This is a genomic window from Comamonas sp. A7-5, from assembly GCF_039581385.1.
GTDB classification, from domain to species: domain Bacteria; phylum Pseudomonadota; class Gammaproteobacteria; order Burkholderiales; family Burkholderiaceae_C; genus Comamonas; species Comamonas thiooxydans.
Genome location: NZ_JBCPWO010000003.1, coordinates 452,524 through 560,814 on the forward strand (window position 1 = coordinate 452,524; position 108,291 = coordinate 560,814).

93 protein-coding genes and 1 pseudogene (1 of these 94 only partly in view) are annotated in these 108,291 nt (G+C 64.9%); 53 read left to right on the plus strand and 41 right to left on the minus strand.

Annotated features, from left to right (window positions below; genetic code table 11):
• Nucleotides 1–688 carry the 5' portion of an acyl-CoA dehydrogenase family protein gene (locus AAIL67_RS07575; protein ID WP_063662663.1) on the minus strand. Its footprint begins 461 nt before the window's first position, so only the first 688 of its 1,149 coding nucleotides appear in the window; the start codon lies at nucleotides 686–688; the stop codon falls past the left edge of the window.
• Between the two features lie 32 nt (nucleotides 689–720).
• Nucleotides 721–2,010: a CoA transferase gene (locus tag AAIL67_RS07580; RefSeq protein ID WP_224649462.1), complete on the minus strand. Its 1,290-nt coding sequence runs from the start codon at nucleotides 2,008–2,010 to the stop codon at nucleotides 721–723.
• Here AAIL67_RS07580 and AAIL67_RS07585 point away from each other — a divergent pair.
• The 6 genes from AAIL67_RS07585 to hutH all read left to right on the plus strand — a co-directional run bounded on the left by AAIL67_RS07585 (nucleotide 1,989) and on the right by hutH (nucleotide 8,216).
• Nucleotides 1,989–2,921 carry a LysR substrate-binding domain-containing protein gene (locus AAIL67_RS07585; protein ID WP_318010647.1) on the plus strand — a complete coding sequence of 311 codons (933 nt, stop codon included), beginning with the start codon at nucleotides 1,989–1,991 and terminating at the stop codon, nucleotides 2,919–2,921. The two genes, AAIL67_RS07580 and AAIL67_RS07585, sit on opposite strands and share 22 nt — an antisense overlap.
• 261 nt (nucleotides 2,922–3,182) lie before the next feature.
• Nucleotides 3,183–4,151 carry an ABC transporter substrate-binding protein gene (locus AAIL67_RS07590; protein WP_034351357.1) on the plus strand — a complete coding sequence of 323 codons (969 nt, stop codon included), beginning with the start codon at nucleotides 3,183–3,185 and terminating at the stop codon, nucleotides 4,149–4,151.
• A 17-nt stretch (nucleotides 4,152–4,168) separates the two neighbouring features.
• A complete protein-coding gene (locus tag AAIL67_RS07595; protein WP_034351359.1) occupies nucleotides 4,169–5,032 on the plus strand; it encodes an ABC transporter permease in 864 nt (287 codons plus the stop codon).
• A complete protein-coding gene (locus AAIL67_RS07600) occupies nucleotides 5,032–5,811 on the plus strand; it encodes an ABC transporter ATP-binding protein (RefSeq protein ID WP_034351586.1) in 780 nt (259 codons plus the stop codon). The genes AAIL67_RS07595 and AAIL67_RS07600 overlap by 1 nt, the downstream gene beginning before the upstream one ends.
• A 10-nt stretch (nucleotides 5,812–5,821) precedes the next feature.
• Nucleotides 5,822–6,589, plus strand: a complete 768-nt coding sequence (hutC, locus tag AAIL67_RS07605) for a histidine utilization repressor (protein WP_003069519.1) — start codon at nucleotides 5,822–5,824, stop codon at nucleotides 6,587–6,589.
• 67 nt (nucleotides 6,590–6,656) lie between these two features.
• Nucleotides 6,657–8,216 carry a histidine ammonia-lyase gene (gene hutH, locus AAIL67_RS07610; RefSeq protein WP_063662668.1) on the plus strand — a complete coding sequence of 520 codons (1,560 nt, stop codon included), beginning with the start codon at nucleotides 6,657–6,659 and terminating at the stop codon, nucleotides 8,214–8,216.
• A 140-nt stretch (nucleotides 8,217–8,356) separates the two neighbouring features.
• Here hutH and hutC (AAIL67_RS07615) read toward each other — a convergent pair whose 3' ends face one another.
• On the minus strand, nucleotides 8,357–9,073 hold the full coding sequence (gene hutC, locus AAIL67_RS07615) for a histidine utilization repressor (protein WP_063662671.1): 717 nt from the start codon (nucleotides 9,071–9,073) through the stop codon (nucleotides 8,357–8,359).
• A 145-nt stretch (nucleotides 9,074–9,218) separates the two neighbouring features.
• Between hutC (AAIL67_RS07615) and AAIL67_RS07620 the strand changes: the two genes are divergently transcribed.
• The 9 genes from AAIL67_RS07620 to hutG all read left to right on the plus strand — a co-directional run bounded on the left by AAIL67_RS07620 (nucleotide 9,219) and on the right by hutG (nucleotide 20,636).
• The gene (locus tag AAIL67_RS07620) at nucleotides 9,219–10,691 is read left to right on the plus strand and encodes a cytosine permease (protein ID WP_063662673.1); all 1,473 of its coding nucleotides are present in this window, start codon (nucleotides 9,219–9,221) and stop codon (nucleotides 10,689–10,691) included.
• A gap of 31 nt (nucleotides 10,692–10,722) precedes the next feature.
• Nucleotides 10,723–12,444 (plus strand): urocanate hydratase, encoded by a 1,722-nt coding sequence (hutU, locus tag AAIL67_RS07625; protein ID WP_343483697.1) that lies wholly within the window; start codon nucleotides 10,723–10,725, stop codon nucleotides 12,442–12,444.
• Nucleotides 12,445–12,600: 156 nt separating this feature from the next.
• Nucleotides 12,601–13,167 carry a HutD family protein gene (locus AAIL67_RS07630; protein WP_063662677.1) on the plus strand — a complete coding sequence of 189 codons (567 nt, stop codon included), beginning with the start codon at nucleotides 12,601–12,603 and terminating at the stop codon, nucleotides 13,165–13,167.
• Nucleotides 13,168–13,306: 139 nt separating this feature from the next.
• Nucleotides 13,307–14,569 (plus strand): imidazolonepropionase, encoded by a 1,263-nt coding sequence (gene hutI, locus AAIL67_RS07635; RefSeq protein ID WP_063662680.1) that lies wholly within the window; start codon nucleotides 13,307–13,309, stop codon nucleotides 14,567–14,569.
• A 25-nt stretch (nucleotides 14,570–14,594) separates the two neighbouring features.
• Nucleotides 14,595–15,983, plus strand: coding sequence for an FAD-binding oxidoreductase (locus AAIL67_RS07640; RefSeq protein WP_343483698.1), 1,389 nt, complete (start codon nucleotides 14,595–14,597; stop codon nucleotides 15,981–15,983).
• On the plus strand, nucleotides 15,980–17,122 hold the full coding sequence (locus AAIL67_RS07645; protein ID WP_063662685.1) for a histidinol-phosphate transaminase: 1,143 nt from the start codon (nucleotides 15,980–15,982) through the stop codon (nucleotides 17,120–17,122). Before AAIL67_RS07640 ends, AAIL67_RS07645 begins: the two co-directional genes overlap by 4 nt.
• Nucleotides 17,123–17,125: 3 nt before the next feature.
• Complete coding sequence (locus tag AAIL67_RS07650; RefSeq protein ID WP_063662686.1) at nucleotides 17,126–18,355, plus strand: MFS transporter; 1,230 nt, start codon at nucleotides 17,126–17,128, stop codon at nucleotides 18,353–18,355.
• Nucleotides 18,352–19,779, plus strand: a complete 1,428-nt coding sequence (locus AAIL67_RS07655; RefSeq protein WP_034351378.1) for a formimidoylglutamate deiminase — start codon at nucleotides 18,352–18,354, stop codon at nucleotides 19,777–19,779. The genes AAIL67_RS07650 and AAIL67_RS07655 overlap by 4 nt, the downstream gene beginning before the upstream one ends.
• Before the next feature lie 41 nt (nucleotides 19,780–19,820).
• On the plus strand, nucleotides 19,821–20,636 hold the full coding sequence (gene hutG / locus AAIL67_RS07660; RefSeq protein WP_063662688.1) for an N-formylglutamate deformylase: 816 nt from the start codon (nucleotides 19,821–19,823) through the stop codon (nucleotides 20,634–20,636).
• Between the two features lie 7 nt (nucleotides 20,637–20,643).
• Here hutG and soxR read toward each other — a convergent pair whose 3' ends face one another.
• Nucleotides 20,644–21,120 carry a redox-sensitive transcriptional activator SoxR gene (soxR, locus tag AAIL67_RS07665; protein WP_063662690.1) on the minus strand — a complete coding sequence of 159 codons (477 nt, stop codon included), beginning with the start codon at nucleotides 21,118–21,120 and terminating at the stop codon, nucleotides 20,644–20,646.
• A gap of 223 nt (nucleotides 21,121–21,343) precedes the next feature.
• Between soxR and AAIL67_RS07670 the strand changes: the two genes are divergently transcribed.
• The 13 genes from AAIL67_RS07670 (at nucleotide 21,344) to bioF (ending at nucleotide 37,921) form a co-directional block, all read left to right on the plus strand.
• Nucleotides 21,344–21,727 (plus strand): hypothetical protein, encoded by a 384-nt coding sequence (locus AAIL67_RS07670; RefSeq protein WP_063662692.1) that lies wholly within the window; start codon nucleotides 21,344–21,346, stop codon nucleotides 21,725–21,727.
• A gap of 20 nt (nucleotides 21,728–21,747) precedes the next feature.
• Nucleotides 21,748–22,605, plus strand: coding sequence for an AraC family transcriptional regulator (locus AAIL67_RS07675; RefSeq protein ID WP_063662693.1), 858 nt, complete (start codon nucleotides 21,748–21,750; stop codon nucleotides 22,603–22,605).
• Nucleotides 22,606–22,735: 130 nt separating this feature from the next.
• Complete coding sequence (locus AAIL67_RS07680) at nucleotides 22,736–23,935, plus strand: efflux RND transporter periplasmic adaptor subunit (RefSeq protein ID WP_063662694.1); 1,200 nt, start codon at nucleotides 22,736–22,738, stop codon at nucleotides 23,933–23,935.
• A gap of 12 nt (nucleotides 23,936–23,947) precedes the next feature.
• Nucleotides 23,948–27,142, plus strand: a complete 3,195-nt coding sequence (locus tag AAIL67_RS07685) for a multidrug efflux RND transporter permease subunit (protein ID WP_063662695.1) — start codon at nucleotides 23,948–23,950, stop codon at nucleotides 27,140–27,142.
• Entirely contained in the window at nucleotides 27,135–28,619 is a 1,485-nt protein-coding gene (locus AAIL67_RS07690) for an efflux transporter outer membrane subunit (RefSeq protein ID WP_063662696.1), read from the plus strand. The genes AAIL67_RS07685 and AAIL67_RS07690 overlap by 8 nt, the downstream gene beginning before the upstream one ends.
• Entirely contained in the window at nucleotides 28,616–29,290 is a 675-nt protein-coding gene (gene alkB, locus AAIL67_RS07695) for a DNA oxidative demethylase AlkB (protein ID WP_034351391.1), read from the plus strand. The genes AAIL67_RS07690 and alkB overlap by 4 nt, the downstream gene beginning before the upstream one ends.
• Nucleotides 29,291–29,356: 66 nt before the next feature.
• On the plus strand, nucleotides 29,357–30,433 hold the full coding sequence (locus AAIL67_RS07700; protein ID WP_003070538.1) for a homocysteine S-methyltransferase family protein: 1,077 nt from the start codon (nucleotides 29,357–29,359) through the stop codon (nucleotides 30,431–30,433).
• A gap of 188 nt (nucleotides 30,434–30,621) precedes the next feature.
• Entirely contained in the window at nucleotides 30,622–31,782 is a 1,161-nt protein-coding gene (locus tag AAIL67_RS07705) for a Fe-S oxidoreductase (RefSeq protein WP_343483699.1), read from the plus strand.
• Nucleotides 31,783–32,039: 257 nt separating this feature from the next.
• Entirely contained in the window at nucleotides 32,040–33,035 is a 996-nt protein-coding gene (locus tag AAIL67_RS07710) for a porin (protein ID WP_003070535.1), read from the plus strand.
• Nucleotides 33,036–33,580: 545 nt separating this feature from the next.
• A complete protein-coding gene (bioB, locus tag AAIL67_RS07715) occupies nucleotides 33,581–34,573 on the plus strand; it encodes a biotin synthase BioB (RefSeq protein WP_046461199.1) in 993 nt (330 codons plus the stop codon).
• Between the two features lie 131 nt (nucleotides 34,574–34,704).
• Complete coding sequence (bioA, locus tag AAIL67_RS07720) at nucleotides 34,705–36,048, plus strand: adenosylmethionine--8-amino-7-oxononanoate transaminase (protein WP_063662835.1); 1,344 nt, start codon at nucleotides 34,705–34,707, stop codon at nucleotides 36,046–36,048.
• Complete coding sequence (bioD, locus tag AAIL67_RS07725; RefSeq protein WP_063662699.1) at nucleotides 36,045–36,728, plus strand: dethiobiotin synthase; 684 nt, start codon at nucleotides 36,045–36,047, stop codon at nucleotides 36,726–36,728. The genes bioA and bioD overlap by 4 nt, the downstream gene beginning before the upstream one ends.
• Entirely contained in the window at nucleotides 36,725–37,921 is a 1,197-nt protein-coding gene (bioF, locus tag AAIL67_RS07730; RefSeq protein WP_082877299.1) for an 8-amino-7-oxononanoate synthase, read from the plus strand. The genes bioD and bioF overlap by 4 nt, the downstream gene beginning before the upstream one ends.
• Nucleotides 37,922–37,956: 35 nt before the next feature.
• On the opposite strand, the gene AAIL67_RS07735 is transcribed toward bioF, so the two are convergent.
• On the minus strand, nucleotides 37,957–39,438 hold the full coding sequence (locus AAIL67_RS07735) for a PLP-dependent aminotransferase family protein (RefSeq protein ID WP_063662703.1): 1,482 nt from the start codon (nucleotides 39,436–39,438) through the stop codon (nucleotides 37,957–37,959).
• A 108-nt stretch (nucleotides 39,439–39,546) separates the two neighbouring features.
• Here AAIL67_RS07735 and AAIL67_RS07740 point away from each other — a divergent pair, with 108 nt between their 5' ends.
• The 3 genes from AAIL67_RS07740 to AAIL67_RS07750 all read left to right on the plus strand — a co-directional run bounded on the left by AAIL67_RS07740 (nucleotide 39,547) and on the right by AAIL67_RS07750 (nucleotide 43,002).
• The gene (locus AAIL67_RS07740) at nucleotides 39,547–40,776 is read left to right on the plus strand and encodes a benzoate/H(+) symporter BenE family transporter (protein WP_063662705.1); all 1,230 of its coding nucleotides are present in this window, start codon (nucleotides 39,547–39,549) and stop codon (nucleotides 40,774–40,776) included.
• Between the two features lie 4 nt (nucleotides 40,777–40,780).
• A complete protein-coding gene (locus AAIL67_RS07745; RefSeq protein WP_063662707.1) occupies nucleotides 40,781–41,605 on the plus strand; it encodes a YggS family pyridoxal phosphate-dependent enzyme in 825 nt (274 codons plus the stop codon).
• Nucleotides 41,606–41,802: 197 nt separating this feature from the next.
• On the plus strand, nucleotides 41,803–43,002 hold the full coding sequence (locus AAIL67_RS07750; RefSeq protein ID WP_224649490.1) for an aspartate aminotransferase family protein: 1,200 nt from the start codon (nucleotides 41,803–41,805) through the stop codon (nucleotides 43,000–43,002).
• 187 nt (nucleotides 43,003–43,189) lie between these two features.
• Here the strand turns inward: AAIL67_RS07750 and alr are convergent, their stop codons facing one another.
• Nucleotides 43,190–44,296, minus strand: coding sequence for an alanine racemase (gene alr / locus AAIL67_RS07755; RefSeq protein ID WP_224649491.1), 1,107 nt, complete (start codon nucleotides 44,294–44,296; stop codon nucleotides 43,190–43,192).
• Nucleotides 44,297–44,429: 133 nt separating this feature from the next.
• On the opposite strand from alr, the gene lplT reads away from it, so the two are divergent.
• Nucleotides 44,430–45,731, plus strand: a complete 1,302-nt coding sequence (lplT, locus tag AAIL67_RS07760) for a lysophospholipid transporter LplT (protein ID WP_034351410.1) — start codon at nucleotides 44,430–44,432, stop codon at nucleotides 45,729–45,731.
• Nucleotides 45,732–45,818: 87 nt separating this feature from the next.
• A complete protein-coding gene (locus tag AAIL67_RS07765; protein WP_224649492.1) occupies nucleotides 45,819–46,703 on the plus strand; it encodes a DMT family transporter in 885 nt (294 codons plus the stop codon).
• 129 nt (nucleotides 46,704–46,832) lie between these two features.
• Here the strand turns inward: AAIL67_RS07765 and AAIL67_RS07770 are convergent, their stop codons facing one another.
• The gene (locus tag AAIL67_RS07770) at nucleotides 46,833–47,348 is read right to left on the minus strand and encodes an AmiS/UreI family transporter (RefSeq protein WP_003070509.1); all 516 of its coding nucleotides are present in this window, start codon (nucleotides 47,346–47,348) and stop codon (nucleotides 46,833–46,835) included.
• Between the two features lie 124 nt (nucleotides 47,349–47,472).
• Complete coding sequence (locus AAIL67_RS07775; protein WP_224651052.1) at nucleotides 47,473–48,615, minus strand: helix-turn-helix domain-containing protein; 1,143 nt, start codon at nucleotides 48,613–48,615, stop codon at nucleotides 47,473–47,475.
• Between the two features lie 161 nt (nucleotides 48,616–48,776).
• On the opposite strand from AAIL67_RS07775, the gene AAIL67_RS07780 reads away from it, so the two are divergent.
• Together AAIL67_RS07780 and AAIL67_RS07785 are read left to right on the plus strand one after the other, a co-directional pair.
• Complete coding sequence (locus tag AAIL67_RS07780) at nucleotides 48,777–50,903, plus strand: PQQ-dependent dehydrogenase, methanol/ethanol family (protein WP_343483701.1); 2,127 nt, start codon at nucleotides 48,777–48,779, stop codon at nucleotides 50,901–50,903.
• A 104-nt stretch (nucleotides 50,904–51,007) separates the two neighbouring features.
• Complete coding sequence (locus AAIL67_RS07785) at nucleotides 51,008–52,438, plus strand: aldehyde dehydrogenase family protein (RefSeq protein WP_343483702.1); 1,431 nt, start codon at nucleotides 51,008–51,010, stop codon at nucleotides 52,436–52,438.
• 55 nt (nucleotides 52,439–52,493) lie between these two features.
• Here AAIL67_RS07785 and AAIL67_RS07790 read toward each other — a convergent pair whose 3' ends face one another.
• The 9 genes from AAIL67_RS07790 to AAIL67_RS07830 all read right to left on the minus strand — a co-directional run bounded on the left by AAIL67_RS07790 (nucleotide 52,494) and on the right by AAIL67_RS07830 (nucleotide 62,285).
• Nucleotides 52,494–53,246, minus strand: coding sequence for a ProQ/FinO family protein (locus tag AAIL67_RS07790; RefSeq protein WP_045839249.1), 753 nt, complete (start codon nucleotides 53,244–53,246; stop codon nucleotides 52,494–52,496).
• A 76-nt stretch (nucleotides 53,247–53,322) separates the two neighbouring features.
• On the minus strand, nucleotides 53,323–54,576 hold the full coding sequence (gene glcF / locus AAIL67_RS07795; RefSeq protein ID WP_343483703.1) for a glycolate oxidase subunit GlcF: 1,254 nt from the start codon (nucleotides 54,574–54,576) through the stop codon (nucleotides 53,323–53,325).
• An 18-nt stretch (nucleotides 54,577–54,594) separates the two neighbouring features.
• On the minus strand, nucleotides 54,595–55,743 hold the full coding sequence (gene glcE, locus AAIL67_RS07800; protein ID WP_063662725.1) for a glycolate oxidase subunit GlcE: 1,149 nt from the start codon (nucleotides 55,741–55,743) through the stop codon (nucleotides 54,595–54,597).
• 132 nt (nucleotides 55,744–55,875) lie between these two features.
• On the minus strand, nucleotides 55,876–57,228 hold the full coding sequence (gene amt, locus AAIL67_RS07805) for an ammonium transporter (protein ID WP_063662727.1): 1,353 nt from the start codon (nucleotides 57,226–57,228) through the stop codon (nucleotides 55,876–55,878).
• 39 nt (nucleotides 57,229–57,267) lie between these two features.
• Complete coding sequence (gene glnK, locus AAIL67_RS07810) at nucleotides 57,268–57,606, minus strand: P-II family nitrogen regulator (protein WP_003059648.1); 339 nt, start codon at nucleotides 57,604–57,606, stop codon at nucleotides 57,268–57,270.
• A gap of 17 nt (nucleotides 57,607–57,623) precedes the next feature.
• A complete protein-coding gene (locus AAIL67_RS07815; RefSeq protein WP_052057548.1) occupies nucleotides 57,624–58,376 on the minus strand; it encodes a TorF family putative porin in 753 nt (250 codons plus the stop codon).
• 373 nt (nucleotides 58,377–58,749) lie between these two features.
• Entirely contained in the window at nucleotides 58,750–60,078 is a 1,329-nt protein-coding gene (locus AAIL67_RS07820; protein WP_063662729.1) for a sulfatase-like hydrolase/transferase, read from the minus strand.
• 113 nt (nucleotides 60,079–60,191) lie between these two features.
• Entirely contained in the window at nucleotides 60,192–61,184 is a 993-nt protein-coding gene (locus tag AAIL67_RS07825; protein ID WP_063662837.1) for a Bug family tripartite tricarboxylate transporter substrate binding protein, read from the minus strand.
• Nucleotides 61,185–61,313: 129 nt separating this feature from the next.
• Nucleotides 61,314–62,285: a tripartite tricarboxylate transporter substrate binding protein gene (locus tag AAIL67_RS07830; protein WP_343483704.1), complete on the minus strand. Its 972-nt coding sequence runs from the start codon at nucleotides 62,283–62,285 to the stop codon at nucleotides 61,314–61,316.
• Between the two features lie 92 nt (nucleotides 62,286–62,377).
• Between AAIL67_RS07830 and AAIL67_RS07835 the strand changes: the two genes are divergently transcribed.
• Nucleotides 62,378–62,929, plus strand: a complete 552-nt coding sequence (locus AAIL67_RS07835; protein ID WP_063662733.1) for a MarR family transcriptional regulator — start codon at nucleotides 62,378–62,380, stop codon at nucleotides 62,927–62,929.
• 84 nt (nucleotides 62,930–63,013) lie between these two features.
• Complete coding sequence (locus tag AAIL67_RS07840; protein WP_063662735.1) at nucleotides 63,014–64,552, plus strand: YifB family Mg chelatase-like AAA ATPase; 1,539 nt, start codon at nucleotides 63,014–63,016, stop codon at nucleotides 64,550–64,552.
• 13 nt (nucleotides 64,553–64,565) lie between these two features.
• On the opposite strand, the gene AAIL67_RS07845 is transcribed toward AAIL67_RS07840, so the two are convergent.
• Nucleotides 64,566–65,495: a LysR substrate-binding domain-containing protein gene (locus tag AAIL67_RS07845; RefSeq protein WP_063662839.1), complete on the minus strand. Its 930-nt coding sequence runs from the start codon at nucleotides 65,493–65,495 to the stop codon at nucleotides 64,566–64,568.
• 110 nt (nucleotides 65,496–65,605) lie between these two features.
• On the opposite strand from AAIL67_RS07845, the gene AAIL67_RS07850 reads away from it, so the two are divergent.
• On the plus strand, nucleotides 65,606–66,787 hold the full coding sequence (locus AAIL67_RS07850) for a YbfB/YjiJ family MFS transporter (protein WP_343483705.1): 1,182 nt from the start codon (nucleotides 65,606–65,608) through the stop codon (nucleotides 66,785–66,787).
• 33 nt (nucleotides 66,788–66,820) lie between these two features.
• The gene (locus AAIL67_RS07855; RefSeq protein ID WP_343483706.1) at nucleotides 66,821–67,888 is read left to right on the plus strand and encodes a nitronate monooxygenase; all 1,068 of its coding nucleotides are present in this window, start codon (nucleotides 66,821–66,823) and stop codon (nucleotides 67,886–67,888) included.
• A 141-nt stretch (nucleotides 67,889–68,029) separates the two neighbouring features.
• Here the strand turns inward: AAIL67_RS07855 and AAIL67_RS07860 are convergent, their stop codons facing one another.
• The 4 genes from AAIL67_RS07860 to AAIL67_RS07875 are packed head-to-tail and all read right to left on the minus strand — an operon-like array spanning nucleotide 68,030 to nucleotide 72,995.
• On the minus strand, nucleotides 68,030–69,835 hold the full coding sequence (locus AAIL67_RS07860; protein ID WP_343483707.1) for a feruloyl-CoA synthase: 1,806 nt from the start codon (nucleotides 69,833–69,835) through the stop codon (nucleotides 68,030–68,032).
• Between the two features lie 20 nt (nucleotides 69,836–69,855).
• A complete protein-coding gene (locus tag AAIL67_RS07865) occupies nucleotides 69,856–70,803 on the minus strand; it encodes a 3-hydroxyacyl-CoA dehydrogenase NAD-binding domain-containing protein (protein WP_063662740.1) in 948 nt (315 codons plus the stop codon).
• On the minus strand, nucleotides 70,800–72,008 hold the full coding sequence (locus AAIL67_RS07870) for an ABC transporter substrate-binding protein (RefSeq protein WP_063662742.1): 1,209 nt from the start codon (nucleotides 72,006–72,008) through the stop codon (nucleotides 70,800–70,802). The genes AAIL67_RS07865 and AAIL67_RS07870 overlap by 4 nt, the downstream gene beginning before the upstream one ends.
• Nucleotides 72,009–72,056: 48 nt before the next feature.
• Nucleotides 72,057–72,995: a 3-keto-5-aminohexanoate cleavage protein gene (locus AAIL67_RS07875; protein ID WP_034382825.1), complete on the minus strand. Its 939-nt coding sequence runs from the start codon at nucleotides 72,993–72,995 to the stop codon at nucleotides 72,057–72,059.
• Nucleotides 72,996–73,159: 164 nt separating this feature from the next.
• Here AAIL67_RS07875 and AAIL67_RS07880 point away from each other — a divergent pair, with 164 nt between their 5' ends.
• Entirely contained in the window at nucleotides 73,160–73,831 is a 672-nt protein-coding gene (locus AAIL67_RS07880; RefSeq protein ID WP_343483708.1) for a Crp/Fnr family transcriptional regulator, read from the plus strand.
• Here AAIL67_RS07880 and AAIL67_RS07885 read toward each other — a convergent pair.
• The gene (locus AAIL67_RS07885; RefSeq protein WP_343483709.1) at nucleotides 73,828–74,220 is read right to left on the minus strand and encodes a LysR substrate-binding domain-containing protein; all 393 of its coding nucleotides are present in this window, start codon (nucleotides 74,218–74,220) and stop codon (nucleotides 73,828–73,830) included. The two genes, AAIL67_RS07880 and AAIL67_RS07885, sit on opposite strands and share 4 nt — an antisense overlap.
• 9 nt (nucleotides 74,221–74,229) lie before the next feature.
• On the opposite strand from AAIL67_RS07885, the pseudogene AAIL67_RS07890 reads away from it, so the two are divergent.
• Nucleotides 74,230–74,679: pseudogene (locus AAIL67_RS07890) on the plus strand (nitronate monooxygenase); the annotation flags it as partial.
• A gap of 50 nt (nucleotides 74,680–74,729) precedes the next feature.
• On the opposite strand, the gene AAIL67_RS07895 reads toward AAIL67_RS07890, so the two are convergent.
• On the minus strand, nucleotides 74,730–76,010 hold the full coding sequence (locus AAIL67_RS07895) for a CaiB/BaiF CoA-transferase family protein (protein WP_343483710.1): 1,281 nt from the start codon (nucleotides 76,008–76,010) through the stop codon (nucleotides 74,730–74,732).
• Between the two features lie 148 nt (nucleotides 76,011–76,158).
• Here AAIL67_RS07895 and AAIL67_RS07900 point away from each other — a divergent pair, with 148 nt between their 5' ends.
• Entirely contained in the window at nucleotides 76,159–77,082 is a 924-nt protein-coding gene (locus AAIL67_RS07900; RefSeq protein WP_003070474.1) for a LysR substrate-binding domain-containing protein, read from the plus strand.
• 100 nt (nucleotides 77,083–77,182) lie between these two features.
• On the opposite strand, the gene AAIL67_RS07905 is transcribed toward AAIL67_RS07900, so the two are convergent.
• The 12 genes from AAIL67_RS07905 to AAIL67_RS07960 form a co-directional block, all read right to left on the minus strand.
• On the minus strand, nucleotides 77,183–77,626 hold the full coding sequence (locus tag AAIL67_RS07905; protein ID WP_343483711.1) for a PaaI family thioesterase: 444 nt from the start codon (nucleotides 77,624–77,626) through the stop codon (nucleotides 77,183–77,185).
• Nucleotides 77,623–78,783 (minus strand): acyl-CoA dehydrogenase family protein, encoded by a 1,161-nt coding sequence (locus AAIL67_RS07910; protein WP_343483712.1) that lies wholly within the window; start codon nucleotides 78,781–78,783, stop codon nucleotides 77,623–77,625. The genes AAIL67_RS07905 and AAIL67_RS07910 overlap by 4 nt, the downstream gene beginning before the upstream one ends.
• A gap of 167 nt (nucleotides 78,784–78,950) precedes the next feature.
• Nucleotides 78,951–80,162, minus strand: a complete 1,212-nt coding sequence (locus AAIL67_RS07915) for a thiolase (protein ID WP_343483713.1) — start codon at nucleotides 80,160–80,162, stop codon at nucleotides 78,951–78,953.
• A complete protein-coding gene (locus AAIL67_RS07920) occupies nucleotides 80,159–80,548 on the minus strand; it encodes an OB-fold domain-containing protein (RefSeq protein WP_343483714.1) in 390 nt (129 codons plus the stop codon). Before AAIL67_RS07920 ends, AAIL67_RS07915 begins: the two co-directional genes overlap by 4 nt.
• 211 nt (nucleotides 80,549–80,759) lie before the next feature.
• Nucleotides 80,760–81,749: a tripartite tricarboxylate transporter substrate-binding protein gene (locus AAIL67_RS07925; RefSeq protein WP_343483715.1), complete on the minus strand. Its 990-nt coding sequence runs from the start codon at nucleotides 81,747–81,749 to the stop codon at nucleotides 80,760–80,762.
• 37 nt (nucleotides 81,750–81,786) lie between these two features.
• On the minus strand, nucleotides 81,787–83,298 hold the full coding sequence (locus AAIL67_RS07930; RefSeq protein ID WP_343483716.1) for a class I adenylate-forming enzyme family protein: 1,512 nt from the start codon (nucleotides 83,296–83,298) through the stop codon (nucleotides 81,787–81,789).
• 2 nt (nucleotides 83,299–83,300) lie between these two features.
• Complete coding sequence (locus AAIL67_RS07935; protein WP_343483717.1) at nucleotides 83,301–84,281, minus strand: tripartite tricarboxylate transporter substrate binding protein; 981 nt, start codon at nucleotides 84,279–84,281, stop codon at nucleotides 83,301–83,303.
• 237 nt (nucleotides 84,282–84,518) lie between these two features.
• Nucleotides 84,519–85,727 (minus strand): acetyl-CoA C-acetyltransferase, encoded by a 1,209-nt coding sequence (locus tag AAIL67_RS07940; RefSeq protein ID WP_343483718.1) that lies wholly within the window; start codon nucleotides 85,725–85,727, stop codon nucleotides 84,519–84,521.
• A gap of 35 nt (nucleotides 85,728–85,762) precedes the next feature.
• A complete protein-coding gene (locus tag AAIL67_RS07945) occupies nucleotides 85,763–87,043 on the minus strand; it encodes an acetyl-CoA hydrolase/transferase C-terminal domain-containing protein (protein WP_343483719.1) in 1,281 nt (426 codons plus the stop codon).
• The gene (locus AAIL67_RS07950; protein WP_343483720.1) at nucleotides 87,040–87,837 is read right to left on the minus strand and encodes an enoyl-CoA hydratase/isomerase family protein; all 798 of its coding nucleotides are present in this window, start codon (nucleotides 87,835–87,837) and stop codon (nucleotides 87,040–87,042) included. The genes AAIL67_RS07945 and AAIL67_RS07950 overlap by 4 nt, the downstream gene beginning before the upstream one ends.
• 201 nt (nucleotides 87,838–88,038) lie before the next feature.
• Nucleotides 88,039–88,929 (minus strand): MaoC/PaaZ C-terminal domain-containing protein, encoded by an 891-nt coding sequence (locus tag AAIL67_RS07955; protein WP_343483721.1) that lies wholly within the window; start codon nucleotides 88,927–88,929, stop codon nucleotides 88,039–88,041.
• A 224-nt stretch (nucleotides 88,930–89,153) separates the two neighbouring features.
• Entirely contained in the window at nucleotides 89,154–90,071 is a 918-nt protein-coding gene (locus AAIL67_RS07960; protein ID WP_343483722.1) for an SDR family NAD(P)-dependent oxidoreductase, read from the minus strand.
• 201 nt (nucleotides 90,072–90,272) lie between these two features.
• On the opposite strand from AAIL67_RS07960, the gene AAIL67_RS07965 reads away from it, so the two are divergent.
• The 9 genes from AAIL67_RS07965 to AAIL67_RS08005 all read left to right on the plus strand — a co-directional run bounded on the left by AAIL67_RS07965 (nucleotide 90,273) and on the right by AAIL67_RS08005 (nucleotide 99,248).
• Entirely contained in the window at nucleotides 90,273–91,175 is a 903-nt protein-coding gene (locus AAIL67_RS07965) for a MaoC family dehydratase N-terminal domain-containing protein (protein ID WP_343483723.1), read from the plus strand.
• Between the two features lie 62 nt (nucleotides 91,176–91,237).
• The gene (locus tag AAIL67_RS07970) at nucleotides 91,238–92,404 is read left to right on the plus strand and encodes an acyl-CoA dehydrogenase family protein (RefSeq protein WP_034406895.1); all 1,167 of its coding nucleotides are present in this window, start codon (nucleotides 91,238–91,240) and stop codon (nucleotides 92,402–92,404) included.
• 171 nt (nucleotides 92,405–92,575) lie between these two features.
• Nucleotides 92,576–93,769 carry a CaiB/BaiF CoA-transferase family protein gene (locus tag AAIL67_RS07975; RefSeq protein WP_343483724.1) on the plus strand — a complete coding sequence of 398 codons (1,194 nt, stop codon included), beginning with the start codon at nucleotides 92,576–92,578 and terminating at the stop codon, nucleotides 93,767–93,769.
• 34 nt (nucleotides 93,770–93,803) lie between these two features.
• Nucleotides 93,804–95,180, plus strand: a complete 1,377-nt coding sequence (locus AAIL67_RS07980) for an MmgE/PrpD family protein (RefSeq protein ID WP_343483725.1) — start codon at nucleotides 93,804–93,806, stop codon at nucleotides 95,178–95,180.
• Between the two features lie 96 nt (nucleotides 95,181–95,276).
• Nucleotides 95,277–96,275 (plus strand): tripartite tricarboxylate transporter substrate binding protein BugD, encoded by a 999-nt coding sequence (locus AAIL67_RS07985; protein WP_343483726.1) that lies wholly within the window; start codon nucleotides 95,277–95,279, stop codon nucleotides 96,273–96,275.
• A 79-nt stretch (nucleotides 96,276–96,354) separates the two neighbouring features.
• Nucleotides 96,355–97,227 carry a CoA ester lyase gene (locus AAIL67_RS07990; RefSeq protein WP_343483727.1) on the plus strand — a complete coding sequence of 291 codons (873 nt, stop codon included), beginning with the start codon at nucleotides 96,355–96,357 and terminating at the stop codon, nucleotides 97,225–97,227.
• Between the two features lie 71 nt (nucleotides 97,228–97,298).
• Nucleotides 97,299–98,156 (plus strand): SDR family NAD(P)-dependent oxidoreductase, encoded by an 858-nt coding sequence (locus tag AAIL67_RS07995; protein WP_063662753.1) that lies wholly within the window; start codon nucleotides 97,299–97,301, stop codon nucleotides 98,154–98,156.
• Between the two features lie 82 nt (nucleotides 98,157–98,238).
• Nucleotides 98,239–98,661 carry a DUF4878 domain-containing protein gene (locus AAIL67_RS08000; protein WP_343483728.1) on the plus strand — a complete coding sequence of 141 codons (423 nt, stop codon included), beginning with the start codon at nucleotides 98,239–98,241 and terminating at the stop codon, nucleotides 98,659–98,661.
• A complete protein-coding gene (locus AAIL67_RS08005) occupies nucleotides 98,658–99,248 on the plus strand; it encodes a YiiX/YebB-like N1pC/P60 family cysteine hydrolase (RefSeq protein ID WP_034406909.1) in 591 nt (196 codons plus the stop codon). Before AAIL67_RS08000 ends, AAIL67_RS08005 begins: the two co-directional genes overlap by 4 nt.
• Nucleotides 99,249–99,257: 9 nt before the next feature.
• On the opposite strand, the gene AAIL67_RS08010 is transcribed toward AAIL67_RS08005, so the two are convergent.
• From AAIL67_RS08010 to AAIL67_RS08025, 4 genes are all read right to left on the minus strand, one after another.
• A complete protein-coding gene (locus AAIL67_RS08010) occupies nucleotides 99,258–100,028 on the minus strand; it encodes an ABC transporter ATP-binding protein (protein ID WP_343483729.1) in 771 nt (256 codons plus the stop codon).
• Nucleotides 100,025–100,786 carry an ABC transporter ATP-binding protein gene (locus tag AAIL67_RS08015; RefSeq protein ID WP_343483730.1) on the minus strand — a complete coding sequence of 254 codons (762 nt, stop codon included), beginning with the start codon at nucleotides 100,784–100,786 and terminating at the stop codon, nucleotides 100,025–100,027. The genes AAIL67_RS08010 and AAIL67_RS08015 overlap by 4 nt, the downstream gene beginning before the upstream one ends.
• Entirely contained in the window at nucleotides 100,783–102,708 is a 1,926-nt protein-coding gene (locus AAIL67_RS08020) for an ABC transporter permease (RefSeq protein ID WP_343483731.1), read from the minus strand. The genes AAIL67_RS08015 and AAIL67_RS08020 overlap by 4 nt, the downstream gene beginning before the upstream one ends.
• A 94-nt stretch (nucleotides 102,709–102,802) precedes the next feature.
• A complete protein-coding gene (locus AAIL67_RS08025) occupies nucleotides 102,803–104,005 on the minus strand; it encodes an ABC transporter substrate-binding protein (protein WP_343483732.1) in 1,203 nt (400 codons plus the stop codon).
• Nucleotides 104,006–104,403: 398 nt separating this feature from the next.
• Between AAIL67_RS08025 and AAIL67_RS08030 the strand changes: the two genes are divergently transcribed.
• Nucleotides 104,404–105,177 (plus strand): ferredoxin--NADP reductase, encoded by a 774-nt coding sequence (locus AAIL67_RS08030; protein WP_003059561.1) that lies wholly within the window; start codon nucleotides 104,404–104,406, stop codon nucleotides 105,175–105,177.
• 105 nt (nucleotides 105,178–105,282) lie between these two features.
• On the opposite strand, the gene AAIL67_RS08035 is transcribed toward AAIL67_RS08030, so the two are convergent.
• Nucleotides 105,283–106,263, minus strand: coding sequence for a YihY/virulence factor BrkB family protein (locus AAIL67_RS08035; RefSeq protein WP_034406925.1), 981 nt, complete (start codon nucleotides 106,261–106,263; stop codon nucleotides 105,283–105,285).
• Nucleotides 106,264–106,625: 362 nt separating this feature from the next.
• Here AAIL67_RS08035 and AAIL67_RS08040 point away from each other — a divergent pair, with 362 nt between their 5' ends.
• Nucleotides 106,626–108,164: an acetyl-CoA hydrolase/transferase family protein gene (locus tag AAIL67_RS08040; RefSeq protein ID WP_343483734.1), complete on the plus strand. Its 1,539-nt coding sequence runs from the start codon at nucleotides 106,626–106,628 to the stop codon at nucleotides 108,162–108,164.
• Nucleotides 108,165–108,291: the final 127 nt, after the last annotated feature.

Below are 108,291 nucleotides of genomic sequence, written 5' to 3' on the forward strand. Positions count from 1 at the left end.
CGGCGCCGAGGCGGTTGGCAGCCGGGACACGGACGCCGTCCAGCGAAACCTCAAAGGCATGGCCGCCGCGGATGCCCATGAGCTTTTCGGGCGACGATATCTGTATGCCGGGCAGGTCGCGCGGCACGATGAAGGCACTGACTCCGCGTGCCGCAGCCTCCGCATCGGTCTTGGCGAAGACCACCATGAAGCGGGCCTCTGCCGCATTCGAGATGAAGTGCTTGACGCCCGTGATCAGATAGTCGTCGCCGTCGCGCACGGCCCGGGTACGCATGTCTGCAGGGTGGGAGCCGCCTCGAGGCTCGGTCAGCGCGAAGGCCGCCAGCCATTCCCCGCTGGCGCAGCGCGGCAGCCATTGCTCGCGCTGCGCCTCGTCACCGCCGATGAGAACGGCATCCGTGCCCAGATAGTGAGCACCGATCATGGACGAGGTCGCGGCACAGGCACGCGAGATGGCGACCAGCGACATCAGCATGGCGGTGGGGGTGACGCCCGGCCCGCCGAAGCGCTCCGGCAGATTCATGCCCATCACGCCCAGCGCGGACAGGCCGGGCACATGACGCGTGGCGGAAAAGGCTTCCTCGTCCATGGCCTGGGCCACGGGCGCCAGGGTTTCTTCAGCAAAGCGTGCAACGGCATCGGCAACGGCCTGATCTTCTTCGGTCGCACCCAGACGAATCAATGACATGGCGGTCTCTCCTTGTTTTCTTGCTATCAAAATCAACCCAGAGCGCCTGCTTCGCGCAAGGCGGCAATGGCATCCGTGCTGCGGCCCAGCCAGCTTTGCAGCAGCAGCTCCGTGTGTTCGCCCAGGGCCGGCGCGCGTTGCGCACGATTGGGTAGAGCGCCGTTGAAATGCACGGGCTGTGTCGGCAGCTGCAGGCCAGGAAGGCGTTCGTCCTCGACCTCGCAGAGCAGGCCGCGCGAGCGGATCTGCTCGGAGTTCAGGGCCTGCTCGATATTCCAGATGGGGGCTGCGGGAACGCCTGCGGCTTCGAGCCGCGCCACCACATCGGCCACATCGTGCTGCGTGCTCCAGCCCTCCAGCGCGGCGCGCAATGCGGGCTCGTTGGCCGAGCGGGTTTCATCGCTGGCAAAACGCGGATCGCTGGCCAGCTCGGGAAGGTCCATCGCGGCAGCGGTGGCGTCGAACAGCTTCTTGTTGAGCACGGCCAGGGCGTAATGGCCGTCACGTGCCCTGTAGACGCCAAACGGCGCCGAGAGCGGATGCCGGTTGCCCACACGCCGGGCAGGCTGGCCGGTGAACAGATAGCGCGACATCGATGTCGCCAGAAAGCTCAGCGTGGTGTCGAACATGGCGACATCGACATGCTGGCCGACTCCGGTTCTCTGCGCCTGCAACAGGGCCGCCAGTGTCGCCCAGGAGGCAAACAGGCCGGCAACCACATCGCTGACCGCTTCTCCGACCAGGGTAGGCGCGCCTTGAGGCTCGCCCGTGGCCTCCATCAGGCCGCTCATGGCCTGAACAATGATGTCGTAGGCCGGGCGGTGGGCCAGCGGGCCGGTCTGGCCAAAGCCGGAGACGCTGACATACACCAGCCGGGGATTGAGGGCGCGCAGCGTTTCGGGGCCGATGCCCAGGCGCTCGGCCACGCCCGGCCTGAAGTTCTCGACCACCACATCGACCTGCCGGGCCAGCTCATGCACCACGGCGACCGCATCCGCATGTTTGAGGTCCAGCACCAGGCTTTGCTTGTTGCGATTCATGACCGTGAACAAGGCGCTTTGCCCATTCTTCATGGGGCCGATGGCGCGGTAGTCGTCGCCCTGGGGCGGCTCCACCTTCACGACTTCCGCGCCCAGATCGGCCAGCAAGGCCGTGGACATGGGGCCCGCCAGAACCCGGGTGAAGTCCAGGATGCGGATGCCGTCCAGCGGACGGGAGGCAGATTTTTCGGTGAATTCAGGCATGGGATTCCCGCTGTTGATCTGAAGCGATGTCTGCATGCTGCCCAAAACATGAATCAATGGAAAATATTCATTTCCCATTCACTGGATTCAAAAAATTGATTCAGATAAATCTGCGCCAGCTCGAATATTTTGTCGCCGCCGCACGCCACGGCAGCACGGCCAAGGCGGCGCTGGCCATCAATGTTTCACAGCCCTCCATCTCCAAGGCGATTGCCGACCTCGAAGCCCAGTGGGGTGAGCAGCTGTTCGTGCGCAAACATGCCGTCGGACTGGACCTGACTGCGGCAGGGCTGGCCAGAAGCCGGGAGGCCCTGAGCCTGCTCGAAGCAGCGCAACTGCTTCAGGAGCCACGCAAGCAGGCGGTTTCCGGCACGCTGAGGCTGGGCTTTCTGAGCACGCTGGGCGCGCTGTGGATTCCGCAGTTGCTCACCCAGATGCAAAAGCGCCACCCGTCCATAGACATCGAGCTGATCGAAGGGGACATCGCCTCCCTGACGCGGCAAGTGGAGCGCGGGGAGATCCATGCCGCATTGCAATATGACCTGGGCCTGGCCCGCCCTCTGCTGACCATGCACCCGGTTGCCGCATTGCCGCCCTATGCCTTGTTGCCTGCCAGGCATGCCCTGTCTGCGGCGCCCAGCGTGAGCCTGGCGGAGCTGGCCCAGTCGCCGTTGCTGCTGATCAACCTGCCGCAGAGCCGCGAATACTTTCTATCGCTGTTTCGGGAAGCGGGCGTGGTTCCCACGGTGAACTATGAACTGGCGTCGATAGAGCTTGTTCGCTCCATGGTCGCCAACGGGCATGGCGTCAGCGTTCTGACCACGCGGCCGGTGGTCGACCGAACCCACGACGGCAAGCGGCTGGTCTGCAAAAGAATCAAGGGCCGCGTCGCCAAGCAGGCCGTGGTGCTGTCGGTGCCCAGGAGCAATGCCTCGGCGCTGATTGCACCATTTCTGACCGTGGCAAAAAGCGTGATTGCACCCGACTAGCGCAACGCGGGTGCTGTTTTGGTGCGCGCCCACAAAGCCGGCGGAGGCGGTCTATGGGCGAGCGAGTTGGCACATAGCTTGCTCTTGTGGATTGTTGAATCATGTCTATACAGCTGGGAAATACGGCAACTATGACGCTCGGGTAAGCCTGTATATACATGTTCAATCAGCAATCGCAGACTTCGCTGTCTGCACTGTCGTGCAAGGCTTGAAGTCCGCATCAACAACCGAACTGCTCTGGCATCGACCGAGGAGAGTCCCATGAAATCGACACGTCGCGTTCCAATCTGGCAACTGGCATTAGCCGCAACCGTTCTAGTGTCTGCTGCACAACATGCAGCGGCTCAGGAGACCAAGATCGTCCTGGGTATGTCGGGATGGACAGGCTTCGCGCCGCTGACGCTCGCGGACAAGGCCGGGATCTTCAAGAAGAACGGCCTCAATGTCGAAATCAAGATGATTCCCCAGAAGGACCGGCATCTGGCGCTGGCCTCGGGGGCCGTGCAATGCGCCGCCACCACCGTGGAGACGCATGTGGCCTGGAACACCAATGGTGTGCCGATCGTGCAGATCTTCCAGATGGACAAGTCCTTTGGAGCGGACGGCATTGCCGTGCGCAACGACGTCAAGAACTTCGCCGATCTGAAAGGCAAGACCGTCGCCGTCAGCGCGCCGGGTACGGCTCCCTACTTCGGGCTGGCCTGGATGCTGAACAAGAACGGCATGACCATGAAGGACATCAAGACCGTGTCGCTGGAGCCCCAGCCTGCGGCACAGGCCTTTGTCTCCGGTCAGAACGATGCGGCCATGACCTATGAGCCCTACCTGTCCACGGTGCGCGCCAACCCCAGCGCAGGCAAGATTCTGGCCACCACCATCGACTACCCGATGGTGATGGATACCGTGGGCTGTGATCCCAAGTGGCTCAAGGCCAACACGGCAGCCGCCAAGGCGCTGACCCAGTCCTATTTCGATGCCATCGCCATGATCAATTCCGACAAGGAAAAGAGCTACGAAATCATGGGCGCGGCCGTCAAGCAAAGCGGCGAGCAGTTCGGCAAGTCGGCAGCCTTTCTGAAATGGTCGGACAAGGAGGCCAATCAGAAATTCTTTGCCAGCGACCTGCTGCCTTTCATGAAGGAGTCTGCTGCCATCCTCAAGGAGGCCGGCGTGATTCGCAGCATTCCTGAGAACTACGGCGTCATGTACGACGCCAGCTTCATCAAGTAAGCGCAAAGAGGTTGCACATGGAAGCGGTATCACCTTCTATCAAGTCTGCATCACCCGCATCGGTTCAGGTGGCATCGCCTTCCGTGAGGCCGGCTCGCCGGCGCTACATGGCCCCTCTGGAGCCTGTCAGTCCCAAGGCCAAATGGCTGCTCGGCACGGGCTTCTTCGTGCTGTTCCTGCTGATCTGGTCGGCCGTCACCTTTGGCGGACTGGTCTCGCCGACCTTTCTCGCCAGCCCGCTGACGATGCTGCGCGAAGGCATTTTGCTGTTCACGGAGTTCGACTTTCATCATGACATCGGCATGACCGTATGGCGCGTCATGGGGGGCTTCATATTGGCCAGCGTCGTGGCCGTGCCGCTGGGCATTGCCATGGGGGCCTGGAAGCCCGTGGAGGCGTTCTTCGAGCCCTTTGTCTCGTTCTGCCGCTACCTGCCCGCCTCGGCCTTCATCCCGCTGCTGATTCTCTGGGCCGGCGTGGGCGAAGCCCAGAAGCTGCTGGTCATCTTCATCGGCTCGGTGTTCCAGATCACCCTCATGGTGGCCGTGACCGTGGGCGGTGCGCGCAAGGACCTGGTGGAGGCAGCCTACACACTGGGCGCCAGCAATACCGGCATCGTCAAGCGGGTGCTGATTCCCGGTGCCGCCCCGGGCATCGCGGAAACCCTGCGCCTGGTGCTGGGCTGGGCCTGGACCTACGTGATCGTCGCCGAGCTGATCGGCTCGTCCTCGGGCATCGGGCACATGATCACCGACAGCCAGGCGCTGCTCAATACCGGACAGATCATCTTCGGCATCATCATCATCGGGCTCATCGGTCTGGTGTCGGATTTCATCTTCAAAACCGTCAACCGTCGCATGTTCGAATGGAGTTCCCTGTGATGAACCAGCTGTCCATTCAAGGCGTTTCGCGCACCTTCACCAGCCACAAAGGCGTCAGCACCCAGGCCTTGCTGCCGGTGGATTTCGAGGTCCGGGAGAACGATTTCGTGACCATTCTCGGCCCCTCGGGCTGCGGCAAATCGACGATGCTGCGCATTGTTGCGGGTCTGGATTTCCCGACGACGGGGCAGGTGCTGCTGGACGGGAAACTGGTGCAGGAGCCTGGCGCCGACCGCGGCATGGTGTTCCAAAGCTACACCTTGTTCCCCTGGCTGACCGTGGCGCAGAACATCCGCTTCGGGCTGCGCGAGAAAGGCGTGAGCGAAGCCATTCAGAAAGAGCGCAGCGACTACTTCATTGCCAAGGTGGGTTTGCGCGGGTTTGAGAACCACTATCCCAAGCAGCTGTCTGGAGGCATGCAGCAACGCACGGCGATCGCGCGTGCGCTGGCCAACGATCCCAAGATCCTGCTCATGGACGAGCCCTTCGGTGCGCTGGACAACCAGACCCGGGTGCTGATGCAGGAACTGCTGCTGGGCATCTGGGAGGCCGAGCGCAAGACGGTGATGTTCGTGACCCACGATATCGATGAAGCCATCTTCATGGCCAATCGCGTGGCCGTGTTCAGCGCGCGTCCGGGCCGCATCAAGGCAGACATCCCGGTCCACCTGCCGCACCCGCGCCACTACACCGTCAAGACCTCGCCGGAGTTCATGGAGCTCAAGGCCCGGTTGACGGAAGAGATTCGCGCAGAGTCACTGGCTGCGGCTGCTCACTGAGGCCTGCATCATGAATGTCCGAGATCCTGCCCAGCGCAAAACGGCTCCTGCAGCCCAGATGCCGCTCGCGTTGTACCAGCAGGTCAAGGACCATGTGCTGCGCAAGATCGGCGACGGTTCGCTGGCGGCCGGTGCGCGCGTGCCTTCCGAGCAGGAGCTGGTCAACGAGTTCGGCGTGGCGCGCATGACGGTGAATCGTGCGCTGCGCGAACTGGCCGAGCAGGGTGTGATCGTGCGGGTGGCGGGTGTCGGCTCCTTCGTGGCCGAGGAAAAGCCGCAATCGACCCTGCTGCGCATTGCCAATATCGGTGAAGAGATCACCCAGCGCGGCCACGATCATCGCTTCGAGCTGCTCGACATGCGCCGCGAGTCCGCCTCGCCCGAAGTCGCTGCGGCGCTGGATCTGGCGGTCGGCGCCTCGGTCTTTCACCTGCACGGCGTGCACTTCGAAAACGAGCTGCCGGTCCAGATCGAAGACCGCTATGTGAACCCCCGCCTGGTCCCTGACTTCATGGACCAGGATTTCTCTGCCGTGCAACCCTCGGTCTACCTGGTGCGCAATGTGCAGTACGACCAGATCGAACATGTGGTCGATGCAATCTTGCCGACGGCCGAGCAGGCCCGGCTGCTGCAGATGGCTCTCGACCAGCCTTGCCTGATGCTCACGCGCCGTACCTGGTTGCGCGGCGTTCCGATCACCTGGGTGCATTGCGTGCATCCAGGCATGCGCTACCGACTTGGTAGCCGTTTCCGAACCGATTCAGTGCACGGCGGCTGATCCCGGCCAGGCCCTTGAATCCCTCAGTACGTTTTTGTTTCTCTTGAATGTATAGACAGGTATAGCCATGAACACCACCACCATCCAGGAGCTCTCGAAATCCGAACTGGAACTGCATCCCGGCGCGCTCACGCTGGCTCAGCTGCGCCGTATTCAGGACGGCGGCGTGCAGCTCAGCATGGCGCAGGCCGCCTATGCGGCCATGCGCAAGGCCGAGGCGCATGTGCAGCACATCGTCGATGAAGACCAGGTGGTCTACGGCATCAACACCGGTTTCGGCAAGCTGGCTTCGACCAAGATCGCGCACGAGCGCCTGGCCGAGCTGCAGCGCAATCTGGTGCTTTCGCACAGCGTCGGCACGGGCGAGCCGCTGCCGGACCATGTGGTGCGTCTGGTTCTGGCTACCAAGGCCGTGAGTCTGGCCCGCGGACATTCGGGAGTCCGCACGGCACTGGTGGACGCGCTGCTGGCTCTGACCAATGCCGATGTTCTGCCTGTGATTCCCTCCAAGGGTTCGGTGGGCGCTTCGGGCGATCTGGCGCCGCTGTCGCACCTGGCCTGTGTGCTGATCGGCGAGGGGCAGGCCAAGGTGGGCGGCAAGCTCGTCTCCGGCCGTGAAGCCATGAAACATATCGGTCTGGAGCCCTTTGTGCTGGGTCCCAAGGAAGGGCTGGCGCTGCTCAATGGAACCCAGGTTTCCACCTCGCTGGCGCTGGCCGGGCTGTTCCAGGCCGAAAGCGTGCTGGCCGCAGGCCTGGTGGCCGGCTGCCTGACGCTGGAAGCCATACAGGGCTCCATCAAGCCCTTCGATGCGCGCATTCACGAGGCCAGAGGCCAGCAGGGACAGATTGCCGTGGCGGCCGCCGTGCGCTCCCTGCTGGACGGCAGCGCCATCGACCCCTCGCATCCCAATTGCGGGCGCGTGCAGGACCCCTACTCCATCCGCTGCGTGCCGCAGGTCATGGGCGCCTGCCTGGACAACCTCAGCCATGCTGCGCGCGTGCTGGTCATCGAAGCCAATGCAGCCTCGGACAATCCGCTGGTGTTCGACAACGGCGACGTGATTTCGGGCGGCAACTTCCATGCCGAACCCGTGGCGTTCGCTGCCGACATCATGGCCTTGGCGATCGCCGAAATCGGCGCCATCTCCGAACGTCGCATGGCCTTGCTGCTGGACACCGGACTGTCGCGCCTGCCGGCCTTTCTGATCGAGGACAGCGGCGTCAACTCGGGCTTCATGATTGCCCAGGTCACGGCGGCCGCCCTGGCGGCCGAAAACCAGTGCCTGGCGCACCCGAGCAGCGTGACCAGCCTGCCCACATCGGCCAACCAGGAAGACCATGTCTCCATGGCCACCTATGGTGCGCGTCGCCTGGCTGACATGGTCAGGAACACGGCGGTGATCGTGGGCGTGGAGGCCATGGCCGCAGTCCAGGGCATGGACTTCGACCGCCGGCTCAAGAGCTCGACGCTGATCGAGGAGCAGTACGCGCTGATCCGCAGCCAGGTGCCCTATCTGGACAAGGATCGCTACCTGGCGCCCGATATCGAAATCATGCGTCTGTGGGCGCTGGAAACCGTCTGGCCCGAGGTGTTGCAGAGCATTTTGCCGAGCACGGAGCGCTAAAACTGCTGCCTACAACCCACACCGCAAAAATCGCCGGCGCCCCAGGCCAGGGGTGCCGAGCAAGAGCCTCAGCCGGCCGCGCCGCCTCGCAGCGAGGGCGTCGTCCCCTTGGGGGAAAGCGGCGCAGCCGCTCAGGGGGATCAAAAACTTCCCGCGAACTGGTAGCGCGAAGCAGGGTGCCAGAGGGCCGACACCGAGGCCACCTGGCCTTGGGAGCGGGTTCTGCGGCGCAGCACCAGACAGGGTTCGGTGACCTCCATGCGCAAAAGCTCCGCTACCTCGGGCGTGGGCATGCTCGCCTCGATGGAGAAGCTCACGCCCTGCAGCGGTGCCACGCGCACCAGATAGGCATTCGGCGTCTGGCTCGCAAAGTCCTGGCTCAGATAGTCGGGAGCCACGGCCGGGTTCACATAACGGTCTTCGACCTGAATGGGGACATCGTTCTCGAAGTGCACGACCACGGAGTGAAACAGATGGGGGGCGGCGTTCAGCTCGAACTGGCGCAGCAGGGCGGCATCGACCTTGCTGCGTTCCAGCCGCTGCAGCTCTCCGCGGTGCCGGTGGCCGCGGGCCGCGATCTCGTCGGCGATATTGCGCAGCTCCACCAGGGTTGCCTGGTACTTCTGCTGGGCCACGAAAGTGCCCGAGCCCTGGACACGCGTCAGTGTCTTTTCGTCGCTGAGTTCGCGCAGCGCGCGGTTGACGGTCATGCGCGCCACATTGAACTGCTTGACCAGCGCGGCCTCGCTGGGAATGGCCTGGCCTTCCTGCCATACGCCACTGTGAATCTGCTGCAGCACATGGTCTTTGATGCGCTGGAACGCAGGTACGGCGGCGGTGGTATCAGTTCGCGACATAGGGTTTGTTTGGATCAGAAAAGCTGTCTAGATGATTGACGTTGGTGGGAGTAAATCACAAAATTAGTCTATACAACTTTACGAGAATATTCAAAAGTTGTTCGGACATATAAGAGATTTCCAGAGGGATTGACGGAGCAAATTCATGAGTATTGATACAGCAACGCTGGGTTCCTCTGGCGCCATCGAGACCAGAACCATCGACATGGTTCCAGAGAGTGAGCGCCACGGCACGCCCTCCAGCCAGTTCACCCTCTGGTTCGGTGCCAACATGCAGATCACGGCGGTTGTCGATGGTGCTCTGGCCGTGGTGTTCGGCGCCGAAGCCATGACCGCCATCCTCGGTCTCTTGATCGGCAATATCCTCGGCGGCATCGTCATGGCACTGCACTCGGCCCAGGGGCCGCGCCTGGGCCTGCCCCAGATGATCTCCAGCCGCGTTCAGTTCGGCGTCAAGGGGGCAGCCCTGCCACTGGTTCTGGTGATCCTGATGTATGTGGGCTTCGCCGCCACGGGCACCGTGCTCTCGGGCCAGGCCATCAATCTGATGTTCGGCTTTCACAGCCCAGCGGTCGGCATCATCATCTTCGGTGCACTCACGGCTCTGGTCGCCGTGGTGGGCTACCGGCTCATCCATGTGGTGGGGCGCATTTCCACCGTGGTCGGCATTCTGGGCTTTGGCTATCTGGCCTGGCAACTGTGCCACCAGTTCGATGTGGTCTCCGCATTTGGCCAGAAGCCTTTCACCTGGGCCAGCTTTCTCACGGCCATGGCCTTGTCGGCAGGCTGGCAGATGACGTTCGCCCCCTATGTGGCCGACTATTCGCGCTATCTGCCCACCAAGACATTGACGGCTGCCACCTTCTGGACCACTTTCAGCGGCAGTGTCATCAGCTCGCAGCTGGCCATGACCTTCGGTGTGCTGGTGGCAGCTCTGGGTGCCAACTTCATCAAGAACCAGGTCGGCTTCATGGGCCAGCTCGCCGGCCCGCTGGCGGTAGTGATCTACCTGGTCATCGTGACCGGCAAGCTCACCGTGAACTGTCTCAACGCCTATGGCGGCTTCATGACTGTGCTGACAACGGTCAGCGCCTTCAATCGTAAAAAGCAGTTCACCTCGACATCGCGCCTGCTCTACATCCTGGGCTTTGTGCTGGTGACGGTGCTGGTAGCCCTGCTGGCCAGCTCCAACTTCCTGGCCACTTTCAAGAACTTCGTGCTGTTGCTGCTCACCGTGTTCGTTCCCTGGAGCGCCGTCAATCTGGTGGACTACTACCTGATCTCCAAGGAAAAAGTGGACATCCCGGCTCTCTACGACAGTCAGGGCCGCTATGGCGCCTACAACTGGACGGCCCTGTCCTGCTATGTGATGGGCGTTCTGGTGCAGATCCCCTTCATCAACCAGGCCATGTATGTGGGCCCGCTGGCCAAGGCCATGAACGGCGCCGACATCTCCTGGATCGTGAGCCTGATCGTCACCTCGCTCGTCTACTACCCGCTGGCCAGGAAAAGCATGAACGTGCCCAGCCAGATGATTTATCCCAGCCCGGTTCAAGCAGCGCCCACGGACGCAGGCAAGAGCTTTGCCGGTACCACTTACGCCGTGCAAGCCGGCTGAATCCTCCCATCCATTCTTGAAGGATACGACCATGAACGCCAACGACGCCATCATCAGCGCAGCCAAGCAAGACCCCCGCTACGACGCCAGCCGCGAAATCCGTGCCCCTCGCGGCAGCGAGCTGCACTGCAAGAACTGGCTTGCCGAAGCGGCCTATCGCATGATCCAGAACAACCTGGATCCGGACGTAGCCGAGAATCCCAAGGCCCTGGTCGTCTATGGCGGCATTGGCCGGGCGGCCCGCAACTGGGAGTGCTATGACGAGATACTGGCCCAGCTCAAGAAGCTCGAAGCCGACGAGTCGCTGCTGATCCAGTCGGGCAAGCCCGTGGGCGTGTTCAAGACCCATCCCGATGCGCCGCGCGTGCTGCTGGCCAACTCCAATCTGGTGCCCAAGTGGGCCAACTGGGAGAAGTTCAACGAGCTCGATCAAAAGGGTCTGTTCATGTACGGCCAGATGACAGCCGGCAGCTGGATCTACATCGGTGCCCAGGGCATTGTGCAGGGCACGTTCGAGACCTTTGTCGAAGCCGGTCGCCAGCACTACAACAACGATCTGACCGGCAAGTGGATTCTCACGGCCGGCCTGGGCGGCATGGGCGGTGCACAGCCGCTGGCCGGCGTGCTGGCCGGCGCCTGCGTGCTGGCCATCGAGTGCAAGCAGAGCAGCATCGACTTCCGCCTGCGCACCCGCTACGTGGACAAGCAGGCCAAGGATATCGACGACGCGCTGGCCCTGATCAAGCATCACACCGAAAAGGGCGAGGCCGTCTCCATTGCCCTGCTGGGCAATGCGGCTGAAGTCCTGCCCGAGCTGGTCAAGCGCGCCAGGGCTGGCGGCATCCGTCCCGACATCGTGACCGACCAGACATCGGCCCACGACCTGATCAACGGCTATCTGCCTGTGGGCTGGACCGTGGAGCAATGGAATGCCGCTGCGGCCGACCCCGGCCAGCACCCCGTGCTCAAGAAGGCCGCCGCCCAGGGCTGCGCCCAGCACGTGCAGGCCATGCTGGACTTCCAGGCCATGGGCATCCCCACGGTGGACTATGGCAACAACATCCGCCAGGTGGCCCTGGACGAAGGCGTGAAGAACGCTTTCGACTTCCCCGGCTTTGTGCCAGCCTACATTCGTCCGCTGTTCTGCGAAGGCAAGGGCCCGTTCCGCTGGGTGGCGCTGTCCGGCGACCCCGAGGACATCTACAAGACCGACGCCAAGATCAAGGAGCTGTTCCCAGACAACAAGCACACCCACCGCTGGCTGGACATGGCCAAGGAACGCATCGCCTTCCAGGGCCTGCCATCGCGCATCTGCTGGCTGGGTCTGGGCGAGCGCCACAAGGCGGCCCTGGCCTTCAATGAAATGGTCAAGAACGGCGAACTCAAGGCGCCCATCGTGATCGGCCGCGATCACCTGGACTGCGGTTCGGTGGCCAGCCCCAACCGCGAGACCGAAGCCATGAAGGACGGCACCGACGCTGTCTCCGACTGGCCGTTGCTCAACGCCCTGCTCAACACTGCGGGCGGCGCCACCTGGGTCAGCCTGCACCACGGCGGCGGCGTGGGCATGGGCTACTCGCAACACGCCGGCGTGGTCATCGTGGCCGATGGTACGGACGAGGCTGCGGCCCGTCTGAACCGCGTGCTCTGGAACGATCCCGCCACCGGCGTGATGCGCCATGCCGATGCAGGCTACGAGATTGCCGTGGAAGCGTCCAAGCGCCATGGCCTGAATCTGCCGATGGTGAAGTAACTGTCACCCCCTGAGGCGCTTACGCGCCTTCCCCCTCTCTCGCTGCTCGGGAGGGGGACGACAGCCTCGGTGCGGGGCGGCCCTTCCTCGCTGTCTCTCGCCTGGGGCGCGCCAGTTTTAAGCTGCGTTTTGTTGTAGTTTTTGTGCTTTTGATCGATGCAACGCTTTGACCTGAACCAGATTGCGCCCAGCCCGTGGAAGAACGGGGGCGGCAGCACGCGCGAGATTGCCTGCTGGCCGCAGGGCGCAGGCATGGACAGCTTTGGCTGGCGCGTGAGCGTGGCCACGATTGCCCAGGCCGGCCCGTTCTCGGCATTTCCGGGCATAGACCGCCAGATCATGCTGCTCGATGGCGACGGGGTGCGACTGCACAGCGCCCAGGCCGGGCTCGAGCATGCATTGACCGAGCGCTGGCAGCCCTTCGCCTTTTCGGGCGATATGGCGCTGGATTGCGATCTGCTGGGCGGCCCGTCCAGCGACTTCAATGTCATGACCCGGCGCGGACAGTGGTCGGCCAGTCTGGAGCAGCTCGGTGGCCAGGCAGAGGCGGGGCTGAGCGCCGCGGGGCTTTGCATGGTGTTGCAGGGTGGCTGGAAATGCACCGACGGGCGGATACTGCAAGCCGGTCAGGGCCTGTGGTGGAGCAGCGTCCGGCCCGAGCCGCTGCTGGCGCAGGACGAAAAGGCCAGGCTGATCCTGGTCAGCCTAGCGCCGCATAGCTGAAACAGGAGCAGCTTGCGCGCTTTGGTTGGTCATTTCAATGTGTATTGATATGAAAAATCAGGAGTGGCAAGCGCATGAAGCTATGAAATTAGTAGTTTCATGGTTTGAATTGCCGTAATCGAACACTAGGAGCATCGCCATGACGCAAGTTATTTCCCATCCCGCAGTCTCTGCCGACGGCTGCTGGTACAACCTGCGTCTGGCGCCGGAGCTGTATGTCTCCGAAGTGGCGGATATTCCCGAAGGCACGCTGGCCTGCATCGTGGTGCAGCAAGGCCGCATGGTCTGGGTGGGCCCGCAGGATGCCATGCCCGCCGAATACCAGGCGCTGCCCCGGCATGATGGCGCAGGGCGCCTGGCCACGCCGGGCCTGATCGACTGCCACACCCACCTGGTCTATGGCGGCGAGCGTGCCAACGAGTTTGCCATGCGCCTGGCCGGGGCCAGCTACGAAGAAGTGGCCCGTGCCGGCGGAGGCATCGTCTCCAGCGTCAGGGCCACGCGCGAAGCGTCGGAGGACGAGCTGGTGGCGCTGGCGTTGCCGCGTCTCGAGCAGTTGCTGGCTGAAGGCGTGACGGCCATAGAGATCAAGTCAGGCTATGGCCTGGCCCTGGAACACGAGCGCAAGCAACTGCGTGCCGCAAGGCGCCTGGGCGAGCTGTGTGCCGTGACCGTGCGCACCACCTTTTTAGGGGCCCATGCGCTGCCGCCCGAATATGCAGGCCGCAGTCAGGAATACACGGATCTGGTCTGCCAGGTCATGCTGCCGGCACTGGCCGCCGAAGGCCTGATCGATGCCGTCGACGTGTTCTGCGAACGCATCGCCTTCTCGCTGGCCGAGACCGAGCAGGTCTTTCAGGCGGCCAAGGCATTGGGCCTGCCCGTCAAGCTGCATGCCGAGCAGCTGTCGAATATGGAGGGAGCAGCCCTCGCGGCCCGCTATGGCGCGCTGTCCTGCGACCATATCGAGCACCTGTCCGAACACGGCATCGCCGAGATGAAGAAGGCCGGTACCGTGGCCGTGCTGCTGCCCGGGGCCTTCTACACGCTGCGCGACACCAAAGTGCCGCCGATTGAGGAATTAAGGGCCGCCAAGGTCCCGATGGCCGTTTCTACCGATCACAATCCGGGTACCTCCCCGTGCTTGAGCTTGCTGCTCATGGCCAATATGGCCTGCACGCTGTTTCGTCTGACCGTTCCCGAGGCTCTGGCCGGCATCACCCGGCATGCCGCGCAGGCTCTGGGTCTGCAGGACGAGCAAGGCCTGATTGCCGTGGGCCGTCCCGCCAACTTCGTGCTCTGGCCCGTGAAGCAGGCTGCCGAGCTGGCCTACTGGTTCGGCAGCAAGCCTGACTGTACGGTGGTGCGCCAGGGCCTGATTGCGCAGCAAGCCAAAGCCTGAATGCGGGGAGCGCGAAAGGTTGCTGATGTCTCACGAACAATTTCTCAATGAACTGATTTCCACCCTGGGTGCCGATGTCGCGCTGCGCGGCACGGACACGCCGGAGCGCTGCCGCACCGACTGGAGCGGCACGCCGCCCCAGCAGCCGCTGGCGCTGGTGCGCCCGCGCAGCACGGAGGAAGTCAGCGCCGTCATGCGTCTGTGCAGCGCCCACCGGATTGCGGTGGTTCCGCAGGGTGGGCTGACCGGGCTGGCCGGTGCCGCGGTTCCGATGGAGGGGGCAGTGGCCCTGTCGCTGGATCGCATGAACCGCATCGAGGACATCGATGCCCAGACTGGGTTGATGCAGGTGCAGGCCGGCGTCACCCTGCAAGCCGTGCAGGAAGCGGCCGTCGATGTCGGCATGGTGTTCGGCGTGGATCTCGGTGCTCGCGGCAGCTGTCAGATCGGCGGCAATGTCTCGACCAACGCGGGCGGCAACGGCGTGCTGCAGCACGGCATGATGCGCGAGCAGGTGCTGGGCCTGGAGGTGGTGCTGGCCGACGGCACGGTGCTGCCCATGCTGCGTCCCATGATCAAGAACAACACGGGCTACGACCTCAAGCAGTTCTTCATCGGTGCCGAAGGCACGCTGGGCATCATCACGCGCGTGCTGCTGCGCCTGCGTCCTGCGCCCCAGGCCACGGCCACGACGCTGGTGGCCATGCCCGATTTCGACTCCGCGCTGGCCGTGCTCAAACGCATGCAATCGCGCTTCGGCAACAGCGTCGCGGCCTATGAGCTGATGTGGGACAGCTTTGTGCAGGCCTCCATGTCCTGGCTCAAGCTCGCTGCGCCTTTTGAGCAGCGCTACCCCTTGCTGGCCCTGATCAATGTGGACGGCAAGGACGAGGCGCAGCTGCAAGGCGATGTGCAGCAGGTGCTCGAAGAAGCCATGGAGGCCGGCGAGGTGCTCGATGCCATCGTGGCACAGTCGGTCGCCCAGGTGCAGCAGCTGTGGAAGCTGCGCGAGGCACCGGCCGAGCTCAACAACAATATGCATCCCGCGATCAACTTCGACGTGAGCCTGCCTCAGGCCGACATCGGCCGTTTTGCCGAAGCCTGCATGCAGGCCTTTGCCGCTCGCTGGCCTGGTCACCAGGCGCTGTACTTCGGCCATGTGGGTGACGGCAACCTCCATGTCTCGGTGGATGGCAAGACCGTCAACGGCGAATGCGAGCAGGTGGAGGAGCTTCTCTACCGCATCGTGGGCGAGATGCAGGGCAGCGTCTCCGCGGAGCACGGCATCGGCCTGCACAAGAAACCGTATCTGGGCAACAGCCGCACGCCTGCGGAGCTGGCGGCGATGCGGGCCATCAAGCTGGCCCTCGATCCCCTGGGCCTGATGAATCCCGGAAAGGTGTTTGATCTATGACGAATTCCCTGGTGGCCTCGCTGGCCCGTGCCCAGGTGCGCCCGCTGCCCGCGTACAACGCCGGCCTGTCCAATGAAGCGGTGCGGGCGCGCTATGGCGTGAGCGATATTGCGCGACTGGCCAGCAATGAAAATCCCTTCGGTGCCAGCGCCTCGGTGCGCCGGGCGATTGCCGAGGTGGCCAACGATGTGGGTAACTATCCCGATGCCAACTGCACGGCCTTGCGCGAAGCCATTGCCGAGCGCACGGGGCTGCCCGCCGGGCGCCTGGTGTTCGGCGATGGCTCGGAAGACCTGATCAAGATTCTCTGCGAGGTCTTTCTCGCCCCCGGCGATCTGGTGGTGACCCAGCGCCCCGTGTTCGGCCTACACGAAATCTATCCAAAGATGATGGGCGCGGAGGTCGAGCTCCTCGATCTGAACGAGGAACTTGGCTTCGATGTAGCCCGCTGGTGCGCTGCCGTGGCCAAGGCCCCCAAGATCGCCTTCCTGCCCAACCCGTCCAACCCCGTGGGCTGCATGCTGGATGCGGCGCAGTTTGCGCAGGTGCTGGAGGCCACGCCCGCCAACACCGTGCTGGTGGTGGATGAGGCCTATTACGAATACGCGCTGCATGACGATGACTACCCCGATGTGCTGGCCATGCTGGATGCGCGGGTCGGACCCTGGATCGTGCTGCGCACCTTCTCCAAGGCCTGGGGCCTGGCCGGTCTGCGCGTGGGCTACGGCATGGCCGACAGTGCCGAGCTGGTGAGCCTGATGGACAAGGTACGCTCGCCCTTCAACGTGAACATGGCGGCCCAGCGCGCGGCGCTGGCCGCCTGGAACGATCCTGCGCACATGCGCAGCGGCGTGGCAACCACGGTGGCGCTGCGCGAGGATCTGCGCAGACAGCTGCTGGCGCTGGCAGGGCCGGGCCAGCCGCTGCAAGGCCTGCGCATTGCGCCTTCGGTCGCCAACTTCCTGTTTCTCGACCTCGGCCGTCCCAATGGTCCGGTGACCGAAGCGTTGCTCAGGCAGGGCGTGATCGTCAAGCCCTGGAAGGAGCCCGGTTTCGAAAATTTTCTGCGCGTATCCATAGGTACCGAAAAGGACAACGCGCGTTTTGTGCAGGCCTTGCTGGCCGCGCTCGAGGCCTGAGCCATGAAGCTGTTCCGGGGCTGGACGATTGTGGCAGCGGCCCATGGCCTGCTCGCCCTGGCCTTCGGTGCAGCTTATTCCTTTGGCGCTTTTTTCAAGAGCATCCAGACGCAGTTCGATGCGGGCCGTTTCTCCGTGGGCTCGCTGTTTGCCGTGACGGCTTTGCTGTATTACTGCGTGGGCGCTGTTGCCGGCCCCCTGGCCGACCGCATGGGCCTGCGCCGCGTGACCGGCGCGGGGGTCTTGCTGCTGGCCACAGGCTTTGCGCTGGCCAGCCAGACCCGCTCGCTGGCGCAGCTCTTCGCTGTTTTTGGCCTGTTCGTGGGCTGTGGCGTGGGCCTGATCTACGTGCCGGCCCTGGTGGCCGTGCAGCGCTGGTTCATACGGCTACGCAGCCGTGCCTCCGGCCTTGCCTCGGCTGGCACTGGAGTCGGCACATTCGTCGCACCGCTGTTTGCGGGCTGGTTGCTGGAGCAGCAGAACTGGCAGATCGCCATGCAATGGTTTGCGCTGGCCATCTTGCTGCTGGGACTGCCGGCCGCGCTGTCCATGGTCGGCCAGCCCTCGCAGCTGGGCCTGAACTGTGACGGCGATCCGCACCCCGCCCAAGCCGCTGCTCAGGCACAGGGCATGGAGCTGCCCCAGGCTTTGCGCAGCAGCAGCTTCTGGTGGCTTTTCCTGGCCATTCTCCTGGCCTCGGTGAGTTTGTTCGCGGCCCTGGTGCATATCACTCCCATGGCCCAGGGCCTGGAAATCGATGCCAGTTCAAGCCAGTTGCTGATCGCCCTGATAGGCGCCGGTAATGTGCTGGGCCGTCCGCTGCTGGGCGGTCTCGGCGACAGGCTGGGTGCTTTGCGTCTGCTCATGGGCCTGAGCATTTTCCTGGCCCTGCTGCACCTGCTGTGGTGGCAGTCCCATGGCTGGGCTGCGCTGGCCGTTTTTTCCCTGCTGTTCGGCGCTGCGCATGGCGGCTGCATCGCCCTGTTTCCCGTCCTGGCTGCCCATTGGTTCGGCACCTTGCGGCTGGGGGCCATTTTGGGCATTCTTTACATCAGCGTGGGATTGGCGGCAGTCGTCGGCGCCAGCGCGTCCGGCTGGGTGTTCGATCAGACCGGCGACTACACCCTGGCCATCCAGGTCAGCGCCGCGCTGGCCTTGCTGGCTGTGGCTGCGCTGGCGCTTGCGGCCCGTGGCCAGCGTTTGGTTTCATCTCCTTCAGGCATTTCGAAATGATCATGCACTCTTCCTCCTCCAGCGGCACACTTTTTGCCGAAGACGCCTTACTGCCCACGGGATGGGCGCGCAATGTCCTGCTCAGCTGGGATGAGAGCGGGCGTCTGGCCGAGGTGCTCACCGATGTGGATCCGCAAAGCGGAGAGGCCGGCGAGGTCGATACCGCCATCCGCGCCGCCGGCCCGCTGATCCCCGGCATGCCCAATCTGCACTCGCATGCCTTCCAGCGTGCGTTCGGCGGGCTGACCGAGTTCCGTGGCCAGGCGCAGGACAGTTTCTGGAGCTGGCGCAAGCTGATGTACGGCTTTGCCAACCGCATGACGCCCGAGGCGCTGGAAGCGATTGCGACCTGGCTGTACCTGGAGATGCTGGAGGCAGGTTACACCTCGGTCTGCGAGTTCCACTATGTGCACCATGATGTGGGCGGCAAGCCCTATGCCAACGATGCCAGCCTGTCCCTGGCGCTGCTGCGTGCGGCGCAGAAGACGGGCATAGGCATGACCTTGCTGCCCGTGCTCTATCAGACCAGCGGCTTCGGGGGGCTTCCGCCTCGTGAGGATCAGGCTCGCTTCATTCGCAGCACGGACAACATGCTCTCCCTGCTGCAGCAGCTGGAGCCCGTGACCAGGGCGCAGCAGGCAGCCCTGGGCCTGGCTCCGCATTCGCTGCGCGCCGTGCCGCCGGACAGCCTGAAAGCCGCGCTCGCAGGCCTGCACGCCATGCTGCCCAAGGCGCCGGTGCACATCCATATCGCCGAGCAGACCCAGGAGGTGGATGACTGCCTGGCCTGGAGCGGTCAGCGCCCCGTGCAATGGCTGCTTGAGCATGCGCCCGTCGATGCGCGCTGGTGCCTGGTTCATGCCACGCATATGACGCCCGAGGAATATGCGGGCGCGGCTCGCAGCGCTGCCGTGGCCGGCATCTGCCCCACCACCGAAGCCAACCTCGGTGATGGGATTTTCGACATGCCGGCGTGGCTCAGGCATGGCGGCCGCTGGGGCATTGGCTCGGACAGCCACGCCACGGTCAACGCGGCCGAAGAGCTGCTGATGCTCGAATACAGCCAGCGCCTGAACCTGCGCCAGCGCAATGTGCTCGGCGGCGGTGCCCAGCCCCAGGTGGCGACCTCCATGACCTTGCAGGCGGTGGCCGGCGGTGCCCAGGCATCCGGCCGCGCCATTGCCGGTCTGGCCGTGGGCCAGCAGGCCGACTTCGTGGTGCTCGATGCAAGGCATGTGGCCCTCAACGGCCTGCCAGCCGACAGCGGTCATGCGGCCCATGTGTTTGCAAGCCATCGCACTTCGGCCATTGCCGATGTCTGGGTTCGCGGCCAGCAGCGCGTGCAGGCAGGCCGCCATGCGCTGCACGAGGTTGCGCAACAGGGCTTTGTCCTGGCCCGCAAGGCATTGCTGCAAGGCGCCTGAGGGTGGCTGCATTCAGATTTTTGACAGAAGAGAGACGCTCCATGAGCCAAGCCATAGCCCCCTTTGTCTTCCACCAGGGTACGGCACCGCTGCTGATTTCCATGCCGCATACCGGCACTCATGTGCCGGCCGACATTGCGGCCAAGCTCACGCCAGAAGGGCGCGAAGTCCACGACACCGACTGGCACATGCCGCAGCTCTACGACTTCGCCAAGGCACTGGGCGCATCCATTCTGGTCGCCACGCATTCGCGCTATGTCATCGACCTGAACCGCCCGCCCGATGGCGCCAGCCTCTATCCGGGCCAGAGCGTGACCGGGCTGTGCCCGGTTGACGGCTTCGACAGCAAGCCCCTGTATGCCCGCAAGGAGTTCGAACCCGACGAGGCGGAAGTCGCGCGCCGCCGCGAACTCTACTGGCAGCCCTATCATGCGCAGCTGCGCACCGAGCTCGATCGCATCAAGAGCCAGCATGGCGTGGCCATGCTGTGGGATGCGCACAGCATCCGCTCGGTGCTGCCGCGCTTTTTCGAGGGCAAGCTGCCCGACCTGAACCTGGGCACCGCCGACGGCAAGAGCTGCGCGCCGGCACTGGCCCAGCAACTGCTGGATATTGCACGGCAGGCACCGGATCACACCAGCGTGCTCAACGGCCGCTTCAAGGGCGGTTTCATCACGCGCAACTATGGTCAGCCGGAGCAGGGCTTCCACGCCGTGCAGCTGGAGATGACGCAGTCCAGCTATATGCAGGAGCAGATGCCGTTCGACTACCTGCCCGAGGTCGCGGCACGCATCCAGCCCACCATGCAGCGTCTGCTGCAGGCCGTGCTGGCCTTCGCCCAAGCCAGCGGCCGCTGAGCCGAGGCTAGTGGCCCTCGGCCCCCGTCGGCAGCGCATCGCCCATCCAGCGGCGCGGCCCCGGGCCGCAGCGCTGGCACTGGTCCTCGGGGTTGTACATGGTGCACACCTTGAGCGACAGGCAGCCGCAGCCTATGCACTGGTTGAGGCTGTCGCGCAGGCGCTGCAGCTCGTCGATGCGCTCGTCCAGCCGCTGCTGCCAGATGAGCGACATCTTCTGCCAGTCGCCGCCCGTGGGTACATGCCGCGTCGGCAGCCGCGCCAGCTGTGCGGCGATCTCCTCCAGCGTGAAGCCCACACGCTGCGCAAACACGATGTAGGCGATGCGCCGCAGGCCAGAGCGGTGGTAGCGCCGCCTGCCGCCGCTGCTGCGCACCGATTCGATCAGACCCAGCGATTCGTAAAAGCGCAGTGCTGAAGCGTTGACGCCGCTGCGCTGCGCGAAGTCGCTGATGCTCATCAGCGGATCATCCTCAATTTTCATGGTGTCTTTCCTTGGTGCTTGACTTCAAGTTAACTTGAACTTGAAGAATGTGGGCCATTGTGATCGATAGGGCGGGAGCTGGGCAAGGCCGCCGAGGCAGTCCATGAAGGCCAGTTGGCCGGACTGCGAAATTCTTTGGCTGAAAGCTGCAATGACGCCGTTGCTGCTTACTTATAAAGTAATGAGTCTCATTTTTATTGATTGACATAGACAGGAGGTTCCCATGTACATCGACAGCAGCAGCTATCCCCTGGTCCGCATGGGCTACGAGCGTGACAAGGCTCAGCCTATGGACCGCTTGCTGGCGGATTTCTCGGCTCTGCTCGACCGCGGCCAGGCCTTTGTCTTCTACAGCGACGGCGACATGTCCCAGGAGGAGCACTCGCCCGAGGAGCGCAAGCAGGTGGTGCTCTGGATGAAAGCGCGCCGCAGCGAGCTCAAAAGCCTGGTTCGCGCTCTGGTTCATGCCGAGCCCGATGCACACAAGCGAGAGCAGGCCCAGGCCTTGGCGCTGATGTTCGGCAAGGCCTGGGGTTATCCGATGCTGCTGGTGGCTTCCACACAAGAGGCGCGCGAGCGAGCGCTGGAGCTTCTTCAGAGCGATTGAAATGGAATGAGGGAAAAGCGATGAATGCCGTGGATGAAGCCTTGCTGCAGGACAGGCTCGGAATGTGGGACCCCGACCAGGTGGACCGCCCGGTGATCGTGCTGCCCATGCAGTCGGGCCCGGGGGATTGGGGCATGGACTTCCATGCCCATCGCAAGAGTCAGCTCATGGTCACGAATGTGGGACTGATCACGCTGGAGACCGATGCTGGCGTCTGTGTGGTTCCGCCGCGCAGCGCCGCCTGGATCGAAGGTGGCATGCCGCATCGCGTCAGCTTCAGCGGCGCGGCCAGCGGCTACATCGTCTTTGTGGCAGCGGGGGTTGCGCGTCTCATGACCAGCCCCTTTCATGCGCTGACGGTATCGCCATTTCTGAGCGCGCTGCTGGAGCGCGTGCAGGCCTTGCCGCAGCACTACCGTCTTGATGACGGTGACGGCCGGTTGATGCAGGTGCTGATCGACGAGATCCAGGCGGCACAGTCCGAGGGCCTGCACCTGCCGATGCCGCGTGACCTGCGTCTGCGCCGCATGGCCAGCACCTTGTGCGCCGAGCCGCAGCTGCAGGCTCGGCTGGCCGATTGGGCGCAGCGCATAGGCATGAGCGAGCGCAGCATGACCCGGCTGTTTCTGGCCGAGACAGGCCTTACGGTCAACCAGTGGCGTCGTCAGCTCCATGTGCTTACCGCGCTGCAGCAGCTCTCGGAAGGGCAGCGCATACAGACCGTGGCAGACGCCCTCGGCTACGAAAGTGCGCCTGCCTTCGTGACCATGTTCCGCAAGGCGGTGGGGAGCTCGCCGCGGCGCTTTCTGGCGCAGCGCAGAGCACCGCTGCCGCCTGCGTGGCCCGGGCCGCCGCCTGTGTCCAGGTCCGCGGCCTGAGGCCGGCAGGCCCCGCTTCCAACCTGTTTTCCACGATGTCTCTTGCGCGCCATGCGCTGCGCAGGGACGGGTGTGCCCGCAAAGCGCCGCAGCACGTCGTGCACGGCCGTTTCCTGAAGGAGAGAGTCTCATGTTTGTCTTCCATCCACCGCAGCTGCGGCTTACCATGTTTGCCAGCGCCGTTGCGGCGCTGGTCCTGCTTTCCGGCTGCGGCCGTCCCGGCGCGGGCGATGCACATGCCAGCAACGGCCCGCCGCCCGCGCCCGAGGTGCAGGTGGCCGAGGTCGCCTTGCAGGCCATACGCCCCTGGGACGAATTCAACGGCCGCATCGAGGCCGTGGAGTCGGTGCAGCTGCGCTCGCGCGTGTCGGGCTATATCGAGCGCATCGCCTTCGCCGAGGGCCAGGAGGTGAAGAAGGGCCAGCTGCTGTTCGTGATCGACCAGCGGCCCTATCGCGCGGCCCTGGCCAGCGCTCAGGCCCAGCTCGAACGCGCGCGTGCCGCTGCCGGGCTGGCGCAGACGCAGGACCAACGCGCGCGTCAGCTGGTGGCCGAGAATGCGGTCTCGCGCGAAGAGGCCGATACAAGGGCCGCAACACTGGCCCAGGCCACGGCCCAGGTGCGCGCGGCAGAGGCCGAGCTGGCCACCGCACGGCTGCAGCTCGATTTCACCGAGGTGCGCGCGCCCATCACGGGCCGTGCCAGCCGCGCCCTGCTCACCGTGGGCAATATGGCCCAGGCCGACCAGAGCGTGCTGACCACCCTGGTCTCGCAGGACCCGGTGTATGCCTATTTCGATGCCGACGAGCACAGCTTTCTGCGCTACCAGAAGGCAGGTCTGGCCGACCAGAGCGGCCGGGGCCGCGCGGTGCGCGTGGCCCTTGTCGGCGACAGCGGCTTTGCCCATGCGGGCACGCTGGATTTCAGCGACAACCAGCTCCAGCCGGGCACGGGCACCATGCGCCTGCGCGCGCGCCTGGCCAACCCCGATCGGGTGCTGACGCCAGGCCTGTTCGCACGCGTGCAGATGCAAAGCGGCCCGGATCCGCAGGGGGGCGAGTCCCAGGCGCTGCTGATCGACGACAAGGCCGTGCTCACCGACCAGGACCGCAAGTACGTCTATGTGGTGGGCGAAGGCAATCTGGCCGAGCGTCGCGACCTCACGCTGGGTCGCATGGTCGATGGCCGGCGCCTGGTGGAAAAAGGCCTAGCGGCGGGTGACCGGCTGGTGGTGGGCGGCGTGCAGCGCATCTACTACCCCGGCATGCCCGTCAATCCCAGGCCGGTGGCATCAGCGGCCGCGCAGCCTGCGCCCACCGCTGCGCAGTAAGGGAGCAGTGCCATGGACTTCTCCAAATTCTTCATAGACCGGCCCATCTTCGCGGTCGTGCTCTCCATCATCATGTTCGCCGTCGGCCTGGTGGCCATTCCGCAGCTGCCGGTGGGCGAGTACCCCGAGGTCGTGCCGCCCAGCGTGGTCGTGCGCGCCACCTATCCGGGAGCCAATCCCAAGGAGGTCGCCGAGTCGGTGGCCGTGCCCCTGGAGGAAGCCATCAACGGGGTCGAAGGCCTGATGTACATGAAGTCGGTCGCGGCTTCGGACGGCAGTCTGCAGGTGGTTGCCACCTTTCGTCCCGAAATCGACCCCGACACGGCAGCTGTTCGCGTGCAGAACCGTGTCAGCCAGGCCCAGAGCCGGTTGCCCGAGGAGGTGCGACAGTTCGGCGTGACCACGCAGAAGCAGGCGTCCACGCCGCTGATGTACGTGGGCTTGGTATCGCGCGACGGCGCGCATGATGCGCTGTATCTGCGCAACCATGTCACGCTCAAGATCAAGGATGTGCTGGCGCGCATTCCCGGCGTGGGCGACGTGGGCATCTACGGCGCGGGCGACTATGCGATGCGCGTCTGGCTGGACCCGCACAAGGTGGCGGCACGCCAGCTCACGGCCGGCGAGGTGATCGCCGCCATCCGCGAGCAGAACATCCAGGTCTCGGCCGGCCAGCTGGGCGCGGAGCCCAGTGCGCAGAAGTCCGACAAGCTGCTGTCCATCAATGTGCGCGGGAGGCTGAAGACGGCCGAGGAGTTCGGGGACATCGTGCTCAAGAGCGGCGAAGGCGGCCAGGTCGTGCGTCTGGCCGACGTGGCGCGCATCGAGCTGGGCGCCAGCGACTACACGCTGCGCTCGTGGAGCGACACCAAGAACATGGCTGCCGTGGGCATCTTCCTGTCGCCGGGCGCGAATGCGCTGGGCGTGGCCGAGCAGGTCTACGCGGCCATGGACCGGCTCTCCAAGGACCTGCCCGAAGGCGTGGCCTTCGAGTCCGTCTGGGACCCCACGGTCTTTGTGCGCGACTCGATCAAGGCCGTGCAGAGCACGCTGATCGAGGCCGTGATCCTGGTGGTGCTGGTGGTCATCGTCTTTCTGCAGACCTGGCGCGCCTCCATCATTCCGTTGCTGGCCGTGCCTGTGTCCATCATCGGCACTTTCGCGGGCCTGTACCTGCTGGGCTATTCCATCAACACGCTGACGCTGTTCGGCCTGGTGCTGGCGATCGGCATCGTGGTGGACGACGCCATCGTCGTGGTCGAGAACGTGGAGCGCTACATCGAGCAGGGGCACAGCCCGCAGGAGGCTGCCCATCTGGCCATGAAGGAGGTCTCCGGGCCCATCATCGCCATCGCCCTGGTGCTGTGCGCGGTCTTCGTGCCCATGGCCTTTCTCAGCGGCGTCACGGGCCAGTTCTACCAGCAGTTCGCGGTGACCATCGCCATCTCCACGGTGATCTCGGCCATCAACTCGCTGACCCTGTCGCCGGCACTGGCAGCCAAGCTGCTGCAGCCGCACGGCGCACCGCGCGATGCGCTGGCGCGCGTCATCGACAAGGGCCTGGGATGGCTCTTCCGGCCCTTCAACCGCTTCTTCGATCGCAGCGCCCACGGCTACCAGAATTCGGTGGGCCGCTCGCTGCGCCGACGCGGCCTGGTGTTCGCGGTCTATGCGGCGCTGCTGGCCGGCACCGCCGTGCTGTTCCATGCCGTGCCCGGCGGCTTCATCCCCATGCAGGACAAGCTCTACCTGTTCGCCGGTGCCAAGCTGCCAGAGGGCGCGTCGCTGAACCGCACCGACGCGGTCACGCGCCAGATGGTGGAGACGGCCAAGAGCGTGGATGGCGTGGACATGGTTGCTGCCTTCGCGGGTTTCAACGCGCTGCAGTCCACGACCACGCCCAATCTGACCAGCTCCTACATCATGCTCAAGCCCTTCGGCGAGCGCACACGCAGTGCCGAGGCCATCAATGCCGAGCTGGGCGCCAAGTTCGCGCAGATCGAGGGCGGTTTCGCCTATGCGCTGATGCCGCCGCCCATCCAGGGCCTGGGCAACGGATCGGGCTATTCGCTGTTCCTGCAGGACCGCGCAGGCCTGGGCTATGCTGCACTGCAACAGGCGCTTGCGGCCTTTCAGGCCGAGATCGCCAAGACGCCGGGCATGACCTACCCGGTCAGCAGCTACCAGTCCAACATCCCGCAGCTGGAGGTGAAGGTGGACCGCATCAAGGCCAAGGCCCAGGGCGTGGCGCTGACCGATCTGTTCCAGACCCTGCAGGCCTATCTGGGCTCGGTCTACGTCAACGACTTCAACGCCTTCGGCCGCGTCTGGCGCGTGATGCTGCAGGCCGATGCCGACCACCGCCAGGCCGTGGAGGACATCGCCCAGCTGCGCACGCGCAACGCGCGTGGCGAGATGGTGCCCATAGGCTCCATGGTCACGGTGGTGCCCAGCTACGGGCCCGATCCGGTGCTGCGCTACAACGGCTTTCCGGCCGCCGACCTGATCGGCGACTCCGACCCGCGCCTGCTGTCCTCGGCCGAGGTGCTGACCAAGCTGCAGGAGATCGCGCAGCGCACGCTGCCGCGGGGCATCGAGCTGGCCTGGACGGACCTGAGCTACCAGCAGGTCGAGCAGAGCCATGCCGCGGCCGTGGTCTTCGTGATCGCCGTGATGCTGGTCTTTCTGGTGCTGGCCGCGCTCTACGAAAGCTGGACCCTGCCGCTGGCCGTGATCCTGATCGTGCCCGTGTGCATCTGCGCGGCGCTGTTCGGCGTCTGGCTGGCCGGGGGCGACAACAACGTCTTCGTGCAGGTGGGCCTGGTGGTGCTCATGGGCCTGGCCTGCAAGAACGCGATCCTGATCGTGGAGTTCGCACGCGAGCTGGAGATGCGCGGCTCGCCCATCGTCGATGCTGCGCTGCAGGCCTGCCGTCTGCGGCTGCGTCCCATCGTCATGACCTCCATCGCCTTCATCGCGGGCGCCGTGCCATTGCTGATCGGCGGCGGCGCGGGCAGCGAGGTGCGCGCGGCCACGGGCGTGACGGTGTTCTCGGGAATGCTGGGCGTGACGCTGTTCGGCCTCTTCCTCACGCCGGTGTTCTACGTCACGCTGCGCCGCCTGTCGGGCCGGTCGCTGGCGACCCGCACGCCTGCCCATCCTGCTTCACCTGTTTCACCCACATCCCTGGAGGGCAGCCATGTCTGAGATCCGCAAACCCTTGCGCCGGCATGCTCTGGCATATGCCGTGGCGGGCCTTTCGGCCTTGCTGGCAGGCTGCGCCGTCGGCCCCGATTTCCGCACGCCCGAGCTGCCCCAGGCCGGCGCGCAGTTCGCGCGGGCCGAGCCCTCCGCAGTCCCGCAACAGGCATCGCCCGAGACCGGCTCCGACGCCGCGTTCTGGCGCCAGTTCCAGGATGCGCAACTCACGCAACTGGTCGAGCAGGCCCTGCGGGCCAACCAGGATCTGCGCGCTGCGCTGGCGCGGCTCGATGCGGCCCAGGCCCTGCTGCGCGAGAGCCGTCTTGATCAGCTCCCGACGCTTACCCTGTCGGGCCAGGCGCTGCAGCAAAGACGCAGTGAAAGCCAGGCACCAAGCGGGGCACAAAGCGGGCCACTCAGCCAGCGTAGCTACAGCGCCGGCATCAACGCGAGCTGGGAGCTGGACCTGTTCGGTCGCGTGCGTCGCAGCATCGAGGCCGGCAGCGCCGATCTGCGCGCAAGTGCCGCCGATCTGGCTGCGCTGCAGGTCGCCATTGCTGCCCAGGTCGCGGCCAGCTACGCCGATCTGCGCGGCTGGCAGCAGCGTCTGCATCTGGCCGAGGCCAATGCCGCCAATCAGCAAGATACGCTGCGCCTAGTGCAGCTGCGGCTGGCGCATGGCAGCGGCACAGACTTCGACCTGGCGCGCGCCCAGGCGCAACTGGAGACCACGCGCTCGCGCATTCCGGCGCTGCAGGCCCGGATCGCCATGGCACAGCACCGGCTGGCCGTGCTTACCGGCCAGGTGCCCGAGGCACTGATCGCAGCGCTGGACGCGCCGGCCGCGTTGCCGCAACTGCCGCAGACCATCGCTCCCGGCACGCCCGCCGAGCTGTTGCGCCGTCGCCCCGATGTGGCCGCCGCCGAGGCGCGTCTGCATGCCGCCACGGCGCGGGTGGGCGTGGCCACGGCAGAGCTGTTCCCGCGCCTGTCGCTGGGCGGTCTGCTGGGCAGCTCCGCACTCAGCACGGGAGCGCTGTTCGAGGCCGGCAGCGCCAGCCGCAGCGTTTTCCTGGGCGTGGACTGGTCTTTTCTCGACGTGGGGCGCGTGCGCGCGCGCATCGCTGCCAGCGAAGCGGGCGCCCAGGTCGCGCTGGCCCAGTACCAGCAAAGCGTGCTGCTGGCGCTGGAGGACACCGAGAACGCCCTGGTGCTTCTCACGCGCACCCGCAGCGAGGACGCCCATCTGGCCCAGGCTGCCGAGCAGCGTGCACGGGCCGAGCAGCTCGCGCAGCGCCGCTACCGCCTGGGCAGCGTGGGCCTGTACGAGGTGCTGGACGCGCAGCGCGATCTCTATGCGGCCCAGGACGCGGCGGCCGACAGCCGCGCGCGCGGCCTGCGTGCCGCCGTGGCGCTGTACCAGGCGCTGGCTGGCGGCTGGGAGGGCCAGTCGCCGGCCAGGCCTATGATTGCGTTGCAATGACGCTTTCGCTGTTTCCTGCCGACTCCCTGCCCGCCGAAATCATTGATGACGGTGCCGTGCTGCTGCGCGGGTTTGCGGCAGCCGAGGAGCAGCGCTGGGTGGCCGAGGTGACGGCTTTGCAGACGCGGGCCGCATTTCGCACCATGCAGGTGCCCGGCGGCAAGTTCATGTCGGTGGCGATCACCAACGCCGGCGGCTGGGGCTGGATTTCGGATCTGCAGGGCTATCGTTACAGTGCCGTCGATCCGCAGACCGGCAAGCCCTGGCCTGCCATCCCGGCTTTTCTGGGCGAGCAGGCCGCCAGGGCGGCGGCGCTGGCCGGCTATCCGGGCTTTGCACCCGATGCCTGCCTGATCAACCGCTATCAGCCGGGCGCGCGCATGGGCTTGCACCGCGACCAGGACGAGCATGACTTTGCTGCGCCCATAGTCTCGGTCTCGCTGGGCTTGCCCTGCCGTTTCCTCTGGGGCGGGCTGACGCGCCAGAGTCCCACCCGGCGCCTTGCGCTCACCCATGGCGATGTGCTGGTCTGGGGCGGGCCCTCGCGCCTGGTGTTTCATGGCGTCGCTCCGCTCATGGAGGGCCAGCACCCGCTGCTTGGCAATGAGCGCTGGAATCTGACGTTCCGCATGGCCAAGGCTCGCTACCCGGCAGGCCAGCCATCGGAATAGGCGCTGGCGACAGGGCAATGCCCGGCTGCCCGGCAAAGCCGGCCAGCTTTCCTACAATGGCGGTCTATGAGCCAGTCGCACCCCACCCCCGCCTACACCCGAGCCCAGGAGCTGCCCGCAACGCTTGCCAAGCGCCTCGTCATTCTTGACGGCGCCATGGGCACCATGATTCAGCGTTTCAAGCTGGGCGAGGCTCAGTATCGCGGCGAGGGCTATGCCGGTGCCGACGGTGCGGGCGAGCGCTTCAAGGACTTCGCACATGACGTCAAGGGCAACAACGAACTGCTGTCGCTGACCCGTCCCGACGTGATTCGCGACATCCATGAGAAATACCTGGCCGCCGGCGCCGATCTGATCGAGACCAATACCTTTGGCGCGACCACGATTGCGCAGGAGGACTATCACATGGCCGATCTGGCCTATGAGATGAACCTCAAGAGCGCCCAGCTGGCGCGTGCGGCCTGTGACAAGTACAGCACGCCCGATCACAAGCGTTATGTGGCCGGCGCCCTGGGCCCCACGCCCAAGACGGCCTCCATCAGTCCTGATGTGAACGACCCTGCCGCGCGCAACATCACTTTCGAGCAGCTGCGCCAGGCCTATCTGGAGCAGACGCTGGCGCTGATTGAAGGCGGTGCCGACGTGATCCTGGTCGAGACCATCTTCGACACCCTCAACGCCAAGGCCGCGCTGTTTGCCGTGGACGAGGCCTTCGAGCAGACCGGCGAGCGCCTGCCCATCATGATCAGCGGCACGGTGACCGATGCCTCGGGCCGCATTCTGAGCGGACAGACCGTGACGGCCTTTTGGCACAGCGTGCGCCACAGCAACCCGCTGTCCGTGGGTCTGAACTGCGCCCTGGGTGCCACGCTGATGCGTCCCTATGTGCAGGAGCTGGCCAAGGCGGCTCCCGACACCTTCATCAGCTGCTACCCCAATGCCGGCCTGCCCAACCCCATGAGCGACACCGGTTTTGACGAAACGCCCGAGATCACCAGCCGTCTGGTGCACGAGTTCGCGGCCGAAGGTCTGGTCAATATCGTGGGCGGCTGCTGCGGCACCACGCCCGACCATATCGGTGCCATTGCCAAGGCCGTGCAGGCCACGGCCACGCGCAAGCTGTTCTACCCGGCCGAGGCCTGATTCCGCCTGGAATGGTTCGCCCCTGACCCGCGCTTCGGATCGCCGGTGTGAACCATGCGGCCCCGGCACGATCCGGGCAGCCCTGGTGCTTGAGCCACAAGCATTGGCAGCTCTTTTTCCGATGCTTATCCGCAGGGGCGGGCACAATGCCCTGATTCCGGCTTTGATGCCCCGCCACCGACGACCGCATGACTGCACCACTGCGACCTGCTGCCCCCGTACTGCCCGTGTCCGTGCCCACGGGCCAGGCGGCTGCGCAGGCCGGCAATGTGGCTGCAGCCGCTGTCTCGGACCTTCCCGCAGCGCAGCAGCTGCCCGCCGCTCAAGCTACGCCCCCGGCGACCAGCATGGTGCAGTGGTCGCCGCAAACCTTGCAGAACCTCAAGCTCCAGGCCTTTGAGCATCTGATTGCGCAGCTGGCACTGCAGGTGCAAGCCCAACCCGGTGCACCTGCGGCAAGCTGGCCTAGCCAGGGCCTGCCAGTGGCCGTGCAGCAGTTTGTGCAAAGCCTGCTCGCGCAGGTTCAGGTCAGCCTGCAGGGACAGGCCCAGCCCCAGCCCCAGCCCCAGCCCTTGCAGCTGCTGGCCGGCCAGCAAGGATCGGTTGCGCTGATGCAGGCCTTGGCGCAGGCTGCGGTGTCTGGCGCGCAGCCGCCCAGCTCGGCCTTGCAGACGGCTGCGGCCCTGTCGCCCACGGCGGCCGTGGCGCTGGAGCAGGCACAGCAGGGCATGGCAGCAACCGCTGGCGGCGCTGCCGCACCGCGTCTGCCCCAGCTGCAGAACTGGCTGGTGCAGCAAGGCACGCTGGTCACGCCGCAAGGCGAGCGCAGCTTTTCCCTGACATTGCAGGTGCCCGCCGCCTGGGCGAAGGCTGTGGGTGCGGCAAGCATCCCGGCAGCCCAGGGGCCGGGGACGGCCCTGCGCCTGCCCATGGCGGATCCGGGTGTCTTGAGCAGCGGTCCTCTGGCTCTGGTGGTGCAACCGCAGTCGTCGGTGGCGACCAGCACACTTGCTACCAGCGCATTGCTGTGGCTGGAGCTGCAGCCCGTCACGGCGAGCTCCGCTCAGGCGACGCCGGTACAGATGGCCGGTCTGCCTCTGGCCATGCCCGCACCGGCGCTGGCGCAGGAAGTGCAGCAACTGCTGCAGAACAAGTCCGATCCCTGGCTGATGATGGCCGCGGCCCAGGCTGCCAATGCCCTGCCTGTGCCGCGCCGCAGCGGCGAGCACCGTTCGCATCTGTGCATGACCGAAGGCTGCCAGTACCAGGGCCTGGCACCCTGCGCCCAGCCGTTCTGCAGCGAGATGAATCGCATCTGGGCCGCCTCCGGCGTGGCGCGCAGCGGCTGAACCAAGCTGACGCAGGGCTGGACTCTGCGCGTGCCGCACTTTCATAATGCTTCCCGTTGCCTGCTTTTTGAGCAGGCTTCTCGGGTCGGAATTGGCAGCTAGGCTGCCAGCCATGTTCCGGCTGTCTTCAGTGCATCAGGCAGGGCCTGACTGCCTGTCATCACCTCATCTCACAGGTCTTCGACCTTCTCTGTCTTCTGCTGTGCCAAGAGCTGGCTGCGGGGCAGTGACTTCACAATTCAAGGAGAACCACCGGCATGCGCTTGCGTACTGGCATTGCTTGTTCCACATGTTTCACTCTTTTGTCTGCCGTGCTGCCTGCGGCGGCCCAGTCGTCCAGCGTCAGCATTGGCGGTCTGATCGACGGCGGCATCTATCGCGGCTTTGATGGCACGGCGCAGGCCGGCACGATTCAGCGCAGCAATCTTGCGATTGCCGGCTGGGAGGACCTGGGCGGTGGCCTCAAGGCCACCTTCCGCCTGAGCGCACGTTTCGATATCGATACCGGGCGTCTGGAGGATCAGGGCCGCAAGCCGTTCTGGCACGACGAGTCCACGGTGGGCTTGCAGGGCGGCTTTGGCCACTTGCGCCTGGGCCGCGCCCTGTCGGCCATGTGGTCGCAGGACTGGAAGTTCGACCCCTGGGCCAATTTCAACCGCATTTCCTCGCCCGCCTGGTATCAGTGGCACTACCTCACGCCTACCGACCGCTATAGCAACAACGGCACGGCCGAGTATGGGCGCATGGCCAATGGCATCTTCTACGACTCGCCCACGGTGGCCGGCTTCACCCTGCATCTGAGTGCCTCGCCGGAGCGCACCGAGGTGCCGCTGACCTTGCGCCGCGAAGGGCGCGGTTATTCGGCCTCTCTCAACTACGACTCGGACAGCCTGAGCGGCATGCTGGCCTTCGAGCGCAACGGCAGCGGTGACAAAGACACTTTCGTGGCTGGCAAATACCGCTTTGGCGCAGCCGCCGTGATGGCCGCCTGGGACTATTCGCGCGTGGCCCAGACGGCACTCTCGGCCAAGGCCGTGACGCTGGGCGCCACTTATCAGATGGGACAGACCACGCTGAAGGCCGGCTATGGACGCCAGCGCATGCAGGAGCAGACCAATCATTTCTACTCTCTGGGCGCCGACTACGCGCTGTCCAAGCGCACCACGCTCTATGCCAGCCTGGGGCGCAAGAGCTACGAGTACGGCGCGGACTCGGGAACTTCGTTCGGCGTGGGCATGGCTCACGCCTTCTGAGCCCAGGCCTCCAGCCCTGCAGCCGCAGCCTTGCTGCGGCTTTTTTGCGCCCGGTGCGAATGTCCAACAAGAGTTGAGGGAATTAAATCCGCCAGTTTGGGGTGTTTGTCCGCCTTTGCACGGGTGGTACAGCACCGTTTCTGGCCCTGATCCAGGCCTTGTCCGGGTAAAAATCGCCAAAAACCGTGTTTTTTGCCGATATCTACGCTCTTCCTCGTTGAAATCCAAGGTCTGAATCTGGTGTATTCCACTTAATTGAGTGCACAAGAGCTCAATTTGGCAGAAGTTATGGCTGGCTGTTTCTAATGAGTGCTGAAAATCTGTCAAATGCATTGAAATAGCGCTCAAAAATAGCGCTTCTTGTTGCAACTCTTTGGTAGGCAACTATTTGCATGCGGGCTCTGTAAATCCTTGATTTTTTTGCCCAAAATGCGCGGCATTCCCCCGATTGAGGAGAGACCGCGATGTCCTATTCCGTGCCCGAGCAAGACAACCCAGTGCGCGCCGCCGACGCGCAGCAAGCCGCCGCCTGCGGCAGCCAGACCATGCACTGGCATGCGCCGGCCAAGCCCGCCGCGGCCTCCGAAGCGCAGCGCTGGCCCGTGGAGGCAGTGCAGTCCTTGCTGGACCTGCCTTTTCTGGACTTGTTGCACCGTGCTCAGAGCGTGCACCGTGAGAACTGGCCTGCAGGCGAGATCGAGCTGGCAACCCTGCTGTCCGTCAAGACCGGCGGCTGCCCCGAGAACTGCGGCTACTGCCCGCAGTCGGCGGAGTTCGATACGGGCGTGAAGGCCGAGAAGCTGATGAGCGTGGAGGAGGTCACCCGCGCCGCCAAGGCTGCCCAGGATGCCGGAGCCACCCGCTTTTGCATGGGCGCTGCCTGGCGCGCGCCCAAGGACCGCGACATCGAGAAGATGAACGAGCTGATCGGTGCCGTGAAGGGACTCGGCATGCAGACCTGCGCCACGCTGGGCATGCTGCAGCCCCACCAGGCAGCATCGCTGCGCGATGCGGGTCTCGACTACTACAACCACAACCTCGACACCGCGCCCGAGTACTACAAGGATGTGGTCAGCACGCGCCAGTACCAGGACCGGCTTGACACGCTGGCTGCCGTGCGCGATGCGGGCATCAGCGTCTGCTGCGGCGGCATCATCGGCATGGGCGAGACCGAGGTCCACCGTGCCGGCCTGATTGCCCAGCTCGCGAACATGGAGCCCTACCCCGAGTCCGTGCCCATCAACAGCCTGGTGCCCGTGCCCGGCACGCCGCTGGCCGACAGCGAGCCGGTGGATCCGCTGGACTTTGTCCGTGTGATCGCCGTGGCGCGCATCACCATGCCCAAGGCTCGCGTGCGCCTGTCGGCGGGCCGCCAGCAACTGGGCGAGGCCGTGCAGACCCTGTGCTTCATGGCGGGAGCCAATTCCATCTTCTACGGCGACAAGCTGCTGGTGACCGGCAATCCAGATGTGGAGGCCGATACCACCTTGATGCGCAAGCTGGGCCTCAAGGGGCTGGGGGCATCGGCTGCAAGCTGATCCCTGAATCTTCCCCGGCCATCGCGCCGGGGCTTTCTCATTGCAAATTGCATGGCCCTGCCTCTGGTGCGGGCCAGGCCGCGCTGCGCCTGCGTTTTGACAAGGCGGGTGATTCGCCTCAGGAGTTTTTGATGGAACACAGTCTTGCCAGCCGCAGCGTGCGCCATGTCTGGCATCCCTGCACCCAGATGAAGCGGCACGAAGCCGCGCCGCCGATTGCCATTGACCACGCCACCGGGCCCTGGCTGGTGGACACCGAGGGCCGCCGTTATCTGGACGGCATCAGTTCCTGGTGGGTCAATCTGTTCGGTCACTCGCATCCGCATATCCGGGCGGCGCTGACCGAGCAGATGTGCAAGCTCGATCATGTGATGCTGGCTGGCTTCACCCATGCCCCCGTGGTCGAACTGTCCGAGCGCCTGGCCGGCCTGACCGGCCTGGGCCATGCGTTCTATGGCAGTGACGGCGCTTCGGCCACAGAGATCGCGCTGAAGATGAGCGCTCATTACTGGCGCAACCAGGGGCATCCTGCCAAGCACCGCTTCGTGGGCCTGGCTGGCGGCTACCACGGCGAGACGGTAGGCGCGCTGTCGGTCACCGATATTGCGCTGTTTCGCGATGCCTATGGCCCCCTGGTGCGTCTGTCGGCCACCGTGCCCAGCCCTGATGCACGCCAGGCCCGGCCTGGCGAAACCGCTGCCGATGTGGCACGCCGCGCAGCAGAGGGTCTGGAGTCCTGGTTGCAGGCGCATCACCAGGAGACTGCTGCCCTGATTCTGGAGCCGCTGGTGCAGTGCGCCGCCGGCATGGCCATGCACGATGTCGAATATCTGCGTCTGGCCCGTGCGCTGTGCGACCGCTATTCAGTGCATCTGGTGGTGGACGAGATCGCCGTGGGATTTGGCCGCACCGGCAGCCTGTTTGCCCACCAGCAGGCCGGCATCAGGCCGGACTTCATCTGCCTGTCCAAAGGTCTGACGGGCGGCACGCTGCCCTTGTCTGCCGTGCTGACGACCGATGAGGTCTATGCGGCTTTTTATGACGACGATGCCGCGCGCGGCTTTCTGCATTCGCATTCCTATACCGGCAACCCCCTGGCCTGCCGCGCTGCCGTGGCCACGTTGGAGCTGTTCGAGCAACTGGACCAGCTGGCTGCCAATCGGCAGCTGGCTCGGAAAATCAGTGCTGCATTCGCCGGGCTGAATGCTCACCCCCGCGTCAGCAACGCGCGCCAGCAGGGAATGATCTGGGCCTGGGACATCGATACTGCCTTGCCGGACTTTGCACAGCGCTACCACGAGGCGGCTCTGGACCTCGGCCTGCTGCTGCGCCCTATTGGACGCACGCTGTACTGCATGCCGCCCTATGTGCTGGACGATGCCGATATCGATCATCTGGGCCAGGCCGCGCTGGCCGCGCTGAACACCACCTTGCAGCAGGAAGCAGAGCTTGCCGCGAAGAAGGGAAACGCATGATCGGCTGTTTCGTCACGGGAACCGATACCGGTGTGGGCAAGACCCTGGCCAGTTGTGCGCTGTTGCACGCACTGGCCCGTCATCATCCTCGCGTGGTGGGCATGAAGGCCGTGGCCGCAGGCGCCGAGCCCGACGGGCAGGGCGGCTGGGTCAACGAAGACACGGTGGCCCTGCGCGCGGCCTCCACGCTGGCCGTGCCGGCAGCGCTGGACAACCCCGTGCTGCTGCCAGACCCCATGTCGCCGCATATCGCGGCCCGGCGTGCGGGCGTGGAGGTGACGCTGGCGCCGATTCTCGACGCCTACCGGCAGCTGGCCGCGCAGGCAGATGCCGTGGTGGTCGAGGGCGCGGGCGGCTGGCGCGTGCCGCTGTCCGAGACTCTGTGCATTGCCGATCTGGCCGTGGCACTGCAGCTGCCGGTGGTGCTGGTGGTGGGGCTGAAGCTCGGTTGTCTGAACCATGCGGTGCTGACCGCAGAGGCGATTCGCGCCGCCGGCTTGCCGCTGGCAGGCTGGGTGGCAAGCCGTGTGGAGCCGCAGATGCTGGTGCCCGAGGAAAACATGGACTGGCTGCGCAACCAGCTGGGACGGCTTGGCGCTCCGCTGCTGGCCGATATTCCGTGGCAGGCCACTCCCGATCCTCGCCTGACCAATTTCTCCTTGCCCAAGGAATGGCAATGACCGCATCTTCCAATTTCTGGCTGCAGGATATTCCACAGCAGCTGGCAGCCTTGGACGCCGCCGCGCTGCGCCGTACCCGCCGTACCGTGGCGCCCCTGCAAGGCGCGCGCATTCTGGTCGACGGGCAGCCCATGCTGCAGTTCTGCAGCAACGACTATCTGGGGCTGGCACAGCACCCGGCCATGATTGAGGCGGCCTGCGCCGGTGCGCAGGATTTCGGTGTGGGCTCGGGCGGCTCTCCAATGGTCAACGGCCATAGCACGGCCAATGCCGCGCTGGAGGAGGAACTGGCCCGCTTTGTGGAACTGCCCCGTGCGCTTTACTTCTATGCCGGGTTTGCCACCAACGCCAGCATCATCCCGGCGCTGGTGGGGGCGGGCGACGCCATTTTCTCTGACGCTCTGAACCACGCCAGCCTGATCGACGGCTGTCGCCTGTCGCGTGCCCAGATCCACCGTTTCGAGCATGGCGATCTGGCTGCATTGGAGCAGCTGCTGGCTGCTTGCCCGGTGCAGCGCAAGCTGGTGGTGAGCGATGCCGTCTTCAGCATGGATGGCAATGTGGCAGATATCGAGGGGCTGCTGGCACTGTGCGAGCGCTACGACGCGCTGCTGCTGCTGGACGATGCCCACGGCTTCGGCGTACTCGGCCCGCAAGGCCGTGGCAGCCTGGCGGCTGCGGGGCTGACAGGGGTCAAGGCCTCGCCGCGTGTGCTTTACATGGCCACGCTGAGCAAGGCGGCTGGCGTGTCGGGGGCCTTTGTTGCAGGACATGCGCTGCTGATCGAATGGCTGCTGCAAAAAACGCGTAGCTACACCTTTGCGACCGCCGCCCCTGCGATGTTGGCGCGCGCATTGCAAACCAGTCTGCAGCTGATTGAGGAGCAGAGCGCTTTGCGCGAGCAGCTGCAGGCTCGTATTGCCCAGCTGCGTGCGGGGCTGCAACCCTTGTTGCAGGGCAAGGGCTGGCGGCTTTTGCCATCGGACACGGCCGTGCAGGCACTGGTGGTGGGCGGAAATGACGCTGCGCTCGGCCTTATGGAGGGGTTGCGCCGCCATGGCCTCTGGGTGCCGGCGATTCGCCCTCCCACCGTGCCCGTGGGCACGGCGCGGCTGCGTATTGCCTTGTCGGCGCTGCATACCGAGGCCGATGTGAAGCAATTGCTGGCGGCGCTGCAGGAGCTTGCCGGCTGAGGCCTGGCCGTTTTGCGCTGGCGCGCCGGTCGCTGTCAGTGGCGTAGCGCCTGCAGTACCTGCGCCAACTTCCTCGCGGCGACTTCCAGCTCATGCGGTGTGTGAGCGGCAAATCCCATGAGAAAACCCGCCTGTTGCGGGCTTGATGCATGCAGCTGCGTCAAGCCGAGCAGGTCTATGCCCGCCCTGCGCGCGCTATCCACGGCGGCGCGTTCAGCAATGCCGTGCAACAGGGTGCAAGGCATCTGCATGCCTCCCGCCGGCACCCGTGGCTCTAGGAAGTCGCCCAGATGCTCGCGCACCAGCCGCGCCAGCACATCGCGTCGCTCGGCATAGACGGCGCGCATGGTACGCACATGCGCACCCAGGTGCCCGCCTTCGATGAACCGCGCCAGCGTCAATTGCGCAATCGCTGCGCTGTGTCCATCCAGCAAGGTTCGCGCCACCGTCATGGGGGCGACCAGCGAAGCCGGCAACACCATATAGCCTATGCGTAGCCCAGGGAACATCGACTTGGTGAAGGTCCCGACATAGATCGTGCGCTCGTGCTGATCCAGCCCCTGTACGCAGGCCATGGGCTTGCCGGCGTAGTGAAATTCGCTGTCGTAGTCATCTTCGATGATCCAGGCCTGCTCCTGCTGCGCCCAGGCTATGGCGGCCAGCCGGCGATCTAGGGCCAGAGTGGTGCCCGTAGGGAACTGGTGGGAGGGTGTCAGAAACACCGCCCTGGCAGCGGGTAGGGTCTGCAGTAAGTCCACCCGCATGCCGTCGCCGTCCAGCGGCACGGGCACACATTCCAGCCCGGCCGCATCGAAGGCTTTGCGTGCGCCGTGATACACAGGGTCTTCGATGAAGATGCGATCACCGGCATCGAGCAGTACATTGGCGCACAGGGTCAGAGCCTGTTGCGAACTGGTCAGCACCAGCACGCGTTCAGGTGTGGCGCGCGCGCCGCGCTCCAAGTTCACATAGGCGGCAATGGCCTGGCGCAAAGCCTTGGTGCCCTGTGGCGGACTGTGCAGCAGAGCCCGGGTGCCGTGCTCCTTGAGCACCTGCCGCTGCAAGCGCTCCCAGGTCTGAAGCGGAAAGTTGCGTGTCTCGGGCACACCGGGCGCAAAAGCGCGTGGCGCGAGGAAATCACACAGGCCACCGCCCGCGAACATGGCTGCGCCGCGTTGGCTCAAACGCAGGGCGGGAACGCGCGCCAAAGGACTTTGCATCAGACCGCGTCCCGGAAGGCGTTGCACCTGCTCGGACACAAAGCTGCCGCTGCCCGTGCGTCGTTCGATAAAGCCTTCGGCATGCAGCTGGCCATAGGCGGCCTCCACCGTATCGCGCGAGACACCCAAGGACTGGGCCAGGGCTCGCGATGCCGGCAGGCGCCGGCCCACGTCCAGCGCGCCATCGAGGATCAGGTGCCGTATGGCCCGTTGGATGCGGGCATGCAGCGGCAAGGCGCCATGAGCGGGGTCGCCGATCCAGGCTTTGACGGATTCGAGTTGGGCGTGCTTGAACAAATGGTCTGTATTCCTGCAAAAAAGTGGCCGGGAGTATCAGGCCATTTCGATTCTATAAATCTGCTACCCCATGGGGTCAATCACTTTTCCGGGAGCCCTTGCAAGACCATGTCAACCACCCACTCGCCTTCGTCTCTTCGCTGGAACGATCTCACACATCCCGTCGTGGCAGGCCTGATCTCGGTCATCGTCAACTACGGTGGTACCTTCATCCTTGTGTTCCAGGCGGCCAAGGTGGCGGGCCTCGGCCCCGAGCTGACGGCCTCCTGGGTATGGTCGATCTCGATTGGCGTAGGGCTGACAGGTCTGCTGCTGAGCTGGGTGACGCGCGAGCCCATCATCACGGCCTGGTCCACACCTGCTGCGGCATTCCTGGTGACTGCCCTGGCGAGCACGCCCTATGCCGAAGCAGTGGGGGCCTACATGGTCTCCGCGCTGGCTTTCGTGGTGCTGGGGCTGTCGGGATATTTCGAGCGCGTCATCCGGCTTATTCCTGCCGGCATTGCGGCCGGACTGCTCGCGGGCATCCTGCTGCAATTCGGTATCAAGGCGTTTGGTGGCATGAGCGTCGATCCCATGCTGGCGGGCCTGCTGATCGCGACCTATGTGGTGCTCAAACGGATTTCGGCACGCTATGCCGTCGTCGGCATCCTGGTGCTGGGGCTGGTCTTTTTGCTGTCGCAGAATCGGGTCGATCTGTCTAGGCTGGAGTTGCAGCTTGCTGCCCCAGTGTTCACCAGGCCGGAGTTCTCGCTCAATGCCTTGCTCAGCGTCGCGCTGCCGCTGTTTCTCATCACGCTGACCGGCCAGTACATGCCCGGCATGCTGGTGCTGCGCAACGATGGCTTCAAGACCAGCGCCAATCCCATCGTCACGATCACGGGTCTGGGCTCGCTGCTCATGGCTCCGTTTGGTTCGCATGCGTTCAACATCGCCGCGATCACGGCTGCAATCGCTACCGGCCCGCAGGCGCATGAAGATCCCTCCAGGCGCTGGATTGCCGGCGTTGCTGCAGGCATGTGCTACATCCTGGTCGGCGTGTTCGGGGTCACGCTGGCGGCGGTCTTCATGGCCTTTCCCGCCACCTTCATCACCACGCTGGCAGGTCTCGCCCTGCTGGGCACCATTGGCGCCAGCCTGGCCACGGCCCTGGCGGATGCCAAGGTGCGCGAGGCCGCGCTGATCACCTTCCTGGCCGCCGCCGCCAACATCACGTTGCTGGGTATTGGCGGCGCCTTCTGGGGCCTGGTCATAGGGCTGCTCGCCTATGCCGTCCTCAACGGCCGGCTGCCGTTGAGCGCACAGCCGGGCGCGATAGCCGCCATGGAAAAAGGATGAGGTGATGCCCATGACTTCAGAAACCCCGACCCGTCACGATCAACATGGCCTGTACCCCGAGGCCGGCACGGTAGAGGACTTTCGTCGCAACCTCGCCACCGTGCAGGAACGCATTGCAGCGGCCTGCCAGCGCGCGGGGCGTGATCCAGCCAGCGTGCGCTTGCTGCCCGTCAGCAAGACCAAGCCGCAAGCCAGCCTGCGTCTGGCCTATGCAGCGGGCTGCCGCCTGTTGGGCGAGAACAAGGTACAGGAAGCGTTTGGAAAATGGGAGTCCATGCAGGACCTGGCCGATCTGCGCTGGTCGGTCATCGGTCACCTGCAGACCAACAAGGCCAGACTGGTGGCACGTTTTGCCAGCGAGTTCCAGGCATTGGACAGCCTGCGCGTGGCAGAGGCGCTGGACAGGCATCTGCAGGCTCAAGGGCGGTCGCTGGACGTGTTCGTGCAGATCAATACCTCGGGCGAGGCCAGCAAGTATGGCTTGAATCCCGAGGATGTGCCGGGTTTCATCCAGCAACTGCCCGTGTTTTCCGCGTTGCGCGTGCGTGGTCTGATGACGCTGGCGCTGTTTTCCGCCGAAGCCGAACGGGTGCGTCGGTGTTTCATTCTCTTGCGCGAGCTGCGCGCTCAGCTGCAGCAAAGCGCGCCTGCGGGCATGGAGCTGGATGCGCTGTCGATGGGGATGTCCGGCGATTTCGAGATCGCCATCGAGGAGGGCGCTACCGTGGTGCGCGTGGGGCAGGCCATCTTCGGCGCGCGTCCGTTACCCGATAGCTATTACTGGCCAACGCGCTCTGATCCGCAGACGCCGGAATCCGTTACCGATTGATATGGCATCTGCGCAATCGCAGGTGGCTTGTGCCCGCGCTGTGCGTTGCGGCCGTAGCAAGCCGGCCAATCTGCCGCCAAGTCCTGCAGGCGCAATGCGCGATTTTTGCCGCTGAGACAGGGGATTGGCCAGCTGCAGAGTTCTCCTGAACTGGTTGATATCCGCCAGTTTTCTTTTACATCCCACCGGAGCAATGCATGCCACAAACCGATTCCCATCTGATGAGGGCATACGCCCGCCAACCTGTTTCTTTTGTGCGCGGTCGCGGTGCCCGCCTCTGGGACGAGCAGGGGGTGGAATACCTGGACGCCATCGCCGGCGTGGCTGTCACCAGCCTGGGCCATGCCCATCCGGAGATCGCCGCCGTCATGGCCGAGCAAGCCGCGACGCTGCTGCATACCTCCAACGTGTTCCGTATCGACTGGCAGGAGCAGCTTGGCGAGCGCTTATGCGCGCTCGCCGACATGGAAAAGGTGTTCTTCTGCAATTCGGGTGCCGAGGCCAATGAGACGGCTATCAAGCTCGCCCGCTTGCACGGGCATCACAAGCAGGTGGCCGAGCCGCAAATTCTCGTGATGGGGAACGCTTTTCATGGCCGCACGCTGGCGACACTCGCCGCCACGGGCAACGCGGCCAAGCAACAGGGCTTCGAGCCGCAGATGCCGGGTTTTGTGCGCGTGCCCTATGACGACATCGATGCAGTGCGCCGTGCGGCCCAGGAAGTACCAGGTATCGTCGCCGTGCTGGTCGAGCCCGTACAGGGTGAGGGCGGCATCCGTGTCGCCAGTCGCGGCTACCTGCGCGCTCTGCGCGAGCTCTGCGACAGCCAGGGCTGGCTGCTGATGCTCGACGAGATCCAGACCGGCCTGGGCCGCACGGGGGCCTGGTTCGCGCACCGGCACGCCGGTATCACGCCCGATGTGATGACCCTCGCCAAAGCACTGGGCAATGGTGTTCCCATTGGCGCCTGTCTGGCGCGTGGCTCCGCCGCGAACCTGTTCTGTCCCGGCCAGCACGGCTCCACCTTCGGTGGCAATCCGCTGGCATGCCGCGTGGCCTGTGCCGTGCTCGACATCATGGAAAGAGACGGCATTGCGCAGCGGGCAGCACAGCTGGGCGAGCGCCTGCTGGCCGGGCTGCGGCGGGCTCTGGGAGGACACCCGGGTGTGCAGGCCATCCGAGGCCTGGGGCTGATGGCAGGGATCGAGTTGAACCGGAACTGCCAGGAGCTGGTCGGCCGCGCGCTGGCCGAACAGCGATTGCTGATTACCGTGACCCGTGAGCGCACGATCCGGCTGTTGCCGCCGCTGATCTGCGACGAGGCACAGATTGACGACATCGTTGCCAGAGTCGCCAGCCTGTGCCAGGACAGTGCACCAAGCCGCCACGCTGTTTAGCTGCCGGTGCGTGAGCGCGGTGGCCGAAGTCGTCGCAGGTCCGATGAGGTCGTTCCTGGCGCCGCATTCCGGGCTCTGATGCGCGGTCCTGCATGCCTGCATCGCGTCGGGTGCAGGCATGTCTACGCTTTCTGAATCGATAAAAGCCGCTGTGCTTGCAGCGGCTTTTTGACGGGAGCAGGCCGGTCTACTTGCCTGCTCCCTCCACCTGCTTGGGGACGCGGGGAGCCACGGCGCACATCAGCTCGTAGCCCAGTGTGCCGGCAGCAGCGGCTACCTCGTCGATGGGCAGCACGGCGCCATTGCTGGCGCGACCCCAGAGCGTGACCTCGCTGCCCAGCCTGGCCTTGGGAACGGGGCTCAGGTCCACGGCCATCATGTCCATGCTGACGCGGCCCAGCGTGCGGGTGCGCACACCGTCCACCAGCACGGGCGTACCCGTGGGGCAGACGCGCGGATAGCCGTCCGCATAGCCGCAGGCCACCACGCCCAGGCGCAGCGGTCCGTCGCATTGAAAACGCGAGCCGTAGCCCACGGTGTCGCCGGCATGCAGCTCCTGCGTGCCGATGATTTTTGACGACAGCGTCATGGTCGGCTCAAGACCCCAGTGAGCCGCATCATGAGTGGGGAAGTCGGGCGAGCTGCCGTAGAGCACGATGCCGGGGCGCACCCAGTCGCAGCGCACATTGTTTTCGTCACCATGCAGCAAGGTTGCAGCGCTGTTGCTGACGCTGCGCTCACCGGGCAGGTCCAGCGTGGTTTCGTGAAAGATCCTGAGCTGGTGGTCCATGCCATGCTCCACATCGGCATCGCTGAAGTGGGTCATGAACGAGATCTCGTCGACCTGGGGCAGAGCGTTCAGCCGCGCATAAGCCGCACGAAAACGCTCGGGTGTAAAGCCCAGCCGGTTCATGCCGCTGTTCATCTTGAGAAAGACACGGTGGCCGACCTGTGTCTTGTGGGCGGCCAGCCAGTCGATCTGCTCGTCGCAGTGCACGGCATGCCAGATGCCCAGACGCGAGCAGATTTCCAGGTCGCGCAACTCAAACACGCCTTCAAGCAGCAGGATGGGGCCGCGCCACCCCAGATTGCGCACGCGCTGGGCCTCATCGAGGTCCAGCATGGCAAAACCGTCCGTCGCTCGCAGACCCTCAAACACGTTTTCGATACCGTGGCCATAAGCGTTGGCTTTGATCACGGACCACAATTTGGCATCAGGGACGGCTTGCCGTACCCGCTCCAGGTTGTGGCGAACGGCTTCAGGATGGATGGTGGCAGTAATGGGACGAGGCATGGTTTTTCTCAATCAGACCAGTGGGATTCTGGCACTGTCAGCTGGAGCCTGCGTGATATAACCGCCAGTCACTTGCCACGGGGTCTATTATTTCCTTGGCATCGGTCCGTCCGGTGCCAGTTACAGCTAATTCATGAAGCGCGGTTTCTACACCATCATGTCAGCGCAGTTTTTCAGCTCGCTGGCAGACAACGCCTTGTTTGTGACCGCTGTAGAGCTGTTGCGTGCCAATGGTGCCCCCGAGTGGCAACGTGCTGCCCTGGTGCCCATGTTCGCCCTGTTCTATGTGGTCCTGGCCCCCTTTGTCGGAGCCTTTGCGGACGCCTTGCCCAAGGGCAAGGTCATGTTCATCAGCAATGCCATCAAGGTGATGGGTTGTCTGATGATGCTCTTCGGCCATCATCCCTTGATCGCCTACGCCGTCATCGGGCTGGGCGCGGCCGCCTATTCGCCGGCCAAGTACGGCATCCTGACCGAGCTGCTGCCGGCCTCTCAACTGGTCAAGGCCAATGGCTGGATCGAGGGGCTGACCATCACTTCCATCATTTTGGGCGTGCTGGTAGGCGGCCAGCTGGTGGGGCCGACCATTTCCCAGCATCTGCTGGGCTTTGACTTCCCGTATTTCAATACCGGCGTGGACACCCCAGCCGAGGCCGCAATTGCCCTGCTGATCCTGATCTACGTCGTGGCGGCCTGGTTCAATCTGCATATTCCGCTGACGGGCGTGGCCATGCGCCCGCTGCGCGAAGACCCGAACAAGAGCCTGGTTGCCAATCTGCTGGGTCTGCTGCCCGACTTCTGGCAGTGCAGCAAGCGCCTGTGGGCCGACAAGCTGGGCCAGATTTCGCTGTCCACCACCACGCTGTTCTGGGGGGCGTCGGGCAATTTGCGCTATATCGTGCTGGCCTGGGGGGCCGCTGCCCTGGGTTACAGCACCACACAGGCCTCGGCCTTGGTGGGGGTGGTGGCAATCGGTACGGCCGTCGGTGCAGTGCTGGCATCCATGCGCATGCGCCTGGACAACGCCACGCGTGTGATTCCCCTGGGCGTACTCATGGGCCTGCTCGTGGTCTGCATGATCTTTATCGACAATCTCTGGGTGGCCGTGCCCTTCCTCATCCTGCTTGGCGGTCTGGGCGGCTTTCTGGTCGTGCCCATGAATGCCCTGCTGCAGCATCGCGGCCACAATCTCATGGGGGCGGGTCGCTCGATTGCGGTGCAGAACTTCAACGAGCAACTGGCCATTCTGGCCATGGGCGGCTTCTACAGCCTGTCCACCAAAATGGGATTGACTGCTTTTGGTGCGATCACGGTATTCGGTCTGCTGGTTGCCGCTAGCATGGTGCTGATCGGCATCTGGCACTGGAATAATTGCAGAAGGCACCCGGCAGAGGTTGAAAAGCTGCTGGAAGTCGCCCGCCGCGACTGCCATTGAAGCTCTGCAGCTGGCGCCGGCAAGCTGCATTCACTACACGATCAATAGCTTCTAACGCTTGCAGAGCAAACGTTAGAAGCCTTTTTTATGCATAGTCCACTGCCTGTATTTGCGCTGCTGCTCAATGCCCTTATCTGGGGCTTGTCATGGTGGCCGTTTCGTCTCATGCATGAGGCCGGACTGCATCCGCTGTGGGCCACGGCATCGATGTATGCGCTGGTGCTGGCCGGTCTGCTGGCGCTGCGTCCCGCCAGCCTCAGGCAGGCCTGGCAATACCCGGTGCTCCTGCTGCTGGCTGCCAGCTCGGGCCTGAACAACGTGGCTTTCAACTGGGCCGTGACCGTGGGCGACGTGGTGCGCGTCATCCTCTTGTTCTATCTCATGCCGGCCTGGGCGGTGTTGCTGGCCTGGAAGCTGCTGGGCGAAAAGCCCACGCCCATGGCGCTGCTGCGCCTGTTGCTGGCCTTTGGCGGTGTGGTGCTGGTGTTGCTGCCCGCCGATGCCTCGCTCTCCGGGTTGTTTGCCGGTCTCACCCTGGCCGATGCGCTGGCCGTGTTCGGCGGCTTCATGTTTGCGCTGACCAATGTGTTGCTGCGCCGCTTTCAAGGCATTCCGGCCCAGGCCCGCATGCTGGCCATGTTTGCCGGCTGCATGAGCATGGGCCTGCTGACCGCCTTGAGCGCCAGCAGCGCTGGAATGGTGCCGGGCTTTCCTGCTTTTGATAGCAGTTGGGGCTTTCTCGCACTTGGCTTGGCCGTGGTTTTGATGTTTGGCAACTGGGCTCTGCAATTTGGCGCAGCGCGTCTGCCCTCGGGCGTGACCTCGGTGGTCATGCTGTCGGAAGTGGTGTTTGCCAGCATCTCCTCGGTGCTCATCGCCCACGAGCAGCTCAGCGCACGCACGCTGGCCGGCGGTGCGCTCATCATGGGAGCAGCCTTGCTGGCCACCTTGGGCAGAGCCCCGAGAAAATAGCCCAAACCACATCAAGGACACCGAGGAGGGGCCTGGGCCGGCCGCGCCGCCCCGCACCGAAGGTGTCGTCCCCCTCCCGAAGAGAGAGGGGGAAGGCGGGGCCGCCCAGGCGCACAGCGCCTCAGGGGGTCACATCAGCTTCCCCGCCAGGATCAGGTATCCGGGCACCCAGCCCGTGAGCACGCCCTGGGCAATGCACAGCCAGCCCGTGGGGCGCTCAATGCTTTTCCTCAGGGCCAGCAGCGCGAAGAACAAGGCCCAGAGTACGGCCCAGGCGGCCCAGTTGACGCCCATCCACCAGTCCAGCCCCGAGCTGGCGCTGGTCAGCGTATCGAGGGCGACGGGAACAGCGGTGATCGCCACGAACAGGCTGAACCAGCCCAGACCCCGGCCGTCGGCACCGCTGAAGCGATTGAAAGCCACCCAGAGATAGGTGAAGGCGAACAGCAGGGTCAGAGCGCCGCTCTTGACCGATGCCGCGTCGGCCGCCGGGCCGAAGATGCTGGCAAGTCCTATGCATAGCGACACCACCCCGGTGAAGATATTGATGACCCAGATTTCCTTGTCGGCAATCTTGCCCAGCATCCATAGGCCGTTGAGAAACAGCACCGCACCCACATAAAACAGCGACAAACCCAACCACATACACGCTCCTTGGCTGCAGGCCGGTGCAGCGCGGCCAGGATTGTGGGGCCGAGCGGGGCGGGGCGGAACCCTGGGCGAACGCAAAAGAGTCTTGCGCCATGGGTCGGGAATGGGCTCAGAAACCCTAGTCCCGACCGCCGCGCAGGCGGCGGTACAGCGTACCGCGCGAGATGCCCAGGGCGCGCGCGGCCTGGGAGACATTGCCGCCATGCTGGTCCAGCGTCTCCCTGATCAGCTGCGCGCTGTGCTCGCGCAGCGTTGCCAGGGGCTGTGCCTCGGCGACGGGCGTTGCTTCGGTGGTTGCAGGGCAGGCCAAGTCTTCCGCGCTGCTGGTGTCCAGGTGCGAGCCAAGGCCGTGCGAGGTTTGCAGCTGCGCCTGCATCCAGACGCCCAGGCCGCTGGCCAGGCGCAGCGGCGCGGGGCCGGGCTGGCCGCTCAGTTGCAGCAGGCGCGATAGATCATGGCCCAGCAGTTCCTGCGCGCTGCACGCTGTGTCCAAGGGCTGGCCGATGAGCTGGGCTGCGGTGCCGTTCATCCAGGCGACGCGGCCATCGGCGGCCACGCCCATCAGCGCCTGCAGCGGTGTGTGCAGCAGGGCTGGCGTCACCTGAAAGCGCAGCACCAGATGCTCGTGCGACTGAGCCTGCAGCAAGGTGTTTTCGATGGTCGTGGCGTACATGCCGACCACGGGACCGGCATCGAAGCTGAAATGCTGCTGCTCCACCATCAGATTGAGCACCCCGGCCAGGCGGCCGTGCACGTCGCGTATGGGTGCTGCTGCGCAGCGGAAGGCGTGCAGCTCGTCGAAATAGTGCTCGCCGTTGGTGACGGTGCAGGCCTGGCCGGTGGCGGCGACGATGCCCGGTGCGGTCGTGCCCATGGCCTGCTCGGACATGTTCAGGCCGATCCGCTCGTCACGGGGCCGCATGGATGCCGGGGAGACATGGAGCACGATGCCCTTGTCGTCCGTCAGCATCACGCGCGTGCCGGTGCCCGCCAGTGCCTGCTCCAGGGTCGGCAGCTCGTGCTGCAACGCCTGCAGCAGGCCGCGGCAGCGCTCCTGCGTGGCATGCAGCCGGCTGGGGCTGACCGGAGCCAGAGCCAGCCGCCGTCCATTGCAGTGCTGGCGCTGGCTGCGCAGCCAGGACTGGATGACCGCCTCGCTGACCAGGCCCGAGGGGCGTATGCCGGCCTCGAAGAACTGGCGGCGAGCCTGCAAGGCCCGCTCTGCCCCGGTGCTCGAGAAGCACTGCTGTAGCGCGTCCATCGCGCGTGGCTCATCAACGTTCATGTCATGTCCAGGCTGTCCGCAGGAGCGGTCAATGTGTTCCGCAATGGAACAGTTCTAGCCTGGGGAAATCCCGATCATGAAGAAAAACAGGCGATACACCATGCTTTGCGGCATAGCAATCACAACAGGAGACCTCGATGAAACGGCTGATCGACAACTCTCATGGACGGCCCGGTCGCATGGCCTGGATGCTGGCCGCCTGCCTGGGCAGCGCAGCGGCCCTCGCGCAAGCCGACCCTGCGGCGCAGGCCGCGGCCGCCGTGCAGCGCGTCGATGGCGCTTTCATCCGCGCCAATGCCGCCAAGACGCCCGACTGGCCCACCACCGGCGTGGACTATGCCGAGACCCGCTACAGCCGCCTCGATCAGATCAATGCCGCAAACGTCAAGGACCTGGGCCTGGCCTGGTCGTACAACCTCGAATCCACGCGCGGCGTGGAGGCCACGCCTGTGGTCGTGGACGGCATCATGTACGTCAGTGCTTCATGGAGCGTGGTGCACGCCATCGACACCCGTACCGGCAACAGGATCTGGACCTATGACCCGCAGGTCGACCGCAGCACCGGCTTCAAGGGGTGCTGCGACGTCGTCAACCGTGGCGTGGCGCTGTGGAAGGGCAAGGTCTTTGTGGGTGCCTGGGATGGCCGCCTGATCGCGCTCGATGCCGCCACCGGCAAGGAGGTCTGGCAGAAAAATACCTTCGAGGGGCAAAAGGGGTCGCTGACCATCACGGGCGCGCCGCGCGTGTTCAAGGGCAAGGTCATCATCGGCAACGGCGGCGCCGAATATGGGGTGCGCGGCTACATCACGGCCTATGACGCCGAGACCGGCGAGCAGAAATGGCGCTGGTTCAGCGTGCCCGGCGATCCGTCCAAACCCTTTGAGGACGAATCCATGAAACGCGCCGCCAGGACCTGGGATCCCAGCGGCAAATGGTGGGAGGCCGGCGGCGGCGGCACCATGTGGGACAGCATGACCTTCGATGCCGAGCTCAACACCATGTACGTGGGCACGGGCAACGGCTCGCCCTGGTCGCACAAGGTGCGCAGCCCCAAGGGCGGCGACAACCTGTATCTGGCTTCCATCGTGGCTCTGGATCCCGACACCGGCAAATACAAGTGGCACTACCAGGAAACGCCGGGCGACAACTGGGACTACACCTCCACCCAGCCCATGATCCTGGCCGACATCAAGATCGCCGGCAAGCCGCGCAAGGTCATATTGCATGCGCCCAAGAACGGTTTCTTCTTCGTGCTCGACCGCACCAATGGAAAGTTCATCTCGGCCAAGAACTTCGTGCCCGTGAACTGGGCCAGCGGCTACGACAAGAACGGCAAGCCCATCGGCATTGCTGCGGCACGCGACGGCAGCAAGCCCCAGGATGCAGTGCCGGGCCCCTATGGCGCGCACAACTGGCACCCCATGTCCTTCAACCCCCAGACTGGCCTGGTGTATCTGCCTGCGCAGAACGTGCCCGTCAACCTGATGGACGACAAGAAATGGGAGTTCAACCAGGCCGGACCGGGCAAGCCCCAGTCGGGCACGGGCTGGAACACGGCCAAGTTCTTCAATGCCGAGCCGCCCAAGAGCAAGCCTTTTGGCCGCCTGCTGGCCTGGGACCCGGTTGCGCAAAAGGCTGCCTGGAGCGTGGAGCATGTCTCGCCCTGGAACGGCGGCACGCTGACCACGGCGGGCAATGTGGTGTTCCAGGGCACGGCCGATGGCCGCTTTGTGGCCTATAACGCGACCAGCGGCGAAAAGCTGTGGGAAACGCCCACGGGCACCGGCGTGGTGGCCGCGCCCAGCACCTATATGGTGGACGGCAAGCAGTATGTCTCGGTGGCCGTGGGCTGGGGCGGTGTCTACGGCCTGGCTGCGCGCGCCACCGAGCGCCAGGGGCCGGGCACGGTCTATACCTTCGTCGTGGGCGGCAAGGCCAGGATGCCGGAATTCGTGGCCCAGCGCACAGGCCAGTTGCTGCAGGGCGTGAAATACGACCCCGCCAAGGTCGAGGCCGGCACCATGCTGTACGTGGCCAACTGCGTGTTCTGTCATGGCGTGCCTGGCGTGGACCGCGGCGGCAATATTCCCAACCTGGGCTACATGGACGCGAGCTATATCGAGAACTTGCCCAGCTTCGTCTTCAAGGGCCCGGCCATGGCGCGCGGCATGCCGGACTTCACGGGCAAGCTGTCGGGCGATGACGTGGAGTCCATCAAGGCCTTCATCCAGGGTACGGCGGACGCCATCCGGCCCAAGCCCTGAAGCCTGCACTTCACCACGCCGGTGCGCCGGTGCGCCCGAGTCACGCACCGGCGGGCCCAGATCGCAAACCTCTTCTTTTGACTCGATACCAAGGAAATAGCCTCATGCAAGACCATCTGCAGTTCTATATCGACGGCCAATGGGTGAATCCGGTCAGCCCGCGCAGCCTGGAGGTCATCAATCCCTCCAGCGAGCAAGCCATTGCCCGCATCAGCATGGGCTCGGCCGCCGACGTGGACAAGGCCGTGGCCGCCGCGCGTCGCGCCTTCGAGAGCTACTCGCGCACCAGCCGCGAAGAGCGCCTGGCCTTGCTGGTCAAGGTGCTGGAGGTCTACCAGAGCCGCTACGGCGACTTTGTGCAGACCATCTCGCAGGAGATGGGGGCGCCGCTGTGGCTGTCCAAGGCGGCACAGGCCGCCATGGGCGTGGCCCATCTGGGCTCCACCATCGAGGTCCTCAAGAACTTCGCCTTCGAACATGTGCAGGGCAGCACGGCCGTCGTGCATGAGCCCGTGGGCGTGGTCGGCATGATCACGCCCTGGAACTGGCCCATCAACCAGATCATGTGCAAGGTCGCCCCGGCCCTGGCCGCGGGCTGCACCATGGTGCTTAAGCCCTCGGAGGTCGCTCCGCTCAATGCCCTGCTCGTGGCCGAGGTGTTGCACGAGGCCGGCGTGCCGGCAGGCGTCTTCAACCTCGTCAACGGCGACGGCCCCGGTGTGGGCGAGGCCATGTCCTCCCACCCCGGCATAGACATGATGACCTTCACGGGCTCCACGCGCGCAGGCATTGCCGTGGCCAAGGCCGCGGCCGACAGCGTCAAGCGCGTGGCCCAGGAACTGGGCGGCAAGTCTGCCAACATCGTGCTGGATGACGCCAACCTGCAGAAGGCCGTGACTCAGGGCGTGCAGGCGGTGCTGATGAATTCGGGCCAGAGCTGCAACGCACCCACGCGCATGTTCGTGCCGCGCGCCCTGCATGGGCAGGCCGTGGAGATTGCCCGTAGCGTCGCCGCCGCAGCGACCGTGGCCGATGCGCTGGCCGAGGGCATGCACATGGGCCCCGTGGTCAGCGAGGCGCAATGGGGCAAGATCCAGACCCTGATCCGCAGGGGCATTGAAGAGGGCGCGACCCTGGTGGCGGGCGGCACAGGCCGCCCCGAAGGGCTGGCCCGGGGCTACTTTGTCAAACCCACGGTGTTTGCCGACGTGAGCAACGACATGACCATTGCGCGCGAAGAGATCTTCGGTCCCGTGCTGGTGATGATTCCCTACGACGACGAGGAAGACGCCATCCGCATGGCCAACGACACGGTGTACGGCCTCTCGGGTTATGTGCAATCGGGCAGCCTGGAGCGTGCGCGCCGCGTGGCCGCGCGCCTGCGCACAGGCATGGTCCACCTCAACGGCGCGGGGCCTGACTTCAATGCGCCGTTCGGCGGCTACAAGCAGTCAGGCAATGGCCGTGAATGGGGCGAGCACGGTTTCCGCGATTTCCTCGAAACCAAGGCTGTCATGGGCTACGGCGCGGCCTGATCTATTCAAAATCAATAGCTGCTGGTGCCCATCTGATGGGCGTCAGCAGCTATTTTTACTGAATATTCTGCTGACGGCGACGCGCGCGTTCCAGCTGCTGTACGACCTGACGCGGATTCATGCCGTACATCTCGGCGAACTCCTGCTCCGAAGTCTGGCCGCTGAGCTGGAAGGAGCGCAACAGCGCCTCGTCCTTGGCGGCGCGGGCATCGGCCTCGGCCAGGGCATCTACCACCAGGGCGTTGGTCTTTTCGTCACGGCCCTGCACGCGCTCGGCGTATTCCTCGCGCGTGAGACCGGAGGCTTCGTAGGCGACGACGATGCGGTTGCGCAGCTTGGGCGTCAGGTCTTCCTGCGTGCGCTGCTGGCGGCGGCGGAAGACTTCGATCAGCGCGTGGTGAACATGCTCGGGCAGCGTGGCTTCCACGGGCTGACCGCTCAGGTCATGGCGCTGCTGACCGCTGGCCATGGCCGCCAGATAGCGACCGGAGCGGGTGTGCTGCTGCAGCGCGCTCTTGAGTGCGTCCTTGTCCAGCTCCGGGTGGGCGGCCAGCAGGTCTTCAAAAATGCCGCGCTTGAAGGGCAGCAGCTGTTCGCCGAACAGGGCCGGGTGCCACTGTGCCAGCTGCTCCAGCAAGGGGTGTTGCGGACGTGCGGCCTGCGGGGCGGCTTTGGCTGCGGGAGCCGGGTTCTGGCGGCCACGGCCGCCTCGGCGCGAGCGTGAGCCGGGCTGCGAGTCCTGCACGCTGTGCTGCGATGCCGCTTGCGAGGCTTTCTGCTCTTGTGATTCAGACACGATTTCAGTCATGGCAAAGCCCGTGGGCCTGGGAAAACAAAACCCCCAATCATGCCAGCATTGCAAACTGCAGTGGCATGCGGGGGTGTCAGCCGGCAGCCAGGGCCTGATCCAGCAGCTCCACCCAGTGCATGACCGGGACCTCGGTGCCGTTTTGCAGATGGACGATGCAGCCCATGTTGGCCGAGAGAATCGCTGCGGGCTTTTCTGGGGCGAACGGCTCGTCCAGTGCAGCGATCTTGCGGTCGCGCAACTGGTGCGAGATCTCGGGCTGCAGCACCGAGTAGGTGCCGGCAGAGCCGCAGCACAGATGGGACTCGGTGCGCGCCACGCGCAGATCGAACCCCAGCTCGCGCAGGCCCGCTTCCACGCCGCCGCGCAGTTGCTGCCCATGCTGCAGTGTGCAGGGCGGGTGATAGGCCACGGGAGCCCGGGGCGCCGTGATGCGGTCCTTGAGCTTGTCCACGAGCTCGGGCAGCATGGAGGGCAGCAGTTCGCTGAGGTCGCGGGTCAAGGCGCTGATGCGCGCGGCCTTGTCGGCGTATTGCGGCTCCAGCCGCAGCAGATGCCCGTACTCCTTGACGGTGACGCCACAGCCCGAGGCGTTCATCACGATCGCCTCGACCTCGCCGCGTTCCACCAGCGGCCACCAGGCGTCGATATTGGCGCGCATCTGGGCCTTGCCGCCGTCCTGGTCGTTGAGGTGGAACTTCACCGCACCGCAGCAGCCGGCTTTGTCGGCAATCACGGTCTGCACTCCCACGGCATCCAGCACGCGGGCCGTGGCGTAGTTGATGCGCGGCATCATGGCCGGCTGCACGCAGCCTGCCAGGAGCAGCACCTTGCGTGCATGCTCGCGCACGGGCCAGGCACCGGCATCCTGGACGGTCGGTATTTTTTCGCCCAAAGACTCCGGCAGCAGGCCTTTCACGGCGCGGCCCAGCTTCAGCGCGGGGGCGAACAGCGGGGAATTCATGCCCTCCTTGAGCAGCCAGCGCTGCAGCTTCTCGCCCGTGGGGCGCTCGACCTGTTCATCGACGATCTTGCGGCCGATATCGACCAGATGGCCGTACTGCACGCCGCTGGGGCAGGTGGATTCGCAGTTGCGGCAGGTCAGGCAGCGGTCCAGGTGCAGCTGCGTGGCCCGCGTGGGTGTTTGCCCTTCCAGCACCTGCTTGATCAGATAGATGCGGCCGCGCGGGCCGTCCAGCTCATCGCCCAGGGTCTGGTAGGTGGGGCAGGTGGCGGTGCAGAAGCCGCAATGCACGCATTTGCGCAAAATGGCTTCGGCTTCCTGGCCTTCGGGCGTGGCACGGTATTCGGGCGCGAGATTGGTTTGCATGGGGTGCTGTCCTTGTTCTTACCAATGCGCCGAGAGACGGCCCACATTGAGAATGCCGGCGGGGTCGAAGGCCTGCTTGAGGCGGGCATGCAGCTGTGCCGATGTGCGGCCGGCCGGGCTGGCCTGTGCATGCGCATCGAGATCGCTGCTGGCGCTTGTCTGGCTGGCGTCCTCGGCTCTGAAAAGAGAAGCGGACCCGCCAGCTGCCTGCGCGAGTTGCTGCAAGGCGGCCGCCGCCGAACGCGGGGCCTGCACCCAGCGCTGTGCGCCATGCCAGTCGATGAACGGGCCTGCTGCGCCTTGCGGCAATGGCAGCGGCGCTGCGGTCGCAGGAGTGGACAGACGCCACAGGCAATGATCGGCAGCGCGCTGCTGGAACCAGGGCAGGTTCAGATCGCGGCTGGCGCTCCAGCCGGCGGCAACGGCATCGCTGTCCAGCCGCTCGCCACCCAGGCGCAGTGTGGCGGCCTGAACGGCGGCGCGGGCGCCGCGCAGGCGCAGATACAGCGTGCCCTTGCCGTCTTCTTCCAGCCAGTTGCTGGCATTGAGCGGCAGAGGCTGGCCGCCCCAGTGATTGAGCCAGTCCAGCGCCTGCGCCTGGCTGCAGGCGTCAAAGCGCAGCGTGGCCTCGGCCGGAGCCACGGGCAGGACCTTGAGGCTGACCTCGGTGATCAGGCCCAGCGTGCCCCAGCTGCCCGTCATCAGGCGCGAGACGTCATAGCCGGCCACATTCTTCATGACCTGGCCGCCGTAGCGCAGCAGCTCGCCCTGGCCGTTGATCATCTCCAGGCCCAGCACGAAGTCGCGCACTGCGCCCACGCTGGCACGCGACGGGCCGGACAGGCCTGCGGCGACCATGCCTCCCACGGTGCTGGCGGCGCCGAAGTGCGGCGGCTCGAAAGCCAGGCACTGGCCCTGGCTGGCCAATGTTGCCTCCAGCTCGGCCAGCGGCGTGCCGGCGCGAACGGTCACCACCAGCTCGCTGGGCTCGTAGCTGACGATACCGCTGAGCGCGCGCGTGGACAGCGGCTCGCCCTGCAGACGCAGGCCATAGAAGTCCTTGCTGCCGCCGCCGCAGATGCGCAGCGGGGTCTTGTCACTGGCAGCGGCGCGAATGCGCTCGCCGAGCTGATTGATTTGGCTGGTGGCTGAATCCATGGCCTGCATGGTAGCCGGGGCGCCCCCGGGGCAGGAAGGCCTGATCTTTGATTTTTTTGAAAAGCAGGCGTGAATAAAAAAGCCCCGCAGCTTGCACTGCGGGGCAACGTAATGAAACTGAACTTGCGAAGAGCCTGCCGCTTAGCGGGTGTAGGCCACCTCACCATGGGAAGTGATGTCCAGGCCCTGGCGTTCGGACTCTTCCGAGACACGCAGACCCACGGTCAGATCGGCAACCTTGTAGGCCACATAGGAGACCACGCCGGACCAGACGATGGTCACCAGCACGCTCTCGACCTGCACCCACAGTTGGTGGGCCATGTTGTAGCCTTCGGGCTCGATACCACCCAGGCCCTTGGCGCAGAACACGCCGGTCAGGATGGCACCCAGGATACCGCCGACACCGTGGACGCCGAACACGTCGCAGACGTCGTCAACCTTGAGCAGGCGCTTGAGACCGGACACGCCCCAGAAGCACAGAGGGCCGGCGATGATGCCCATGACAATGGAGCCCATGGGGCCGACGAAACCGGCGGCGGGCGTGATGGTCACCAGACCGGCCACGGCACCCGAGGCAGCGCCCAGCATGGAGGCCTTGCCGCGCAGCAGGGCTTCGGCCACGATCCAGGAGATGGCGGCAGCGCCGGTCGCGAGGATGGTGTTGATGAAGGCCAGGCCGGCAACGCCGTTGGCGGCACCGGCAGAGCCGGCATTGAAGCCGAACCAGCCCACCCACAGCAGGGAGGCGCCCACCATGGTCAGCGTCAGGCTGTGCGGAGGGAGGGCTTCCTTGCCGAAGCCGATGCGCTTGCCCAGCATGTAGGCACCCACCAGACCGGCCACGGCGGCGTTGATGTGCACCACGGTGCCGCCCGCGAAGTCCAGCGCGCCATCGGCACCCAGCAGACCGCCGCCCCACACCATGTGGGCCATGGGGATGTAGCTGAAGGTGAACCACAGCACGGAGAACACGATCACGGCCGCGAACTTGATGCGCTCGGCAAACGCTCCCACGATCAGCGCCACGGTGATGGCGGCGAAGGTGGACTGGAAGGCCACGAACACATATTCGGGGATGGTCTTGAGCATGGACGACAGCGTGTCAGGCGTGATGCCCATGAGGAACAGCTTGTCGAAGCCTGCGAAGAACTTGCCCTCGCCGCCAAAGGCCAGCGAGTAGCCGTAGATGGCCCACAGCACGGTGATCAGCGAAAAGATCACAAAGACCTGGGCCAGCACGGACAGCATGTTCTTGCTGCGCACCAGGCCGCCGTAGAACAGCGCCAGGCCGGGGATGACCATCAGGATCACCAGCATGGTCGAGGTCAGCATCCAGGCGGTGTCGCCGGCGCTCAGGGTGGGAACGGCCTCGGCCGCTGCTTCGGCCACAGGCGCTGCGGCGGCGGCAGCCGTTGCAGCTTCCTGGGCAAAGCCGGTGGCGCCGGCAGCCAGCAGGCCCAGTCCCAGGCCTGCGCTCAATAATTTCTTGATCATGGCAATCTTTCTCAAAACGGTTCCAGAGAGACTGGGCCTTTACAGGGCCGCGTCGCCGGTTTCTCCTGTACGGATACGGATCGACTGCTCCAGCGCCTGCACAAAAATCTTGCCGTCGCCGATCTTGCCGGTACGGGCTGCGCCCTCGATGGCGTCGATGGCGGCATCGACCAGATCGTCGGCAATCGCGGCCTCGATCTTCAGCTTGGGCAGAAAGTCCACCACATACTCGGCACCGCGGTACAGCTCGGTGTGGCCCTTCTGACGGCCAAAGCCCTTGACTTCGGTCACGGTGATGCCTTGAACACCGATTTGGGAAAGAGCTTCACGCACTTCGTCGAGCTTGAAGGGTTTGATGATGGCGATCACCATTTTCATGACGGGCTCCTGAAAAATTAAAAAGTCTTGGAGAGCGTCAGAATCAGACGCGCCTTGTTCACATCGCCGAAGTAGGCCTTCTTGTTGGCGCCGGTCACTGCCGCAGCGGCAGAGAAGCCGTCGCCCAGGTCATAGGCACCACCGACGCTGTAGTCCACATAGTTGGGAACGCCCAGGTCCTTGATGTCGCTGGAGAAATGGGTGTAACCAACTGATGCTTTCAGTGTCACCTTGGGCATCACTTCCTGGCTGTAGGAGAACTGCAGATAACCGGTATTGCGGCCCTTGAGACCCGAGCCTGCCTTGGCGCCGGCCCAGCCGAAGTAGTCCTTGGACACCGTGTGCGAGTACTTGGCCGTGAACGGGCCGTAGGTGCCGGAGCCGTAGATCTCGGTGGTGTTGCCGTTGGCGTTGCCCGAGTACACATAGGTCAGCATGCCCACGTCCCAGTCCACATCGGCAGCCTTGAACTTGTAGCCGCCGTAGAAGTCGGTTTCCAGCGAGTTGCCGGGCAGCCAGTCCACGGAGGAGTTCCAGTTGCCGACGTAGAAGCCGCTGTCGCCGAACGTGTAGTCAAAACCGCCTTGCAGCGCGGGCTTGACGGCCCTGGTGCGGCTGGCGTCCTGATCCTGACCACGGAACTTGTAGTTGGTGGTCAGGGCAACGTTGGCGGAGAGCTGGGCATGGGCCCACATGGGGGCGACAACGGCGCAGGCCAGGGCGGCAGTCTTGGCGAAAGTCTTGAAACGGCTTGCAGCGGGACTAGGCATTCAGGGTTCCTCCGGTTTGAAAATTTCGTGGCAAAAATCTCGGATGAACTCTCAAAGCACAGACCGTGCCAGTCTCTGCGGCGGCTGCGGCACGGTTCGCTGCCCAAGGCCCTAGAACAGGCAGCGGGCCATAGCTGCCCGGTACAAAAAGCTACGAGTTTTCACAATCACTGAGCGCAACTTTCGCCACCCGGTTTGCGGCCTGAACCGAATGCACCAGGATGGTGCGTTTTTGCAATGCACCGCCATGGCCCGGTTTTTATCCGGTTTTTGCACCAAACAGGTGATTTGAAAGTGAGTGCGTGCTCTCTGTTTGGGCGTGGACGCAAAAAAGCCCATCGCCTGGGCGATGGGCTTGCAGGCAGCGCTCAGCTCAGAAGCTGGCCTGGGGCAGGTCTGCCTTGGTGAACACCAGCGAAACCTTGGCTTCCTGCGGAATCGGCGGCAGCTCCTGATTCCAGTGCTGCCATGCGCTGCGCAGCTCGGCCAGTTTCCGGGGCTCGCGATCACGCAGATTGGCGCGCTCGCGCGGGTCGCTGGCGATGTTGAACAGGTATTCGATGCCCTCGATCTGCAGATATTTCCAGTCGCCCCGGATCAAGGCCTTTTGCTCGCGGTGCTTCATACGCCAGGCCAGGTCGCGCTCGGGCATCCAGCTTTGATCCTGCATCAGGGGCAGCAGGCTGATGCCGTCCAGCGGATAGTCGGCATGCGCGTCCACGCCGGCGGCGGCCAGGAAGGTGGCCGACCAGTCCATGGTCAGGCTGGGCGTGTCGCAGACGGCGCCGGCCGTCATGCGCGCCGGCCAGCGTGCCAGCAAGGGCACGCGGATGCCACCTTCAAGCAGGTCCATCTTCTGGCCCACGAAAGGCCAGGTATTGGAGAAGCGCTCGCCGCCGTTGTCGCTGGTGAAGACGATGAGCGTGTTCTCGCTCAGGCCTTTTTCCTCCAGCGCATCCAGCAGCCAGCCGATGCCTTCGTCCATGTGATGGATCATGCGCTGATAGGTGTCGATGCTGCCGCCGTCGGTGTGCTTGCCCATGCCTTGCAGGCGCTCGGATTCGGCGCGGTCCTCGCGCGTCAGCCAGGGCCAGTGCGGGGCGCTGTAGTGCAGCGAGAGGTAGAAGGGCTGCTCGGCGCTCTGGCGCTTGACGAAGTCCACCGCGCGGCGGCTCAGCAGGTCGGTCAGGTAGCCGTCTTCGGTGTGCGGCTCCTCGTTGATCCAGAAGTCGGGGCGCCCGCGCGGATCGCAGTGGGCGAAGTAGTCGGCGCCGCCGGCATGAAAGCCGTAGAACTCCTCGTAGCCCGAAAGGCGCGGGCCGAAATGCGGGGGGTAGCCCAGATGCCATTTGCCGACCAGGGCCGTGGCATAGCCGGCATCGCGCAGCAGCGAGGCCACCGTGGGGTGATCGGGCGGCAGGCCCAGCACCTTGTCGCCATGCACGCTGGCGATGGGTTCCTCGGCCGCACCGCGCAGGCGGTACTGCCAGCGACCCGTGGCCAGCGCAAAGCGCGTGGGCGAGCACACCGAGGAGTTGGAGTAGCCGCGCGTGAAGCGCAGGCCCTGGGCCGCCATGGCGTCCAGGCGCGGCGAGACGTCGGTGGCGTTGTTGTGCGCATCGCGCGCACCGGTGCAGCCCAGGTCGGCATAGCCGAGGTCATCGGCCAGGATGAAGATCAGATTGGGGCGGGAGTCAGTCATGAGATAGCGGAGAACGTTCAAAAACAGGAGCTTCTATCGCTTGTTATGCAAGGATTTTGAATAGGTTTGATGCTGAAAATGTTTGGTAACAAGCGATATCTGCTCCTCAAAAATCAGGGCTTGAAGCCCGAGCGCTGAACCGCCGGCGCCCATTGCGCGCGGTAGGCCTTGAGCATTTTTTCCGTGTCCTGCGCGCTGCTGACCACGGGCACCAGGTTGGAGGCGGCGAACTTCTGCTGCGTGTCTGCTTCCTTCATCACCTCCTGCACCAGCTGCGACAGGCGCTGCACCGTGGCCGGCGCCATGCTCTGCGGGGCGAACAAGGTGTTCCAGCCCGTGCCGACCAGGTTCACGCCCAGCTCCTTGAGCGTGGGGATACCGGGTGCCATGGTGCTGCGGCGCTCGCCCGAGGTGGCCAGCACGCGCAGCTTGCCCGCTTCATGCTGGGCGATCTGGGTGTCTAGAGTGTCCACGGCGATGGGGACCTGCCCGCCCATCAGGTCGGTGAGCAGCGGGCCCGAGCCCTTGTAGCCCACGACCTCGACGGGCACCTTGGCGGTCTCGCCCAGCATCAGCGCAAAAAAGTGCGGCAGGCTGCCCGTGGCCGGCACGCCGAAATTGGCCTGCTGCGGATTGGCCTTGAGCCAGGCCAGCAGATGCGGCAGCTCCTTCACGGGCACGGCGCTGGCGACGGCCAGGCCGAACTCGTAGCGGTTGACCTCGCTGATGGGGCGGAAGTCCTTTTCCGGCTCGTAGCCCGAGTCCGGAAACACCAGCGGCGCCACCACCATCACGGCGGGATTGGCCAGCAGCACGGCGGGCTGGGCCGCCGGGGCGTTCTTCACATACTGGGCCGACAGGCGGCCGCCCGCGCCGGGCTTGTTTTCCACGATGACCGGGCTGCCCAGCCGGGCCTGCAGCCGGTCGGCCACGATGCGCGCCACGCGGTCGGTGGCGCCGCCGGGCGGATAGCCGACCACCATGCGCAGCGGTGTCTTGTTGGGAAACAGGGCATGGGTCTCCTGGGCCTGCAGCGCGCCGCTGCCCAGCAATCCTGCGCTCAGGCCGAGCCCCGCCGCGAGCTTGCCGAAGATTCTTCTTTGCATCGTCATGTCTCTCCTGGTCTGTGATCCGAGCTGCGGGCTCACGCCATTGCTGATGGGAAAGCGGGCAGTGTAAGTGCGTGTCGGCACCGGCCTGAGCCGCTCAGATGGCCGGCGCCCGGGCCTGCGGCCTCAATCGGGTTTCAGATTGATCTTGCGGGCCAGCGCTTCCCATTTGCCCGAGATCTCGCGCACCCTGGCCTGGGCCTGCTCGGGGCTGCTGCCCACCATCTCGATATCCACGGCCTTCACCCGCTCCTGCTGCTGCGGCGAGCGGATGGCGGCATCCATGGCGGCGAGAAAGCGCTTCTGGATCTCGGCAGGAACACCCTTGGGGGCGGCCAGCAGCAGCCAGTAGGTGCCGTCGAAATCGGGGTAGCCCGACTCGGCAATCGTGGGCAACGCCGGCAGCAGCGGCGAGCGCGTGCGCCCCGTGGTGGCCAGGGCGGTGACGCGACCGCTCTGGATCTGGGGCAGCACCGTGGGGGCGGCCAGGAAGCCGCAGTCCACCTGGCCGCCCATGAGATCCTGCATGGCGGGTGCCGGTCCCTTGTAGGGCACATGCACCATCTTCACGCCGGTGCCCGACAGCAGCGACTCCATGACCAGATGACCGGGGGAGCCCGCGCCGCCGGTGGCATAGGTCAGCTCGCGTGCCTTGGCTGCCTCCAGCATGTCCTTGACGGACTTGAAGCCGAGGCCGGGGTTGCAGATCAGGGTCTGCGAGAACCTGGCAGCGGCATTGAGCACCACGATGGCATCGCTGGAGTAGCCGATGTTCTTGTAGATATGCTTGTTGACGGTGAGCACCGGGTCCATGGCCCACAGCCAGGTGTAGCCGTCGGCTGCGGCTCGGGCGACCTCGGCCGCACCGATATTGCCATTGGCACCGGCCCGGTTTTCCACGATCACGGCTTGACCTAGCGCCTTTTGCACGGCCGCCGCCAGCGGGCGCACGGCGATGTCGGAAGGGCCGGCGGGCGGGGTGGGAACGATGATGCGTATGGGCTTGGCGGGCCAGTTGTCGGCAGCATGAGATGCCGTCAGAAGCGCGGCGGCCGCCAGCCCGGCCAGAGTGCGGCGGGCGATACGGGTGCAAGGCATGGTGTCTCCTGTCGTTTTCTTTGGAGCCACTGTAAGCAGTGACTCGATAATGGATCTAATCCATCATTCCTAGAGAAAACCCACAAAGACCCATGACCAAGGCGCAGCGCCACCCCTGGCGGCAGCCGTCCGAGCTGGACGATCTGTTCCTCTACCATCTGGCCCGCCTGATGAGCTCGACCGGGACCATGGTGGTGCGCCTGTGCGAGGGCGGCTTCGGCATCACCCGGCGCGAGTGGCGCATGATCGGGCTGCTGGCCACCAAGGGCGCCATGCAGCCGTCCCAGCTCGCGGAGCTGGCGCAGCTCGATCGCACGCGCACCTCGCGCACCATCTCCACGCTGATTGTCAAGGGGCTGCTGCACAAGCAGGGCATAGCCGGCGACGGGCGCCAGGCCATGGTGCAGCTGACGGACGCCGGGCTGGCGCTGCACACCCAGCTGTTTCCGCAGATACAGGCGATCAACCAGGAGCTGCTCGGCGACGTCAGCGATACCGAGCTTGAGGTGCTGTCCCAGGTGTTCGAGCGCGTGCGCAATCGGGCGGCGCTCATGCAGGAGCAGGGCAGCTTTCCCAAGGCCGAGCGCCGCCGTGGCCGGGCTGCCGGCAGGCAGCCTGCCCGTGGCGACGACGCCGCCGGCTGACGGCCTGTGCACACCCCTATTGCCTGTTTGAGCCGCTGGCGCATACGCTAGGCCCTACAGTTGGGCTTGAAGGGGAGGGGCGTGATGGGTCTGGCACTGGTTCAAAGTCGTGCCCTGCTGGGCTTGCAGGCACCGGCTGTCACGGTGGAGGTCCATCTGGCCAACGGACTGCCTTCGTTCACGCTGGTGGGCCTGGCGGATGTGGAGGTCAAGGAGGCCCGCGAGCGCGTGCGTGCGGCCATCGTCAATGCGGGGCTGGAGTTCCCGAACAATCAGCGCATCACGGTCAATCTGGCTCCGGCAGATCTGCCCAAGGACTCAGGCCGCTTTGACCTGCCGATAGCGCTGGGAATTCTGGCGGCCAGCGGGCAGATCGATGCACAGCGGCTCGCCGATTATGAGTTTGCCGGAGAGCTGTCCCTGACCGGTGCCCTGCGTCCGGTGCGCGGGGCCCTGGCAACGGCGCTGGCCCTGCAGCGTCAGCAACAACGCGTGCGGCTGGTGCTGCCGCCAGAAAGTGCGCTGGAGGCAGCCTTTGTGCCGGCTGTCGAAGTCTTCGGCGCCGCGCATCTGCTGGATGTGGTCAGGCAGTTCATCGCGCATGAAGCCACCCTGGCGGAGCAGGGCGATGGCGTGGAAGGCTGGCAGCGGGTGCACTCCAGACCTGCTGAAGCCTCTTTGCCGTCGCTGGATCTGCGCGAGGTGCGCGGCCAGATGCAGGCCAAGCGTGCGCTTGAAATTGCAGCTGCCGGGGCTCACGGTGTGCTGATGATCGGCCCTCCGGGTTCGGGGAAATCCATGCTGGCCCAGCGCTTTGCGGGTTTGCTGCCCGGCATGACCGATGAGGAAGCGCTCGAAGCCGCAGCCATTGCCAGCCTCAGCGGTCGTTTCACGCCGCAGCTGTGGCGCCAGCGGCCATTTGCCGCTCCTCATCACACGGCCAGCTCCATCGCGCTGGTCGGTGGCGGCTCTCCGCCCCGGCCCGGCGAGATTTCATATGCCCATTGCGGGGCGCTTTTCCTGGATGAGCTGCCCGAGTTCGCGCGCAGCGCTCTGGAGGCCCTGCGAGAGCCGCTGGAGACCGGACGCATCACCATCGTGCGGGCCGTGCAGAGGGCGGAGTTCCCGGCCCGTTTCCAGCTGGTGGCAGCCATGAACCCCTGTCCCTGCGGCTTCTGGGGGTCGCGCATCAGGGCCTGCCGCTGCTCGCCCGATCAGGTGGCACGTTATCAGGCACGCATCAGCGGTCCCTTGCTGGACCGTATCGATCTGCATGTGGAGGTGGCGGCACTGTCACCCGAGGAGTTGCTGGCAGCGCCCGAAGGGGAGAGCAGCGCTGCCGTGCAGCAACGCGTGAGCGCGGCCAGGGACAAGGCCTTGCAGCGCCAGGGCCTGCCCAATCATCAGTTGCAGGGGGCACAGCTCGACACGCATCTGCAGCTGGAGCCCGAGGCGCTGACCTTTGCGCACAAGGCTGCAGCGCGCCTTGGCTGGTCGGCGCGCGGCACGCACCGGGCGTTGAAGGTGGCGCGAACCATTGCCGATCTGGCGGGCTCGGATGCCATCATGCAAACCCATCTGGCCGAGGCATTGCAATACCGCCGTGCGCTGATGCAGCCGTGATGTTTTGCCGCTCTCAGGCGGCAAGAGCCAGCGCCACGGGCTGCGCCCGTGTGGCCTGCGGATTGACACCCAGTACCTGCGCAAATGCATGCAGTGCCGGCGACCAGCCTTGTACGGCTGCGGTCACAAAACAGGTGTCGACAAAGGCCAGCTCCTGTCCGCTTCTGCCGGGCAGAGTCATCCAGTGCACGCCAAAGCGCTGCTGCTGGGCTTCGACCAGCGAGCGCGACAGCAGCGCATAGCCCATGCCGGCGGCCACGCAGCCGAGGATGGTGTCCAGCATGCCCAGCTCCATGATGCGTACCGCTGTCACCCCCATGGAGGCCATCAGCAGCTCGATCCGCTGGCGGTAGCTGCAGCCCTGACGGAAAGCCAGGAACACGGCGTTGCCGAACTCCGCCGCGGTGGGGAAGCGCGTCAGCGGCTGTCCGCTGACCAGCACCAGCTCTTCGCGGAACAGCGGCCAGGAATGCAGCTCGCTCTGCGGTGCGGCTCCGTTGATGAAGGCGCAGTCGATGTGGCCGGCCGCCAGCTCCATCAGCAATGCGGCCGTGGGCTGGGCATCCAGTTCCAGGTCGATGCCCGGATGCAGCCTGCGCAACTCGGCCAGCAGGGGCGGCAGGCGCAGGGCGGCCGTGGTTTCCATGGACCCTATGCGCAAGGCACCCTTGACCTGGCCGGCAGCAAACTGCCGGGTTTGCAGCATGGCCAGCACCTGGTCATGCGACTGCAGCATCTGCCGCGCAGATTCCAGCAGCGTACGTCCGGCCGGAGTGGGAAAGACCGGGTTGGCCCGCATCAGCAGCTGCACGCCCGCTTCGTCCTCGAGCTTTTTGATATGGGCCGTGACATTGGACTGCACGGTGTGCAGCCGCTGGGCAGCGGCACCAAAGCTGCCGCTTTCGCAGACGGCTTCGAACATGCGCAGGGATTTGAGTTGCATATGCGGCTCCAATATCTTGAAATGAGATACAAGTCATCATTTTGAATCATTGGACATGATCGGGCCGCAGCGTTTAGGCTTGATACCAATTTCCCTCCGGAACCCGAGCTGTGATCGAGCGCAAAGAACTTCCCCTGCTGTTGACCGGTTTCATGGCCACCTTGAGCGGCGTCGGCCTGGCCCGTTTCGCCTATACGGCGCTGATGCCGCAGATGGTGCATGCGGGCTGGTTCAGCGGCGAGCAGGTGGCTTATCTGGGGGCCGCCAATCTGCTCGGCTATCTGATCGGGGCTCTGGTCGCCGCGCCGCTGGCCGAGCGCATGGGCGCGCTGCGCGTGCTGGTGATCTGCTGGGTGGCCGTGACGCTGAGCTTTGCCGGCTGCAGCCTGCCCCAGCCTATGGCCCTGTTCTTTGTCTGGCGGCTGATCTCCGGCATTGCCGGTGCCGCGCTGATGGTGCTGGGCCCGTCGGTGGCCATGGCTGCAGCAGCGCCGCAGCGCCGTGCCACGCTGGGCCCGCTGATGTTCTGCGGCATTGGCGTGGGCGCCTTGCTGGCCGCCACGCTGGTGCCCATGTTTGCGCGCAGCAGCCTGAGCGCCGTCTGGTGGGCGTTGACGGCGCTGTCTGCGCTGTCGCTTTACAGCGGCTGGCATGCTGCGCGCCAGATCCAGCCGCATGCCCCTGTGGCTATCCAGCCCACGGCGACGGCCGCCACTTCCGGTGCAACGCCATGGAGCCTGGCGGTGATCCTGGTGTTGACCGCCTATGCCTGCGACGCCTTCGGCTTTGTGCCGCACACCGTGTTCTGGGTGGACTACCTGGATCGCGAGCTGCAACTGGGCGGCGCCTATGCCTCGACGCAATGGGCATTTTTCGGGCTTGGCGCGATGGTCGGGCCGCTGTGTGCGGCCTACTGCGCGACGCGCTGGGGCTGGTGGGGTACGACCACGGGCGCCTATGCCCTCAAGGCGGTGGCCATCGGTCTGCCGCTGGCCTGGTCAGGTTTCGGTGGCCATGCACTGTCGGGCTTTGTGGTGGGGGCGCTGTCACCGGGCATGGCGGCCATTACCTCGGGCTATCTGATGCAGCTCATCGGTCCCGGCCAGCACAAGAAAATGTGGGGCTACGCCACGGCGGCATTTGCGCTGCTGCAGGCCAGCTCCGGCTATCTGATGGCATTTGTCTACGCCAGCAGCGGCAGCTATCGCCAGCTGTTCGTGCTGGGCTGCGCGGCGCTGGGCCTGGGCGCGCTGCTGGTGGCCTCTAGCCGCCTGGCCCGCACTGCGCAATGATTCATATCGAGAAGTGAAACCGGGAGACGCGCGATGAGCAAACTACCTTTGTGGATGACAGGCCTGGGCCTGCAGCATCCCATCATTCAGGCCCCGATGGCCGGGACCTCGACCCCGCAGCTGGCGGCTGCCGTGAGCAATGCATACGCCCTGGGTTCGGTCGGCATAGGCGCCTACGGCCTTGAGCAGGCGCGCCAGCACATCGAACAGACGCGTGCGCTGACCGATCGCCCCTTCAACGTCAACCTCTTCTGTCACCGTGCGCCGGCAGCAGATGCCGAGCGCGAAGCGCAGTGGCTGCGCTATCTTGCGCCGGAGTTCGAGCGCTATGGCGCGTCCGCGCCGCCCAGCCTGCGCTGCATCTACGAGTCAGCGCTGGGCAATGAGCGGTTGCAGGCCATGCTGCTGGAGCTGCGCCCCGCCGTGGTGAGCTTTCATTTCGGCCTGCCGGAGCAGAGTTTTGTCGATGCCTTGCGCGCCGCCGGCATCACCACGCTGGCCTGCGCCACCAGCCTCGACGAGGCGCGCCAGATCGAGCAGGCCGGGGTGGATGTGATCGTGGCCCAGGGCATGGAGGCGGGCGGCCATCGCGGCGCTTTCGTGCCCGAGCAGGACAGACTGATGGGGACTTTGGCGCTGGTGCGGCTGCTGGCGCGCGAGTCCCGTCTGCCCGTGGTCGCCGCAGGCGGCATCATGGACGGTGCCGGCATCGCTGCCGCTTTGCAGCTCGGAGCCTGCGCCGTGCAGATGGGCACGGCCTTCATCCTCTGCCCCGAATCCGCCGCCAGCCAGGCCTACCGCACCGAGCTGCAAAGCGACAGCGCGCAGCACACGGCCATCACCGCCGCCATTTCCGGGCGTCCTGCGCGCGGCATGTTCAACCGTCTGCACCAGCTGGGGCGGGACTATGCGGGAGCGCTGCCCGCCTATCCCATGGTGTATGACGCGGGCAAGGCGCTGCACCAGGCAGCCAGCGCGCAAGGCAGCAGCGACTATGCCGCGCACTGGGCCGGCCAGGGCGCACCGCTGGCTCGCGCCATGCCCGCCGCCGAGCTCGTGCGCACGCTGGCGCAGGAGCTGGAGCAGGCGGAGCACGCCTGAGCGGGCTTGAGCGGGCTTGAGCGGATATTCGGTGCGCCTGGAGTAACCATCTGATTTGATAGCTGTCATCGCTTGTAATGCATCAGATCTGGACTGTTTACGCCAAGATTTGAATACTGAATTGCGATGACTGCTATGGTTTTAGCTGTTGCAGCGAATGACCGATGCATCCTTTGAAGCGAACAGACGTCGCACCGCATCGGCGCGCCGCGTCAGCACCGCGCGCTGGTTGACGTAGCCCTTGTCGGTGATCTCTCCGGCCTCCGCGTCCGGCGGATCGGCCAGCACCAGCGCGCAGCCGGGGCTTTGCGAGCTGCCCGCGCCTGCGTCGCGCTGCTCGTGCATCACGCGGCGCAGTGCCTGTGCCAGGGTTTCGGGGGCGGCAGCGCCTGCGGGCGTGGCAAATACCAGCAGGCCCAGCTCGTCACGGTCGTGGCCTGCGATGACGATGTCCTGCACCCATGGCGCCAGGCGCGACACCAGTTCCACGCGCAGCGTTCCCACCGAGACCCAGGTGCCGCTGGAGAGCTTGAAGTCCTCGGCCACGCGGCCGTTGAAGATCACGCCACGCTCGGGTCGCTGCTCGTCCACGACGAAGCCTGCGTCGCCGATGCGGTAATAACCTTCCTCGTCGAAGGCCGCAGCCGTTTCGCGCGGTGCGTCGCGGTAACCGGGGAAAACCGACACGCCCTTCACGCGCATTTCCTGCTTGTTGCCGTTGGGCACGAACTTGAGCTCCAGCCCGGGCAGCGGCGCACCTATGCAGCCGGCGCCGTCGAGCTGCCAGTGGGCCGAGGTGATCGCGGGCGAGGTCTCGGTGCAGCCCCAGGACGTGGTCAGCCACAGGGGGCGGCCCGGGCGCACGCGCTGGGCCACTGCCTCCAGCCGCTTCCAGGTCGAGGGGGCCAGCGCCGCAGCTGCGTAGAAGGCCAGGCGAAGGCGCGAGAGCATGTCCGCCGCCAGCGCGTCGTCGGCCTCCATCAGCGGCAGCACCATGTCGAAGCCGCGCGGCACGTTGAACCACAGCGTGGGGCGGACTTCGCGCAGATTGCGCACCGTCTTCTCGATCAGACCCGGTGCGGGCCTGCCCTCGTCGATGTAGAGCGTGCCGCCATGTGCCAGTACCAGATGCAGGTTGTGGTTGCCGCCGAAGGTGTGGCTCCAGGGCAGCCAGTCCACGAGCACGGGCTTTTCATGCTCCAGGAAGCGCCAGGTCTGCGCCATTTGCTGCTGGTTGGCGCACAGCATGCGGTGCGTGTTGATGACGACCTTGGGCGTGCCTGTGGAGCCCGATGTCAGCAGGTATTTGGCATGCGTGTCGGGCGCGATGGCCTCATAGGCGGTGCGCACGGCGACTGTCTCGGGTCTGGCCATGAGCGCCTCGAAATCCAGACCGCCAGGCCAGTGCTGTGCATGTGCGCTGAAGACGCAGGGCGCGCGGGTTTCGCAGGCCGCCAGCGCCGGTCTGTACAGGCGCGCGTCCGATGCGTAGATCAGCGCGGGCTGCAGCACCTGGAGCATCTGGCGCAGCCGCCCGAAGTCGCGCGCCGTGCGCGAGTAGGCACTGGACAGCGAGCAGGCTGCCCGGCCCACGTGCATGGCGGCCAGCATCAGCACCGCGTGATCGATGGCGTTGTCCGACAGTATGACCACAGGGCCGGGGGGTAGATCCAGGTCCAGCAGTCCCTGGGCCGTGCGCCCAACGGCCTCGCGCAGCTCGCCCCAGCACAGCTGGCGCCAGCCGCTTCCGTCGGGTGTGCGCTCGGCCAGGGCCGGCGCCTCGGGTGTTTCGCGCGCCCAGCGCTCCAGCCACTCGCCCACGCAACGTGCATAGGGCTTGAGCGCCACGGGCGATCGCAGCACGAAGCTGCCGTCGTCGAGATCGATGCGCAGGCTGCGCGGCGGGGCGACCTGCTGTGGGTCGGACAGGAAGTCTATGGCTTGCATGCGTGCTCCTCCATGTGGGCTCAGAACAGCGAGCCCTGGGCCTTGGCCCGTATCAGGTCGGTCAGCAGTTCGTCGCGCGTGCGCTCCAGCTCCTCTTCGCGGCGTATGCCGCGCGCCTCGGCCACGCCCTGCACCACACTGTCCTTGAGCGCCGCTGTCATGGCCGGATTGCCAAGATCGCGCCACCAGCTTTCGATGGGGCCGCCCAGGTGCTCCAGCAGATGCTGCATGCCGCCCTGTCCGCCAGACAGATGCAGGTTCATGAATGGCCCCATCAGTGCCCAGCGCAGGCCGGGACCGTGGGCGATGGCCGTGTCGATGTCGCTGACGCTGGCCACCCCCTGGTCAACAAGGTGAAAAGCCTCGCGCCACAGCGCGGCCTGCAGGCGGTTGGCGATGTGGCCAGCGATCTCGCGCCGCACATGAATGGGGCGCTTGCCCAGCGCTGCGTAGAAGTCCATGGCGCGCTGGATGCTGTCTGGCGAGGTGGCATCGCCACCACCCACTTCCACCAGCGGAATCAGGTGCGGCGGATTGAAGGGATGGCCCAGAACCACGCGCTGCGGCGTCTTGCAGCGTGCCTGCATGCCGCTGACCGGCAGACCCGAGCTGCTGCTGGCCAGCAGTACCCGGGGTGGTGTGGCCGCGTCCATGCGCGCATAGAGGTCAGCCTTGAAGTCGGCGCGTTCGGGGCCGCTTTCCTGCACGAAGTCGCAGCCGTCCAGCGCACGCTCAAGTTCGGCGTCGAAGCGCAGGCGTTCGAGCGAAGCTCCATCCACCAGCCCCATGCGTTGCATGGTCGGCCAGTGGCGCTGCACCGCTTCGCGCAGGCGCTGCTCGGCGCCGGGTGCTGGATCGGTGGCCGTCACATCCAGGCCGCGCGCCAGGAAGAACGCTGCCCAGCTGGCACCGATCACGCCGGTGCCGACCACGGCCACGCGCCGTATCACGGGTGCGGCTGCGCTCATGATGTCTTCCATTGCGCGCAGCGCGTCTCGGCGCGTGTGGTCCAGGCGGCCTCGCCCCGGATGGTCTCGACCACCTTGTAGTAGTCCCAGGGCTCTCTGGATTCGGCCGGCGTCTTCACCTGCATCAGATGCATGTCATGCACCATCAGGCCGTCGGCGCGCAGCCAGCCATCCTTGACGAACATGTCGTTGAAACGGGTCTTCCTGAGCTGTTCCATCACCTTGGTGCCATCGTCCGTGCCCGCGGCCTGCACGGCCTTGAGGTACTGCAGCGTGGCGGAGTAGTCGCCCGCATGGAAGGAGGTGGGCATGCGCTTGTGCTTGTCGAAGAAGCGCCGCGCCCATGCGCTGGCCTCGGGGCTCTGGTTCCAGTACCAGCTGTCGGTCAGATACATGCCCTGTGCTGTCTTCAGGCCCAGGGCGTGCACGTCCTGAATGGTGATGATCATGCCCGCGAGCTTCATCTTCTGCGCCAGCCCGAATTCCGCCGCCGACTTGATGGCGTTGACCGTGTCGCCGCCTGCGTTGGCCAGGGCCAGTACATCGGGCTTGGCCGCCAGAGCCTGCAGCATGAAGGACGAGAAGTCGCTGGCGCCCAGCGGGTGCTTGACCGCACCGGCCACGTTGCCGCTGCCGGCTTCAAGCACCTTGGCGGCATCGGCCTGAAGCGCATTGCCGAAGGCATAGTCGGCCGTCACGAAGAACCAGCGTTTGCCGCCGCTCTTGAGCACGGCGCTGGCCGTTCCGCGCGCCATGGCCACCGTGTCGTAGGCATACATGACCGTGTAGGGCGAACACTGCTCGTTGGTGAGGCTGGAAGCACCCGAGCCGACCACGAAATAGGGCTTGCGCTTATCGCGCGCCACGCCCGCCATGGCAATGGCCGCGCCCGAGTTCACGCCGCCGATCAGCATGTCGAAGCGCTCCACGTCGAACCATTGGCGCGCCTTGGCTGCGGCGATATCAGCCTTGTTCTGGTGGTCGGCCGCCACAAGCTCGATCTTCTTGCCGTTGATGGCTCCGCCCATGTCGGCGATGGCCATGCGTATGGCCTCTGCGCCTGCCGGTCCGTCGTAGTCGCGGTATACGCCCGACATGTCGCTGATGAAGCCTATGCGTATCACATCGTCCGAAATCTGAGCTGCTGCCGTGGCCGCACCGGCCAGCGTCACGGCGCCGGCCAGGGCCTTGCATGTGAGTTTCATGATGCTGTCTCCTCGTTGTTGTGCGAACTGTGCTGCGTCGTGTGCTGCTCAGGCAGCCTGTGCCATGGCGGCGGGCGCGAACGCGGGCAGCGGCATGCCGCCGCGTTGCAGCCCCATGATCTGACGCGCTTCCTCGGGTGTGGCGGGCTCCATGTCGAGCTCGCGGATCAGGCGCACGATGCGCTCCGTCAGCTGCACATTGGTGGCCAGCTCGCCCTGGCGGTAGTAGAGGTTGTCCTCCAGACCCACACGCGCATGGCCGCCCAGCAGAAGCGCAGCCACATTGGCCTCCAGCTGCGAGGGGCCGATGCCGCTGACGCAGAAGATGCTGTTGGCGGGCAGAACGTCCACCATCTGCTGCAGGTAGCGCGGCGAGAACGGCATGGCGTTCTGGAAGTTGCGGTGGACGTTCATCACCAGGTTGATGAAGTGCGGTGCGGCATCGTGGTCTTCCTCGATCAGCGTGGTCACGTCCTGCAGGATATGGGTGTGTGCGAAGACCTCCCACTCTGGCTTGATGCCGCGTGCCTTCATGCCTACGGCCAGCTCGCGGCCCCGGGACAGCGGCGTGTCCATGAGGATCTCGCGCCCGCCGAAGCTCAGGTTCAGCGTGGTCGCATCCAGCGTGCACATCTCGGCGCCTGCGTCCATGCCCTTGATGCGCTCCTCCCAGGCGATTTCCCAGCGCCCGCCCTGCAGCTCGCGCACCATGTCGCCGTGCACGCCACCACCCGTGGAGTTGTTGATCACGATGTCGCAGCCCGCAGCGCGGATGCGGGTGTTGATGTCGCGGTAGATGTCGGCATTGCAGGTGGCGCCGTCATCGGGGCGGCGCGCATGGATGGCAGCCACGCTGGCGCCCGCATTGCAGCAGCGCACCACGTCCTCGGCGATCTCGTCCGGCTGGGTAGGGAGATAGGGGTTCTGCGATTTGTGGGCCATGCCGCCCGTGGGGGCAATGGTCACGATCACTTTGCGCTTGCTCATGGCGTCTCCTGATGCGTGGGGTTGGGTCGTCAGCTATTATTTTTTTCACCCCTGCACGAATCAGTCGTTGCGATGACATTTGACCTCGGGGTAAGTACGCAAGGAGCTTCACCATCGCCCGCCATCACCGCTCAACGGCCGCGGCCCGTCCCACCCTCGATGAATTGCTGTCTGGCTCGGCCTGGTTTCCCGCGCTCGACGTTGCCGTGCGCGAACGCGTGCGTGCCGAGATGCGCGAGGTGGACCTGCCCGCGGGCACTGCGCTGTGCCGTATGGGAGATGCGCCTCGGCACTGGTATGGCGCCATCGAAGGGCTGCTCAAATGGTCGGTGAGCAGCGCCGACGGTCGCTCGGTCACGCTGGGAGGTCTGTCGGTGGGCAGCTGGTTCGGCGAGGGAACGGTGCTGCGCGGAGTGGCGCGCACGGCGGACGTGATCGCTCTGCGAGACAGCCGCGTGGCCTTGATGCCTGCCGAGGTCTTTGAATGGCTGCGCGGCAGCGAGCGCAGCTTCGAAGCCTTTTTGCTGCGTCAGATCAACGAGCGCATGCACTGGTTCCTGGGCAACTTTGCGGCCCACCATCTGCTCGATACCGACAGTCAGGTGGCGCGTGCACTGGTAGGCCTGTTCCACCCCTGGCTGCATCCGGGAAGCGACCCGCGCCTGCGGGTGTCCCAGGAGGAGATCGCCAACCTCTCTGGCCTGTCGCGCCAGCGCTGCAACGCAGCGCTGCGGCGCCTGGCGGCGGCCGGCCAGATAGAGATCGAATACGGCGGCATCACCGTCATCGACCTGCCGCGGCTGCGATCACGCGTGCTCGCAGCTGCGTCGTTCTAGCGGCCAGATTCGCTCTGCGTCACGTTGCTCTCGCCGTGCTCATGGTAGGCAGCGATGGCGTCCATCAGTTCCTGCAGCTGGGCCGATACCTGCTGCTCCTCGCGCACCAACATATAGCGGGGGCGCACTGCCCAGGCGTCGGTCAGCGGCACGCGGCAGACGCGCGGCAGGCCGCGGTAGCGCTGGGCCACGGTCTCGGGCACCACGGCCACGCCCACGCCTGCCGCGACCATGCGACACATCGAGTCGAAGCTGGACAGCTGTATGCGCAGCTTCAGCGTGGTGCCCAGTTGCTGGCTCAGCCGTTCCAGAAAAGTCTGCAGAGTGCTGCCACGGTGCATGCCCACAAAGCGCTCGTGCAGCACATCGGCAAAGGCCACGCTGCTCATGTCTGCCCAGCGCGCGAGTCCCGACTGCCCGTGGTCGCCGCAGGCAGCATCATGGACGGTGCAGGCATTGCCGCAGCCCTGCAGCTGGGAGCCTGTGCCGTGCAGATGGGCACGGCCTTCATCCTCTGTCCCGAATCCGCAGCCAGCCAGGCCTACCGCACCGAGCTGCAAAGCGACAGCGCGCAGCACACCGCCATCACCGCCGCCATTTCCGGACGCCCTGCGCGCGGCATGTTCAACCGTCTGCACCAGCTGGGGCGGGACTATGCGGGAGCACTGCCCGCCTATCCCATGGTGTATGACGCGGGCAAGGCGCTGCACCAGGCCGCCAGCGCGCAAGGCAGCAGCGACTATGCCGCGCACTGGGCCGGCCAGGGCGCACCGCTGGCTCGCGCCATGCCTGTCGCCGAACTCGTGCGTACGCTGGCGCAGGAGCTGGGCGCGGCGACTTCGGCCTAGCCTGGATCAGGCGAGGGCCTCCCAACAAGGCATGGAGCGGTCTTTCGAAGCTAGACTACTTGTTTGTCGCGCAGCGCCTGCAGTTGCGCAGCGTCGAGCTGCAGTCTTTCACGCAACACCTCCTCGGTGTGCTGGCCCAGGGCTGGAGGCGCATAACGCAGCGTGGCCGGAGTGTCGGACAGGCGCAGAGGGCTGGCCGTGGTGGCTACCTGGTTGATGCATTCGCCCTGCGGAAGCTGTCCATCCGGGTAGCGCTGCTGCGTGATGAGCAGGCCACGTGCCTGCACATGGGGGTCTTCAAAGGCCTCACGGATGTTGTTGATGGGGCCGCAGGGCACGGCGCGGGCTTCCAGCAGTGCGATCCAGTCGGCCGTGCTGCGGCTGAGGGTCAGCTCGGACATCATGTCCACCATCTCCACGCGGTGAATGACCCGGCCCGCGTTCGTGGTGAAACGTGCGTCCTGGTGCCAGGCCACGCCGGCCGCTTCGCAAAAGCGTGCGAACTGGCCGTCGTTGCCTATCGCCAGCAGCATATTGCCGTCGGCCGTGGGAAAGTCCTGGTAGGGAACCACGCTGGGGTGGGTGTTGCCCTGGCGGCCCGGAATGCTGCCGGTGTTCAGGAAACCTGTGCCTTGGTTGGCCAGCACTGCCATGGCCACGTCCAGCAGCGCCATATCGATATGCTGGCCTCGGCCCGTATGGTGTCGTGCTTCCAGCGCGCTCAGAATGGCGCTGGTGGCATACATGCCGGTGAACAGATCGATCACGGCCACACCCACGCGCAAGGGGCCGCTGCCGGGCTCGCTGTCCGCGCGGCCGGTGATGCTCATCAGGCCGCTCATGGCCTGGATCAGCAGGTCATATCCTGCGCGCGGCGCATAGGGCCCGGTATGGCCGAAGCCGGTGACCGAGCAGTAGATCAAACGAGGATTGAGGGCCGCGAGGCTGGCGTAGTCCAGGCCGTAGCGCTGCAGGCCGCCGGTCTTGAAGTTCTCGACAACGATGTCGCTGTCCTTGGCCAGCTCGCGGATGATGGCTTGGCCTTCCGGGGTTGCCATGTCGACCGTGACCGAGCGCTTGTTGCGGTTGCAGGCCGCAAAGTAGCAGGCGTGGGCAGAGGCGTCGCCCTGTGCATCTGCAAAAAAGGGCGGGCCCCAGTGGCGGGTGTCATCGCCCTCGCCGGGCTTTTCGATCTTGATCACGTCGGCGCCCATATCGGCCAGATTCTGTGTGCACCAGGGGCCGGCGAGCACGCGTGAGAGATCGAGCACGCGCAGATGGCTCAGGGCACCTGTGCGGGCAGTGGCGGAGGAAACAGCTGCAGCAGTCATGAAGAGATCGGGTCCGAATAGAGGGCTGGCAGCCATCGTAGGCAGACTGGTCTGCTGCGTGCTTCGCATTTCTGAAAGCCGGGTTTATCCGGGCCGGTCACGCCAATACGCGACAGCCAGCCAGCTGGCGGCGTTCTTACAATGGGCCATGTCCATGCACTTTGACCTCGTAGACCTGCGCTTGATGACCCATATCGCGGAGGCCAACAGCATGACTCGTGGCGCCGAGCTCTCGTGCATTTCGCTGCCGGCTGCCAGCACGCGCATCAAGAACCTGGAAGACAGCATCGGCACCAAGCTGCTCTACCGCACCAGCCAGGGCGTGACCCTGACGCCGCCCGGCCAGGCGTTTGTGACCCATGCGCGCATGGTGCTCAGCCAGATCGAGCATCTGCGTGGTGACATGCAGGAGTACGTGCGTGGCATCAAGGGCCATTTGCGCGTGTATGCCAACACCACCTCGCTGAGCGAATTCCTGCCGCCGGTATTGCGCGAGTTTCTGGGCCGCAATCCGGATGTGAATGTGGATCTGCGCGAGCGCCTGTCCCACGACATCGTGCGCGCGGTGACCGAAGGGCAGACCGACATCGGCATCGTGGCCGGTCTGGTGCGTACAGAGAACCTGGAAACCCTGCCCTATCGCAAGGACAGGCTGGTGTTGGTGGTGCCCAAGGGGCATGCGCTAGATGGGGAGATGCAGCTGGCGTTTTCCGACACGTTGGATCTGGACTATGTGGGCCTGCACGAGTCCAGCGCCATCCATGCTTTTCTGCGTCAGGCCTCGGACCATCTGCACAAGCCCATCAAGCAGCGCATCCAGGTCGGCAACTTCGAGACGGCTTGCCGAATGATCGAGTCCGGCGTGGGCGTGGGCGTGCTGCCGGAGTCGGCGGCCAGCCGCCATGCGGCGGTCATGAACATCGCCATCGTGCCGCTGTCGGATGCCTGGTCGCTACGCGATATGCAGATCTGCATGCGCAGCCTGGATGCGTTGCCCAGTTTTGCCAAGGAACTGGTGCAGCTGCTGGTGATCGATGCCGCAGGAACGTCCGATACCGGCAAGCTGCTCTAGGAGCGCAAGCACTTTCTAGAACGAGAGCGCATTGCGTACGTGGAGTATCGATTTCAAGGTGATTCAAGCCTAAAAACGTGACCCCATGAGCGGAAGCTGCTCACTTTTCCAGTCTGGTGGGGGCCTTCCAGTACTTGAACGTGCCCTGGGCGGTAGCCACCAGTGTGCCTTGTGCGTCGGTGATCCTGGCGGCGCAGCTGCACAGGCTGCGGCTGGCTTGCACCACCCAGCCCTCGGCCAGCAAACCGCCGCGACCGGGACGGTGAAAGCGGCTGCTCATCTCCACCGTCACGGCGGTCTGCGACGGCGCCTGGGGCAGCGCGCTGGCGGCGCGCGACATCACCGAATCCAGCAGGCTCATCAGCACGCCGCCATGAGCGGCAGGCAGCTGGTTGAGCAGCTCCTCTCGCAACTCGGGCAGTCGTATCTGCACCATGCCGGGGGGCGCATCTGCCACCTGGCAGGCGCCCAGCAGGCGCATGAAAGCGCTGCGCTCATGGCCGAATTCCACAGGCCTTGTTGTCGGCGGGGTGATGACGCTCATGCGTTGGCGCGGGCTTCGCGCACCATGTTGCGGGCAATGATGATCTGCTGAATCTGCGTCGTGCCTTCGTACAGCCGGAACAGGCGCACATCGCGGTAGAAGCGCTCGATGCCGTATTCGGACATATAGCCCGATCCGCCCAGGATCTGCACCGCGCGGTCGGCCACGCGGCCGCACATCTCGGTGGCGAACATCTTGGCGCAGGAGGCCTCGGTCGACACATTGCTGCCGTCGTCACGGCGGCGGGCTGCATCGATCGTCATGCATTCGGCCGCGTACAGCTCGGCCTGGCTGTCGGCCAGCATGGCCTGCACCAGCTGAAAGTCACAGATCGCCTGGCCGAACTGCTTGCGCTCCAGCGCGTACTGCAGGGCATCGCGCAGAATGCGCTTGGCGCAGCCCACGGCCACGGCGGCAATGTGGATGCGGCCTTTTTCAAGCACCTTCATGGCAGTCTTGAAACCCTTGCCTTCCTGCAGGCCGATCAGATTGGCGGCCGGCACCTTGACGTTGTCAAAGATCACGTCGCAGGTGTGGGCGCCGCGTTGGCCCATTTTCTTGTCGTATTTTCCGAAGCTGATACCCGCAGACCTGGCGTCGACGATGAAGGAGGACACACCACCCGCGCTCTTGTCCTCGGGGTTGGTGCGGGCCATCAGCGTGAACATGCCCGCGTGCGGCGCATTGGTGATGAAGCGCTTGGTGCCGTTGACGATGTAGTGGTCGCCGTTCTTGACCGCCGTGGTGCGCAGCGATGCCGCGTCCGAGCCGGCTTCGGGCTCGGTCAGCGCGAACGAAGCAATCACCTCGCCGGTGGCAAGCCTGGGCAGCCACTGCGCCTGCTGCTCGGGCGTGCCGTCCATCAGAATGCCTTGTGAGCCAATGCCGACGGTGGTGCCGATGACGGAGCGAAATGCCGGTGCAGTCTGGCACAGCTCCAGCAGCACGCGGACTTCTTCTTCCATGGTCAGCTCCAGACCCCCGAAGCGCTCGGGAATGGTCAGACCGAAGAGGCCCAGATCGCGCATCTCCTGCACGATGGTGGCGGGGATCTCGTCGGTGTCGGCCACTTCGTTCTCGGCAGGAACCAGACGCTCGCGCACAAAGCGGCGCACGCTGTCGAGCAGGGCTTCAAGGGTTTCGGGATCGCGAATCATGTGATTTATTCCTTGTCTCGTGGCTATGTCTTGCCTGATGGGTAGCTTCTTCAAGAACCACTCAGCAGCTACCGTTCGTGAGGTAGAGGCCGGTGCGGCTTCACGCGGAGGCTGGCCTGCACCGAAAAGCGGGCGCCTTGCCAGGGATGACGCGTAGCGGCCTGGGCTTAGAGTGCCTGCGCGGTTCCCAGAACCGCCGTGGCCTGGCTGGACAGCGTGCCGCCATTGCCATGGACCACGGCCGTGCGGTGGCGTTCCAGCTGCCGCAGGCCGGCCTGACCGCGCAGCTGGCGCACAGCCTCGATCAGCAGGAACACGCCATACATGCCCGGGTGGACGCAGGACAGACCGCCTCCATTGGTGTTCACGGCGAGACGACCGCCGGGGGCGATGGCGCCGCCTTGCACAAAGGAACCGCCCTCGCCCTTGCGGCAAAAGCCCAGGTCTTCGAGAAACAGGATGGTGTTGATGGTGAAAGCGTCATACAGCTGGGCCATGTCCATGTCGGCTGGCGTCAGCCCCGCCATGGCAAAGGCCTGCCGGCCGGATTGGGTGGCCGAGGTCACGGTCAGATCGGGCATGCAGGAGATCTGGCGGTTCCAGCAGACCGTGGCATTGCCCAGGATGTAGACGGGGGGCTGTGCCAGATCTTTGGCACGGTCTGCGCGGGTGAGCACGATGGCGCCGGCACCGTCGGTAACCAGACAGCAGTCGCGCACGCCCAGGGGACTGGAGACCATGCGCGCCTTAAGCACATCGTCGATGGTGAGCGGGTCGCGCATAAAGGCTTCGGGGTTGAGCTGGGCCCAGGCACGGGCTGCTACCGCCACCTCGGCCAGCTGCTCGCGCGTGGTGCCGTACTGGTGCATATGGCGCTGGGCGGCCAGCGCATAGGCCGAGGCCGGCAGCAGCGGCTCGTAAGGGTGTTCATAAGGCTGAGGGTCCATGGTGCGGCGCGCGGCAACGATGTCCTTGCGGCCTGCGGAACCGGAGCGCTGGGCGCTGCCGTAGCAGATCAGCACGGCTTTGCACTGGCCGGCTTCCAGCGCGCGCATGGCGGGCAGCAAATGGGCCACGAAGCTGCTGCCGCCCAGCATGGTGCCGTCGATGTAGCTGGGATTGATGCCCAGATGTTCGATCACCGGCATGGCCCACATGCTGGCGGTGACGCTGCAGGTGGCAAGGCCGTCGATGTCCTGCATGGTCAGGCCGGCATCGGCCACGGCCGCGTGGGCAGCACGTACCAGTAGCGTCATATCGTCCATGCCGGGGGCTTCGCCGCAGCCATAGGTGGCAGCGCCGGCAATGGCCACTTTGCCGCGCAGGGCACGATTCACGGTTGCGGCATCCAGGCTGGATGAAGGCAGAGAAACGCTCATGCGACCTCTCCTGGTGCATTGACGGCGGGGTGGAATACAACCAGTCCCTTGCCGTTGTGCTGGATCGTCTGGGCAGTGACCCGCATGCCGATCTGCACGCGTTCGGGTGCAATGCCTTCGATGCGGCTCATCATGCGCACGTCTTCATCCAGATCGATCAGTGCCACGTTGTAGTCGCCACCGGCTTCGGCTTTGCGGGTGATGGTGGTGGTGGAGTAGACCGTGCCCTGGCCGCTGGGGCGTACCCAGCGCAGCGGGCTGGCGCCGCAGTGCGGGCACAGCTCACGGGGGGGGAACACATGTTGCTGGCAGGACGTGCATTGCTGGATGGCAAATCGGCCGGCATCCAGTTCGGCTTGGTAATGGGTCTGCGCGCTTAAGTGCATGGGTGAGGCTCCGGGTTTCCTTGTTTTGAGGTCAGCATGCCTGCATCGCGCCCCGGTCTCAATTCGTGAATCTGAAACACCGTCTTCACGGAATATGGCGCCGCATCCGGGAGTGCCGCGGAACTGCGACCGGGCATGGCGCGCAAGCGACAGACGCACCTCGGGCATGCTGGTTTCCCCCGGAACCATGGCTGCGCGGTGAAACAGAAGATCAGCCGGCCTTGATGCCTGCGGTCTGTATCACCTTCTGCCATTTCCGGAGCTCGCCTTTCAGACGCTGGCGCATCTCTTCGGGCGTGCCAGGATCGCTTTCGGCGCCGGCCTCCAGCAGACGGGTCCTGACGGCAGGGTCGCTCAGGGCCAGGTTGAAGTCGGCGTTCAGCTTGGCCAGCACTGCTTCCGGCGTCTTGGTTGGTGCAAACAGCGCTGCCCATGAATAGGCTTCATAGTTCGGCAGACCGCCGGATTCGGCAATCGTCGGCACCTGAGGCAGCATGTCCGAGCGCCTCTTGCTGGCCACGCCCAGCACCTTGATACGGCCTGTCCTGATGTGTTGCAGGGCCGAGGGGGCATCGGCAAACATCAACTGGATCTGCCCGCCCAGCAAGTCGGTCATGGCCGGTGCACTGCCCTTGTAGGGAATGTGCTGCAGCTGGGTGCCGGCTTCCATGTTGAAGAGTTCGCCGGCCAGGTGGGTGCCGCCGCCATTGCCGGAGGAGCCATAGCTGAGCACCGTGCCTTTTTGGGACAGGGCTATCAGCTCTTTGACATTGTTCGCCGGCACGGAGGGATGGGCCACCAGAAAGACCGGGAACAGCGCGGCAAAGCTGACGGGGACAAAGTCCTTTTCGATGTCATAGGACAGCTTGCCCATCAGCCAGGGATTCACTGCATGGTGGATGGAGCCGACAAAGAAGTTGTAGCCATCGGCGGGATCCTTGGCTGCTGCTGCGGCACCGACCACGCCGCCCGCGCCGGCGCGGTTGTCGATGATGGCGGCCTGGTTCCACATCGTGGTCAGCTTTTGCGTGAAGATGCGCGCCGTGGTGTCCACCGGGCCGCCGGGAGGAAAAGGCACGGTGAATTTCACGGCCTTGACTGGCCAGTGGCTGGGCTGGGACCAGGAGGCATTGCCCAGGGAGCTGAGCACGGCCGCTGCGAGCAGATGGCGGCGGTTCAGGGAAACGGCGTGGGATGGCATGGAGGATGTCTCACTGGATCTTGGCGGAGGCCGGGCCTCACATGGGAAGGGATTCGGCCTGGGCATGCAGCAGGCGCTTGACGATTTTTCCGTTGGGGTTGGTGGGCAGCGCTGCCACCGTCTCGATGCGGGATGGGCGTTTGTAGGGCGCCAGGCGTTCGCGCAAATGGGCTTGCAGGGCCGGGATATCCAGCTGGCAACCAGGGCGCAGTTCCACGAAGGCAATCACCTGTTCATTGCCATCGGCCTCCTTGCGCCCCACCACGGCCGAGCGCTCGATGCTGGGATGTGCATTGAGTGCGGTCTCGACCTCTGCGGGATAGACGTTGAAGCCGGAGCGAATGATCATTTCCTTCAGGCGGCCCACCACCCACAGAGCGCCGTCTGAACTCAGCTCGCCCAGGTCGCCGCTGGCGTACCAGCCTCCGGGGCGCATGGCTGCCGCAGTGGCTTGCGGGTCGCGGAAATAGCCGGGCATCAGACCGCGGCCGCGCACCCACAGCTCTCCGCGCTCTCCGCATGGCAAGGCCTGGCCGGTGGCTGGGTCGGTCACCTGTACTTCGGCTTCGGCCACGGCATAGCCAGCGCTGGTGTCCTTGCGCCACTCGCGCATGCGGGTGATGTGGACCGAGCCCGCGTATTCCGACAGGCCGTAGCCATGGTGCAGGGCCTGACCGAAGAGGTTTTCCACACGTTCCTTGAGCGCCATATCGAGAGGGCCGGCACCGGTATAGACAAAGCGCAGCGCCGGAGCCTTGATCTGATCTAGGCCTTGTTCCTGCAGGTAGGCCAACAGACGAGAGAACAGTGCGGGCGGACCTTGCAGTTGCGAAACTCCATGGTGTTCGAGTGCATCCAGCAGATCGGCCGGGTCGAACTGGGGGCGCATTACCAGCTGGGCCCGCGCATGCAAGGCCGTGAGCATGACGGTGGCCAGGCCAAAGATGTGCGTCATGGGTACGAAGGCATAGCAGCGGTCAGCCGAGGACAGCGCACGCGAGGCCGCAGACTGCTGCGCAAAATGGCACAGCGCATCATGGCCCAGCATCACTCCCTTGGGCTGGCCGGTGGTACCCGAAGTGAAGATCAGGCCAGCTACCTCGGATTGCAGCGGCCCGGTTTCACTGAGGCTGTCCGCCCTGATCGGGCTGTAGGCCATGCCTGGCAGACAGCTGGGCACGGCCTGGTAGCGCCGGGCATGTGCTTGTGCGCTGGCAGAAGCGCTGGCCGTGAAGTACACGGTGCGCGCATCGGCACGTTCGGCGAAGGCATCGATTTCGGCCGGCGCCATGCGCGCGTTGACGCCGCAAGACCAGGCGCCTATGCGGCTGCAGGCAAAGATTAGCGCTGCGTGTTCGGGGCAGTTCTCGGCCACGACCATCACGCGGTCGCCGGGGCGTACCTGCAGGCTGCGCAACTCCTTTTCGGCTTGATCGGCCAGGCGGGAGATGTCTCCAAAACTGAGGCTGCGATCGGGCAGCAGGATGAAAGGGGCATCGGCTCCCTGCTCCAGGCTGCGTTCCAGCAAATGGTGGATGCGTGCAGTCATGGTCAGTTGATCTCGATGCCATGGGTCACGGCGGCCCACATGGCGCGCTCCTTGGCGGCGCGGTCGGCCAGCGTCTGGGCAGAGCCGGTCCATTCGTCATAGCCCAGCTCTGCGTAGCGCTTTTTCAGCTCGGGCTGGCCCAGTGCGGCATTGATGGCTTTGTTCATCTGCTGCACCAGCTCCGGCGACATGCCCTTGGGTCCGTAGACTCCATACCAGCCGCCCACGTCAAAGCCCTTGAGGCCCTCGATGCCGGATTCGGCAAAGGTCGGCACATCGGGCAGAGAGGGGTTGCGCCTGGGCGAGGTCACCGCCACGGCCCGTACCTTGTGGCTGTGGATATAGGTGCTGGCGGTGCTGATGATGTCCATCATCATGCTGATCTGGCCGCCGATCACATCGTTCATGGCCGGAGCATTGCCTTTGTAGGGCACATGATTCATCTCGATGCCGCTGCGCGTGGCGAACAGCAGGGCGCCGAGATGGTTGGAGCCGCCGATGCCTGCCGAGCCATAGCTGAGCTTCTGGGGATGGGCCTTGGCGTAGCTGACCAGCTCGGCTGCGTTCTTGTAGGGCTCGTTGTTGTTGATCACCAGCACGTTGTAGTAGCTCAGCACGGGGGCCAGTGCGCTCAGATCCTTGGCCGGATCGAACTGCATCTGCTTCATCACATTGGGGCTGATGGTGATGGTGGGGCTGGCCGCAAACCAGAGGGTCTTGCCGTCGGGTTTGGCGCGCATCACCTCGCTGCCGGCCAGCGTGGCATTGGCGCCGGTCTTGTTCTCCACGGTGACCGGGCTGCCCAGCTCCTTGGAAAGCGCTTGTGCAAACAGGCGGGCGCCCTGGTCCACAGGGCCGCCGGCCGAGTAGCCGACCAGCAGGCGAACAGGGGCGCTGCTGGCACTGATCTGGGCCATGGCCGTGGTGGCCGCGCTCAGCGCCAACGCGGACAGTAGAACGTTGCGACGTGTGCAGGTGTGCATGTCTTGTCTCCTGGTGATGGGGCCCTTGTGGGTATGCATGAAGGTCATGCATATCGGGCCTGGTTTACCGACAAGATGTCATGGTGGGCGAGCCTGTTGCCTATGGGAATCTGCATTTTGCAAACCCGGGCTTTGCGCGTTTTTATGGGGTAGTAACCCTGAGCTATCCCTGCACAGCCACGCAAAAAAGCCACCGGCCAAGACTGCCGGTGGCAAGCACAACCGAGGAGACGGTGTTCAGTAACGCTCGAAAACGGCGGCAATGCCCTGGCCGCCACCGATGCACATGGTCTCCAGGCCATAGCGGCCTTTGCGCCGTTCAAGTTCGTGCAGCAGCGTGGCCAGAATGCGCACGCCGGTGGCCCCAATGGGGTGGCCCAGCGAGATGCCGGAGCCATTCACGTTCAGCTTGTGCTCGATGGCCGCCTGGTCATGCCATTCCCAGCCTTTGAGCACGGCCAGAACCTGGCAGGCAAACGCCTCATTGAGCTCCACCAGATCCATATCGTCCAGTGTGAGGTGCAGGCGTGCCAGCAGCTTCTTAACGGCCGCAACGGGGCCTATGCCCATGTGCGAAGGCTCGCAGCCCGCTGCCGCCCACCCCACCAGGGCGGCCATGGGCGTCAGGCCCAGTTCGGCCAGCTTGTCCTCGGCCACGATCAGGCAGGCCGCCGAAGCATCGTTTTGCTGGCTGGCGTTGCCCGCCGTCACCGTGCCGCCCGGCATCAGCACGCGCAAGCTGGCCAGACTGTCCATGGTGGTGGCGGCGCGAAAGCCCTCGTCCTGGCTGAACAGCAGAGGCGCGCCCTTGCGCTGGGGCACGCTCACGGGAACGACTTCGTGGTGAAAGCGACCAGCGGCCCAGGCATCGGCGGCACGCTGGTGGCTGCGCATGGCAAAGGCGTCGGCCGCATCGCGGCTGATGCCGTAGTCGCGGGCCAGGTTCTCGGCCGTCTCGATCATTCCCGAGATCTTGCCAAAGCGCTCCACGGGCTGCGAGCGCTCACGGCCGCGATCCAGGCGGTCGTACATGCGCACATTGCCCGAGCGCGCGCCCCAGCGCATGTCGGGGCTGTAGTACTCGATGTTGCTCATGCTCTCCACGCCGCCGGCAATCACCACGTCGGCCGCGCCGCTTTGCACCATCATGGCGGCCGTGGCAACGGCCTGCAGGCCACCGCCGCAGCGGCGGTCCAGCTGCATGCCCGGCACCTCCACCGGCAGGCCGGCCTGCAAGGCGGCCCAGCGGCCCACGCAAGGGGTCTCGCTGCTGGCATACGACTGGGCGAACACCACATCATCGATGCGGGCGGGGTCTATGCCGCTGCGCTCTACCACGGCGCGCACCGTGGTGGCAGCCAGCTCCTCCACGGGGACGGGGCGCAGGCTGCCTCCGAAAGTACCGACGGGGGTGCGAAGCGGGGAAACAATGGCGGCGCGGCGCATGGTGGGGCTCCTTGTGGTGGTGATGGGAAAGCGGCTCAGCAAGGGAAAGCTGCTCCGCACTGGCGCAGCAGACCATGGGCCTGCTGTTCCAGATGTTCTCGGTGTTGCGGTGCGGCAATGTCGATCAGGCGGCGCACGCGCCGGGACAGCGGTTGGCCGCGCAGGTCGGCCACGCCGTGCTCGGTGACGATCAGTCCGGCATCGGCGCGCGGCGTGCTTACCGGTCCGCAAAGCCGGGGCACGATGCGGCTGTGTGTCTTGGCGGTGGAGGGCAGGGCCAGAATCGGCAGGCCGCCTTTGCTGCGGGCAGCACCGCGCAGAAAATCCACGGCGCCGCCGACGGCGCCCATATAGATGCCGCCGGCCACCTCGGCATTGATCTGACCGGTCAGATCCACTTCAATGGCGGAATTGATGGCCACCAGCTTGTCCATGGCTGCCAGGACTTCGGGGTGGTGGGTGTAAGCGGTGTCGCGCATTTGCAGCCGTGGGTTGCAATGGGCCCATTGGCGCAGACCTGCCCCGCCCAGCAGCACGCCTGCGGTGCCGACGCCGGGATCTACGCTCTTGCGCGCATGGGTCAGCACGCCGGCCTCTGCCAGGGCGACCACCCCGTCGCCGATGGCGCCGCTATGCAGGCCCAGGTCCTTGTGCCGGTGCAGTGCGGTCAGCACGGCCTCGGGCAGATTGCCCACGCCCAGCTGCAGGCAGCTGCCATCCTCAACCAGACCGGCAATATGGGCAGCAATCGCCTGCTCTACGGTGCCCGGCTCCGTGCGGGCCATGTCGAGCAAGTCGGCGTCGGAATCGATGAGCAGATCGAAGTCGCCAGCTTGCAGATAGGGGCCACCTGCGGTCCACGGTACATCGCGGTGGACTTCGCCCACGATGACACGGGCGCGCTCCATGGCGGCGGGCAGGTATTCGCGCACCTGACCCAGGCTGTGACGGCCCTGTGCATCGGGCGGCGAGACCTGAAGCAACACCACATCGGCCGGGATATGGCCCTGTGCCATTAGTGTCGGTAGCTGCGAGTAGTGCGAGGGAATGATGTCCAGCACGCCGGCCTGGGCCAGCGCGCGGTGGGGGCCGCTGGCGGCATAGCCCAGAAAATCCAGCACATCTGCATGTGCGGGTTGCAGGGTGTCCGACAGGCCCAGGCCCACAAACACCTGCAACCGACCACCTTGCGCCAGCGAATGACGGTGCTGCACCAAGGTGCGGGTCAAGGTCAGCGGCTCGGCCGTGGCCTGACCCCACCACAAGGTGTCGCCGGGACGCAGCAAGGCTTGCAGTCGCGCAGCAATCGTGCTCATTCCTTGCGATCCCAGTCAAAGCGCAGTGCTTGCTTGTCCTTGAAGCGGTGCACTGCGTCCAGGTGGTAGTCGGAGCCGCGGCAAATGGCTTGTGCACTGGCTTCCAGCTCTGCCATGGCATGGGCGTTCAGCTCGAAGGACTGGTTCATGATGTTCTTGGCCATACCGATGGCCGTCGTCGATGCGTCCGCAAAACGGGCGGCCATTTGCTTGGCGGCCAGCTGCAATGCCGCAGCGTCTTCGACGAGGTCGTAGACCATGCCCAGAGCCTTGGCCTCATCCGCAGCCACGGTGCGTGCGGTGAACACCAGCTCCTTGGCTTTTTGCAGACCCACGATGCGTGGCAGCAGCTGCATGGCGCCCAGGTCTGGCACCAGGCCGATGCGACCGAAGACGGCGCAGAACTTGGAGCAGCGTGTGGCAAGCACAAAGTCGGCAGCCAGGGCCAGGCTCAGTCCGGCACCAAAGGCCGCGCCATCGACGGCGGCAATCACCGGCTTTTCCATGTTCACCAACTCGGCAAACCATTGGTGCAAGGCGCGCATACGCTCCCGGTGAGCCACGCCGTCTTGCCGGCTGTTCATCATCAGACCGATGTCGCCGCCCGAACAGAAGGCGCCGCCAGCGCCGGTGAGAATCACGGTGTGCACATTCGCGTCGTCGCGCATCTGGACCACGGCTCGGGCCAGACCGTCGCGCACTTCCAGGCTCAGGGCGTTGCGTGCTTCGGGGCGGTTGAGGCTAATGGTTCCCACACCGTTTTCCACGGCGGTCAATACGGCAGGAGTGTTCATGGTTGGTACCAGTCAAGGAGAGGAAAGAACGGAATGTGCAGGCTGGGCAGTTCCTCACACCTCTTCTCGGCAGAGGGAGACAAACCGTTGGTGCAAAGCCCAGAGTCGGCGTGACCCGGGTCAGAGCTTCGTACAAGGGGCCCGCATCCCCTGCCTGCGAGCGCCGCGATGCGGGGAAGGCTCAACGCGCCTAAGGGGGTATCACACCAGCTCCGCAAAACCATGGCTTAGCACCAGCTTGTCGCGTTCCTGCACCTTGGCACGCAACTGGTAATGCGTCTGGCTGCCAGGCACGCGCCAGATTTCGGTGACCAGGGTTTCGCCGGGAAAAATCGGCGAGGCAAAACGGATATCCAGTGCCCGAAAGCGTGAGGCATCGCCGCCCGCACACTGGCGCAACAGGGCACGGGTGACCAGTCCATAGCTGGCCAGGCCATGAAGAATGGGACGCTCAAAGCCCGCGGCCGTGGCGACTGCGGGGTCTGCATGCAGAGGGTTGTAGTCGCCGCAGAGGCGGTAGAGCAGCGCGGCCTCGGGGCGGGTTGCCTGGATGTCAGTGAAGTGCGGTGCATTGTCTTCCGGTGTGGATTGCAGCGCGGGCAGCGGGGTGTCCGTGGGCTGCCCGGTCTGGCTGAAGCCCCCATCACCGCGCAGAAAAGATACCTGCTGTACGGTGGCCAGCAGCGTGCCGTCGGTGGTTTCCAGGCGGCGCTCCGTCACCATGATGCAGCCCTTGCCTTCGCCCTTGTCTGTCAGATGGGTGACCCGGTTGTGGCCCACGACCTGAGCGGCAGCTGGCAGCGGTCGGTGCAGCCGCATGCGCTGTTCACCATGCAGCAGCCTGACCCAGTCGATGCCGGTGTCTGGCTCGCGCGCCCAGAAGCCGGGGTAACCCAGGACCACGGCCTGAGAAGGCAAGGTGAGCAGGCCCTGGCCGTCCTTGCCCTCATACACATAGTTCAGGGCGCTGTGATCCAGCGGGTCGTTGCCCAGACCCAGGCTGAGCGCATACAACATGCTGTCGCGTGCGCTGTACTGCTGGCGCACAGGCTTGAAGTGGCGCGCCTTGAGGTGGTGGTAGTCAATGGCCATGTACAGGCTCCTCGGTGTGATTCGCTGTGGGGGCAGTGGTTGTGACTCGGCGCATTTGGCGAACGCCTCGCTTTGCAGGGGCTCCTCACCCCACTCTCTCTCCTAAGGGGGCGGCCTTAAAAAACTGGCGCGGCGCATGTCAGCAGACAGCGAGCAAGGGCCGCGCCGCAGCGAGGCTGTCGTCCCTCTGGGGGGAGGGCGCGCAGCGCCTCAGGGGGAAGCCGTCAAACCGGATCCCAGCTGAACACGTCGGCCGAGCGATCCATGGGTACAAATGAGGCCTTGAGCGCGGGCATGCCGTGCTCGGCAATGAACTCGGGTGTCCAGCCTTCGCTGCGATGCACGGAGCGCAGCGGACGTGGCTGACTCATCAGAAACAGCTCGTTGTTACGCACGGCAAAGACCTGGGCGTTCACATCCCTGGCCTGGTCGGACAGCAGATAGACCGCCAGCGGCGCGATCTTGTTGGGCGTCATCTGCTGAATCTTGGCCACGCGCGCCTGTTGCTCGGGGGTATCGGTGGGGATGGAGCCGATCATGCGGCTCCAGGCAAAGGGCGCGATGCAGTTGGAGCGCACATTGAACTTGGCCATGTCCAACGCAATGGATTTGGACAGGGCGGTCAGGCCCAGCTTGGCAGCGCTGTAGTTCGCCTGGCCGAGGTTGCCGATCAGGCCGGAGGTGGAAGTCATGTGGACCAGGGCGCCGCTTTCCTGTTCCTTGAAGTGGTTGGCCGCGGCGCGGCTCATGAAGTAGCTGCCGTAGAGATGAACCTTGATGACGGCGTCCCACTCTTCCAGGCTCATCTTGTGGAAGAAGCGGTCGCGCAGAATGCCGGCGTTGTTGACGACGCCATCGATGCGACCAAAGCTGTCCACCGCGCATTGCACAATGCGGCTGGCACTGGCCGCTTCAGAAACGCTGTCGGTACTGGCAACGGCCTGGCCGCCTGCGGCCTTGATCTCGTCGACCACTTTCTGAGCCGGACCGGCGTCGGTGCCTTCGCCGGTGGTGGATGTGCCGATGTCGTTGACCACCACTCTGGCTCCCGACGCCGCCATGGCCAAGGCAATGTCTCGACCGATGCCGCCTCCGGCGCCGGTCACCACTACGACCTTGTCTTGCATCATCTTCTGGGCCATGGCTTGTCGTCCTTTGCTGTTGTCGTGAGAGATGAGCCCAGCATGCCGGCAAACCGGCGCGGACGCCATTTGCCAATCCCGAGGACGGACTTCGTCAGCGTGAAAGCCGCTGTTGCGCACCACGGGTTGTCACGCCCTTAGGCTGCGCTGAAGACATGCTTTCAAAAACGCGGCTTGCCTGACGGCGTCGCTGCCTCGACCATGGCAGCTATGACAGAACCGCAACCTGCAATCATCGACGACGCCAAGCTGGCGCAGCTTCAGTCTTGGCAGAGCAAAAGCGAAACCGCGCTCGACCTTATCACCGCCGCTCCCTTGCGGGCGCTGTCGGCCACGCTGGACCGTGACGACCCCGCGCCTGAGGATGGCCCAGCCGTGCCTGCGCTATGGCACTGGCTGTATTTCCTGCCGCATGCGCGCCAGAGCGAGATCGGCCCCGACGGGCATCCCCGGCGCGGCGGCTTCCTGCCGCCCGTGCCGCTGCCGCGCCGCATGTGGGCCGGTGGACGGCTGCGCTGGGAGACAGACAATCCGCTACGCGTCGGGCAGGAGATGCAGCGCGTCTCCACCATCCGCAGCGTGCAGCACAAGACCGGACGCTCGGGCGAGCTGCTGTTTGTGCTGGTGGAGCACCGTTTCTCGAACCAGGACGGTCTGGCGCTGGTCGAAGAGCACGACATCGTCTACCGGGCCGCTGCAAGGCCCGGCGACCCGGTGCCGCCACCGCAGCAGCCGCCGCTCGCCGGCCGGGCGGCCTGGTCGCGCACCATCGTGCCCGATGACGTTCTGCTGTTCCGCTACTCGGCGCTGACCTTCAACGGCCACCGCATCCACTACGACCGTCAGTACGTGACCCAGGTCGAGGGCTACCCGGGCCTGATCGTGCATGGTCCGTTGATTGCCACGCTGCTGCTCGATCTGCTGCGCCGCAAGCTGCAGGGCGCCAAGGTGGTCACGTTCGACTTCAAGGCCTTGCGGCCGACCTTCGACCTTCACCCTTTCAGCGTGCATGGCAAGCCGCGCGAGGACGGCAGGACCATCGACCTGTGGGCTCAGGACCACGAAGGCTTTCTCACCATGCAGGCTACGGCCACGGTGTCCTGAAGAATTAAAAACCATAGCTTATGGCGCTTGATAGATAAGCGTTATAGGCCAAAAGGCTTGAAATGATCGAACATACCAGCTCGAATAACCACCACGAGATCCGCGATGCCATCCGTGCGCTGTGTGCGGAGTTTCCCGACGAGTATTTCCGCAAGATCGACGAGCAGCGCGTCTACCCCGAAGCCTTCGTCAACGCGCTCACGCAGGCAGGCTGGCTGGCCGCGCTGATTCCGCAGGAGTACGGCGGCAGCGGCCTGGGCCTGACCGAGGCCAGCGTCATCATGGAGGAAATCAACCGCTGCGGCGGCAACTCGGGCGCCTGCCACGGCCAGATGTACAACATGGGCACACTGCTGCGCCATGGCTCGCCTGCGCAGAAGGAGAAATACCTGCCGCGCATCGCCTCGGGCGAATGGCGGCTGCAGTCCATGGGTGTCACAGAGCCCACCACGGGCACGGACACCACCAAGATCAAGACTAGCGCCGTGAAAAAGGACGGGCGCTATGTGATCAACGGCCAGAAGGTCTGGATCAGCCGCATCCAGCACAGCGACTTCATGATCTTGCTGGCGCGCACCACGCCGCTGGCAGAAGTGAAGAAGAAAAGCGAGGGCATGTCCATCTTCATGGTCGATCTGCGCGAGGCCGAGAAGAAGGGAATGACCGTGCGCCCCATCCTCAATATGGTCAACCACGAGACCAACGAGCTGTTCTTCGAGGATCTGGAAATTCCCGAGGAGAACCTGATTGGCGAGGAAGGAAAGGGCTTCAAGTACATCCTCGACGGCCTGAACGCCGAGCGCACGCTGATCGCGGCCGAGTGCATAGGCGACGGCTACTGGTTCCTGGACCGTGTGACGAATTACGTGAAGGACCGCCAGGTGTTCGGCCGTCCCATCGGCCAGAACCAGGGCGTGCAGTTCCCGATCGCCGATGCCTTCATCGAGGTCGAGGCCGCCAATCTCATGCGCTGGAAGGCCTGCGAGCTGTTCGATGCGAACCAGGCCATGGGTGCTCAGGCCAATATGGCCAAGTATCTCGCGGCCAAAGCCAGCTGGGAGGCCGCCAATGCCTGCATCCAGTTCCACGGTGGCTTCGGCTTTGCCTGCGAGTACGACGTGGAGCGCAAGTTCCGCGAAACCCGCCTCTATCAGGTGGCGCCGATCTCCACCAACCTGATCTATTCCTATGTGGCCGAGCACATCCTCGGGCTGCCCCGCTCGTTTTGATGTGCGACACCCCCCTGAGGCGCTGCGCGCCTTCCCCCCGCTCTCGCGCTGTGCGCGGGCAGGGGGACGACAGCCTCGCTGCGGGGCGGCGCGGCCGGCCCAGGCCCTTGCTTGCTGTCTCTGAGGTGGGCCATGCCCGGCGTGCCTTGGACTGCGCTATGGAAGACCGACATGACTGAAAAAAAACGACCCCTCGACGGCATCACCGTCGTTTCGCTGGAACATGCGGTGGCTGCGCCTTTCTGCACCCGCCAGCTCGCCGATCTGGGGGCGCGCGTGATCAAGGTGGAACGTCCGGGAAGCGGCGATTTCGCGCGTGGCTACGACCAGCGCGTCAACGGCCAGTCCTCGCACTTCACCTGGATCAACCGCAGCAAGCAAAGCCTGGCGCTTGATCTCAAGCGGCCCGACGCACTGGAGGCACTGATGCAGCTGCTCGAAGGCGCCGACGTGCTGGTGCAGAACCTGGCGCCCGGCGCGGCTGCGCGCATGGGTCTGTCCTACGAGGTGCTGAAGGCCCACAATCCCAAGCTCATCGTCTGCGACATCAGCGGCTATGGCGCCGACGGTCCCTACCGCGACAAGAAGGCCTACGACCTGCTGATCCAGAGCGAGGCGGGGTTTCTATCGGTCACGGGCACGGAGCAGGTTCCGTCCAAGGCCGGCATCTCGGTGGCCGACATCGCGGCCGGGATGTACGCCTACACCAATATTCTTTCGGCCCTGCTGCTGCGAGGCCGTACGGGCGAGGGCAGCCATATCGACGTTTCCATGCTGGAGGCGCTGGGCGAGTGGATGGGTTACCCCATGTACTACGCCTGGGACGGCGCGCCGCCGCCGCCGCGCACGGGCGCATCGCATGCCAGCATCTACCCCTATGGCCCCTTCGAGGCGGGCGACGGCGGCACGGTGATGCTGGGCCTGCAGAACGAGCGCGAATGGAAGCTTTTCTGCGAGCAGGTGTTGCTGCAGCCTGCGCAGGCCAGTGATGCTCGTTTCGACAGCAATGCGCAGCGCAACGCCAACCGCGAGGAGCTGCGAGCGCTGATCCTGGATGTGTTCAACGCGCTGGATGCGGCCCAGGTCGTGCAGCGGCTGGACGCGGCCGGCATTGCCAATGCGCGAGTCAACGACATGGCGGGTCTGTGGGCCCATCCGCAGCTGGCCGCACGCCAGCGCTGGTGCAGTGTGGGAACGCCGGCCGGGCCGGTGCAGGCACTGCTGCCGCCCGGTGCCAACAGCGCCTTTGACTACCGCATGGAGGCTGTGCCCTCCGTAGGCGAGCACAGTGCGGCCATCCTGGCCGAGCTGGGCTGGTCGGCCGAGCGCATCCGTGCTCTGTACGCCGAAGAAGCAACTCTGTGAAAGCTGTGCGCAGCGTATGCGCGGGAGTGATTCCATGAAGAACGAGACCCAAGTGAGCATTCATCCGCTGGCCCGGTTCGCGGCCACGCTGTGCTGGGAGGATGTCCCACTGCAAGTGCAGCGCCGCGCCGAGGATCTGTGGGTGGACTGGTTCGGCTCGGTGATGGCGGGCCAGGGCGCGCGCGCCGTGCAGAGCATCACGTGCTTCGCGCTGTCCCAAGGCCCGGCCGCGGGCCCCTGCGAGATACTGGGCAGTGCCGCAACCAGCTCACCGCTGATGGCGACCCAGGCCAACGCCGCTGCTTCGCATGTGGCCGAGCAGGACGATGTGCACAACGGCTCGGTGTTCCATCCTGCCGCCGTGGTCTTCCCGCCTGCGCTGGCCGTGGCGCAGAGCCTTGGTGCCAGCGGCGTCGAGCTCATGCAGGCTTGTGTGGCCGGCTATGAGGTCGGCATCCGGGTGGGCGAGTTTCTGGGCCGCAGCCACTACCGCATCTTCCACACCACGGCCACGGCCGGCACGCTGGCAGCGGCTGCCGCCGTGGGCCGCCTGCTCAAGCTGACGCCCGAGCAGATGCAGCATGCCTTCGGCTCGGCCGGCACGCAGTCGGCCGGGCTGTGGGAGTTTCTGCGCACAGGCGCCGACAGCAAGCAGCTGCACACTGCCCATGCCGCCGCCGCGGGCCTGATGTCGGCCTATCTGGCGCAGGACGGATTCACGGGCGCGCAGGACATCTTCACGGGGCCGCAGGGACTGGCTGCAGGCATGTCCACGGATGCCGATCCTGCGCGCCTGATCGATGGCCTGGAGAGCGCGATCGTCACGCGCTGGGCCACGGCTGAGACCTCGTTCAAGTGGCATGCCTCATGCCGCCACACCCACCCGGCCGCCGATGCGCTGCTGCAGGTCATGCAGGACCATGACCTGACCCCCGCCGACCTGGCCCAGGTCACCTGTCATGTGCATCAGGGCGCCATCGATGTGCTGGGCCCCGTGGTCAGGCCGAGCACCGTGCACCAGAGCAAGTTCTCCATGGGCACCGTGCTGGCGCTGGCGGCGCGTCATGGCCATGCGGGGCTGACGGAGTTCGACCGCGACTATCTGGCACAGGAAACCGTGGAGCTGCGCGACAAGGTGAGCATGGAGCTTGATGCCGAGGTCGACGCGGCCTATCCCCGGCGCTGGATAGGCAAGGTCAGCGTGCAGACCACGGATGGCCGTTTGCTCAAGGGCCGTGTCGACGAACCCAAGGGTGACCCCGGCAACACGCTGTCGCGCGAGGAAATCACGGCCAAGGCGCTGCGGCTGATCGCCTATGGCGGGGTGCTGCAGGACGCGCCTGCCAAGGCGGCCGTGCAGCGGCTGTGGCAGGTCGCGCAATGGCCGCGCGTGCAGCGCCTGCTGGACTGAGTTTTCCCGCCGGTGCAGGCAATGCCGGCACCCCTCGGGCAAAGGCGCCGTCCCAGAGCGCCTCCCGCTTCCACCAAAGTGCACAGGAGACAAACCATGCAAAGCACAAACCCTTTCCGTCGCCGCCTTGTTCACGCAGCGGCCGCCGCCTGCGCGCTGGTGGCATGCGCCGGCGCCCAAGCCAGTTCCTGGCCGGAGAAGCCGGTTGTCCTTGTCGTTCCCTACAGTGCGGGCGGACCTACCGACGTGGTGGCGCGCCTGCTGGCCATTCCCATGGGGCAGGTTCTGGGCCAGAGCGTGCTGGTGGAAAACACCGTGGGCGCGGGTGGCACCATCGCCCCGGCCCGCGTGGCCAAGGCCAAGGCGGACGGCTACACCATTCTCATCCACCACATGGGCATGGCCACGGCACCCGCGCTGTACAAAAAGCTGCCCTATGACCCGCTCAAGGATTTCGAGTACATCGGCCAGGTGCTGGACGTCCCCATGACCCTGCTGTCGCGCAAGGACTTCCCGGCCAACAACTTTGCCGAGCTGCTGGACTATGTGAAAAAGCAGCAGGACAAGGTGTCGCTGGCCAATGCTGGCGTGGGCGCCGTGTCGCAGCTGTGCGGCATGCTGTTCATGCACCAGGCGGGTGTGAAGCTGACCGTCGTGCCCTACAAGGGGGCCGGTCCCGCCATGAACGATCTGATGGGCGGGCAGGTCGACCTGCTGTGCGACCAGACCACGCAGACCGTGCCCGTGATCCAGGACGGCAAGCGCGCGAAGGTCTTCGGCGTGACCACACCTCAGCGCCTGTCGTCGCTGCCCAATATCCCGACGCTGGACGAGCAGGGCCTCAAAGGCTTTGACGTCAAGGTCTGGCACGGCATGTATGCGCCCAAGGGCACGCCCAAGGAGGTGGTCATGGCCATCAACAAGGCGCTGAACGTGGCCATCAAGGACGAGAACGTCAGAAAGCGCATCGCCGAACTCAGCTCCGACCTTGTAACCCCCGAAAAGGCCACACCAGAAGGACTGCGCAAGCACCTGGAGGCCGAAGTCGCGCGCTGGCGCACCGTCATCAAGGCCGCCGGCGTATCGGCCGAGTGAGACCGTGCACGGCATGAGGCCCGCGCCCCGGCGCGGGCCGCCACCACCCGATTGACATCCTGCATTCTCAAGAGACGCCATGAGCACCTTGCTGCATAACGCCTGCACTTTTCTGTTTGTTCCTGCCAACCGGCCGCAGCGGCTTGCCAAGGCTCTTGCCAGCGGTGCCGATATGGTGATCGCCGACTGCGAGGATGCCGTGGCGCCCGGCGACAAGCCGGCCGCCAGATTGGCCCTGGAGCAGGCCGTGCAGCAGCTTTCCATGTCCGAGCGAGAACGGCTGCTGGTACGTATCAATGCCTGGGGAACGCCATGGTTCGATGAAGATCTGCCGGCGCTGGCGCGGCTGGTGGCCGTCGGCGTGGCCGGAGCCGTGGTGCCCAAGGCGGAAAGCGCGGCGGTGCTGCAGCAGATTGCCGGTGTAGCCGGCCCGCGCTGTGCGTTGCTGCCCCTGGTGGAAAGCGTGGCCGGCCTGGATGCCTGCGATGCGCTTGCCGGCACCGCGCAGGTGGTGCGGCTGGCTTTCGGACATCTGGACTTTCAGGTCGATGCCGGCATGCAGTGCGAGCCGGACGAAGCCGAGCTGCTGCCGGTGCGTCTGGCGCTGATCCTGGCATCGCGCCGGCGGGGCCTGGCCCGTGTCGTGGATGGCGTCACCATCGACACCAAGGATGTGGCACGCCTGGAGAGCGACACCCGGCGCGCGCTGCGCATGGGCTTTGGCGCCAAGCTGTGCATACACCCGGACCAGGTCGGCACGGTCAACCGCGTGTTTGCTCCTTGCGATCCGGCCGTGGTTCAGGCCAGTGCGGTGGTGCAGGCCATGCAGGCCTCTGGCGGCGGCGTCTGCACCGTCAACGGCAAGATGGTGGATGCGCCCGTGCTCCAACTGGCGCAGCAGACACTGGCCCGACATGTCTGGGCACAGCAGCGCATGCAGCGCAACACCTAGTCTTATCGGACGTTGCCGGGTTCCCTCGTCTGGTTCAGATTCATGCTGCTTCAAGACACAAAGGAAAGAGCATGAGCCAGGCTTTGGTATGTGTGGTGACGGGGGCAAGTCGTGGCGTGGGCCGGGGTGTGGCGCTGGCGCTGGGTGCGTCGAGGGCCACCGTCTATGTGACGGGGCGCAGTGTGAAGGAGGGCGACTCGCCCTTGCCCGGCACGGTAGGCAGAACAGCTGCTGATGTGACGGCAGCCGGCGGCCGCGGCATTGCCGTGGCCTGTGACCATGGCGATGATGTCCAGGTAGCGGCGCTGTTCGAGCGCGTGCGCCGCGAGCATGGCCGGCTCGATATTTTGGTCAATTGTGCGATTGCGATTCCCGATCCGCTGACCGTACCCGGCCCCTTCTGGCAGAAGCCGCTGGAGATGACCGGACTGCTCGATGTGGGCCTGCGCTCCACCTACGTGGCCTGCCATTGCGCGGCGGGGCTGCTGATCGCGGCGCGCGGCCTGGTGGTCAATATCTCGTCGGCCGGCAGCCGCTGCTATATGCATGGGCCGGCTTATGGCGCGGGCAAGGCAGGCACGGACAAGATGAGCTTCGACATGGCCCACGATTTCAGGCCTGCCGGCGTGAGCGTGGTTTCGCTCTGGCCCGGACTGGTCAGGACCGAACGTTCCGAACGTGTCTGCGCGGCCGAACCCGACAAATACGGCGACAGCTTCGACAGTGCCGAAACGCCGCAATTCATAGGTCGGGTGGTACTGGCCTTGCATGGCGATGCCGACTGCCTGGAAAAGCGCTCTGGCGGCGTGTTCTATACGGCCGAGCTGGCCAGCGAGTACGGCGTGCAGGATATCGATGGCGCGCAGCCGCCGTCGCCGCGCGCCTACTTCGGCGCGCCACCGGAGTTCAGTCCAGTGGTGGTCGATTAGGTCGGTGCACTGACTGCACGCAAGAGCAGGGCCGTTGTGGCGACTACACTGCGGCCTTCTTTGCTTTTGCTGTACCCGGTCCGTGTCTGCTTCTGTCTCCCTTTCCCGCCGCTGCCGTCTGCTTCTTCCCTTCTCTCTGGCTCTGGGTCTGTCGGCCTGTGCCACGACCACCCCTGAACAAAGTCAGGATGAGCTGGTTCAGCGCTTTTACGCGCTGGTTGCGGCCGGTGATTTCGACGCCTGCATTGCCCTGGTCTCGGCACGCAATATTTCCAGGGAGCAACTGGCGAGTTTTGAGTACAAGCTGCGCCGCATGCTGGCAGGCGCCAAGGGAATGATCGACTCCAAGGGCGGCCTGGCCAAGGTGGAAGTGGTGGAAAGAGCGCACTCCGAAGACCAGCAGGTTGTCAAGCTGCGGGTGCTGGTCAGCTATCGCGATGGCAGCACCCGCCGCGAGCGCATCAATCTGTTTCAGGAACAGGGCGTCTGGAAAGTGCAGCTGTGATTTCTCGGCGGCTGGCAACGGCCGCTGTGATGGCGCTGTCGGCCTGCTGTGCCGGCCTGGCTTTTGCAACGCCGCAACTGCCGCCGCAGGCTGCGCCGGGCGATCTGATCTTTCGCCAAGGTACGGAGAACGTCAGCCAACTGGTGCAGGCCGTGGACGGTGGTGACTTCAGCCATGTGGGCATGCTGGTGGGCCGGCCCGGTCACTGGCAGGTGCTGCATGCCACGCCGTCCGAACGCGAGGGCCAGCCCGATGCCGTGGTGCTGGATTCGCTGGACTTTTTCCTGGGCGTTCAGCGCGCTCAGGCCTTTCGCCTGTATCAGGTCGCGGCAGACCCCGGTGCGCGCGAGCGGGCCGTGACCTGGGCCATGGCGCAGCAGGGTAAGCCGTTTCAGCTGCAGGGTTCGGGTCAGGGCGTCTATTGCACCACGCTGGTCTGGCAGGCTTGGCTGCAAAGCGGCGTGGACCTAGGGGTGGTTTTTACCGAGGTGGAACTGCCGATTTTCGGGGGGAGCTACCTGCTGCCCGGAAAGCTGCTGCGCTCATCCCGTTTGCGCCCGCTGACGCCCTTGCTGTCGTTACGCTAGACCAGGGTTTCAGACGCCCAGATATTGCTGGCGCACTCCCTTGTCGCCTGCCAGTTCGGCCATGCTGGCTGCGTGCACGATCTGGCCCTTTTCCAGTACATAGGCCCGGTCGGCCACGACCTCGGCAAACGGCAGGTTCTGCTCGCTAAGCAAGATTCCTATGCCCTGCGCCTTCAGCTCCAGAATCGTGCGCGCCATCTGCTCGACGATCAGCGGAGCAACCCCCTCGGAGGGCTCGTCCAGCAGCACCAGACAGGGCTGGCCCATCAGCGTGCGGGCCACGCTCAGCATCTGCTGCTCGCCACCGCTCATGCGCCCGCCCAGGCGGTCAGGCATCTCGCCCAGGTTGGGGAAAAGCGCAAACAGTTTTTCGGGCGTCCAGTGCGGAACGGCCTGGCCATCGGGCCAGCGGCGAGGCTTTTGCTTGCCGACCTCGAGGTTTTCCAGCACCGTCAGTTCGGTGAAGATGCGGCGATCCTCGGGCACATAGCCCAGGCCGCGCTGCGCGATCTGGTGCGAGGCCTTTTTTTCCATCGCCTCACCCATGAAGCGGATACTGCCCTCGCGGCGCGGCACCAGCGCAGCAATGCTTTTGAGCGTGGTGGACTTGCCTGCTCCATTGCGTCCCATCAGTGCCACGACCTCGCCGCGCCCCACGTTCAGCGATACCTCATGCAGGATATGGGCCGCGCCATACCAGGCATTGAGGTTCTGGACTTCAAGCAATTTGGAACTCTTGCCCTTATCCATCAAGCGCTGGTTGCTATGCATTTGATTCATTGCTGTTTTTCAAGAACGAGGCCGGTACCGAGGTAGGCCTGCTGCACGCGCGCATCGTCGCGAATGGCTTGCGGCCTACCTTCGGCCAGCAACTGGCCGCGCACCAGCACGGCCACGCGATCGGCCTGACCGAAAACCACGTCCATGCTGTGCTCGGTAAACAGCACGCCCATGCGGCGCTGCTGCGCAATCTGGCGCGTCAGCTGCATCAGCGCGACACGCTCGCCCGGGGCCATGCCAGCCGTGGGTTCGTCCATGAGCAGCAGCAGAGGATCATGGGCCAGCGCCATGGCCAGCTCCACTCGCTTCACATCGCCATAGGCCAGAGCGCTGCAAGGGCGATCGGCCTGAGCCGCCATACCCACCTGCTCCAGCAGGGCCAGTGCGTCGGAACGCCGGTGGCTGGCGGCACGCTGCCACCAGCTGAAGATCCTGCGATCGGCCGACAGCAGAGCCATCTGCACGTTTTCCACCACGCTGAGCGAGGCAAAAGTCTGTGCAATCTGGAAGGTGCGTCCCACGCCCTTGCGCCAGATGGCGCGCGGCGGCAGGCCGGTGATGCTCTGGCCGTTGAGCAGCACCTGGCCGCTGTCGGGCGGCAACTGGCCGCCGACCATATTGAAGGTGGTGCTCTTACCAGCGCCGTTGGGGCCGATCAGTGCCAGCAGCTCGCCCGCCTGCAGGCTGAATGAGACCTGCTGCACGGCCTTCACGCCGCCAAAGGCCTTGCTGACGTTCTGTACCTGCAGCAGCTTCATGTCCTTGCTCCTGCTTTGTCCTTGACGCATACCTTGCCACATGTGCGCGACCACAGCAGCTGCGCATAGCCTGCAATGCCCTGCGGTGCCAGCAGCACCAGAATCAGCATGGTCGCCCCCATCAGCGCGCGCCAGTATTCGGTGTTGCGTGCCACGGTGTCGTGCAGCCAGGTAAAGGCGGCCGCGCCCACCACGGGGCCGGCCAGTGTCTGCACGCCGCCCAGCAGCACCATGACCAGTGCATCCACCGATTTGGTGACCGACATGGCGTCGGGCGCAACGCCGCCCTTGCTGAAGGCAAACAGCGCTCCGGCCAGACCGGCAAACAGCCCGGCGATCACGAATGCCGTCCACTGAATGCGTCGCACGTCGATGCCGATCGCATCGGCCCGCAGCGCCGAGTCGCGCGATGCGCGCAGCGCATAGCCCAGAGGAGAAAACAGCAGGCGACGAAGCAAATAGATGCCAAGCGCGCAGATGCCCAGAGCCAGCCAGTAAAACGCCGGGCCCTGCGATGCCCATTCGGGGGGCCAGACGCCGGTCAGGCCGTTGCTGCCGCCCGTGAAGTCATCCCACTGAAAGACGATGGCCCAGCTGATCTGCGCAAACGCCAGCGTCAGCATGGTCAGATAGACGCCCGACAGCCGCACGCAGAACCAGCCATAGAGCAGGGCGCCCGCAGCGGCGGCCAGGGGGCCGAGCAGCAGCGCCGCTTCCATGGGCAGATCCAGCGTACGCACCAGCAGTGCCGCACCGTAGGCACCCAGGCCAAAGTAGGCCGCGTGACCGAAGGAGTGCAGGCCGCCGGGCCCGAGTATGAAGTGCAGACTGCTCGCGAACAGCGCGGCGACAAAGATGTCGGCCAGCAGCACGGTGGCGTAGCTGCCGCCTTCGGAGCCGCTGGCCATCATGGGCAGCAGCACCAGCAGGGTCAGCAGGCCCAGCCATGCGGCTGCTGCTCCACGGCCAGCAGGATGTAGCGGTTGTTCGGGCTCGCCAGCGCTGCGTGCCAGCGCCTGTGGCTTGCCCAGCAGGCCCCAGGGCCGCCAGATCAGCACCACGGCCATGACCAGGAACTCCACCACCAGCGTGAGCTTGGAGAACGACAGCTCAAGACCCGCGATCTCCTGCACGCCCAGCCAGATGCAGACGGCTTTGAGCTCCGCCACCAGCAACGCGGCAATGAAGGCGCCCGGTATGCTGCCCATGCCGCCGACCACGACCACCACAAACGCCGCGCCTATGGTGAGCATGTCCATTTCCAGACTGGCGGGCTCGCGCGGCAGCTGCAGCGCGCCGCCCAGGCCTGCCAGCAGCGTACCCAGTGCGAAGACGGCGGTGAACAGCCAGGCCTGGTTGACGCCCAGGGCGCCCACCATTTCGCGGTCCTGCGTGGCGGCACGCACCAGGGTGCCAAAGCGGGTCCTGGTCAACAAAAGCGTCAGGCCCAGGAGGACGCAAGGGCCTACAGCTATCAAGAACAGATCGTAGGTGGGGAACTGGCGGCCCAGAATCTCCACCGAGCCTTCAAGCCCTGCGGCACGCGGGCCGAACAGTTCCTCGGGGCCCCACAGCCACAGCGCCGCATCCTTGATGACCAGTACCAGCGCAAACGTGGCCAGCAGCTGAAACAGCTCTGGCGCCTTGTAGATGCGACGCAGAAGCAGTGTCTCGGTCAGCGCCCCCAGTGCGCCACAGGCCAGCGGAGCCAGCAGCAGCGCGGGCCAGAATCCGATATGGGGCGAGAGCAGGTCCACGCTGCTGTAGGCGATGAAGGCGCCCAGCATATAGAACGAGCCATGGGCGAAGTTGATGGTGCGGGTGACACCGAAAATCAGCGACAGCCCGACCGAAACCAGAAACAGCGAAGATGCGCTGGCCAGTCCGTTGAGCAGCTGGGCCAGCAGGCCGGATGCACTCATGCTGCGTAGCTCCTGAAGCTCGACATAGTGTGTTCAGAGATGAAAAAGCCACCTGCTGCAGTGCAGGTGGCCTGGTATTTTCGCCGATGCGAAATCAGTTCGCCGTCGCGGGGCGCAACTTCTTCACTTCCTCGTCCGTGGGCTGGTAGTTCTTGCCGTCGGCATAGTGGTAGTTGACCAGCACGCCGCGCCCCAGCTTCTCGTCATAGGCGGTTTTGCCGATATAGGCGCCCATGGTGGACTGATTGTCCTGTGCCCGGTAGGTGATGGGGCCGAAAGGCGTGGCGACTTCCAGGCCCTTGAAGGCCGCAATCAGTTTCTCGGTGTCGGGGTCGCCCTTGGTCTTGCGCAGGCCCGCAGCAATCGACTGGATGGCGTTGTAGCCCACGATGGTGCCCAGACGCGGGTAGTCCTTGAACCTGGCTTGATAGGCCTTGAGGAAGGCTGCGTGCTCGGGGGTGTTGATGGAATACCAGGGGTAGCCGGTCACGGTCCAGCCGATAGGCGCTTCCTTCTTGAGCGGATCCAGGTATTCGGGTTCTGCCGTCAGCAGGCCCACGACTTCACGACCCTTGAACAGGCCGCGTGTATTGCCTTCGCGCACGAACTTGCCCAGGTCGGTGGCGAACAGCACGTTGAAGATGGCATCGGGCTTGGCGTCAGCAAGCGCCTGCACGACGGAGCCGGCGTCGATCTTGCCCAGCGCAGGTGCCTGCTCGGCCACAAACTCGATATCGGGCTGCTTGGCCTTCATCAGTGTCTTGAAGGTGGCAACAGCGGACTGGCCGTATTCGTAGTTGGGGTAGACGATGGCCCAGCGCTGCTTCTTGAGCTTGAGCGCTTCCTCCACCAGCATGGCGGTCTGCATATAGGTGGAGCCGCGCAGACGGTAGGTGTAGTGATTGCCGTCGGCCCAGACGATCTTGTCGGTCAGCGGCTCGGAGGCGAGGAAGAAGCGCTTTTTCTGCTTGGCGTAATCGGTCAGTGCCAGGCCCACATGCGAGAGAAAACTGCCCGTGAGCACATCGATCTTTTCGCGCGTGTAGAGCTCTTCGGCGGCACGCACGGCATCGCCCGGCGTGGCGTTGTCGTCGCGCACGATGAGCTGCAGCTTCTTGCCGGCAATGCCGCCTGCGGCATTGACCTGCTCCACCGCCAGTTCCATGCCCTTCTTGTAGGGCTCCAGAAACGCGGGTTGAGCCTTGTAGCTGTTGATTTCGCCAATCTTGATCACGCCCTGTGCCCAGGCGGGCAGGGCGGCCAGTGTCAGCAGGGGCAGGGACCAGCGCAGCTGCATTGTCATTCTCCTTGGTGCTAGGTGGGCGACCATGGTCTGAGACACAGGGTCGTTGCCATCATTAATGCTCAATCTGAGCATTTATATAGACAAATAAAGCGCTTGTTCAAAGCGCGTGGGAAATGATCCTAGAGCAGCGTTTTCCCTGAGTCAAGATGGGCGAGGCAGTTTTCCGGCGATCGGGCGGTATCGGAGCGCTTCATTCTGCTTATCACTATTCGATCTCAAGACATTCATGTGTGATTCACCCGTTTCTGTGCAATTGCCGGACAATATAGGTCTTGTCCCGCTTGGCAACCGGCAGCCAACGCGCTAGCAGCCCTGACCTGCAGTGCCCCGCCACCGCCCAGCATTTGCCGCGCAGGTTTTCTGCTTAGAGTTTTTATTTCAGACGAATCATGAGTGCTTTTCTTGAAGAACGCGTGCTGTCCGTCCACCACTGGACCGACCGTCTTTTCTCCTTCACCACCACCCGCGACACATCGCTGCGCTTTTCCAACGGCCACTTCACCATGATCGGCCTGAAGGTGGATGGCAAGAACCTGCTGCGCGCCTACTCCATTGCCAGCCCCAATTACGAAGAGCATCTGGAGTTCCTGTCCATCAAGGTACCCGAAGGCCCTTTGACCTCCAAGCTGCAGAACATCCAGGTGGGTGACACCATCATCGTGGGCAAGAAGCCCACGGGCACGCTGCTGATCGACTATCTGCTGCCCGGCAAGAATCTGTATCTGATCGGCACGGGCACCGGCCTGGCTCCCTGGCTGGCTGTGGCGCGCGACCCCGAGACCTATGAGCGTTTCGACAACGTGGTCGTGGTGCATGGCGTGCGTCAGGTGCAGGAGCTGGCCTATCAGGAGCTGTTCGAGAAGGAATTGCCCGAGCATGAATTCCTCGGCGATATCGTCAAGGGCAAGCTGCACTACTACCCCACGGTGACACGCGAGCCCTTCCGCAACCAAGGGCGTATCTCCGCCCAGATCAACAACGGCACCTTCCCGCAAAACCTGGGTCTGCCCGATCTGAATCCCGAGACCGATCGCGTCATGCTGTGCGGCAGCCCCGCCATGCTGTCCGAACTCAAGGAGCTGCTGGAAAAGCGCGGTTTCAAGGAAGGCAACACCACCACGCCCGGCGACTTTGTCATTGAGCGTGCGTTTGTGGAAAAGTGATTCCACCTCGCCCCTAGCAAAAGGCCTGCATCAGCAGGCCTTTTTACATTGTCGACATGACGCAGATGGTTGCGAGCCCAGGTATGGCAGTCGATCTCGGCGGCTTCATATGTTCTCCCCTGCATTTTCGGGAAGACGCTGCACATCCATGGGGGTGGCGCTGGATGGCTTGCGCGAGACAAACGGGATGCCCAGCTGGACCTTGGATTTGCTGCAGGCCTTGGCCGTGGCGGCCGAGAACAGCAGGATGGCCGAGGTGAAATAAAACCACATCAGCACGACCACCAGCGAGCCGGCTGCGCCATAGGCCGATACCACGGCGGCGGTGGACAGATACCAGGCCAGGGCCTGTTTGCCGATGGTGAACAGGGCCGCTCCCGTCAGCGAGCCCAGCAGCAGGTATCTGGTGACGGGTTTGATGCCGGTACCCATGCGCATCAGGCCCCAGAACAGCAGCACCGCAATGCCGAAGGACAGGCCTTCGTTGATCAGTCCCATCAGCGGGCCCAGCGGCACAAGCTGCAACTCGTCATTGGCCCATTTGGTGATCATCTGGATGGCGGTCGAAAGCACCATGGACACCAGCAGCAAAAAGCCCAGGCCCACGACATAGCTCAATCCCCACAGACGTGAGATGGCCATGCTCCACCAGGGCTTGTTTTCCTGCGGGCGAGACTCTTCGCCCATGGACCAGAGCTTGTCCAGCGAAGCCTGCAGCTCCACAAATACACCGGTGGCGCCCGAGAGCATCATCACCAGACCGAGTACGGACGCTAGCGAGCCCTGATTGGCATTCTGGGCGCTGGCCAGAGCGCTCTTGACGACCTGTGCCGCGCGTTCCCCGACCACGCTCTGTATCTGGCTGATCAAGGTGCTTTCCACATAGCTGCGATCCAGCCACCAGCCGAGCAGCCCCACGACGGCCAGCAACAGCGGCGCCAGGCTCAGCATGCCGTAAAACGACATGGCGGCACTCATGCGCAGACCGTCGGCCTGCAGCCAGAGCTGTACGGAGTCGATCAGCGGTTGCAGGGGTTGGGCGAGGCGTCGCAGCTTGTGCTGCCAGCCGGAGGTATCAAAAGCCATGTGTCGAATTCTGGTTGCTGAACCATGGTGGTTTTGTCAGCCTATGTCTGCTGGCAGTGAGTACAGGCAAATATTTTGTAATTTCCGCCTGCATTCTGGCAACTCTGCCATGGTGGTCGATTTCAGCGGTTTCAAGTTTTCATCCTTTATCCGTTGAGCGATGAATGCTCACTTTTTTGAGTTATGAATTCAATTTCGACGGCTTCTTTCAAGAAAGCACATCGGGGTTTTCTCTAGTCAACTACGCTTGGCGACTCTCTGTGTGTCGTAGTTCAATCCGGGTTTGCACCAGTCAAAGTGCAACTCTTTAAATACAAAAAACCATCCCGCTTCACGAAAGCTGGCGAGACGAGACACATTTCATGAAGACTTCCTTCACCACCGCTTCTCCTGCAGATCGCGTGCTTTGCCCTGTCTTGCGCGAACGCATAATGACGGCGGACCAGGCCGCCGGCCTGATTCAATCCGGCATGACACTGGGCATGAGCGGCTTCACTCCCGCAGGCGCACCCAAGGCCGTGCCTCAGGCATTGGCACGCCGGATCGAAGCGCAGAACGCCAATGGCGGCAACTTTCGCATCAGCCTGTGGACGGGAGCTTCGACCTCGCCCGAACTCGATGGCGCACTGGCCAAGGTGCATGGCATCGAGCGTCGTCTGCCCTATCAGTCGGACCCCACGGTGCGCAAGGAGATCAACGAGGGCCGCATGCAGTATGTGGACATCCACCTCTCGCATGTGGCGCAGCATGTGTGGTTCGGCTTCCTCGGTCATCTTGACGTGGCGGTGATCGAAGTGGCGGGCATCCTGCCCGACGGTCGCCTGATTCCGTCGACCTCGGTGGGCAACAACAAGACCTGGCTGGAGCAGGCCGACAAGATCATTCTCGAAGTCAACAGCGCACAGCCCGCCGAGCTCGAGGGCATGCACGATATCTACTACGGCGCGGCCGTGCCGCCAAAGCGCAAGCCCATACCCATGGAGCATCCGTTCGACCGCATCGGCGAGCCCTATCTGTATTGCGATCCGAGCAAGGTGATTGCCGTGGTGCCCACTGCCCAGCGCGACAGGCTGGCGGCGTTCACGGCACCCGATGAAGGCTCCATGCGCATTGCCGAGAACATCATCGACTTTTTGCAGCACGAGGTGAAGGCGGGTCGCCTGCCGCCCGAGCTGCTGCCGCTGCAGTCGGGCGTTGGCAATATCGCCAACGCGGTGCTGGCGGGGCTGAACAAGGGCCCGTTCGATCACCTGAACGCCTATACCGAGGTTCTGCAGGACGGCATGCTGGACATGCTGGAGTCGGGCAAGCTAGATACCGCATCGACCACCTCGCTGGCGCTGAGCCCGGCGGCCATGGAGCGCTTTCTGGCCAACATCGACTACTACCGCCAGCGCATCATGCTGCGCCCGCAGGAGATCTCGAACCACCCGGAGCTGATCCGTCGCATGGGCCTGATTTCGATGAACGCGCTGATCGAGGCCGATATGTACGGCAACGTCAACAGCACGCATGTCATGGGCTCGTCCATCATGAACGGCATTGGCGGCAGCGGCGACTTTGCACGCAACGCCTATCTGTCCATCTTCATGACGCCATCCACGGCCAAGGACGGCAAGATCAGCTGTATCGTGCCCATGGTCTCCCATGTCGATCACACCGAGCACGACGTGCAGGTCATCGTGACCGAGCAGGGCCTGGCCGATCTGCGCGGCCTGGCTCCGGTGCAGCGCGCGCGTCTGATCATCGAGAAATGCGTGCATCCCGATTACAAGGTGGCGATGAGCGAGTATCTGGAGCGCGCGCTGCGCGACGCACCGGGAAAGCACACGCCGCATTTGCTCGACCAGGCTTATGCCTGGCATCAGCGCTATCTGAAGACGGGCTCCATGCAGGCCTGAGGGCGCATGCGCAAACCAGAAACGCTGCCATGGCAGCGTTTCTGGCGATTCTGTCTGCAGCTCAGGTAGCAGCTTCGCAAAGCGCTCTGGATTTGCAAGCGTTTCAGAGGTGAGGGCGCCGTACGGA

What these genes read in the sequence shown, in the direction of transcription:
- AAIL67_RS07945 (WP_343483719.1), bottom strand. Translation starts at nt 87,043, where the DNA reads ATGAGCACGATTGCTGCGCGACTGCAAGCCTTGCTGCGTCCCGGCGAC.
- lplT (WP_034351410.1), top strand. Translation starts at nt 44,430, where the DNA reads ATGAAGCGCGGTTTCTACACCATCATGTCAGCGCAGTTTTTCAGCTCG.
- AAIL67_RS07595 (WP_034351359.1), top strand. Translation starts at nt 4,169, where the DNA reads ATGGAAGCGGTATCACCTTCTATCAAGTCTGCATCACCCGCATCGGTT.
- AAIL67_RS07995 (WP_063662753.1), top strand. Translation starts at nt 97,299, where the DNA reads ATGAGCCAGGCTTTGGTATGTGTGGTGACGGGGGCAAGTCGTGGCGTG.
- bioF (WP_082877299.1), top strand. Translation starts at nt 36,725, where the DNA reads ATGACCGCATCTTCCAATTTCTGGCTGCAGGATATTCCACAGCAGCTG.
- AAIL67_RS07590 (WP_034351357.1), top strand. Translation starts at nt 3,183, where the DNA reads ATGAAATCGACACGTCGCGTTCCAATCTGGCAACTGGCATTAGCCGCA.
- AAIL67_RS07675 (WP_063662693.1), top strand. Translation starts at nt 21,748, where the DNA reads ATGAATGCCGTGGATGAAGCCTTGCTGCAGGACAGGCTCGGAATGTGG.
- AAIL67_RS07965 (WP_343483723.1), top strand. Translation starts at nt 90,273, where the DNA reads ATGGCAGCTATGACAGAACCGCAACCTGCAATCATCGACGACGCCAAG.
- AAIL67_RS07630 (WP_063662677.1), top strand. Translation starts at nt 12,601, where the DNA reads ATGCAACGCTTTGACCTGAACCAGATTGCGCCCAGCCCGTGGAAGAAC.
- AAIL67_RS07790 (WP_045839249.1), bottom strand. Translation starts at nt 53,246, where the DNA reads ATGACTGAAATCGTGTCTGAATCACAAGAGCAGAAAGCCTCGCAAGCG.
- AAIL67_RS07830 (WP_343483704.1), bottom strand. Translation starts at nt 62,285, where the DNA reads ATGCCTTGCACCCGTATCGCCCGCCGCACTCTGGCCGGGCTGGCGGCC.
- AAIL67_RS07835 (WP_063662733.1), top strand. Translation starts at nt 62,378, where the DNA reads ATGACCAAGGCGCAGCGCCACCCCTGGCGGCAGCCGTCCGAGCTGGAC.
- AAIL67_RS07685 (WP_063662695.1), top strand. Translation starts at nt 23,948, where the DNA reads ATGGACTTCTCCAAATTCTTCATAGACCGGCCCATCTTCGCGGTCGTG.
- AAIL67_RS07980 (WP_343483725.1), top strand. Translation starts at nt 93,804, where the DNA reads ATGAAGAACGAGACCCAAGTGAGCATTCATCCGCTGGCCCGGTTCGCG.
- AAIL67_RS07855 (WP_343483706.1), top strand. Translation starts at nt 66,821, where the DNA reads ATGAGCAAACTACCTTTGTGGATGACAGGCCTGGGCCTGCAGCATCCC.
- AAIL67_RS08015 (WP_343483730.1), bottom strand. Translation starts at nt 100,786, where the DNA reads ATGAAGCTGCTGCAGGTACAGAACGTCAGCAAGGCCTTTGGCGGCGTG.
- glnK (WP_003059648.1), bottom strand. Translation starts at nt 57,606, where the DNA reads ATGAAAATGGTGATCGCCATCATCAAACCCTTCAAGCTCGACGAAGTG.
- AAIL67_RS07930 (WP_343483716.1), bottom strand. Translation starts at nt 83,298, where the DNA reads ATGACTGCACGCATCCACCATTTGCTGGAACGCAGCCTGGAGCAGGGA.
- AAIL67_RS07690 (WP_063662696.1), top strand. Translation starts at nt 27,135, where the DNA reads ATGTCTGAGATCCGCAAACCCTTGCGCCGGCATGCTCTGGCATATGCC.
- AAIL67_RS07780 (WP_343483701.1), top strand. Translation starts at nt 48,777, where the DNA reads ATGAAACGGCTGATCGACAACTCTCATGGACGGCCCGGTCGCATGGCC.
- AAIL67_RS07700 (WP_003070538.1), top strand. Translation starts at nt 29,357, where the DNA reads ATGAGCCAGTCGCACCCCACCCCCGCCTACACCCGAGCCCAGGAGCTG.
- AAIL67_RS07875 (WP_034382825.1), bottom strand. Translation starts at nt 72,995, where the DNA reads ATGAGCAAGCGCAAAGTGATCGTGACCATTGCCCCCACGGGCGGCATG.
- AAIL67_RS07640 (WP_343483698.1), top strand. Translation starts at nt 14,595, where the DNA reads ATGTCTCACGAACAATTTCTCAATGAACTGATTTCCACCCTGGGTGCC.
- hutC (WP_003069519.1), top strand. Translation starts at nt 5,822, where the DNA reads ATGAATGTCCGAGATCCTGCCCAGCGCAAAACGGCTCCTGCAGCCCAG.
- AAIL67_RS07710 (WP_003070535.1), top strand. Translation starts at nt 32,040, where the DNA reads ATGCGCTTGCGTACTGGCATTGCTTGTTCCACATGTTTCACTCTTTTG.
- hutG (WP_063662688.1), top strand. Translation starts at nt 19,821, where the DNA reads ATGAGCCAAGCCATAGCCCCCTTTGTCTTCCACCAGGGTACGGCACCG.
- AAIL67_RS07745 (WP_063662707.1), top strand. Translation starts at nt 40,781, where the DNA reads ATGCCCATGACTTCAGAAACCCCGACCCGTCACGATCAACATGGCCTG.
- AAIL67_RS07825 (WP_063662837.1), bottom strand. Translation starts at nt 61,184, where the DNA reads ATGCAAAGAAGAATCTTCGGCAAGCTCGCGGCGGGGCTCGGCCTGAGC.
- hutH (WP_063662668.1), top strand. Translation starts at nt 6,657, where the DNA reads ATGAACACCACCACCATCCAGGAGCTCTCGAAATCCGAACTGGAACTG.
- AAIL67_RS07940 (WP_343483718.1), bottom strand. Translation starts at nt 85,727, where the DNA reads ATGCGCCGCGCCGCCATTGTTTCCCCGCTTCGCACCCCCGTCGGTACT.
- AAIL67_RS07845 (WP_063662839.1), bottom strand. Translation starts at nt 65,495, where the DNA reads ATGCAACTCAAATCCCTGCGCATGTTCGAAGCCGTCTGCGAAAGCGGC.
- AAIL67_RS07910 (WP_343483712.1), bottom strand. Translation starts at nt 78,783, where the DNA reads ATGATTCGCGATCCCGAAACCCTTGAAGCCCTGCTCGACAGCGTGCGC.
- AAIL67_RS07895 (WP_343483710.1), bottom strand. Translation starts at nt 76,010, where the DNA reads ATGACTGCTGCAGCTGTTTCCTCCGCCACTGCCCGCACAGGTGCCCTG.
- AAIL67_RS07900 (WP_003070474.1), top strand. Translation starts at nt 76,159, where the DNA reads ATGTCCATGCACTTTGACCTCGTAGACCTGCGCTTGATGACCCATATC.
- AAIL67_RS07655 (WP_034351378.1), top strand. Translation starts at nt 18,352, where the DNA reads ATGATCATGCACTCTTCCTCCTCCAGCGGCACACTTTTTGCCGAAGAC.
- glcF (WP_343483703.1), bottom strand. Translation starts at nt 54,576, where the DNA reads ATGCAAACCAATCTCGCGCCCGAATACCGTGCCACGCCCGAAGGCCAG.
- bioA (WP_063662835.1), top strand. Translation starts at nt 34,705, where the DNA reads ATGGAACACAGTCTTGCCAGCCGCAGCGTGCGCCATGTCTGGCATCCC.
- AAIL67_RS07925 (WP_343483715.1), bottom strand. Translation starts at nt 81,749, where the DNA reads ATGCCATCCCACGCCGTTTCCCTGAACCGCCGCCATCTGCTCGCAGCG.
- alr (WP_224649491.1), bottom strand. Translation starts at nt 44,296, where the DNA reads ATGCCTCGTCCCATTACTGCCACCATCCATCCTGAAGCCGTTCGCCAC.
- AAIL67_RS07705 (WP_343483699.1), top strand. Translation starts at nt 30,622, where the DNA reads ATGACTGCACCACTGCGACCTGCTGCCCCCGTACTGCCCGTGTCCGTG.
- bioD (WP_063662699.1), top strand. Translation starts at nt 36,045, where the DNA reads ATGATCGGCTGTTTCGTCACGGGAACCGATACCGGTGTGGGCAAGACC.
- AAIL67_RS07740 (WP_063662705.1), top strand. Translation starts at nt 39,547, where the DNA reads ATGTCAACCACCCACTCGCCTTCGTCTCTTCGCTGGAACGATCTCACA.
- AAIL67_RS07820 (WP_063662729.1), bottom strand. Translation starts at nt 60,078, where the DNA reads ATGACTGACTCCCGCCCCAATCTGATCTTCATCCTGGCCGATGACCTC.
- AAIL67_RS07815 (WP_052057548.1), bottom strand. Translation starts at nt 58,376, where the DNA reads ATGCCTAGTCCCGCTGCAAGCCGTTTCAAGACTTTCGCCAAGACTGCC.
- AAIL67_RS07840 (WP_063662735.1), top strand. Translation starts at nt 63,014, where the DNA reads ATGGGTCTGGCACTGGTTCAAAGTCGTGCCCTGCTGGGCTTGCAGGCA.
- AAIL67_RS07975 (WP_343483724.1), top strand. Translation starts at nt 92,576, where the DNA reads ATGACTGAAAAAAAACGACCCCTCGACGGCATCACCGTCGTTTCGCTG.
- AAIL67_RS07865 (WP_063662740.1), bottom strand. Translation starts at nt 70,803, where the DNA reads ATGAGCGCAGCCGCACCCGTGATACGGCGCGTGGCCGTGGTCGGCACC.
- AAIL67_RS08040 (WP_343483734.1), top strand. Translation starts at nt 106,626, where the DNA reads ATGAAGACTTCCTTCACCACCGCTTCTCCTGCAGATCGCGTGCTTTGC.
- AAIL67_RS07970 (WP_034406895.1), top strand. Translation starts at nt 91,238, where the DNA reads ATGATCGAACATACCAGCTCGAATAACCACCACGAGATCCGCGATGCC.
- hutU (WP_343483697.1), top strand. Translation starts at nt 10,723, where the DNA reads ATGAACGCCAACGACGCCATCATCAGCGCAGCCAAGCAAGACCCCCGC.
- AAIL67_RS07775 (WP_224651052.1), bottom strand. Translation starts at nt 48,615, where the DNA reads ATGGACGCGCTACAGCAGTGCTTCTCGAGCACCGGGGCAGAGCGGGCC.
- AAIL67_RS08025 (WP_343483732.1), bottom strand. Translation starts at nt 104,005, where the DNA reads ATGCAGCTGCGCTGGTCCCTGCCCCTGCTGACACTGGCCGCCCTGCCC.
- amt (WP_063662727.1), bottom strand. Translation starts at nt 57,228, where the DNA reads ATGATCAAGAAATTATTGAGCGCAGGCCTGGGACTGGGCCTGCTGGCT.
- AAIL67_RS08010 (WP_343483729.1), bottom strand. Translation starts at nt 100,028, where the DNA reads ATGAATCAAATGCATAGCAACCAGCGCTTGATGGATAAGGGCAAGAGT.
- AAIL67_RS07985 (WP_343483726.1), top strand. Translation starts at nt 95,277, where the DNA reads ATGCAAAGCACAAACCCTTTCCGTCGCCGCCTTGTTCACGCAGCGGCC.
- AAIL67_RS07620 (WP_063662673.1), top strand. Translation starts at nt 9,219, where the DNA reads ATGAGTATTGATACAGCAACGCTGGGTTCCTCTGGCGCCATCGAGACC.
- AAIL67_RS07990 (WP_343483727.1), top strand. Translation starts at nt 96,355, where the DNA reads ATGAGCACCTTGCTGCATAACGCCTGCACTTTTCTGTTTGTTCCTGCC.
- AAIL67_RS08020 (WP_343483731.1), bottom strand. Translation starts at nt 102,708, where the DNA reads ATGAGTGCATCCGGCCTGCTGGCCCAGCTGCTCAACGGACTGGCCAGC.
- AAIL67_RS07885 (WP_343483709.1), bottom strand. Translation starts at nt 74,220, where the DNA reads ATGAGCAGCGTGGCCTTTGCCGATGTGCTGCACGAGCGCTTTGTGGGC.
- bioB (WP_046461199.1), top strand. Translation starts at nt 33,581, where the DNA reads ATGCACTGGCATGCGCCGGCCAAGCCCGCCGCGGCCTCCGAAGCGCAG.
- AAIL67_RS07770 (WP_003070509.1), bottom strand. Translation starts at nt 47,348, where the DNA reads ATGTGGTTGGGTTTGTCGCTGTTTTATGTGGGTGCGGTGCTGTTTCTC.
- soxR (WP_063662690.1), bottom strand. Translation starts at nt 21,120, where the DNA reads ATGAAAATTGAGGATGATCCGCTGATGAGCATCAGCGACTTCGCGCAG.
- AAIL67_RS07645 (WP_063662685.1), top strand. Translation starts at nt 15,980, where the DNA reads ATGACGAATTCCCTGGTGGCCTCGCTGGCCCGTGCCCAGGTGCGCCCG.
- AAIL67_RS07920 (WP_343483714.1), bottom strand. Translation starts at nt 80,548, where the DNA reads ATGCACTTAAGCGCGCAGACCCATTACCAAGCCGAACTGGATGCCGGC.
- AAIL67_RS07765 (WP_224649492.1), top strand. Translation starts at nt 45,819, where the DNA reads ATGCATAGTCCACTGCCTGTATTTGCGCTGCTGCTCAATGCCCTTATC.
- AAIL67_RS07935 (WP_343483717.1), bottom strand. Translation starts at nt 84,281, where the DNA reads ATGCACACCTGCACACGTCGCAACGTTCTACTGTCCGCGTTGGCGCTG.
- AAIL67_RS07750 (WP_224649490.1), top strand. Translation starts at nt 41,803, where the DNA reads ATGCCACAAACCGATTCCCATCTGATGAGGGCATACGCCCGCCAACCT.
- AAIL67_RS07955 (WP_343483721.1), bottom strand. Translation starts at nt 88,929, where the DNA reads ATGGCCATTGACTACCACCACCTCAAGGCGCGCCACTTCAAGCCTGTG.
- AAIL67_RS07915 (WP_343483713.1), bottom strand. Translation starts at nt 80,162, where the DNA reads ATGAGCGTTTCTCTGCCTTCATCCAGCCTGGATGCCGCAACCGTGAAT.
- AAIL67_RS07650 (WP_063662686.1), top strand. Translation starts at nt 17,126, where the DNA reads ATGAAGCTGTTCCGGGGCTGGACGATTGTGGCAGCGGCCCATGGCCTG.
- AAIL67_RS07860 (WP_343483707.1), bottom strand. Translation starts at nt 69,835, where the DNA reads ATGCAAGCCATAGACTTCCTGTCCGACCCACAGCAGGTCGCCCCGCCG.
- AAIL67_RS07960 (WP_343483722.1), bottom strand. Translation starts at nt 90,071, where the DNA reads ATGGCCCAGAAGATGATGCAAGACAAGGTCGTAGTGGTGACCGGCGCC.
- AAIL67_RS07950 (WP_343483720.1), bottom strand. Translation starts at nt 87,837, where the DNA reads ATGAACACTCCTGCCGTATTGACCGCCGTGGAAAACGGTGTGGGAACC.
- AAIL67_RS07670 (WP_063662692.1), top strand. Translation starts at nt 21,344, where the DNA reads ATGTACATCGACAGCAGCAGCTATCCCCTGGTCCGCATGGGCTACGAG.
- AAIL67_RS07580 (WP_224649462.1), bottom strand. Translation starts at nt 2,010, where the DNA reads ATGGGAAATGAATATTTTCCATTGATTCATGTTTTGGGCAGCATGCAG.
- AAIL67_RS08030 (WP_003059561.1), top strand. Translation starts at nt 104,404, where the DNA reads ATGAGTGCTTTTCTTGAAGAACGCGTGCTGTCCGTCCACCACTGGACC.
- AAIL67_RS07870 (WP_063662742.1), bottom strand. Translation starts at nt 72,008, where the DNA reads ATGAAACTCACATGCAAGGCCCTGGCCGGCGCCGTGACGCTGGCCGGT.
- AAIL67_RS08035 (WP_034406925.1), bottom strand. Translation starts at nt 106,263, where the DNA reads ATGGCTTTTGATACCTCCGGCTGGCAGCACAAGCTGCGACGCCTCGCC.
- hutC (WP_063662671.1), bottom strand. Translation starts at nt 9,073, where the DNA reads ATGTCGCGAACTGATACCACCGCCGCCGTACCTGCGTTCCAGCGCATC.
- hutI (WP_063662680.1), top strand. Translation starts at nt 13,307, where the DNA reads ATGACGCAAGTTATTTCCCATCCCGCAGTCTCTGCCGACGGCTGCTGG.
- AAIL67_RS07680 (WP_063662694.1), top strand. Translation starts at nt 22,736, where the DNA reads ATGTTTGTCTTCCATCCACCGCAGCTGCGGCTTACCATGTTTGCCAGC.
- glcE (WP_063662725.1), bottom strand. Translation starts at nt 55,743, where the DNA reads ATGCAGGCCATGGATTCAGCCACCAGCCAAATCAATCAGCTCGGCGAG.
- AAIL67_RS07785 (WP_343483702.1), top strand. Translation starts at nt 51,008, where the DNA reads ATGCAAGACCATCTGCAGTTCTATATCGACGGCCAATGGGTGAATCCG.
- AAIL67_RS07585 (WP_318010647.1), top strand. Translation starts at nt 1,989, where the DNA reads ATGGAAAATATTCATTTCCCATTCACTGGATTCAAAAAATTGATTCAG.
- AAIL67_RS07600 (WP_034351586.1), top strand. Translation starts at nt 5,032, where the DNA reads ATGAACCAGCTGTCCATTCAAGGCGTTTCGCGCACCTTCACCAGCCAC.
- alkB (WP_034351391.1), top strand. Translation starts at nt 28,616, where the DNA reads ATGACGCTTTCGCTGTTTCCTGCCGACTCCCTGCCCGCCGAAATCATT.
- AAIL67_RS07905 (WP_343483711.1), bottom strand. Translation starts at nt 77,626, where the DNA reads ATGAGCGTCATCACCCCGCCGACAACAAGGCCTGTGGAATTCGGCCAT.